Below are 115,343 nucleotides of genomic sequence, written 5' to 3' on the forward strand. Positions count from 1 at the left end.
AAAAGGAGCAAAAAACTATAGTTTTCTACTCCTTTTTATTAACAATTAATTTTTAAAAAGACTTTTTCAGTGCCCTCCTATTTTGACAGCCTTTTTTATACCTAATAGCGTCATAAGCTATCTAATAAAATTTAAAAAAATCGACTGAAATCCATTTTCAAAACCCACATCATTAATTAAGAGGATACATTTTTTTAATTGGCATTTATAAATAGTACTTTTGCACACTATTGATATAAATATGGGCTTTTTAGAAGAAATACAACGCAGAAGAACTTTTGGGATTATCTCACATCCTGATGCCGGAAAAACAACACTTACAGAAAAACTCCTCCTTTTTGGTGGTGCGATTCAAGAGGCAGGTGCTGTAAAAAACAATAAAATCAAAAAAGGCGCTACCAGTGACTTTATGGAAATTGAACGCCAGAGAGGAATTTCGGTTTCTACTTCGGTTTTGGCTTTCAATTATAAAGACAAAAAGATAAACATTCTCGATACGCCAGGTCACAAGGATTTTGCGGAGGACACTTTTAGAACCTTAACAGCTGTTGACAGCGTTATTGTTGTAATTGATGTTGCCAAAGGTGTTGAAGAACAAACAGAGAAATTAGTGGCCGTTTGTAGAATGCGAAAAATTCCAATTATCGTATTCATCAATAAATTAGACCGAGAAGGAAAAGACGCTTTTGACTTGATGGATGAAGTGGAACAGAAACTAGGCTTAACAGTTACACCATTAAGTTTCCCGATAGGAATGGGCTATGATTTTCAAGGAATCTACAACCTTTGGGAGCAAAACATCAACTTATTTAGCGGTGACAGCCGTAAAAATATTGAAGAAACAATTGCTTTTTCCGATGTTAAAAATCCGGAATTAGAGAAAATTATCGGTCAAAAACCAGCTGACAGCTTGCGGGAAGAACTAGAGTTGATTGATGAAGTTTATCCTAAATTTGATCGTCAGGATTATTTAGACGGAAAACTACAACCTGTATTTTTTGGTTCGGCATTGAATAATTTTGGAGTTAGAGAATTATTGGACTGTTTTGTTCAAATTGCTCCATCACCAAGACCAAAAGATTCGGAAACCCGATTAGTAGATCCCAAAGAGGAAAAAATGACAGGATTTGTGTTTAAAATCCATGCCAATATGGATCCAAAACACAGAGATCGTCTGGCCTTTATAAAAATAGTATCCGGAACTTTCGAAAGAAACAAACCGTATTACCACGTGCGTCAGAAGAAAAACTTAAAATTTTCGAGTCCAAATGCTTTTTTTGCCGAAAAGAAAGAAATTGTAGATATTTCATATCCAGGTGATATTGTTGGCTTACACGATACAGGAAATTTCAAAATTGGAGATACATTGACCGAAGGAGAAATTATGAGTTTCAAAGGAATACCGAGTTTCTCCCCGGAACATTTCCGATATATTAATAATGCTGATCCCATGAAAGCCAAACAACTGGACAAAGGAATCGATCAGTTAATGGATGAAGGTGTGGCGCAGTTATTTACTTTGGAAATGAACAACAGAAAAATCATTGGAACGGTTGGAGCCCTACAATACGAGGTGATCCAATACCGTTTAGAACACGAATATGGAGCAAAATGTACCTATGAAAATTTCCCCGTACACAAAGCATGTTGGGTAAAACCAAACGATCCAAAAAGCGAAGAGTTCAAAGAATTCAGAAGAATCAAACAAAAATTCTTGGCACATGATAAATACGGACAATTAGTATTTCTGGCTGATTCTGATTTCACAATTCAAATGACACAAAATAAATATCCAAATGTTAAGTTATTCTTTACTTCTGAATTTGAGTAATTCTTAATATAAAGTAAACCTGCCTAATGGAATTAAATGGTGGTCTTGAATAGCACAGACATAAAAAATAAAGGCATAAAAAAACGCTAATTTTAGAAATTAGCGTTTTTTTATGTTTTAAAATCGCATTATACTCAAGCAATCATGTTTTCTAAATTTACCGCTTTTTTCAAGAAAGCCTTGATTAGCAATCTATTTGGAGCAGCTCCTGATGTGATTATTTGTTTTTTAGCGTTTATTCCTTCTATAGAAATTGTGCAATTAGGATCTTGTTTTGAACCCATAAACCACAATATAAAATGCATACTGTTAGAATTTGAAGCAGAAACTGTTGAAACATTCTCTTGTTTTGTAGTTGCACCAACTGCTACTGTATTCACATCAACTAAATTTTTCTCAGTTTGTGCAAAAACAGAAATATTTGTTACTAGAATAAAAACAAGCAAAAAGAAACGATTACTTCCTGCATTTTTAGTTGTTTTTAAAGATAAATAGTTCATATCCCTTACAATTTTACAATAGACAGAATGTGTTTTTTCCATCTCGAACACGAAAGTATATCATTTATAAATGAGTCGGAAATATTTTCGATGAAGTGCCATTATACCCGTTTAATGTACAAATAGATTCGTTCTGTATAACACAGATTTGATGGTTGGATATACTAATTTATTCATAAAACCTACATACAAAAACAGCTAATTAACACCACGAATCAGAAATGAAATCAATAATTCTAGACTGAGAAAATAGCCTTAAATAAAAAAGGCTCCATTTCTGGAGCCTTTAAAGATATTATGCTTGTCCCGCAGGACCAAAATTAAGCGGAATCGGGGCTTGTTCAGTATCTTTTATTTCGCCATGAGCGACTTCAAAACGATGAATGTTTTCTCCGATTGCTTTCAACAATCTTTTAGCATGCTGTGGTGTCAAGACAATTCTTGCTTTTACCTTAGCCTTAGGTATGCCGGGCATGATGCTTACAAAATCTAAAACAAATTCAGAAGACGAATGATTGATTATAGCCAAATTGGAATAAATTCCTTCGGCAATTTTCTCATCCAACTCAATGTTGATTTGTTCTTGTTGTTGATTTGAATTACTCATACTTAATAAATATATTCTTCTTTATTAGCCATCATATCGTTGTAATCTTCTTTTGAACCTACAATTGTATTGTCATATTCTCTCATACCCGTTCCGGCAGGGATTCTATGTCCAACAATTACATTTTCTTTCAATCCTTCTAAGTAATCGATTTTACCTGCAACAGCAGCTTCGTTCAATACTTTAGTCGTTTCTTGGAAAGAAGCCGCTGATATAAATGATTTGGTTTGAAGAGAGGCTCTTGTAATACCTTGTAAGACTGGTGTTGCAGTTGCAGTAACGACATCACGAGCCACAACAAGATTTTTATCGGTACGTTTCAAAAGAGAATTTTCATCGCGCAACTCACGAGGCGTAATAATTTGTCCTTCTTTCAAAGCGCCAGAATCGCCAGCATCTTCCACGACTTTCATACCATATAATTTATCATTTTGAAAGATAAAGTCTTTTGTATGAATTAATTGATCTTCTAAGAACAACGTGTCACCTGGATCTTGCACTCTTACCTTACGCATCATCTGACGTATTACTACTTCAAAGTGCTTGTCGTTAATTTTCACCCCTTGCAAACGGTATACTTCTTGAATTTCGTTAACCAAATACTGTTGAACAGCGGCTGGCCCTTGGATTCTTAAAATATCATCCGGAGTAATAGCACCATCTGACAACGGTACACCTGCTCTTACAAAGTCATTTTCCTGAACTAGAATTTGGCTTGATAATTTAACCAAGTATTTTCTAATGTCACCAAATTTAGATTCGATAACTACCTCACGGTTTCCTCTTTTGATTTTTCCAAAAGAAACAACACCATCAATTTCAGAAACAACTGCTGGGTTTGAAGGATTACGAGCTTCTAACAACTCAGTAATTCTAGGCAAACCTCCTGTAATATCTCCTGATTTAGAAGAACGACGCGGAATTTTCACCAACACTTTACCGGCTTTAATTTTCTCACCATTTTCAACCATCAAGTGGGCTCCAACAGGTAAGTTATACGAACGAATCAATTCATTGTCTTTACCGTAAACCAATAAAGTAGGAATTAATTTTTTAGCTCTGGATTCAGAAATTACCTTTTCTTGGAAACCAGTTTGCTCATCAATTTCAACCATAAATGATTGACCTTGCTCTAATTCTTCATAAGCAATCTTACCGGTAAACTCAGATACGATAACCCCATTATAAGGATCCCATTTACAGATCACATCTCCTTTAACAACAGACTGGCCGTCTTTAACGAAAATACTTGAACCGTAAGGAATATTATTTGTACTTAATAAAATACCTGTTCTTTCATCGATTAATTTCAATTCAGAAGAACGAGATACTACAATATCCACTGCATTACCTTCACTATCTTCTCCTTTAACAGTTTTTAAATCTTCAATTTCCAGTTTACCGTTAAATTTAGTAACGATACTAGACTCTTCAGAAATACCACCCGCAACACCACCAACGTGGAAAGTACGTAATGTTAACTGTGTTCCAGGTTCTCCAATAGATTGTGCTGCAATTACACCAACAGCTTCCCCTCTTTGTGTCATTTTTCCGGTAGCAAGATTTCTACCGTAACATTTGGCACAAATACCTTTTAGCGCTTCACAAGTTAACGGAGAACGCACTTCTACTTTCTCGATAGGAGAAGCATCAATTGCTTTCATGATAACCTCTGTGATTTGCTCCCCAGAATGAACTAAAATCTCACTGGTCAAAGGGTTGATTAAGTCTTGTAAAGCGACACGCCCTAAAATTCTTTCTCCTAAAGTTTCAACTATTTCCTCATTCTTTTTCAATGCTGAAACTTCAACACCTCTTAATGTACCACAGTCTTCGATGTTTACAATAACATCTTGCGATACATCATGCAATCTTCTTGTTAAATATCCTGCATCGGCTGTTTTCAAAGCCGTATCCGCAAGACCTTTACGCGCACCGTGTGTAGAAATAAAATACTCAAGGATAGAAAGACCTTCTTTAAAGTTAGAAAGAATAGGGTTTTCAATAATTTCACCACCACCAGCAGTAGATTTTTTTGGCTTAGCCATCAAACCACGCATACCGGTTAACTGACGAATTTGTTCTTTGGAACCCCTTGCTCCAGAATCAAGCATCATATACACCGAGTTGAAACCTTGTTGGTCTTCTCTAATGTTTTTCATTGCTAACTCTGTAAGTTGAGCATTCGCAGAAGTCCATACATCAATAACTTGGTTGTACCGTTCGTTATTAGTAATCAAACCCATATTATAATTAGCAGAAATACCTTGAACTTGTTCTCTGGCATCTGCAATTAATTTAGGTTTTTGATCCGGAATTCTAATATCACCAAGAGAGAATGACAAACCACCTTTGAAGGCAAATTTGTATCCCATGTCTTTCATATTGTCCAAGAAGACCGCAGTTGTAGGTACATCGGTAGCGCTTAAAACGTGTCCGATAATATCTCTAAGGTTTTTCTTAGTCAATACATCATTGATATATCCTGCAGCTTCTGGTACTACTTCATTAAATAATACACGGCCTGCAGTAGTTTTAATAATTTGGAAAACTAATTCTCCTGCTTCATTAAAATGTTTTGCTCTAATTTTCACTGAAGCATTCAATTCTAATCTACCTTCATTCAAAGCAATATTTACTTCTTCCGCAGAATAAAAAGTGATCCCTTCACCTAAAATTTTAAGCTCAGGAGTAGATAAACGTTCTTTGGTCATATAATACAGACCCAAAACCATATCCTGAGAAGGTACCGTAATTGGAGCACCATTTGCAGGATTCAAGATATTGTGAGAACCCAACATTAATAGTTGCGCTTCCAAAATAGCTTCAGGTCCTAATGGCAAGTGAACTGCCATTTGATCCCCATCAAAATCCGCATTAAATGCAGTACACACTAAAGGGTGCAATTGGATTGCTTTTCCTTCAATTAATTTTGGTTGGAATGCTTGGATACCTAAACGGTGCAAAGTAGGAGCACGATTCAGTAATATTGGGTGCCCTTTGATTACATTTTCAAGGATATCCCAAACTACAGGCTCTTTCTTATCTATTATTTTCTTAGCTGATTTAACCGTTTTTACAATTCCTCTTTCTATCAATTTACGGATAACGAAAGGTTTGTATAATTCAGCTGCCATATCTTTAGGGATACCACATTCAGACAATTTCAATTCTGGTCCAACAACAATTACCGAACGAGCAGAATAATCTACACGTTTTCCAAGTAAGTTTTGACGGAAACGACCTTGTTTTCCTTTTAGGGAATCCGAAAGTGATTTCAATGGACGGTTTGATTCTGTTTTTACTGCAGATGCTTTACGCGTATTGTCAAAAAGTGAATCTACCGATTCCTGCAACATACGTTTCTCGTTTCTTAAAATAACTTCTGGAGCTTTAATCTCCATTAATCTTTTCAAACGGTTGTTACGTATAATTACACGACGGTATAAATCATTCAAATCTGAAGTTGCAAAACGACCTCCATCAAGTGGCACAAGCGGACGTAATTCTGGTGGAATAACGGGTACCACTTTCATAATCATCCATTCCGGACGGTTCTCACGGTTCAAGTTAGACTCACGGAAAGATTCCACAACTTGTAATCTTTTTAATGCTTCCGTTTTACGTTGTTTAGACGTTTCATTGTTAGCATTGTGTCTTAATTGGTAAGACAATTGATCTAAATCAATTCTTGCCAATAAGTCCATAATACATTCTGCTCCCATTTTGGCAACAAATTTATTAGGATCAAAATCATCAAGATATTGGTTGTCAGCAGGAAGCGTATCTAAAATATTTAAATATTCTTCTTCTGTCAAAAAGTCTAATCTTTGTACTGATTCACCTTCTGCATTTTTAGCGATACCTGCTTGGATTACTACGTATCTTTCGTAGTAAATAATCATATCTAATTTCTTAGATGGAAGTCCAAGGATATAACCAATTTTGTTTGGAAGAGAACGGAAATACCAGATATGAGCAATAGGCACAACCAGATTGATGTGACCTACTCTGTCTCTACGTACTTTTTTCTCCGTTACTTCTACACCACAACGGTCACAGATGATTCCTTTGTAGCGAATTCTTTTATACTTACCACAAGCACATTCAAAATCTTTTACTGGTCCAAAAATACGTTCACAGAAAAGACCATCACGCTCCGGTTTGTGCGTTCTATAATTGATAGTTTCAGGTTTCAATACTTCACCTCTTGATTCTTTCAAGATCGATTCAGGAGAAGCAAGTCCTATGGAGATTTTATTAAACCTTTTTACAGGGTTTTTATCTTTATTGTTATTATTTCTATTATTCATCATAGTTTTTACTATTGATTTATTTGCAATTAAAAAATTAATTTTATTTCAGTCTTAAAGTCAAATGTCATAAAGTTTTTAAAGCCACGGATGACTTTAGACTTTAGACTTTCAAACTTTAGACTTAAACATTACCTCGAATTACTTCTCTAAACTTCAAATAAAAATTTTGAAGTGCTATTTATAAAACCAATTGGGTTTAAATAAAAAATCGGAACGGGTTACGGGTATAAATCCTAAAAACTCTTTTAAAAAAGTGTTCAGTATTCAGAATTTAGTGTTCAGTTTATCACTGATTACTAAATACTGAACACTGAATACTAAACTTCTATTCTTCTAGACGAATGTCAAGTCCAAGACCTTTCAATTCATGCATTAATACATTGAATGATTCCGGTAATCCTGGTTCTGGCATAGATTCACCTTTTACGATTGCTTCGTAAGTTTTAGCTCTACCAATAACATCATCAGACTTCACAGTCAAGATTTCTCTAAGTGTACTTGATGCTCCATAAGCCTCAAGTGCCCAAACTTCCATCTCTCCAAAACGCTGTCCTCCAAATTGAGCTTTACCTCCAAGTGGTTGTTGCGTAATCAATGAGTACGGACCTATAGAACGTGCGTGCATTTTATCGTCAACCATGTGTCCAAGTTTCAACATGTAGATAACTCCTACTGTTGCAGCTTGATGGAAACGTTCTCCTGTACCACCATCATATAAATATGTATGTCCAAAACGTGGTATTCCAGCTTCATCAGTCAATTCATTGATTTGATCAAGGGTTGCTCCGTCAAAAATTGGTGTAGCAAATTTTCTACCCAAGTTTTGTCCCGCCCAACCAAGAACTGTTTCATAAATTTGACCAATGTTCATACGTGAAGGTACACCAAGTGGGTTCAACACTATATCAACAGGCGTTCCGTCTTCAAGGAAAGGCATATCTTCATGACGAACGATACGAGCAACAATACCTTTGTTACCGTGACGTCCCGCCATTTTATCCCCAACTTTCAACTTACGTTTTTTGGCAATATATACTTTCGCTAATTTCAAGATTCCTGCTGGCAATTCATCTCCAACAGTAATAGTAAATTTCTCTCTACGTAAAGCACCTTGTAAATCGTTCAACTTAATTTTATAGTTATGAATTAAATCATTCACCATTTTATTAGTTGCATCATCAGCAACCCATTGACCTTTACTTAAGTGAGCAAAATCTTCAACCGCATAAAGCATTTTTTGAGTGTATTTTTTACCTTTTGGTAAAACTTCTTCACCCAAATCATTCATTACCCCTTGAGATGTTTTTCCGTTTACGATCAAGAAAAGTTTTTCCACTAATTTGTCTTTTAATTCAACAAATTTAACTTCAAACTCCATTTCAAGTGCTCCTAAAGCATCTTTATCTTGCGTACGTTTACGTTTATCTTTTACTGCTCTTGCAAACAGTTTTTTGTCTAAAACAACACCATGTAAAGAAGGAGAGGCTTTTAATGAAGCATCTTTTACATCCCCTGCTTTATCCCCAAAGATTGCACGAAGCAATTTCTCTTCCGGAGTAGGATCTGATTCTCCTTTTGGAGTAATTTTTCCGATAAGAATGTCACCAGGTTTAACCTCGGCTCCAATTCTGATCATACCATTTTCATCTAAATCTTTAGTAGCTTCTTCAGAAACGTTCGGTATATCGTTCGTCAATTCTTCGTTACCTAATTTAGTATCTCTAACTTCTAATGAATAATCATCCACGTGAATAGAGGTGAAAATATCGTCACGAACTACTTTTTCAGAAATTACAATCGCATCCTCAAAGTTGTACCCTTTCCATGGCATAAACGCTACTTTTAGGTTACGACCTAAAGCAAGTTCTCCATTTTGAGTGGCATAACCTTCTGACAATACTTGACCAAGAACAACTCTGTCGCCTCTTCTTACGATAGGTTTCAAGTTGATACTAGTACCTTGATTGGTTTTTCTAAATTTAATTAGATTGTATGTTTTCTCATCTGACTCAAAACTCACCATTCTTTCTTCTTCAGAACGATCGTATTTGATTGTGATAATATTAGCATCCACATATTCAACAGTTCCATCTCCTTCAGCGTTAATTAAAACTCTGGAATCCGAAGCAACTTGACGCTCTAAACCAGTTCCAACAATAGGAGCTTCAGGACGAATTAATGGTACGGCCTGACGCATCATGTTAGATCCCATCAAGGCTCTATTCGCATCATCATGTTCTAAGAAAGGAATCAAAGAGGCTGAAATAGAAGCAATTTGATTTGGAGCAACATCCGTATAATCCACTTTTGAAGGCTCAATTACTGGAAAATCACCTTCCTGACGGGCAATTACATTTTCAGCGATAATCTTACCTACTGCATCCATTTCTATGTTTGCCTGAGCAATCATCATTCCTTCTTCTTCTTCTGCACTCAAGTAAACAGGAGTAGACACTAGATCTACGACTCCGTTAGTTACTTTACGGTATGGAGTCTCAATGAAACCCATTCCGTTTACTTTAGCATAAACACCAAGAGAAGATATCAAACCAATGTTTGGTCCCTCAGGAGTTTCAATTGGACATAAACGTCCGTAATGCGTATAGTGAACATCACGTACCTCAAATCCGGCTCTTTCTCTCGAAAGTCCACCTGGTCCAAGTGCAGATAATCTTCTTTTGTGCGTAATCTCGGCTAATGGATTCGTTTGATCCATAAACTGAGACAACTGGTTTGTACCAAAGAAAGAGTTGATAACAGAGGATAATGTTTTGGCATTAATCAAATCTATCGGTGTAAACACCTCGTTATCCCTAACGTTCATTCGCTCTCTAATGGTTCTGGCCATACGCGCCAAACCAACACCAAACTGTTGTGACATTTGTTCTCCAACTGTTCGTACACGACGGTTTGATAAGTGATCAATATCATCAATCTCTGCTTTAGAGTTAATTAATTCAATCAAATATTTAACAATCGTTATGATATCTTCTTTGGTCAAGACTTGCTTTTCCATTGGAGTATCCAACCCTAATTTTTTATTTATTCTATAACGACCTACTTCACCTAAGTTGTACCGTTGATCAGAAAAGAATAATTTATCGATAATACCACGAGCCGTTTCTTCATCAGGCGGTTCAGCATTACGCAATTGTCTATAGATATGCTCAACAGCCTCTTTTTCAGAGTTTGTTGGGTCTTTTTGCAACGTATTATGAATGATTGCGTAATCTCCTTGATTAGCATCTTCTTTGTGAAGCAAAATAGATTTAACGTTAGAATCAATGATTTCTTCCACATTATCTTTGTCGATAATAGTGTCTCTATCAAGAATTATTTCGTTACGTTCAATAGAAACTACTTCACCAGTATCCTCATCTACAAAATCCTCATGCCATGTATTCAATACACGAGCAGCTAATTTTCTACCGATATATTTTTTAAGTCCTGTTTTAGAAACTTTAATTTCCTCAGCAAGATCGAAAATCTCTAGGATATCCTTATCTCTTTCGAATCCAATTGCACGGAATAAAGTCGTTACAGGTAATTTTTTCTTTCTGTCAATATAAGCATACATTACGCTGTTTATATCTGTAGAAAATTCTATCCAAGAACCCTTAAAAGGAATTACTCTGGCAGAGTACAATTTTGTTCCATTTGCATGAAATGACTGCCCGAAGAAAACACCAGGAGAACGGTGTAATTGAGAAACAACTACACGCTCAGCACCATTAATAACAAAAGTACCGCTTGGCGTCATATATGGAATTGTCCCAAGATAAACATCCTGAACAATAGTCTCAAAATCTTCATGTTCTGGATCTGTACAATATAGTTTTAACCTAGCTTTTAGGGGTACACTATGCGTAAGACCTCTTTCTATACATTCTTGAATTGTGTAACGTGGCGGATCTACAAAATAATCAAGGAATTCTAATACAAAGTTATTTCTTGTATCAGTAATTGGGAAGTTTTCCATGAAGGTATTGTAAAGCCCTTCGTCGCCTCTTTCGTCAGATTTAGTTTCTAATTGAAAAAAATCCTTAAACGATTTAACCTGAACATCTAGAAAATCTGGATAATCAGGAATATTTTTTGTAGAGGCAAAATTCAATCTTTCAGTTTGATTTGTTATCATCAATGGACAAAATTTTGATTAGAAAAGTAATTTTTTTGTATAAATAGTAATTTATTTATACCTTTTTTTTTTAAACCATTACATCTTTAAAAACCAATTTAAGATAACTACTTTCTTATTATCTGTTAATTTTTTTTCCTCGTAATGGATAAAATGAATCTATTTTAAAAGACTAGTATGTACTAATACAACGTAGCCTTTTGTTATACGAAAAATGGTTTAGGTCTTTGGATGACTCCAAGACCTAAACCTTATTTTCAAAACTAGAGTGAACTATTTAAGTTCAACCTCAGCTCCAGCTTCTTCCAAAGATTTTTTAAGCGCTTCTGCTTCATCTTTAGTCACACCTTCTTTAACATTGCTTGGTGCGCTGTCTACTACATCTTTAGCTTCTTTCAAACCTAAACCAGTAAGTTCTTTAACTAATTTTACAACTGCTAATTTAGAAGCACCTGCTGCTTTCAAAACCACTGTAAATTCTGTTTGAACATCTTCAGCAGCAGCTTCGCCACCACCTGAAACTACTACAGCTGCAGCAGCTGGTTCGATTCCGTACTCATCTTTTAATATTGTTGCTAATTCGTTAACTTCTTTTACCGTTAGGTTAACCAATTGTTCTGCGAATTGTTTCAAATCTGCCATTTTTTCTATCGTTTTAAAATGATTTGTAAAAAATATAATTTATTTATTGTGCGCGTTTTATGTAATAAAATTAGAGTAAAACTCTTCTTTCATTATGCCTCCACTTCCTCTGTAGCCTCTTCGCTTTTGGCAAATTGGTTTTGAAGAGCAGAAATAACTCTTTGTGCTGGTGACTGCAATAATCCAATAAGTTCGCCGATAAGCTCTTCTTTAGATTTAATAGTTGCTAATGCATCTAATTGATCGTCTCCAATATAAATTTCAGAGTTGATATAAGCTCCCTTTAATACCGGTTTAGCTGATTTTTTTCTGAAATCTTTTATTATCTTACCCGGAGCGTTTGCTATCTCAGAAATGAATATAGCACTATTACCCGTCAAAACTGAAGGTAAATCTCCATAATCATTAGCTGATGCTTCCATTGCTTTTGCAAGCAATGTATTTTTAACTACTTCTAATTTTATACCTGCTTTATAACAAGCTCTTCTTAAGTTCGTAGTTGCTTCTGCATTCATTCCAGAAATATCAGATACATAAATAATATTTGTACCAGCTAACTGTGCAGTTAAAACTTCAATCGCGATTGATTTTTCTTCTCTAGTCATACTAAAAATTTTTAACTACCAATTATACTGCCTTAGGATCCAATGCAATTGCAGGACTCATAGTGCTAGTTAGGTAAATACTTTTGATGTAAGTTCCTTTAGCCGCAGTTGGTTTAAGTTTGATTAATGTTTGAATAATTTCGTGAGCATTGTCAACAATTTGTTCAGCTCCAAAAGAGACTTTACCAATTCCTGCATGCACTATACCAGTTTTGTCAACTTTAAAGTCAATTTTACCAGCTTTTACCTCTTGAACAGCTTTTGCAACATCCATAGTTACAGTACCTGTTTTAGGGTTAGGCATTAAACCTCTAGGTCCTAAAATACGACCTAATGGACCTAATTTACCCATAACAGAAGGCATTGTGATAATTACATCAACATCTGTCCAACCGTCTTTTATCTTTTGTAAATAGTCATCAAGACCTACATAGTCAGCACCAGCTGCCAAAGCTTCCGCTTCTTTGTCCGGAGTAACCAATGCTAATACTTTAACATCTTTACCAGTACCATGAGGCAATGTTACTACACCTCTTACCATTTGATTCGCTTTTCTTGGATCTACACCCAAACGAACTGCGATATCAATAGACTCATCAAATTTTGCAGAAGCAACAACTTTTATTAATGCCGCAGCATCTTTAAGAGAATATAATTTGTTCTTTTCAATTTTTGAAGCAGCCTCTTTTTGCTTTTTTGTCAATTTTGCCATGTCTTACCCTTGTTTTAGAGGAGAATCTCCAGTTACAGTTATACCCATAGATCTAGCCGTTCCTGCGATCATGCTCATAGCAGATTCGATAGTAAATGCATTCAAATCCACCATTTTATCTTCGGCGATTGTTCTAATTACGTCCCAAGTAACGTTAGCCACTTTTTTACGATTAGGTTCACCTGAACCAGATTTTAGCTTTGCAGCTTCCAATAATTGGACAGCAGCAGGTGGTGTTTTTACAACAAAATCAAAAGATTTGTCTTTATACACTGTAATTTGCACAGGGCAAACTTTGCCGGCTTTATCTTGAGTTCTTGCATTAAATTGCTTACAGAACTCCATGATATTAACACCAGCAGCACCTAAAGCAGGTCCAACCGGTGGCGATGGATTCGCAGCACCTCCCTTAACTTGTAGTTTAACTACTTTACTAATTTCTTTAGCCATTTTTTAAAAATTTAACACTACAATCTTTGGAAGCGATTGCAATGGATATTATAGATGTAACAAAATTATACTTTTTCAACTTGCATAAAACTCAATTCTAATGGTGTTTTTCTTCCGAAAATTTTCACCATTACTTCCAGTTTACGCTTTTCTTCATTAATTTTCTCCACAGTTCCGTTAAAACCATTAAAAGGACCATCAACAACCTTAATCGTCTCACCAATATTGAAAGGAATAGAACGTGTATCGGTATTAACCGCTAATTCATCTACTTTACCTAACATTCGATTCACTTCGGAAATTCTCAAAGGAACAGGTTCCCCCCCTTTAATCTCTCCTAAAAAACCAATAACACTTGTTATTGATTTAATAATATGAGGTATTTCACCAATCAGATTAGCCTCTATCATGACGTATCCTGGAAAATAAACCTTATCTTTAATTATCTTTTTTCCCTCTTTTACAGTAACTACTTTTTCAGTAGGAACCAAAACCTGTGACACATAATCACCCATCCCAAGTCGTGCGATTTCGGTTTCGATATAAGCTTTCACTTTATTTTCTTGACCACTTACCGCCCTAACGACATACCACTTTTTAATATTATTATCTGCCATAACAAAAAAATTATGCTTTTATCCAGTTAAAAAAACCAGCCAAAGCTTTTGCGAAAATTTCATCTACTCCCCAAGTTGCCAAAGCGAATAATACTGAAAAAACAGCCACAACAATCGTTAGACGCTGAACCTCAGCCCAAACCGGCCAAGTTACATTTGACTTTAATTCCTCAAATGCCTCTGATATGTAATTAACAACTTTTGTCATTATGATTTATTTTTTTGCACGGGCGGAGGGATTCGAACCCCCATCAACGGTTTTGGAGACCGCTATTCTACCCTTGAACTACGCCCGTTCGTTAATAAAAGCCAGTAACAACTTTACGGAGTTACTGGCTTTATACTTTTTTATCCTATTTGGATTATGCTACAATTTCAGTTACCTGACCTGCACCTACAGTTCTACCACCTTCACGGATAGCAAAACGTAAACCAACACTTAATGCAATTGCACTAAGCAACACAACATCAATAGTTAAGTTATCCCCAGGCATAACCATTTCTACACCTGTAGGCAAAGTAATGATCCCTGTTACATCCGTTGTACGTACATAAAACTGTGGACGGTAGTTATTGTGAAATGGTGTGTGACGACCACCTTCTTCTTTTTTCAAGATATAAACCTCAGCTTTAAAAGTAGCATGTGGTTTAACTGAACCTGGCTTACAGATAACCATTCCTCTTTTGATGTCTTCTTTTTGAATACCTCTTAAAAGAATACCTACGTTGTCTCCAGCTTCACCTCTATCAAGGATTTTACGGAACATCTCAACTCCAGTAATAGTAGAAGTCAATTTTTCAGCTCCCATACCAATGATTTCAACTGGATCTCCTGTATTAGCAACACCTGTTTCGATACGACCTGTAGCAACAGTTCCACGACCAGTGATTGAGAACACATCTTCAACAGGCATCAAGAAAGGTTTTGCAACATCTCTTACCGGCTCTTCGATCCAAGAATCTACAGCTGCCATCAATTCAAGAATTTTTGGTACCCAAGCTGGATCATTATTCAATCCACCTAAAGCTGAACCCTGAACAACAGGACCATTATCTCCATCATATTCATAGAAAGATAACAAGTCTCTGATTTCCATCTCAACTAATTCAAGTAATTCCTCATCATCAACCATATCCACTTTATTCATGAATACAACCATTCTAGGAATACCTACCTGGCGACCTAAAAGGATATGCTCACGTGTTTGTGGCATTGGCCCATCAGTAGCAGCTACAACAAGAATAGCACCATCCATTTGAGCAGCACCTGTAACCATGTTCTTTACGTAATCCGCGTGACCTGGACAGTCAACGTGAGCGTAGTGACGATTAGCAGTTTCATACTCAACGTGAGATGTATTAATTGTAATACCTCTTTCTTTTTCTTCTGGAGCATTATCAATTTGATCAAATGATTTTGCTTGACAATACCCTGCATCAGACAATACTTTTGTAATTGCCGCAGTTAATGTCGTTTTTCCGTGATCCACATGCCCAATTGTTCCAATGTTTAAATGGGGCTTGTTACGGTTAAAATTTTCCTTTGCCATTTTACTTAATTTTAAATCTTGTTATATATTAATTTCTATTTCCTACTTACTTGAGCCAATGTCGGGAATTGAACCCGAGACCTCTTCCTTACCAAGGAAGCACTCTACCCCTGAGCTACACCGGCAGAGAATTAATTTTAAATGTTGCATTTTAAATTAATTTAAAACTTTCATCGTGGGGAGAGCAGGATTCGAACCTGCGAAGTTTACACAGCAGATTTACAGTCTGCCCTCGTTGGCCGCTTGAGTATCTCCCCTACTTTTTATATTGCCAGACCTTTACAGTCTTGAGCCGGCGGAGGGACTCGAACCCACGACCTGCTGATTACAAATCAGCTGCTCTAGCCAACTGAGCTACGCTGGCGAATCAATAAAAAAAGTCCGCTATTTCTAACGGACTGCAAATGTATAGATTTTATCTCTCAATCAAAACTTTTTTTAAAAAAAAATCATATTAAATATGCGAACTTATTTTTTCTTTCCTTTTTACCAATAATCGTTCTAAAGATTCAGCAGAAAGTTCTAAGGCTTCTTCAAAAGTTTTACATTGCTTTTTAACTAAAAAATCATCCCCAGGAACATTCATTTTTACCTCAGCAATTTTATTTTCTTTATCACTAGTCTTCTCCACTTTCAAAAAAACATCGGCGGACACCACCTTGTCATAATATTTCTCTAACTTGTCCATTCTTTCTTGAACAAAATCTACTAGCTTTTTGTCAACAGTAAAGTTAACTGCATGAACACTTACCTTCATAATCATTTTTTTTAGTTAAACATTTTACGAATCATTTACGTCCTCGAGGATGCGCCTCTTTATAAATATTTTTAATTTCTGACAAACTGCTATGGGTATAAATTTGAGTTGAAGCCAAACTAGAATGCCCTAACAATTCCTTTACTGAATTTAAATCCGCACCATTATTTAATAGATGTGTTGCAAAAGTATGCCGCAGGATATGTGGACTTTTTTTTACTTTCTCAGACACACCACTAAAGTAAGAATTTATTAGCCGATACACAAAAGAATCATTTAATTTTAATCCTTTTTTTGTGAGAAAAAAATAAGCATTATCAACGACTATTGCCAACAAAGCTCTTTCCTTTAGGTACAAACAAAACTGAGCCGCCAGTACCGGCAAAACAGGAAGGATTCGTTCTTTACTTCGCTTGCCCAATACTTTAATTGTACTATTGGATAAGTCAATATTTGCTATTTGAAGCTGAATCAGCTCTGCGCGTCGCATTCCGGTAGTATACAACAAATCGATTATGAGTTTATTCCTCACTTCTTCAAATCCAATTGTATTTTGCATTTGATCTAAAACATTCAAAACTTCCTTTTCAGAAAAAGGAACCTGCAAAACCCTCGAAGCCTTCAATGCTTTATGCCCTGACAATGGACTAACCCGAATTTGCTTTGTTTTCAACAGGAATTTGTAAAATGCTTTTAAAGACGCTATTTTTCTATTAACGGAGCCATTTGAGACCCCATCATCCACAAGTACTACAATCCAACTCCTGATTTGACTATACCCTGCCTGCTCTATGCCTTGCTCCTCAAAGTGAATTTTGTTGAATGATTCAAAAGAAGCAATATCCGCACAATATGCCGTTAGGGTATGAGGAGAATATTTTTTCTCCAACTGTAGATAATCCCGAAAAGCGTCTTTATTAGTAGTCATAAAAAAACCGTTAGCATCAAAGTTATACAATTTTGATGACTAACGGTATTTTATTTAATAGATATTGACTAACTCTCTAAGTTATCTCTCATATTTTGGATATAAGCCGCTTTTTGAATTTTGATTCTATTTGTAACTGAAGGCTTAATAAAAGCAGTACGTGCTCTTAGTTGACGAACAGTTCCTGTTTTATCAAATTTTCTTTTGTAGCGTTTTAATGCTCTATCGATATTTTCTCCGTCTTTAATTGGTATAATTAACATAATATAGACACCCCCTTTCTTTAAGTGTGCAAAAGTAAACATTATTTTGAATTGGAAGTCATTAATTGTGAATTTATTTGAGCATGCTTGCAAAAAACAAATTCCGTTTCACGAATAGGCTATCATGTGCTGCCAGCTATTCGCTATAATCTTATTCATTGCGAGGTATCGGGGTAAAATTCGCAGTACTATCCTTGACATAAAAAGAAGAGTCAATACACAAATTGACTCTTCTTTTTACAAAATACTCACTTTATTGAATCTAAAGCATCCCGTTAAGCAAAACTTATTCGCTCCAGAAACTACCTAATCAAAGTCTAAACTACTTTACCGCTGGCACATAATTTTGATTATCAATAATTAATTTTCCTAAAATCTCTTTAAGAATTTCTGAAGTTCCTCCGCCTATTGGCCCTAAACGACTGTCCCTAAACAAACGTGCCAATGGATACTCCTCCATATACCCATAACCACCTAACATTTGTAAACAACTATAAATAGTATCATCTGCAACTTTTGTAGATTTCAGCTTAGCCATAGTGGACTCTTTTACGACGTATTCTCCTTTATCTAAACGAGCGACAGCAGCATAGTTAAACACCTTACAGTGTTCTACCTCTGTTGCATGCTCAACAAGCGTATGTCTTAATGCTTGAAACTTACTTATTTTTTTTCCAAATGCCTCTCTATGCGACATATAATCTATTGTATAATCTATTGCATATTCAGCTCTAGCATGTGCATTTATCGCCATGATTAAACGCTCCAAAGCAAAATGCTGCATGATGTAAGGAAATCCTTTCCCTTCTTCACCCATTAAGTTTTCTGCTGGGATCTCTACGTTGTCAAAGGCAATTTCAGCAGTATCAGATGCTCTCCAACCTAATTTATCTAGTTTGACAGCCGATATCCCTTTTAAACCAGTATCCATCAAAAAGATGCTAATCCCTTTGTTTCCAAGTTCAGGATTAGTTTTTGCTGCAACAATATAATAGTCTGCATAAACACCGTTTGTAATAAATGTTTTGGAACCATTAATAATATATTTATCTCCTTTTTTTACGGCATTAGTGCGCATCCCCGCAACATCACTACCCCCAAAAGGCTCTGAAATACATAAAGCTCCTATTTTCTTTCCGGCGATACTTGGCACTAAGTAATCTTGCTTTATCCTTTCGTCACCCTCAGCATTCAAATGGGTCATCGCTAAATACCCATGAGCCCACATGGCAGCAGCAAAACCTGATGACTTAATTTTTTGCAATTCTTCGAGAAAAATAACAGTATAAAATAAATCGAGATTCAGACCGCCATAAGCCTCTGGGTAGGCAATACCAAAGTACCCCATCTCGCCAAATTTTTCCCAAATAAAACGTTCTATTGTACCCGTTTTTTCCCACTTTTCGATATGCGGAACAACTTCTTTCTGCAGAAAATCTTTTAAACTTTCTCTAAATGCATGGTGTTCTTCCGTAAAATAAATTGAATTCATATAGTATATTTTTCTTAACAAATAGTATTAATTGAAGCATAATAAAGCAGTACTATTTCAAATTTCGTTTTTAAACGATTAAAAATAATCCGCTAATAAAAAAGTAACACCTCTATTTTAAAAGGCAATACAATTCTCTTGTCCGGGGCTTAAAATCTGACACTTCTAATTAAAGTCCAAATATAAGTCAATTATTTTTGCTTTATCAACAGGAAATCCCTTAATTTTTATTAAATCCTCAATATTATTAAAATCCCCCTTCATGCTTCTATAAGTTATAATTTCTCTGGCCAGTGCATACCTAAAATAATAAAACTGAGAAAGCTCCTTTAAAGAAGCGGTATTGACCTTGATTTTTTTAAATTGAGGCAGCGCCAAAACTTCAAAATGAGTATTCAAATTCTCAATTACTTCTGGTGACAACCCCCAAATATCCTGCATTTGATCCATAGAAACAAATCCGCCCAACGTTTCTTTTTGTTTTAAAATGCGAATAGAAATGGCCTCACCTATTCCATAAATTTTTACCAAATCTTCTTTTGTTGCCCTATTGATATCAATGACTAGGATTTTTTCTTTTTTGGCGAAAGCTGGATTTGAATATTTTTTATATGTAATAAATTTAGTTTTCTGTTTTTTAGCAAGCACCCAATCCGGGAATTTAAAATAAGGCGCTAGCACATTTAACAATGAGTCTGAAACTTTAGTCACGTTCTGAAACTCCTCAGGAGAATTTACATATTTGTTTTGTTTTCTAAAAGCGAGCAAACGATCAATTTCCTGAAGAGACATTCCTAATCTATATCCTTTATAATCTGTGATAAAATTGGGATTAAAAAGATACACATTGGGCTTTTTATTTGCAGCTTCCATAGTAAGGGAATCCATTGCAGTTTGAAGAGAAAGCCATTTTTGTTTTTCAGGATACGCTTTAGATACCGCTCTAAAATCAACAAAAAAATAAACCAGCTGCAGGACTACACTAATTACAAACAAAAAGAAAATACCGGTTCGTTGCTCCTTAGTGAACTTAAAATAAGTTAGAATCGTTTTAAAACTCATGGGATACGTATCGATTTGCTAGCATTAAAAATAATTCTAAATTTATAAATTAAATCAAGACCGTTCGCTTTCTGTAGATTTTTTTTCAAAAACAAATTAATACCCGCTACAAGCCTATTTGACAAAATAATTTCACCGGGAATCAATATTAAAAAAGACGACAAATCATTTTTTACAACTTAAAATTCAATTATTGTTTTTATTTTTTATAAAAAACAATACATTTGGAGCTTAATAACAAACAAAACCATATAACCCATGTCAATTTGGAAAACTAAACCCCTTTCGGTATTGCTAAATGAAGCATCAGAATCTGAAAAAGGATTAAAAAGAACTTTGTCTTCACGTTCATTAGTAGCGCTAGGAGTTGGAGCAATTATCGGAGCAGGATTATTTTCTTTAACAGGAATCGCAGCCGCAGATAATGCAGGACCCGCAGTAACGCTATCCTTCGTCTTAGCAGGGATAGGCTGTGCCTTTGCTGGATTGTGCTACGCTGAATTTGCCTCTATGATCCCAGTAGCAGGAAGTGCTTACACCTATTCTTATGCCACAATGGGAGAATTTGTTGCTTGGATTATTGGATGGGATTTAGTGCTTGAATATGCTCTTGGAGCCGCAACAGTAGCAGTGAGTTGGTCTCAATACGTAGATAAATTCCTCGCCAATTATGGACTCAATATTCCCCAAGAGATACTCCATGGACCATGGGATGAGAAACCAGGATTCATTAATTTACCCGCCATATTAATTATATGTGCCCTTTCTCTACTATTGATTAGAGGTACAAAAGAATCAGCTTTATTAAACAATATTTTGGTTATTTTAAAAGTAACTGTTGTTATTGTATTCATAGGTATCGGATGGGGTTTTATTGACGGAGCGAATCATACTCCATTTATCCCTGTAAATGAAGGCGAAGCCCTTTTAAGCTCAGGAAAGATGACATTTTTAAATTTCTTTAGTAGCGATTACTTTGGTCATTACGGCTGGAGTGGTATTCTAAGAGGTGCAGGAGTTGTGTTTTTTGCATTTATAGGATTTGACGCTGTTTCTACAGCTGCACAAGAGGCAAAAGATCCACAGAAAGGTATGCCAATTGGTATATTAGGGTCGCTCATAATTTGTACCGTTTTATATGTTCTATTTGCTTTTGTTTTAACTGGTTTAGAAAACTACCTTAACTTTAAAGGTGACGCAAGCCCTGTCACTACAGCGTTTGCTAAAACAGGTTATACATTCTTAAACTCAGCATTAACAATTGCGATTATTGCAGGATATACCTCTGTAATGTTAGTGATGTTGATGGGGCAAAGTAGGGTTTTCTACAGTATGAGTATTGACGGATTATTACCTAAATTTTTTAGTACATTACACGCAACAAATAGAACACCATACAAAACAAACCTACTTTTCATGGTTTTTGTTAGCATGTTTGCAGGATTTGTTCCTGTGTCAGACTTAGGTCATATGGTAAGTATAGGAACATTATTTGCGTTTGCTCTTGTATGTATTGGAGTTGTTGTAATGAGAAAAACTAATCCCGATGCAGTAAGAGGTTTTAGAGTGCCATTTGTACCAGTATTTCCAATTCTAGGAGTTATCATCTGTCTAATCTTGATGGCTGGATTACCTATTGAAAGTTGGGAAAGACTTGCCATTTGGATGATTATTGGAGTTGCTATCTATTTTGCCTACGGTAAGAAAAAAAGTAAACTAAACAATCCGGATAAATAAATTTACAGCATACAAAAAAGGGATTCTAGAATAGTTTAACTATTTTAGAATCCCTTTTTTTATTTAACTCTTTTTACAAATCAAAAACCGAAGTGCGTTTTGCACGAATTAAATCTTTCAACCGCATCCAAAAAGCCAAAGTTAAATACACGGCAAACCACAAGCCAGCTGTAACAAATGACAAGTAAATAAAAAATAGTCGGACGCTACTGGCACGCATTCCTAAGGTATCTGCTAAGCGGGAGGAAACATGAAAACCGTGTTTCTCAAAAAAGAACTTAAGCTTAATTACTGCTGACATTTTTCAGTTAGTGTATTAAATTCGTCAATCACATATTTAAAAAACAAATTTACAACATTCTCCAGTAAACAAATCCAAAAATAATTGAATTAATTTTTTTTCAACAATTCCATTCCTACGGCACATTCTAAGCATTTACCTGCGTTGCAATACTCCATTTTTAATTGCAGTAATGATTGGGTATCAAAAGCACTTGCAGCGAGAACCCCAAAAGACTTGAATTTATCTATAATGGCATTTTTCTCCGGAGAAACTTCTTCTAACAGACGAATTAAATCCTCTGAAATTTCTTTTCCCTGACTTTTAGCAAAAGCAAATTGTAGCGGAAGTATGGTATTTATGACAATCAAGTCAATGAAAGATTTTGAAAGCGATTTCCTTTTCTTTGGACTTTCTTTATCAAATTGGTAATGATTCAACCAATATTCAGAAGTCGAAACCTGAAACAGGTCGTAACTACTTTTTAATGAATTCAAAACACTTATTTTTGAAAATAAATGTACCTGACTGTGGTATAAATTCGCCAATTGAGAAAGACGTATCGTAGGAAAATTATCCGGGCGATGCTTAAAAAACTGGACTGGTGCCTGGCCACCTTGCTCCAATTGGTATTTATGTATCAAGTAAAAATACCTAAACTTTAAATCTTTGAAATAAGTATCCTCCTTATCAGAATCCAATAACCCTGCGGTTCCAAAAATTAATGCTTCCAGATTCTCAATTTCAAAACTTTCTTTTCTAAGCACCGAAAAAGGAATGTTTTGTGCCATATTAAAAAAGAGTTCTCCATTGGTATTTAATCCAAAATTTTTAGCCAAAAGGCAAAACAACACTGCTTCCCAATCGTGATTGGTTTGTTCTAACAAATCAAATATAGATTTTGCTTTTCTTTCCAGACGTTCAAAAAACAAACGTTCCTGCCAATTTTTAAAGACAAATCCATCAATTTTATTAATTTGCTTTTCGCAAAAAATCCATGATTTGGGTGCCATTAAAGATTGGTAATTTTCAAGGGTGGCCTTATCCACATATTTTTTAAGTTCCAAAACCGGAATTTCGCTGTTATTGCTTCTAAACACTTCCGTATCATGCTCCCAAACTACATGTAAAATAACGTTTTCATATCCTGAATCCTGTTCATGATGATGCACATACCAGTCTGACGATTTAAGATGAATTTCGACATTTCCTGCCCATTTTTGATTTGCAATCGTTATTTGTGCATTAAAAAAATCAGGACCGGCCAGTTCAAGATATTGGCCCACAGTAACAATTGTGATTTCCTCTCCATTGAAAGTTTTCAAATTCAAAGTATCAAATTTCTTGAATTTCCACAGGTAATGGAGGAAATCTTCTTTCATATTGAAAATATTAGATTGAAGACTAATGTAGTAAAAAAAGAAATAGCAAATTATCTAAAACAAAAAAAATCAGAAATTTCCCTAAAACTCCAAATATTATTTTGGCAAAATAGGATGTTTTTATTTCAACAAATACAATTTGGCACAAGCCCGGGCATCAGATAACGCTTCGTGATGATTCAAAGCGATATTCATTTCCCGGCAACAATCGCTCAATTTAGTTGGTTTCAATCCTTTGGCTTTGTATATTTTTACGGTACATTCCCAACGAGAGGCAATATTCAAATCCGCATACTCTAAATTATAAAGCGCCATTGATTTTGCCAAAACATTCCGGTCAAAACTTTCATTGTGAGCTACAACCATCCTGTTTTGCAACCGTTTTTTAATTTCAGGATATACCTGAGCAAATGACTTAGCATTCATGGTATCACGCGGATAAATCCCATGCACTTGAATGGTAAAAGGAGAATATAAATTATTTGGCGGTTTGATTAAACTAACAAACTCATCTGTAATTATTCCATTTTCTACGGTTACAATTCCTACAGAACACGGATGGTATGCGGTTGCTGTTTCAAAGTCTATAGCGGTGAAGGTCAATTTGATTTCAGATTTAGGGTTAACGATATTTGATTTCAGATTTACAAAAATACTGTCAATTATAGAAGTTCAATGTATTTGTTACCTTTTTTTTAGATGTTCTTGCAAACTTTTAGATTCCAAAAATTTTACAGCAACAAAGTAATTAAACCAAAAAACCTTGCAGGTTTTTTGATTCTTGTTGGAGTATAATTAGGGAATAAAATCCAGTTTTAATCTTATTTTATCGACCCAATAATATCATATTTAGTTATAATATGGTGATTTCCATTCTCTAATTCAATCAAAACGGCTTCATTCTCTTTCGTGAATAATCGAGAAACTTCTTCAATAGGAGTTCCGTGTTTCACTATTGGAAAAGGTTTTCCCATTACATCTTTAATCGGTTTATCAGCTACATTTTTGTCGGCTACGTAACTTTGAAACAAATCACTTTCATCAACAGAACCTACAAATCCGGTGGTATCAATGACAGGAATTTGAGATATTTTGTATTTACGCATTCTTTCTATGGCGTGCGAAACTAATTCTTCGGTACGCACCACAATCAATGGTTTGTCGATATGATCTTTGATTACATCCTCCGCCTTTGTGATTTCTTCTTCTAGAAAACCGCGTTCCCGCATCCAGTCGTCATTGAACATTTTACCTACATAACGGCTTCCTGAATCATGAAAAAGAACCACAACTACATCTTCCGGTTTAAAATGTTCTTTGAGTTGCAACAATCCTTTGATCGCCGCACCAGCAGAATTCCCTACAAATATTCCTTCTTCAAGTGCAATTTTACGGGTATAAACCGCCGCATCTTTATCCGTTACTTTTGTAAATCCGTCAATCAAAGAAAAGTCTACATTCATGGGTAATATGTCCTCACCAATCCCTTCTGTGATATACGAATAGATTTCATTTTCATCAAAAATTCCTGTTTCATGGTATTTTTTAAATACAGAACCATAGGTATCGATTCCCCAAATTTTAATGTTTGGATTTTTCTCTTTCAAATATTTCCCAACTCCGGAAATAGTTCCTCCAGTGCCTACCCCCGATACAAAATGAGTAATTTTACCACTTGTTTGCTCCCAAATTTCCGGTCCCGTTTGCTCGTAATGCGCGATAGCGTTTGAAGGGTTGTCGTATTGATTCACATACCAGGAATTAGGCGTTTCTTTGGCCAATCGTTTAGAAACCGAATAATACGACCTTGGATCCGTAGGTTCTACATCCGTAGGACACACCACAACTTTAGCGCCTACGGCACGAAGAATATCCATTTTTTCTTTGGACTGTTTGTCTGAAATTACACAAATTAGTTTGTATCCTTTTATAATGGCGACTAATGCCAATCCCATTCCTGTATTCCCGGAAGTTCCTTCAATAATAGTTCCGCCTGGCTGTAAACGGCCATCAGCCTCCGCATCTGCAATCATTTTTACAGCCATTCTGTCTTTTACGGAATTTCCTGGATTGAACGTTTCCACCTTAGCAAGTACTAAGGCCTCTACTTCGGCAGTTACTTTATTGAGTTTCACTAATGGGGTGTTGCCTATGGTACCTAATATATTTTCTGCGTAGCGCATTGTATAATAAATTTAAGATTGTAATTTGTTGTAAATACTGCTACAAAGATAGTATTTTGTTATAAATTAATCTTGTTTACGAAATTTTGCGTTCGTGATAATAGCGACATCCTTTCCTTGTTTGCTGCCAAGCAAGGAAAGATATAGCGGATAGCGCGATAAAACGCCCAAAAAAAATGACTTAAAAAATTGAAATTTTAAAGAGCTATTAATTAAAGAAGTTCCAAATTAAACCAAATCGGATCGTAAAATCACGCGATGGATTATTGGGGGAGGCATAAAAATCATTGCCGGTGAGTGCCGAATTAAAATGTTCCGCTTTCAAATAGATCCTTGTTCTTTGAATTTTTGCATTGATAAAAAAATCAAGGTTAGGATGATTGCCAATTTTTTTGTCTTTTTGCACAAAAAATTCTCCTATGACCGGATTGTATTCATTGGCATAATAACTGGAAAAGTAATTGAGAGAAATCCCTGTTTGCAGAAATAAGGCTTTTTTAAACAAAAAATTCGAGTAGTAAAACGTATTTCGCGTTACAATTTCAGGCACGTTCAAGATGGCATCTTGTTGTTCTGTTTTTTGATATAAAACTGTATTATCTAACGCAAATTTTCCAAATTTTAATTCTCTGCTGATTTTGATCGATACATAATTTATTGTGCTATTGTATTGTGCCGGCGCAACAATTTGTGTGTTAACTGTTTTTTGCTGCGCAGTTGATGCTTCGGTAAAATACAAATGATCATTCAACACTGAAAACTGCAATTCCGCATCTAGCCAAGGAGAAATGGCATTAGCTTTTATTGTGTTTATTTTTTCATTCTTAAAATCATTAGACCAGTTGTACTGCACGTAACTGCTCTGGTGCAGATTGTAATTGTTATTGGGTAGTTTGTTTATGTTTTGATACTGAAATGCAAATTGAATTTCATCAGTGAGCTCATACTTCAATTTAGCATCTAAATTTGAAAGCGACTGGTTGGTAATGGATCTGGAATAAGAAAAAATACCGTTCCAATTGTTTTTTCGGTATTCATATTGACCTCCGGCACTATTAATGTTCTGGCTCAAGAAACTTGGGACTGTTTTCGCATCAAATATTAGGATCTGATTGTAATAATAATTAGATCTGAAATCGTCAGCAAAAAACTGAAATTTACCCAATGTTGTATTTTCATAAATCAAACCAATTCTATTGTACATCTTGTTGTAACGAGTTTGATCATTGATCCCGCTGTTTGCAAAAGAGTCCCCAAACCGGTCAACTATTGCCCCTCCTACGGCAGATGCTACTGTGGCCTGATTGTATTCAAAGAACTTATTTTCGTAATTAAACTGATGCGTGAGATACGCGTTATTGTCTCCTTTTTTTGTGTTAATTCTAAAATTGTGATCCACAAAAATTCTTTTTCCTTTCAGAAATGATTTGGCGTCATTAAGATACACTTCAAATCTTTGTCTGTTATCGTAGTTTGGATCACCACTTTCAAAATCATTAATAGTCGTAATTCCACCGTTTTCTTCATTTAAAATATCTTGATAGGTATAATGTGCATTAGCAAAATACCGTTTATTTTTAGTGTTGTAACTGGTGGTGAACCTGAAATTTCCTGTACTTGAGAGCTGATTGATGTATTCTCCTTCTGAACGTAGTCCTCTGTAGGCGATCGAAAAATTTAAATTTTTTGAGGTGTTCAGGGTAATAAAGGCATCTACTGACTGCCCCTTTTGTACGGTTGTTTTAAAATATAATTCGGTAACAGGAGTTGCTACAGAGCTGTAACGGATTTGGTTTGCCTCCAAAAAATTAAAATGCTTTGCTTTAAAACCAAATTCCGGAAATACAACTACATCCGTCAAACCGTATTGTAAGGTATTGTATGTTTGTCCATCATTTGCAAAAGGTAAAAGTCCAAAAATGTCTTTTCGCAAATAGTTGTGGCTGTATTCTTTTTGAATATTGAGAGACGTGTCAATGTAAGTGGTATCCCGTTCTAAAGTGATGAACCGATACATATCAACAGTAGCCACTTTTTGTTCTTTTTGTTTATTGACCGTATCTGACGCACTTTGGTATTTACTGGCAGTATCTGTATTAGTAATATTTTTTTGAGAAAACAGCAGCATGGGCACTGCTAAAAAACAAAATAAAAATAATATTCTCATTTGACAGGATCTAATTAGTCGGTTACGTATACAGTTTTAACTCGGCAAAGATAAATGATAAAAACCTATAAATAAAAAAACATCTGACGGAAGTATGTGTTATACAAGAAAATTACTCGCTGTCAATTTACTCTTTCGGGACAGTTTTAAAGGGACCTGCAAGCCACAAATTTTCAGGAAACACTCCTTTTTCGTAGCATTTTGCACTACAAAACGATACATTAAACAACTGTCTAATAATAATAATAATAGCTACTGTCCTCTATAAAACAACACCGTAGTGATGGTCTTGAAAGCAATGTTCAAATCTAGGTAAATGCTGCGGTGCTTGATATAATACAAGTCATACTGCAGCTTGATCAGACTATCATCAATGGTTTCCCCATACGTATAATTGACCTGTGCCCAGCCAGTAAGTCCCGGCTTGATGATGTGTCTGGTTTCATAAAAAGGCATTATTTCTGCAATTTCTTTTACAAAAATAGGACGCTCGGGACGCGGACCTATAAAAGCCATATCACCTTTTAGTATATTGATAACCTGAGGAAACTCATCGATTCTGGTTTTACGCAGAAATTTCCCAAAAAGCGTCACTCGGGAGTCATTTGTAGCGGTAAAAACGGCACCGTTCGATTCGGCATTTTTAACCATTGTCCGGAACTTTAAAATTTTAAATACCGCCCCATCTTTGCCTATCCGTTCTTGTGAATAAAACAACGACCCTTTATTTCCTATTGCATTTCCAAGCAAAATAAGCGGACACAAGAACACGCCTACAACAAGTCCAGACAAGGAAACGGTTATTTCAAATATTCGCATAACAATCAAATACAATTTATTCTGATTGCTTCGGCTAAAAGGAAAAAAACGATAAAAATCCCGTGACATGTACTGCACTGGTATGCGCTGGGTTTTACTTTCATATACCTGTGTATATTCCCGTATAATATTCCCAGCCTCTAATAAATGAAGCAATTGTTGGTACAAATCTGCTGTAATACCTCCCGTTTTTTGGGAAGCAATCACAATTTCAGAAACTCCGTTTTCATTCACAAAAGAGAACAAATCCTCTCTTTTGATGTGCTGCACATAATGGTATTCTTCCATTTGTTGTTCACTGGAATCTAGATTAACAAACCCAATTATTTTATAATGCGGATCAATATTTTCAAGTCCTAAAATCAACTCCTGTACCTGCTCCTGATCACAAATCAAGATTGCTTTCTGAAAAAATCGATTAGAGGCCAAAAAGGTTACATACAACATCCTCCAGAAAAACAACGATAAGAATACGACCAGAAAAAACAATAGAATTTGAAGGCGGTTTGAGGGCAGTTCCGGAGAAAAAAACGGCGTCAGTAAATAGACTAAAACAGTTGTTGAAACGGTAATAAGAGTACTTTTTAACACCTGAAACTCGTTGCTAGCCACCTGAAGATTATACATTTCAAAAATAGCTCCAAATACATTTAGGTAAACTGCCAAGACGATTGTCCAGTAATAATTAGTAGCTGAAACTTCAAAATAATCAAAAGCAAATACCTTTCCAGTTGCATATAAAGCCGTCAAAACAAAGAGAACATCAAAAAGTCGAAGAATCATCTTTCGTTCTGATATTTCAAAATGCATTTTGTCAACTGAAAACATGATAGGTATTTATGGTACGGGTGCAAATTTAATTTTTTTGTTCCAAATTAAACTTATAGTAGCACCTCTTTTTTTTAAGAACATCCACTTTTAACAAAGTGATTTTTTTAAGAGCTGCGAATTCCCTAAAAAAACCATGAAAAATATTGAAACGAATACGCACCACTTTCTTTATGGTTCTTCTCTACTCTTCTTTTACAACACTCGTTCTTCTGGGCGATCCCAACTGCACATTGAGTAAGGACAACGAGTATACAAAGGCCGGTGCGGCGGTACGCATGGCGGCATGATTAATGGTTAAAAACCAGAAGGCAACAAAACACAATAAAAACATATTGAACTTGTTTTCCAAGTACAAAACCAAGGGTGTAAAAAACAAAATCAGCAATGCTATTATCCCTAAAGACCCATGCTCGGCCAGCATCCGGGTAATTTCGTCGTGGGACAACACTTTGATCCCCGTTTCATCCTCCCGGACTTCCACCCCTTTCCCAACCCCTACTCCAAAAATAGGGTTCTTCAAAAACGTATTGATCTCATTTAGTGCCACATCCTCCCTGCCGGTAAACTGGCTCTCTTTAGCCCTTCCTGCGGCATCTTGATTGGCATAGCGCTTGTCAATAAGGCCGCCCGTCTGAAAGGAGGTGAAGGTCCAAGTGACAAACATTGCAAACACTAAGAATACGATAATATAATTCAATTTTGCCCTTCCGCCAAAATTAGATTTAAAATACAAGAACGCCAGCAACAAAACAATCATCAAGAATCCGGTAATCATTCCTCCTCGGGAGAAAGTAATGATTCCTCGATAAGTGATATTTAACGCAAGGATCAGGTTGATTATAATTTGGAATTTTGTTTTAGAATCCAATATTACTCTGGAAAAAAAAATAAACATCCCCAGTCCTAAAACCGTAGCCACCTGATTGGGGCCATACCCTCCAGAAGTTTGAAAATTAGATTCGGTTCCCGTTATGACTTCCTGTAAATCTGGTGTATAAAAAATCAGATATGCCACACAACTAATAATAGGAAGACCCATGCTCAGCAAGATTGTATTCATCTGATCCAATCCAATCTTTCGCCGAAAGGTGTACAAAGAAGCCAGTCCCAAACAAACGGGACCAGAAAGATTAAAGGCAATCGCTTTGCGAATATTCGTGTCAAAATTCAATACAAAAGTCGAAATAATAACACCGGGGATTAGTAACAATAGAAAGATCCAATACGGAATGGCTCCTTTAGAAAAACCGCTGTAATACATCCCGATAAGAACAAAGAGTACAACCCCGTATTTGGAAATTTCATAGAGTGGATTTCCACCGGTCATTCGCAAAAAGACTTCGCTCCCTACCACATAAGCCGCAGCAATCAGTGCTTCGTTATTTCTGTTTTGTTTTTTTACGATATAATAAATTCCAAAAATAAAAATAGAATAGCCGTATATTTTTGCTGTAAAAGGCAACAAATACCCCAATGCACCCACCACCACATGGAAAAGAATTAAATAGAGATAGGATCGATCTTCGTTTTTCATTTGTAACTATTTAGAATCGGATAGTTTTTCATAGTTCTTAATTAAAATATCGATCACTTTTTCTTTTGAATAATTATCTACAACTAATTGATGCAAATGTAGTGCAAAACTAATTCTTAAAGATTCCTTAGAAATCATTTTATCTAATTGAACTTGAAGCTGAAAACTATCTAGTGGAGTAAACAACAAACCGCTAAAATTATCTTGGATAATCATTGGACAATGCCCGGTATTTGTTGATATTACTGATAATTTTGCCAAACCATATTCTAATAATGTTACAGGAAACCCCTCTGCTGTAGAAGCTAAAACACCAATTGTTGCTTGAGATAGTATGTATTTGATGTCAGTCTTAGAACCATAAATAAAAACATAATTTTCTAAATTATTTTTACTTATAAATTCCTTTAAAATAGCTGAATAGTCGTCCTTGTAATCTTTTCCGATTAAATGCAAACTCCAACCCAATTCCATTAAATTCATTTCCGCAAAAGCACGCAATATTGTTATGTGATTTTTAGGTTGTTTTAGATTTGCGATACATACTATTCGCTTCCCTTCTTCACTTTTCAGAATAGTTTCTTTTAAAACGTTGTCATCAAACGTAGCGAAATTTGGTAAAAAATAATTTTTTTTAGTTAATAGATTTTTATTAGCCCAAACTTCTAATTGATGATTTACTACAAATGTGCAAGAGAAAAAACAGGAACAAAAAGATAATATCAAATTATTCCATATTGATTCATTTGCCCTTGCTCCATAATGATCGTGCCAAATTAACTTAATCTTAGGATACGTCAATTTAAGTAATACCGCAGTAAAAAATGATGTCCCGTGTGCATGTGCGATTGTAATTTTATTCTGTTTTACAAATGATTTCAACTTTAAAACTGACCTTAAGTCGAAAGTGTGTTTTTTATTTAAATACAAATAAGAAACATCCGCATCAATTTGATGGAGCAGTGACCCTTCATTTCGGGTGACGATCAAACCTGCAAATTCAATTTTTTTCGCTAGCGCATTGGCATAACTGATCGCCATACGCTCCGCTCCACCTGCCTCGAGTGAATCTATAATTTGAATGATTCTCATGTTGTTGTTATCACTTATGTTACATATTAATCTACGCCCAATAGTAGCAAACCCACTCAAAGAGACGAGTTAAACTCAGCATCAACGTGCCAGTAATTTTTTGATTTCCGCTTCGAAAAAATCCATCGTATAGCCCCTGGACCATTCTGCTCCTCTGGTTTGTTTGTAATCAAAAAGGCTTTGGTTACTCAAAACCGATTCGATTTGCAAAATATCTTTTTCAAGATCCATTTCCAGCAAAATCCCTCTGTCCCCATAATCCAGCATAAAAGGCACACATGAAACAGCTGTTGCCAGAGGAACACAACCCCAAAACAGACCCTCGGCAATCACTTTTGGCCACCCTTCACTCTCTGAAGGCAACACTATAAAATGACTGTCCTGATAGGCTTTTTGCAGGGTTTCTTTGGATTGATTTCCTTTCAAAAAAACAATGGACTCGAGCTGATGCGCTACAACATACTCCTCTAAGACTTTACGTTGTACTCCTTCTCCATACAGCCGCAAACGCACTAAATACCCTTTTTGATGCAAATTTTCGATCAATTGAACAGCATACAGCGGATGCTTCCCATGGACTAATGTACCTGCAAAAACAAAATCGACCACACCCTGTAACACTTTTGGAACCACTGCCAATTTATCTTTTTCAGAATAGGTAGCCGTAAAAAAAGGTTTAATATTTCCAGAACTGCCCTTCCACTCGCCATACACTAAAACCTGCATGTTTCGGGTCAAAAAAGTGTTGCTTAAAATCCATCGTTGCAGTTCGTAGGTCCAAGGGTGCTTGGATTCAGGATCCCAATTTCCGGCATATTTAGCTGTTTTTGGAGTATTCGGAAATAAAATTTGAACAAAACAACCCAATAATCCAATATTTCCGGGACACCGTAAATGAATGTGATCAGCAGATTTCATGGCTTTAAATAAAACCCAAAGCAATCCGGGAAGTTTAAATAAAGTAAGTAAAATAGCTTGTATCGATAATAAATCAAAACTTGGAACAGGAATAAAGTGTATGTTTTGATGCTGGTAAGAACTGTCAATGGCTGTCGCCTTACCTAAAAAAAAAGGAGCCACAATCACTACTTGTGTTACATGGTTGCCCCAAACATTCATTTCTCTTACGTATGGAGCGTACGCATAATATAAATTATTCACTTTCGAATGCGGCACGTGGGTAATGATTACGAACTTCATATTTAAAATACTGTTTATATCTTATTTTGGTTTTCTTATCCACAAACTCCACCAACCAACGGTTCTGCCTACTGCCTCTGTAAAAGCTTCTTTTTTACTACTGCTGGTAAAGGTATTGCTAAACCGAATACCAGTCAAAAGTAATGTAATTGTGTGCCATTTTAATTGATGTTCTAATGTTGGCTTAGGATTTTTCGTTCTCCAGACATACCAACCATTTCGCACGACCATTTTACCATATTGATATTGATTGGGTCTTCCTGCGGTATCGTGATAATGATACAATCTTGCAGCAGTGTTCAAGTACAATGCCCCTATCTTAGACACTCGTAAAGAAAAATCGGCATCCTCATACAAGCCATAACCTTCAAAATAAGTAGAAAAATGCAACGTATCAAACACCTTTTTTCTGAAAGAGGAAACACCTCCCATCAACATTTCAACTTCATACGTTTTACCACTCGGAGGCAAAAATCCCACACTACGACCGTGTGAATATAAGGAAGAATAACCCGGTGGACAATCACTGTCTAATCCTAATTTTTTTCTTAACACGAATCGGCTGCCATCTTTTCTTTTCCATCCATCAAAATAAAATTCATCACTTTTGGAGTGATACTTTTCACCAACAAATTCCGTTTTAGTTTCATCAATAATGTACCCGCCAACACCTAAAGCCTGCGGATAAACCTTATACGTTTGTAACAGTTCTTCAAAATAAGTAGCCGTCAAAACAATGTCATCGTCTAAAAAACAGATTATTTCTATATCAACTGCTACTCTTTCAATTCCGTAGTTGCGTTGCTTAGTCAGACCACGATGTTGTGGAGGAACGACGAAATATTTTAAATGATCAAATCGATTATTCTCTATCATTACCGATGTATCCTGATTAGTTGACCCATCGATGATCATAATTTCATCTGGATACTTTGTTTGCTCTTTCACAGACTCTAATAGCTGTAATAAAGCTTCGGCACGCATGTACGTACAAATTAGTAATGAAAATTTCATTGTTATTGGTGTCTAATTCCTAAATTCTGCAATTTTTGTGCATAAAAAACCGACTTCTTAAATTGAATATTCTTGTAAGGAAGTCGAAATAAACGATACAAAAAAGCAACTTTAGAACCCGTAAATAGATAATAGGTAAAATGTTTATACTTATACTCTCTCAATTGTTTAGGACTGTAATGCTTCATTATCCCATACATAATTGTTGGACTAGGAACCGGTTTTATGTTTTTCACAGGAGCATCCAGTTCCCAGGGCTGTGCTTTCCTTTTTTTTCCAACAATCTTAGCTTGAGTTCCCCAAAAACGATAGCCTCCGCTGGGTGGTTTTAAATGTAAATTAGCAGCAAATGGATTAGCTAAAACAGTTACTCCGATTTTACTTAACGACATTCCAAAATCACTGTCTTCGCCATAACCGCCATCAAAATTGACATCATTACCGACCAACTGATTTACAAACTCCCGTTTGACACAAGAATTCGCATTGCTAAACATTTGAGTACAGCCCGCAATAAATGGGGGTCGACTCAATTGTTCCAACTTAAGAGCCAAATCCTCTAAATTCTGTTGGTGGTGATCCGCACGGATATCCAGTCCGTTGCAGGCTCCAACCGAATAGGTTTGTAAGAACCGAATGTGGTTTTCGATGAAATCCGCAGGGATCCGAATATCATCATCACCAAAAACAATATAATCCCCCGTGCATAGAGCAATCCCCTCATTTCTGGCCCTACAACTACCCTTTGTCTGTTGCCAAATCACTTTTAATTCAAAGGGATACTGCTTTTGTTCGTAGGCCGTTTCATCTCTGTCGCTCAAGGGAGTGGCATCTACAACAATAACCTGGGTCGGTTTATAGTTTTGATTAGACAAATCATCTAACAGTTGTAAGGTGTATTCTTGACGGAACATCGTAGGTATAATATAACTTACTGTAGGATTACCTTGAATAGCAAGAAGCACCCGAGAAGGAATTCTAGCCGTTATGTCCCTTTTTTTATAGGTATTCTTGACTCTGAACAAGGTAATCCATTCTGAAATTTTCAAGAAACCTAATCTGTAAATCATAAAAATGGCATGGCTTATTTTATAATTTTTTCTAAAAAAAAGATGACGATCTCTTCTTGAAACTATCACCTTTTCTATAGCCGCATTTGTAAATAAATTTTTTACATATAATGGAACTCCTCCCAAAAAACGGTTGCATCGAAATCCAAAATCTAAAGCCTGCATTTGAATATTTTCAAAATCGGTATCAAAACCTTTTGTGAGGTCCCAAACTGATTTACGAACTGCAAAAGCATTGGGATTGATCCTCCAACTGACACATTGATCTAATCCATCAAAATCATTCAAATACCAAAAGAATACAGCAGTCTGATAGACCAATTCAGGGAAAGCATTTTTATAGCCCTGCTCAAAAGAACTATGCCAAATATCGCCTGCTCCAGTAGACAATAGCTCCAATTGTGAAAAATCAGGAGTACCGGCATACAATAGTACTTCACCTGACGTCGTTGTATATTCTTTTAATTGTATTCTTCCCATTTATCGTTTAAACTTAAATCTACCCGTTGGGTGTAATTAATAAAAATTTCAATTAATCTTAAATAAAAAAATTGAACCACACTTCGACCCGTTAATCTCTGTTAGCATCCTACGTTTTAATAATCCTTTCTATCAGGTCGGAAGTACATATTGAGCGTAGACGAATTGTAGTCGAAGTCATGCTTTTTTAACTTAGCTGTCTGATTCTAACCTAACACAAACTTTTTTATAAAACACTACACTCTGTTGCGCCACTTTCTCCTTACTAAATTTTTCTTTCACTTTCTTTTCTGCCGCTAAACCAAACGCTTTTTGCAAAACAGCATCATCTAACAGTTGAATAATTTTTGTTGCGTATTCCAAATGATTTTTAGGATGTACTAAAAACCCATTGATACCGGAATCAATCACTTCTTGTGCCCAGCCAATATTTGAGGCTACAATAGGTTTTTGCAGCGCCATGGCCTCAATCCAAGACACGGGCAAAGCCTCGGCAAAAGTAGGAAACACGCAAATTGTTGCCGTACTAATATGCTTTTTGATGTCCTGATATGGTACAGCCCCTAAATAAGTCACATTGAGCAGCGCAGCTGGAGAAAATATTCCTTGCATCATCTGCCAAGTGGAAGAATCGCCTGAAATAATATCGGGAACATCTTTCCCTAACAAAATCAATTTAGCATTTGGATTTTTAGCGACCACTGCATTAAAAATAAACGGCAACTCTAGCAATCCTTTTTTACGAATTAAACTCCCGAAATATAGAATCGTGTTCGTATTTTCTTTGTTTTTATCATCCGGACTAAACGCATCAAGATCAATACCATTCGGAATAATCGTAAATTGCTTGTTTAAACCAAAGACCGCATTCGTAGTATCGGCCGTAAACTGACTTACAGAAAGCAAGCCATCTGCTTTTTTCAACGCTCTTTTTTCATGAAATTTATTAATCCACTTTACAGGCCGCTGATCCAAGTGACAAAAATAAGTATCCGAGCCATGCAACCGAATCACAACCGGACATTTTTTAGGAGAGATAAAAGAGGTGATTCCCGTCCAATCCGGAGCTTCTACCACATCAATTTTTTTATCCTCGTATAAAGTATCAATAATATTCTGCAGTTTTTTCCGGGTCAAATACCACGACAATCCCTTAAATTTGACATTCCTGATTTGTTGAATACAAATACCATTGTCATAAAAAACAGCTTCTTCTTTTTGGGCATACACTAAAACGCGTACCGAACAGCCTTCTGCCAAAAGTCCCATTGCCAGATTTTTGATACTGGTACCTATCCCGCCGGAGCTTCCTGTTTTTGGGTGTGGATATTCCGGGCTTAAAAAAGCTATTTTCCTCACCTCAACCTTCTCCAAAATAAAGGGAGCCACTGCTGAATATTCGTTTCCCATCTTATCTATTAAAAAAATCTTTTATAATTACACTGGTAAACCGTCGTGCTCCAGTATCATTCAGATGCCCGCAGGACGAAAAATACTGATCTCCTTCTACCGTATTTTCATAATTGTAAATTTCAGGATAGCGTTGTTGCACTTTTTCAAAATAATTTAATCCTTTAGTATTGGTGCACATCGGGGTCATGACAGCTATCAAATTGATGTTGTTGTCCTTGCAAAGCTGTTTAATTTCTTCATAATATTTGTTCCGTAACGGTTTTAAATTAGTCAGATTGTTTTTCATGTTACCCTTTTTTTTGACTAACGGATAATATCCTAAATGAGCCAAATTTGTAGTAGGCTCTTTCGATACCGTTTTATAGAGTTCTCTAAACCCAATCTTGGAATCAAATGCAACATACCTGTAAAAAGGAATGTAATACAATTCTTTAAAATCGGCCTCTTTTAAAAAATGATTTCTGATTGTTTTAGAATCATGGATAAAGGGAAGAAAACGAGAAGAAACACCCTCATCTCGCTTTTCATTTGATAAATTCAAATCAGCCTCGAGTATCACATTCTTTATAGTATACTTTCGTTCCACCATTAATTTCAACAGTAGGGAGGCTTCAAACAAATGTCCTCCGCTCATCCCGAAATTAAATGTTTTCAATCCTTTTTCTTCAAACATTGGAGCCACAAAATGATTGTTGGCTCTGGAAGATCCTAAAATTACCACATCATACTCGCGCGCTGCTGAATTGTAAACATAATCAATTTTCCCTCTATTCGACGACTGTACATAAACTGTTGTGTATAGAAAATCCAATACTACTAACAGTAAAAATAGTAGCACGAGGGTTTTGACTGTAAAAATTAAAAACTGCTTCATTGTTGTTTTGTTCTGTATTGTATTTATAGTTTTATTCTAAATAATTTCTTTTTCCGTCCCCATCCCTAAAGGGTGGGAAAAAGAAAGACTACGACCTACTAATCAAGAGCATTCTAAATTTCCGGTTCCCTTTAGGGTCAAGGTAAACCGGAAATTTATCCCGCAGCAATAAACGCTTTTATTTTATCTATAACTTCCGGCAACTGCGCTAGTACTTCCTCATTTGTAAATCGGATTACTTTTAATCCTTGAAATTCAATATGCTTTGTTCTTTCTTCATCTAATAGCTGTTGTTCTTCAGTCAGATGATATCCTCCATCAATCTCAATTACTAACTTTAAGGCATGACAATAAAAATCGGCAACGTAAAAACTAAGAGGATGCTGCCTCCTAAATTTAAATCCCTCTATTTGATTGTTTTTAACTGCTAACCAAAGTTTTTCTTCCGCTTCTGTTGCATTATCTCTTAATTTCTTTGCATTTGAAAAAATTTTCGGAGATGCACCTTTCCACATATTCTCAGACTGAAGCGTTTTTTTATCCATAACTCAAACTATATTTTTATTTCAAAAACTCAAGATTCCTTTAGGGTTGGGGTAAAACGAAAATGCGGCTCCCTCAACTTCCTTTTTCCTTCCCCATCCCTAAAGGGTGGGAAAAAGAAAGACTACGACCTACTAATCAAGAACGTCCTAAATTTTCGGCTCCCTTTAGGGTTGGGGTAAAACGAAAATACCACACTAAAACTGAAAATAAATAAATTCTTTATAATCGGAATACGTTCCTAATGCCACAATTGCTGCAAGGCATAATCCCAACTTTAAATAACTGTAGCGTCCAGAAATAGGTTCCACTTGCGTTCGGCTATTCCATTCCACAACAATAAAAGCAAGTATTAAAATGATGATTTCATAATTGTATCGCTCGTTATCCAAATACTGTGATGCAAAATTTCCATTGGTAAAAATACGCCCAATATATTCAAAAGCATCTCCTATCGATTTTACCCGGAAGAAAATCCATGCCAGGCAAGTTAATGCGAATGTACTGATAATGCTAAAGAAAACTGTGATGGAGGCAAAATCCCAATGCAAGGACACTGTTTCCATATTAGATCGATTCCGCTTCAAGAGCAACAATGGCAAAAAATACAGGGCATTAATAAAACCCCAGGCAATAAAAGTCCAATTGGCACCATGCCAAAAACCACTGATTAAAAAAATAATAAAGGTATTGCGGATTTTCATTCCCATACCTCCACTGCTGCCTCCCAAAGGAATATATACGTAATCCCGAAACCACGACGAAAGAGAAATGTGCCAGCGCCGCCAGAACTCGGCGATATCACGAGAAAAATAGGGGTAGTTAAAATTGCGCAGCAAATCGATTCCAAACAATTTTGACATTCCCAAAGCCATGTCAGAATAACCCGAAAAATCCCCATAAATCTGGAAAGCAAAATAAACGGCACCAAGAACCAACGACAAAGAATTCATGGATTCATAATTATCAAAAATCGCATTGGCGTATGTAGCGCAGGTATCCGCAATTACCACTTTTTTGACCAATCCCCAGGCAAACTGAAAGATTCCTTCTTTGGCTTTTTGATAGTCAAAACTGCGTTTCACTTTCACTTGTGGTAATAAATGTGTGGCTCTTTCAATGGGTCCCGCCACAAGCATTGGAAAATAACTGACAAACAACGAGTAATCGACAAAATTATATTCTGCCTTAATTCTTTTTAAATAAATATCAATGACGTATGATAATCCGTGAAACGTATAGAAGGAAATACCCACCGGCAAGATCACGTTGAGTAGTAAAGGACTCGTTTGTAACCCAAACCCATTCAACAACTCCGAGAAAGAATCTGCAAAAAAATTATAGTATTTAAAAATTCCCAGGAAGCCCAGATTTACACTGATACTCAGCCAAAACCAAAATTTCCGACTCCGTACCGTCTTGGCCTTTTCTATCCGAATACCGGTATAATAATCTAAAAACGTAGAGAACACCAACAGGAACAGAAAACGCCAATCCCAACAGGAGTAAAAATAATAGCTGGCTATAATGAGCACTGCATTTTGAGCACTTTTGGTTTTATTACAAACAAACCAATACAACACAAATACAATAGGTAGGAAAACGGCAAAGGATAAGGAATTAAAAAACATACGTACGGGAACGGATTTGACGGTGTAAAATTAAGATTTATTCTCTAATACCAATGCTAAATGGTACTCGACCATTCTTGCCAGTGAAAAACGGTTTTCAATGAGGGTTCTGGTATTCGTTTCAATTCTTTTATGACCCAAATAAACGGCTTCAAGAATATTCTTTAGAGCCATAACATCTTTTGCTTTATAAATAAACCCATTTTCCCCGGAAACAATAACCTCCTCATTACCACCAACATTTGTTGTGATTACAGGAACATTGGCAGCTAAACTCTCTAATATCGATAAACTGAAACACTCCATGTGGGTAGGTTGCAGCATATAATCATATTCCGAAAATAACGCTTTCAGGTTAGAAATGCTGCCCATAAAAGCAAAACAATGGGTTACATCATAGTATTTCATCTTTTCAACCAAAATACTTTTATAAGGCCCATCTCCGTAAAGATCAATTTTAATTTCCTTCTGTATCGATGTAGGAAGCAGTGCGACAGCAGCAATTAAATCCTGAATCCCTTTAGATTCACGTAGGTGAGATGCTGTCAAAAAGATGGGATGCAATGTGTTTCGATTCATTCGTTGTAAAATATTTTCTAGCACAACCCCGTTATAAATAGTCAATGTCTTCTTTTTCAAATGAGAACCAAAATCATGAATAATTTCTTTGACGGTATAATCAGAAACCCCTACAAAAACAGCAATATATCTGGAAAATAAAACTCCTTTGATTCTTTTCTCGATTCTCTTTTTTAAAGGATAGCCGGAAAGAGGTCTTGGATTATGATCCACGGCAATTATTTTAGCGACGCTCAACTGCTTTATTTTATAAAAAAAAGGAGTACATAATTCGACAAAATGGGTAATGATATGCGTGTACGCTGTTGCATTGGTGGTACAAAAACTAAGAAAATGATTTTCTACGGATTGATATCCACTCTCAAAAATCGTTAAAGTAACATATTCGCCATGATCGGACTGATTCGGAAAAAACCAATCCACCTGAATATTATTTGCTGCACATTTCTTGTCAAACGCCCAAAAAAAGTAATCCATTCCGCCTACTCTTTCGGGTAATAGTTCATAATTACAAAGCACTGCTATTTTTTTATTTTCGGTCATTCCATTGTGATAAAGTTGTAGCAATACGCTGACTGGTTCCGTTTAATTTTTTGCTTATTTGTAAGTCAATCATAGCCTTTCTTTCTTTAGTTCGTGCCAAAGGATTAATTAAAGCCTCCTTGATTTGGTCAATTAATTCGGTTGGATTTTGAGCGATGGTCACGGATTGGCTCTCGACTACTTTTTTGAAATGATCATATCCTAAAAAACGTTGGTCATCATACAAACCATTTTCAGGATTTCCAAAAACAGTATTAATTACCGGTTTGTCAAATAACATAAAATCTAAACTCATTGTAGAGCACATGTTAATATTCAAATCAACATATTCCAACAAAGAACGTAAATCCATGATATCCTCCTCACTAGGAATGCGTTGAGACCAGCTTTCAGCATGATTCTCTCGAGTCAAAATCCATTTGGGCGTATTCCAGATAATTTCAGGAAACTCTTTTTGTATCGCAGCAAAACGCTCTGGTTCTTCTGCTGGAGAAGTCCGTACAACAAGTTGACATGGAATTCCTATTTTATTTTCTCGCATGGCATTGGCAATAGTCCGAATCACAACAGGATCATTCGCTCCGATACTGGCATCAGCACAACTGAAACAAATTATTTTTTGACTCTCCTTTAAATTAAATTTAGCATAAAAATCTTGTTTTTCTGTTTTGTATTTGTCCATCACATAAGGCTCAAATTGAGGTGTTCCCACCACTCTTACCTGTTCCTCTTTTACATTCGGATAAAAATACAACAGTTCCTTTTTCATTAAATCACTCCAAACCAAAAAATAATCAAAAGTCCCTAACATTCTTCCTTTGGAGGCTAAATTATCCCAACTGAAAATAAAACTGCTGACTGGTATTTGAGATTGGATAGCTGCATATAAAAAAGGGGCTAAATACGAGGGTCTTTGATGGGTGAAAAAAACATGAGTCGGTTGGTCTTCTTGCAATAATCGAAGATACCCTTTTGCTATTCTATGTTTAGAAAAAGACAAAAACTGTAATTTTTCTACAAACAGAATACTGGCAGAAGAGTGCACTCTCTGCGTAAAAAAATAAATAATTTTGACTAAAAGAGATCGGGCAGAGATTGTTTTGGGATACCCGGATTCCAGGTTGTCTTTCATACCATAAAAAGACTTATAGTGTTGTAGATGAGCTAGCTCTTTCCATTTCCTGAAAAACCAGGTCCATTTGCCTTCTACAAAAACATCCAATTCTTTTATAGTACTTGTAGACTGTAAATCCGCAGGATAAGCACTGATAGGCAACCCCGAATAAATGATAATAGTATCAAATTGGAGTCTGGCTTCTGTTAAAAAGTCACTCATTACAAAATTCCGGAATCCAACGCCATCAGTGATTACTATACCTAGTTTTTTCATCGCTTTTAAACTTACAATTTTTGATTATTTTAAAATAATTCTTACATCCAAAAACTATTAAATATTTTTTTAATTAATACTTAGTATCTTAATTTCGCTTTTTTATTACCACAAAAACCTTGTTGAAGTTTAAAATTTCATAGGGGATATTTATATTATACTCAACAAGAGTTCTCTTAATCTCTTCTTCATTGGTGTGACCATCTACATAAATCAAATCACAATTATCTTGGATTTTGGGACCATCGGGAGAATAAACATATTTAGACTCCATAAAATAATAGGAAACAAACATCAATCGATCAAAGGACCCATCTAACAATGATTTAATTGGCACCTTAGAATTCGGTGAAAAATAAATCTTGTTTTGAATGTATTTTGATGCATCTCTCCAGTTTTGTTTTTTATAAGTATAATTCCCAAACACAGATAAAATTAGTAATCCGATAATGTATAAGAATACAAATATTTTATTATTATCAAATAATTCATTAAAAATAAAAGAAATAAAGAGAAGAATTAAAGGTACTGTTACAATTAAATATCTTTCCGATATTGTAAATATCATGATACTGATTAAATATGAAGTTAAAAATAATAACAAAACTGGAAGTAAGATTATACTATACTTCTTTACCAATATTAAAAAGTAATTGAAATTTCTTAAAATTGGAGCTAGTAAAATTAATAAAGCGGCTACACCAAACTTATTTACAGCAAAAATGGTAGAGAAATTAAAAATAATATTTTTTAAATTATTCCTATCCCAAGAAATTTGTTTAATATGATTCCCCATATCAACAAAGTAAAACTGAAAAATGAGCCAGATCATTCCTAATATTCCAATAAAAATAGATACAACTAATATAGTTATTGCTGATCTATTTTTTCTTAAGACTAAAGAATATATAATTGTAACAAAAGAAAGTAAAAAGATAATTAGGCTACCAAAATGGTGAGTATAGCAAATCAAAACTCCTACTAAAAAGTAATAAATTAACAACATATTTTCAATTTTCTGACTACCCCTTATTCTCTTTAAAAAAATTAAAAAAATAATACTTGCTAAACTAGATAATGCATAAAGAAGAGAATACATTCGTGCCTCTTGAGCATAATATAATACCCCAGGTGTAAACGCACTTAAGAATAAAAATAAAATTGCTAATTTTCTACTAAAATATTTTTTTATTAGTAAATAAGACAATATTAAACCTAGCAAAGTAACAACATAACTCAGTAACCTTATTTCAAAATCGCCAGAACCAAATATTTTTCCCCAGTAAAACAATAATACATAGTACAAAGGAGGATTTCCATCTCTTGATATATATTTAGAAAACATTAAATCTAATGAAGATGTTTTTAAAGAGGCCGTTGCAGAAAAAATTTCATCCAACCATAAAGATTCTCTATCAATATTAGGTATTACAATTAACGTTGCAACAATTAAAATTAGGTAAAAAATTGTCTTGGAATTAAATAGGTAAACTATAAAGTTTTCTAACAAATTATTTTTCATAAAACACATTAATTTATAGAGGCAATTCCAAAGAATGAATCAGTTTAAGTTATGTATTGATTAGATCAATTTAAAAATAGTAGTAATAAGCACATAATAATGAAAGCAACTTAATAGTTATAACATCAAATTATTCTAACCATACCGCAACAAAATTCCGGAATCCAACGCCATCAGTGATTACTATACCTAGTTTTTTCATTAAATATCTCTAAATTGTTTTTGATGATTGATGGCCCAAATTGCATCCGTTTCTATAGACTCCAGAAACAACTGCACACTGTTCCCTTTCCCAAAATCAGTAGCCGTTGGAATGGTTTTTTGAATATCTATTAGCGCTAGTGCGGCTGTTATATTTTTTTGTTCATAATCCACGTTAATAATGTGCGCGTGAACCGCTCTGTTTTGCTGTCGTGTTCCAATATTAATAATAGGAATACCATAGCAAGGCGCTTCCCGAATTCCAGCACTACTATTCCCTATGATGTATTGTGCGTTTTTGAGCAAGGTCAGAAAATATTCAAATCGCAAAGAAGGAAATATTCGAAAACGGGTATTGTTTTCCAGTCTTTTATAGGCTTCCAAAATAGTGTTAGTTCCCAAATCATTATTAGGGAAAACAACAATATAATTATGTGTATCTTCCAGTAAAGCGGCAACAAAATGATTCGCATGATGCTGCATTTCGGCAGCTTCTGTGGTAACAGGATGAAACATGGCAATGGCATACGTATCAAAAGGAATTTGATAATAAGATTGGGCAACGCTCAAATTTGGTAACGCATCCGAAAACATAACATCAATATCAGGAGATCCAATGGTAAATATAGAAGACTTTTTTTCGCCCATTTGAATCAATCTTTTGGCTGCATCAGCATTAGAAACAAAATGGATATGACTTAATTTACTGACGCTATGCCGAATTAATTCATCTACCGTTCCGGATAACTCGCCTCCCTCGATATGCGCCACTAAAATATTATTAAGCGATCCTACTATAGCACCGGCAAGTGTTTCTACGCGATCTCCATGAACTATAATCATATCAGGAGGAACGGTCTTGATAAAGGCAGAGAGCCCTTCTATGGTTTTGGCCAAGGTCAAATCCATCGTAGTCTCATGAGTATGATTGATAAACGTATGAATATTTTTGAAGCCACAGCGTTCTATCTCCAATAGCGTGTAACCATATCGCTCTAGCAAATGCATTCCGGTAACAAAAACAAACACCTCAAATCCTTCTTGTTGTTCAAGAATTGAAATCAATGATTTTATTTTTCCGAAATCCGCTCGGGTTCCGGTAAGAAATAGGATTTTTTTCATTATTTTTTTGTCATGTCGAGCGCAGTCGAGATACTTTTAAATCTTAAATACCGGTCGATTGCGCTCGAGGGAACTGTATTTATTTTGTAATTGTCTCTATTTTTAAGTTTTTAATTGCTATCCAAAAAAAGGCAAAATAAAGAAACTATTGTTCAAAATCATTAAAATCTAATTGCTCGTCGTTATCAATATCTCGAGTAGCGATTTTCCCAATCAAATCATTAAAATGTTCAGCCAATATAGCTCCAGTTCCCGGACGTTTTACCCATATATTATCCGTAGTAAATAACGCTCCTTTTTTTATTGGAGCAATCGTACAAACCGTTGCAAATGCAAAATCAATAGTTACTTGTTCTTCTAAAGCAGGCTTTTTTGTTCCACCCCGCATGTGCCACATTTCATGAGAAGAAACGATAAGTTCCCCACATGTCTGCTCATCCATACTACACACAATATCTGGACCGGTACGATGTGTATGATCCGTAAAATGACGTTCCAAAATACTGGCTCCTAAAGCTACAGCTCCTAAACACGCATTGTTATTCAAAGTATGATCGGACAAGCCGAAAACTTTATCCGGAAAAGCTTGATGCATTTCCATCATTGCGCCGAAACGCACCAGATGAATTGGAGTTGGATATAAATTTGTAGTATGCAATAGCGCTACGGGTACGTTGTACTTATCAAAAATTGCCACCGCTTTAGTAATGCTTTCAATAGTATTCATTCCGGTACTCAAAATAACGGGCTTACCAAAAGCTGCAATATGCTCCAGCAAAGGATAATTATTACATTCTCCAGATCCTATTTTATAGGCGGATACATTGAATTTCTCCAACCGATCAGCGGCAGCTCGTGAAAAAGGCGTAGAAATGAAAATCATTCCTTTACTTTCTACATAATTTTTTAGTTCTAATTCATCGACTTCGCTCAGCGAACAGCGTTCCATAATTTCATAAATCGAAACTGTAGCATTGCCTGGAATTACTTTTTTGGCTGCCCCACTCATCTCGTCTTCCACAATATGCGTTTGATGCTTGACCACCTCAGCTCCGGCTCTGTGAGCAGCATCAACCATCTCCTTGGCTACTTGCAAAGAACCTTCATGATTAATACCGATTTCAGCAATCACTAACGGCTGATAATCGGGACCTATTTTTCTTCCTGCAATTTCAATATATGGGTTCATTTTTTTAATGAATGGTTACAAATTAAATTTTATAATAACTCCAAGACTCAATCTCGACCGAGCCTGCGTTGAGCGAGAGTCAATGAAGACAATCTCGACTGCGCTCGATTTGACAATAAAATCCTGAAGTCACTACAACTGTCACGTCGAAAGTTTGTACTGAGCGCAGTCGGAGTAAAGCCGAGACGATTTATTTCAAATTCATAGTACAACTAAATAATCAAATCATTACAACTGTCACTTCGAGCGCAGTCGAGACGCTTTATTGATTAAATACGCCGCATAATCAAAATCATCCAGCGTATCGATATCAACATTGGCAAAAATATGATTTACTTCATAAGGGATACTATTTTCAGAAACTATTTTACCCTCCAGTATCACTTTAGCTTTGGTAATGTACAACAACCCATTTTCAAAATAAAGAGGCTCTAAATCCTGACTGCGTTGCCCTATTGTGTAATTATAAGGTTCAAAACTGTTGTTGATTATTTTTCCCAATTTTTGATGATTCCTGGTTACGGTGACAAGACTGTCAGCATCATTCATGCAAAACCGTACATAGGCTTCCTGAAGCAAATTTTCTGGTCGCAACGGATTAGTGGGTTGTAACAAAACAACCGTGTCAACTGCATGAGTAATAGTCTCTAAAACATGTTGGACACTACTAATCGTTGGTTCCAAGTCTCCTGAAAAAGCATCTGGTCTGTCAATTACTGTAACTCCATACTGCAGCGCAATGTTTTTTATGGCTGCGTTATCGGTCGTTACATAGATTTCATCAATAATAGATGGATTTTTTTGGGCAAATAAAATACTGTGCACCAATAAAGGAATCCCTCCTAAAAGTAATAAATTCTTATTTGGCAACCGTTTAGAGTTTCCACGAGCAGGAATAATAGCAATCGTTTTCATTAGTAAAATTATATCCTTGTAAAAATACTTATTTTTTTGAATTTCAAATGCGCTCTGAGATTTATTACTCTTGTAGATATAAAGTCTTATCAATTTGCTTTTTAGCGTTAAACAATTAAAACAGACCTCAATTTCGAATATACAGGACACTCAAAAGGGCATATAATCCTTTAAATCTTATAAAATAGTGTTTCAAATTCAATTGATAATGGTAAAAAAATAGGCTACAATACTCCTTTCTCAACTAAAATCTAATGACTAAATAACACTATACAATTACTTGTGTATTTCTCTATTTTTTACTTGTAAAAATCCTATATTTTACGGCATTTAACGTTGCTCAAGAAACATAATTTACTGACTATAAGCACATTATTTAATGTAAGAAAAAAGTCTTAATTTTTTTATTTGTTAAAAACCATAACCGATTGTGAATAACTTTGGCTTTTATTACACGGAAGACTACTGTATCTTTGAAATGTCAGTTAGATACAATTAACAAGTATACTAAGACCAATTTTTTTTATTCATTTAATACCAATAAACAATGGCTATTAAATACAAAGTTCTTCCTAGAAAGAACCCTCGGGACCTAATGGCTCCTGAAAAATTTTATGCCGCTGCAGTTGCAGATGGCGATGTAGATTTAGACCGACTCGCTGAGTTGATCTCTTACCAATGTACGGTTACGGCTACGGACTGTTATGCGGTCTTGTTGTCCTTAGAACACAACATCATTGGGGAACTCGGGCAAGGCCGAATTGTAAAACTGGGCCGACTGGGTAATTTCCAGGTGGGTATCAGTTCCGAAGGCAAGGAAATGGCTGCCGATGTGTCCGCTGCCGCGATTAAAAAAAGTCGCATTCTTTTCCGACCCGGAAAAAAATTACGCAGCATGCTGAATGAGTTATCATTTAGAAAAGCCGGCTAGAACCCCGTAATCAGAAGCATCTGATTATTGTAAGACCTCGAGTATTCCAGTACTCGAGGTTTTTTTTGGCCTATAATCAACGAAAATTAGAGCCGTTTCGTCTTGATTGGACTTTTGTTTCGTCAAGATCGGGCAAAAAAAGCGTCCGCACGAGATCAATATTCGGTCTTGCTTGAATTGTACATCCCCAAATTGCCTTAAAAGCTTGACTTTGGGTCACGATTTAAACCTCCAATAAAATAAAATAAGAATTATTTATGCCAAAAGAAGTTTCTTTTTGGTCTAAAAAGTACTTTTCAGTCCCTTTTTGATATAAAAAAAGCTCAAAAATACTGGCTAGAACCCCGTTTTTTTGAGCAAAATGATTAGTGTAAGACCTCGAATAATTCCAGTTATTCGTCGTATTACAGTTCAAAAGTAGTGAAATGTTTCAATATGTGGTGTAATAATTAATAAAAAATTTCCGCACGAATTCAAATTTCAGCCCTATTAGCTACATCTATTTAATTAATTCTAAAAAAATAAGAGCGAACTAGTTGGACCAATTAAAAGCTAAAAACTAATGCGATTCATTTTCAGGCCTCCAATAAAGCTTAGTTTTCTCTAATTTTTGATAGGCAGAATATTCTTTACGAGTCAATCGATTGCTGTTTTTTATAATTTTCGGAATGGCCAATACTAAATCCAACATGGCCCATAAAATCGCTTTTAATGCTTTCCAATCCCCTTTAAAAACTTTTGATTTCAGTTGCATCCAAATTGAATAGGCCATTTTTTTAGGAATGTATTGTAAAGGAAAAAACAAAAAATACAAATACCAACCCGAGCGTAACGATCGTCTTAAACGAAGACTGTAATCTGTATTGTTTCTTCTTGACCTCACATCAACCCTATGATGCACCAGAACTTCCGGTAAATAATGAATCTCTATGTTTTTTTTGAAAAGCTGATACGCGGCAAAATCCTCCTCCCCATAAAAAATAAACCAAGCAGGATAATCAGGAATAGAATTCCAAGCCGACATTCTCCATACATGGCCACAGCCTACAAATCCCTGGACTCGAGCGGAGCTTTCAGAAGTAGTAGTCGAATCAGGCTCTACTAATCCCCAAAAAATGCGTAAAGCCAATACCCCGCAATTGGGGTTGGCAGCAAAGTAGTCTGCAATAACTGACAACGCATTTACTGTAATAAAATGAGCATCATCATCCAATGAAATAGCAAATTCAGTATTCACGAGACCTAACAATCTATTTCGGCTGTAGATAAGTCCTTTACTCTCTTTATTTTTAATCAGTTGGATTTCAGGATATTGCGCTTGAACAAAAACAGCTGTATCATCTGTAGAACCATCATCACAAACAATACGTTCTACCCCGTCACAAGAGAATAAATGCTGGATTTTAGCTAAAGTAACAGCCAAATCGGTTTTACGGTTTTTGGTAGTTAGCAGTATAGTAAAAGTGGCGTGCGTCATCGCTAATTATTTTTTTCCAAATTATCAATAGTCTTTTTTAAATACGAAACCGAAAGATATTCCGCTAAATCACTTCTGTTTAAAAGCAGTTGCTTTGGATTTTGTTTCCACAAGCAATACAATTCTCCCACTAATACAGCTATTCGTGGCACATCATCCACTTCCGCCCAATACGCATAGTCATTGCCTAACAACCGCTTTGTTTCACTGTAATAAGGCGCTAAAGCTAAGATAGGTTTACTAGCTGCAACGCAATGCGGGAATTTAGCGGGTAAAAACGGACTAATTTCCGCTTTTGACTCCAAAATAACATTAACCGATACACTTTGTTGAAGCAAATAAACCGTATCAAAAGGAATCATACCATTATGAATGTAGAGTTCAGGAGTTTTTTTTTGGTGTTTTTCAAATAATTGGGCGTGATCAGAAGCTGGTCCGAGCAACAGCAATCGCGACTCTTTTTCAGCTTCCGGATAGTGTTGTAAAAACAGTTGAAAACCAGCTATCAAACCCTCAGGCGAACGTTGCTTCATCAAATTACCGGCATGGAGTACATTGAATTTTGAAACATCAAAATAGGATGGAAAAGAAGTGTCCTGAACGACGTACTTTGCATTTTGATGCGGAATAACAACTCCTGTTTGGGCAAAATTAGGGAAATAACTCGACATCCATTCGTGCAACAACAAGCTCGGAAAGGCACTATATCTGGCTTTTGTAGAAACTGCCCTAAAAAAGGCTTCTCTGGCTTTATGACTGGATTCTACCCAATTGTATGGTCTTGGATAATAATGCGCAGGATACGGATCATGCACATACGCCATCCATTTGTCATGTAATTCCGGAAATTGAAGAACGGAATAATGAGGCCTAAAACTACCACCCTTACTCAAAGTTATTACTAAATCGGGCTGAAATTTTTGATGCTGCAATGCGGCAGTAATACTGCGGGTATCATTATAAAAAGTAAAAGAAAACCCAAATAATTGTTCTAAAAAAGGAGCTGGATTGACCTTTAAATTCCGACTCAACACCCTTTGTATCCGACTTAAAAAATACAAGGGACTGAATTTTATTTCAGGTATCGCATAACACCTCACACCCGCTAAATGTATGTTTCGCAACGTATAATGATAGACTAAAACGTCAAAACCCGCCTCGGCTAAGTTCTTAATCAAAGCGACATTGGCTTTTGAACCACTACTGTCTTCAATATTGATGGAGTCTACTACAACAAGAATTTTCATTTTAATAGTGTTTTAATAAATATGCTGCTATTTTTTGGCAGGCATCACCGGCTCCATAAGGATTGATGGAATGCCCAAATCCCGTGAATCCGTCTAAAAAAGAACAAATAGTAGTGCTGATTTTTTGTTGATCGGTACCTACTAAAATAGAAAATCCGGCAGTAACCCCTTCAGGTCTTTCTGAAACATCACGAGTAACCAAAACAGGTTTACCTAAGGAAGGGGCTTCTTCCTGAATACCACCGGAATCTGTGACAATCAACAAAGATTGTTGCATCAACCACACAAAAACGGGATAGGAAACCGGTGGTATCAAATAAATATTTTTAGTGTTGGACAATTTCTCATATACAACATCTTTCACTTTGGGATTTAAATGTACAGGATAAACTAACACTACATCGTCTCGTTTCGAAACAGATAAAAGCGCATCACACAGGTTCTCAAAACCTGCTCCAAAATTTTCTCTGCGATGCCCTGTGACCAGAACCATTTTTTTATCGGTAGGAAGCAAACGTTTCAATCGTTCAATTTCAGGATTGATATAATCTTCTGCTCCAATTTTTTCAACGGTCCACAATAGCGCATCAATAACGGTATTTCCAGTTTCGACGATAGCAGTTGGCAGAATGCCTTCATTCAGTAAATTCTGTGTGGCTGCAGCGCTAGGGGTAAAATGAATATCGGCTATTCTGCTGGTCAACTGCCGGTTCACTTCCTCCGGAAAGGGCGCCTTTTTATTATACGTACGTAAACCAGCTTCTATATGTCCTACGGTTATGCCATTATGAAAGGCGGCCAACGCCACCATCGATGAAGTTGTTGTGTCTCCATGGACCAAAACCAAATCTGGTTTTGCATCAGTAAATACGCCATCCATCTTTAACAAAATACTAGCACTTAATCCGTTCAAACTTTGATTGGGTTGCATCAAATCTAAATCATAATCGGGAGCAATAGCACAAAATTCCAACACTTGATCCAGCATCTCTCGATGTTGTGCCGTGACACAGACTTTTACATCAAAATTATTTTTTTTTAATTCGTGATATAGCGGTGCCATTTTAATCGCTTCAGGTCGAGTGCCAAAACAAAGTAGAATTTTCATGAATTATATTTTCCGGATTTTTTTTTTAATTTATAGACAGACAACCGCAAAGGGAATGTACTATAAAAAAACTGCCATTTTATTTTTTCAAAGATAGACAATTCAAGTAAAGCGATGATTTGAGTAAACAAATTGTACTCCTTAAAGTCGGTTGCCATGGTTACAAAATAACGAAGGAGCGAAGAAGACAGCAACTGTTTCTCCTTTAAATTTTCGAGAACCAACAAAATAGCGTCTTTTTTAGAGGCCCTGCGTATGGGGTTATTGCTATAAAATTCTCCGGTATTGGAGTCCGCATGTTTACGTCCAAAGAACAAACATTTTTCAATAGAAATTCCTTTAATATCAGAAGACAAAATTCTGGAATACAACTCCCATTCTTCTGCATACATCAAATGTTCCACAAATCGATTGCCATCAAAACAGGTTCTATGCCACATCACTGCACAAGAATTAAATGGAAGTTCGTTTATTAATAGTTTCTCAACATCTGATTTAGTTACAAAAAAAGAAGCATAGTCTTTTGAAAATTCAAAATTATAGTCAAAATCATCAAAGAAAACATTTCGAAGATACCTGCAAAAAGAAACATTTTGTTTGCTTAATTCTTTTACACATAATTCCAAATTTTGGGGATGGACAATATCATCATCATCAAAAAAAATAACATAGTCTCCCTGAGCTAAATCCAGACCATAATTCCTACTTCCCGGCAATCCCTTTTGATATTTAGAAGTCCGCATAAAATATTTAAACCGGATATTCTGTTTTAAAATAGGAGCTAAAATTTCCGCTGTATTATCGGTTCCTCCATCATCAATAATAATACACTCCCAATCCTTGAATGTTTGAGCCTGGATTGATTGCAAAGATTCTAGTATATATTCGGCCCTGTTATAGGTCGCCATAATTATACTTACTTTGGGCATACAGCTCATCTTACTATTGAATTAATCCATCGAAAAGGCTTTAAAAGTGCTTTACCAATTTTAAATTCTAACCGCTGTGTATTTTTTATTTTTTCAAATTCTTCTTTTTCTATTTTAAATAATAAATAAGTCACATAATCGTCTAAATATGTCTTATACAATTCCCTATGTTTCTGAAATAGGTGAAGCAATAATTGGTACTTTACAGCATTTGCTCTTTGGGTTGTTGTGTTATTTCTCTTTCTATAATGGTATAAAGGCTCTTCTACAACTTTTGCCAGACCCCCTTTTTGAAGTAACCGAATATAAAACTCCCAATCTTCAAATCCTTGTCGCATATTCTCATCATAACCCCCTGACATTTGCCAATCCTCTTTTTTAAACATGGCACTTCCTAAAGCATTGTTCGAATACAAAAAAGAGGCTACATCTCCTCCATTAGGTTTATAGATAAAAGATTTTTCTTTTTCAAAGATTAGATTGGCATAGCATGTAACTATCTTTGTATTTTGATGTTCTAAAAATACAGCAAATGCTTTTTCAGCAAAAGAGGGTTCAAAAAAATCATCACTATCTAACACTAAAATATATTCTCCGGCAGCTTCTCTAATACCGTTATTTCTTGCCGTACTTTGTCCTTTGTTTTCTTGCGTAATCAATTTTGTGACTTTTGGCCCTATTTTCCTTAATACCGCTTTAGTTTCTATATTAGAACCATCATCTACAATAATTACTTCTATGTTAGTATACGTTTGATTTAATGCAGAAAGTACTGATTGTTCAACATATTGCGAATCATTATAACAGGGGATAACAATCGATATTAAAGTATTATAATGCATTTATTTAAAAAGTAGATTTAATTTACATGCTTTAATTGAGTTACTTAATTTTAAGATATAAAATTGTCTAAACTCGTTTAAGATAGTATTTTTATCAAAAATACTCAAATTTAATAAAGCTAAAGCAGAATCACACAATGATTTGTAATTTTGATTAACCATATTAGGAATTTGCCCAAAACGATCTTGCATTGCTCCAATTTTATACCCCATTACAAAACAACCAGCAGCGGCAGCTTCCAGCGCGGTCATTGGTCCGCCTTCGCTTTTTGAAGTGACTAAAAAAACATCAATATATTGATAAAAAGTATGAGTTTGTAGCGGACTAATAAATTCTTTTTTAAAAGTCACAAAATTGAATAGGTTACATTTTACAACCAATAATTCAAGCTCCTGTAGATATAGTAAATCTCCTTTTCCTTGAATGACTAATTTACATTTTTTTTGATTTTTGTTATTTAAAAAATCGATTAAAAGTATCATGTCTTCGAGATTTTTTTCTCTTGATATTCTTCCCAAATAGCCAAAAACAAGAACATCCTGTTCATAAGTTCTTTGTGACAAACTAAGAAGATTAGTCTCGTTTAAAATTGCAATATCTAAAGCTACTGTGTTTTTTAAAAAATTATTTCGTTCCCAAAACATTTTTTGTTCTTCATTAAAAACTATAATATTAGTAAACTTATTGTAAACCATTTGATGAAGCTTTGATAACAAATTAAAATGCCACATGGTAATCTTGGCAATATATTTTTTGTTTTGAAATTGAAATTGAAATACTGAAAAAAAATAAGTACATCCTGGATAAGTTAATATAAAAAAACTAGTGTATTGTAAAGAAATTAAAAACCAATATGCAGATTCTAATATTGGTTTTTCTAAACCAAACTTCTTAAGTATTTTATTAAGAAAAAGGATAGTCTTGAAATCAAAAAAAGTAGGATAATGTACAAAGCTGATATTTCGTTCTTCAATTATTTCTTTAAAAAAACTGGAACTACTTTTTCTAGGAGAAAAAATCGCAACTCTTTTATATTGATTCGAATCATAAAAATGTATTGCCGTTAAAACAGCTTCAATTTCTGTCCCTCCAATATTATCTAAAAACGGGGTACATACAATAATATTCTTACTTTTCTTAATCAATTGATTGTCCTAAAATTATCTTGATAAACTTCTTATTTATCTTCATAAAAAAATTAAAATCTAAAAACAATACACTCTTCAAATACAAATTTAAAAACAGAAACACATTTTGCTTTTTATGTTGGTAGGTATAACTTAAGAACCTCTCAACAATAATTTTTCTTGTATAAACATCAAATAAATAATACTTTATTTTTATTAAATATTCGAAAAATTCAAACCGTGCTAAAAACAAATCATTTTTATGTATCTCAGCTTTACCGGATAAACTTTCAGATGAAATTCTAACAAATACAACAGCGGAATTTGTACTGAAAATATTTTTCACTTTTGTTAAGTCTAAAACTATTTTATCATCACTATAAAAAGCGGATGGATAATTTGTAAATTTATGTTTTAAAAATTCATTTTTGTTAAAAACAAATTCTGACAAAGAGCCTCTTGCTTTACCTTTAATTTTTCTTGAAATGTATTGAATTCCTGTTTCAAATAATAGATTTGTACATAACTTAGACTCTTCACCATTAATCTGATCAATTACCCTAGTAGAATACCTCAGAACATTACAGTTTTCGTGAAATAAATTATAGTTCTCATAAAATTCAAATACAACATTTTTACTCAAATAATCATCGTCCCCCAATATCATAATCCATTCCTCTTTATTAGACAAAGCAATGCAGCGTTCCCATTGAAGAACCAATGATGTTCCTCCAAGATTACGTTCAAATCGATGATAAACAAATTCAAATTTACCTTTGTACTTTTCTAATAAATCACCTGGATTTTCAGTACTGGCATCATCACCAATATAAACTTTGAATCGTTTGTCTGTTTGATCGGCTAAAGACTCAATGGTTGCCTCAAAAAAAGTAATTTTATAATATGGAATGACTATTGCTAGCATTTATTTTAGCATTTGTTTCAAAAATTTAAAATGGTATCCTGTAATAGGCTTTAAAATAATTAATTGTATCCAAAGTAAGAAGGCTTGTTTTTTTAACCTGTAGTAAAGCAAACCTTTTATGAAATTTGTTCCGTTTTTAAACTCAAAATCCTTGCAGACTATTCCTTCTTCAACTTTTAAAGGGAGCAAATTCGAGTATATTTTGTGCATTATTATAGAGGTCAAATACCAATTTTTATCTAACTTTCCCAAAGAAAAATGTTCCACTACTATTGAATTAACCACTATAATACTATAACCCAGCTTGATGTACTCGAATGATATGTTCAAATCATAACAATGAAAACCCTTGGTAGATTCCTGAAAACGAAACTGTTTATCTCTTCGAGCAATCATAAAAAATCCATCTATTGCAACCACTTTTTCTATATTTTTATTCTTAAAACCTTGGTCCCAATCTTCAACATTGCCATTTCTTAAATGTTGTTTTAAATAAAGAAATTTATCCTCTTCTGGACAATCCCACCAAGCCGATGGCATCTTTGTTTTGGATTTAGCACCGGCAACCCCCAGCAACCCAAATTCTTCATTTTGGTCGAATAAATTCTTCACTAGTAGACCCCAATTTTGAGTATGCAATAAGACATCATCATGCATAAAACACAAATAATCATTCCTACTTTTTTCTATCCCTAAATTATAGGCCTCAAAAATAGAATATTTATTGTTTGAATTATCAATGACAATTAATTCATAATCACAACCAATCGTGTTTTTTATATTCTCAGATAAATTAAAAGAAATGTTTTGGGTTCGAGAACAAATAATTATTGAAATCATCGCTTAATACCTAAAATTATTTGATGATAAGGTTTTACAAAAGTCAAATTAACTACCTTAATATCAAAATACTTATAGACATTTTGCAGTAATTTGAAGTCAAAAACATGATGGTGCAAGCATCTATTTTCGTGATTAGCAAAAGACCTTTTTTTAAATTGTTCTTTAGTTCCGGCAGCTAAATCCATATTCAAATCATGTAACTCTAAAATTTCGGTTAGGTGTGTCAAATCGGTTTCATTAATCCCATTATTTAAATCATTTTCAAAATGACCAAAAGTAGAGATAGGACGATTATGATCAAATGTATATCTTTTATCCGGTAAAATAAGTAAAATAGCACCGCCTTTTTTAATAACTCTCACCCATTCTTTAACTGTTTTTAACGTGTTGGCACAATGTTCTAAACAATGGCTTGCAATAAGGAAATCATATTTGTTATCAGGTATTTCTTTAAGGTTACTCGCTTCACAAATGTATTGGTGTCCTTTTTTACTTCCTAAATAATTAAAATTTTGGCCTTCAACAATAGTACCTTCCCAAATGGTTTGAGAACTGAAATTACATCCGTCTAAACTATCTATAACCTGATAAATTGGAATTTCTTTTGAAAAAATAGCACTAGACCCTCCTATTTCTATCCCTATTTTTCCATTAAAATATTTTAAAAAAAGATCCATTCTTTTAATAGTCCTCCCTTTGTATGGAAAAAATTTATCTTTAACAAGACACTTTATACCATAATACCCAGTTGTTACATATGTTTTCAGTAATGTTTGAATTTTTGACATTATAATAGTATACATTGAATTGCAATTATTTTGTTTTGTAGCAAAAAATATTTAGTTGTAAATCCATACCATAATTTAAATTTCTTTTGATGAAAGGATATTTAGTCGTGTAAGCTTCTTTAATATGATAACTAAATCCTGCTTTCTGAACTATTTCCAAAATTTTATGCAAATTTTGCTCTCGATCTGGCATGCTGTGGTATTCAATAAAGAGATAATCAATATTTTTCAATTCATCCTCACAGTCTTTTATCACTTCGAATTCCGCTCCTTCTATGTCAATTTTTAAAAAATCAACCTTTCGTCCTTTCAAATATTTTTTTAAACTGGTACAAACTACTTTTTTGTATTTCCCTTTTGAAGTTTCTTCTTCTATTCTTCCTCCTGCTCCTCCTTCAACAATAAATGACAAGGTGTCATCGCAATTCCAAACTGCCTTATTGATTAACTCTACATCATTATATCCAAATGATTCAACGTTTTTTTCCAAAAAACCAAAAATATGCTCATCTGCTTCAAAAGCAATTATAGAAGCATTGGGATATAATTGCTTAAAATAAATGATACTCATCCCTAAATTTGCCCCACAATCTATTATACAAGGATTAGGACGACTAGCCTTAAACTTATACATTTCAAGTTGAAACAATTCCTCGTTACACAAATTAAATGATGCGATATCATGGATATATAATTTTTTTCCTAAAAATTCTTTTTCAGTAGGCACAAATCGCGCTATTGCATTTGTACCCTGTTTTTTTCCAATTAAGAAATAATAAGGTGGTTTAAAATATTTTTTTAAAATTTTAATCATTTATCTAATATTACTAAATGTTTATTACAAAAAATACAATTACAATTTATAAAAATTTTTCATCTAAAAAATAGCATCCCATTTCCCTTTTCCAAATACTTGTCCGTAATTGTATAATCCATGAATGCTCAAACTAGATTTTTCATCTAAAATCTCAAACAGACAAACTTCATTTACTTCATCAATTCTTAATTGTTGAGGGACATGTATAAACGCATTTAAAAAATACTCGCCTCTTACCAAAAATTCTGCTTCAATAGTTAATCGTATTTTTTCAGATTTAATCAGATTGGTTTCATATGAACATACTCTTTGACCATTCTTGCTGACAATTGTACAAAACATTTTGTAACGATTATTATCTTTTATTTCAAATTTTGAATTCAATTTAAAATCAATTACAATATTTTGATCATAATAAAAACGGCTTTCTAAGTTTCCTCCCTCATTATTGATATTTATTTCATCTATTACAATTTCGCTAAAGTCTTTCGAAATATCTCTTTTATAAAAAGATTCAAAATTTGAAGAAGCATTATGATATAAATCAACACTCTCCTCAATCCCCCCATCAAACACTACCTGCCCATTCTCCAACACAATCCCCCTCGTACACAAACTCCGCACCGCCGCCATATTATGACTCACAAACAAAACCGTTCTACCTCCTTTTCTGGAAATATCCTGCATCTTGCCAATCGCTTTCTTTTGGAACTCGGCATCTCCCACGGCCAAAACCTCATCTACAATCAAAATTTCAGGCTCCAGAAATGCGGCTACTGCAAAAGCCAGTCGAACATACATTCCGCTGCTATAGCGTTTTACGGGGGTATCAATGTAGCGTTCGCAACCGGAGAAATCAATAATGGCATCAATCTTGGAGGTTATTTCTTTTTTGGTCATCCCTAAAATAGCCCCATTGAGATAAATGTTTTCTCTGCCGGTCATTTCGCCATTAAATCCGGTTCCTACTTCGAGCAAGGAAGCCACACGGCCTCCAAACTTAATGCTTCCCGTTGTAGGTGCTGTAACACGGGATAATATTTTGAGCAAAGTAGACTTTCCTGCGCCATTCTTGCCAATAATCCCAAGAATCTCACCGCGTTCTACTTCAAAATTAATATCCTGCAATGCCCAGACATAATCACTCGTACCTTTGGTACTGCGGTCATTGGTGTCGCCAATTTTGAGATACGGATTTTCTTTGCCACGCACTTGATGCCACCAGCGGTTCAAATCATGCGTCATAGTACCCGTTCCTACCTGACCCAGTCGGTATTGCTTGGAGATGTTTTCGGCTTTTAATATAATGTCTTTCATTTTTTGGAATCTTTTTTTTAAATGGGCCTTTTAATGAGCATTAGGTTGTACTATAAACGAACTTCACTACTCACTAATTGCCGCAATTAATTACTATAAAGATTCGTCAGTTCGAGTGGAGCAGCAATTTGCGATAGAAAATTGCGGCGAAGTATCGAGAACTCTTCCGTTTTTCAGGCTTCTCGATACAATTTAGAATAGTAAAGCATTCGCATTACTATTCTAAATTACTCGAAGTGACGGACGAAACAGCTTATTCTTTTCTCTATTTTCTTCTCCTCACTTCGCACACTAAAAACTCATCGTTTCATTTTCAACACACATCCTAAAGATTCCAAAACCAGCACATAATGGGTATTGGTCATTTCCTGAACTGTGGCTTTTTGGTCGGCAAAAGGTCCCGATTCTAATTGTATCGTTTCCCCAATTTGATATGAGGCCACAGTGAGATCAACACAATCCGAAGTGTTGAGCCATTTCTTGATGACTTCAATTTCTTCATCACGCACAATTGCTGGTTTTCCTAACCAATACAAATAGCGGACTGCGCCAACGGATTGAAACACCAAATTCCGTTTCAAATCTTCTAATTGTACAAAAACATAGGAATTAAAAAGAGGTACTTCCACTTTTTTCTTGCGGTCAGACCATTGTCGCATTTGGGTTACCAAAGGACAGTAGCATTCCACACCTATCTTTTGTAATTGTTCTGCCACTTTTTTTTCCCATTTGGGTTTTGTATACACTACATACCAATTCATCTTTTATCTTGTATTGCCATAAAATTAATTCTCCCTATCCGAATTCAGAATACACTTTTTGAATTATTTATTTAAAAACGGTTCTCAATACACGACACTTCGAGTGCGAAGCGTAGCGAGACGTTTTGTTCTATTTCATTACTTGAAAACTACTAGCAACCCGCTGAGCACAATCAGCTTTTAAATGTTTAACCGTTTAATCGTTTAACCATCTAACCTTTAATTTTTTAACCCCTTAACCATTTAATCGTTTAACCGCTTACGAACCTATCGCCTGATACACAAAACCAATCGCTTTTAATTCCGGGCCGTTCAGCAAATTTCTACCATCAAAAATAAAAGCGGGTTTTTGCATCGAATCATATATTTTTTGCCAGTCGTAGTGGATAAATTCATCCCACTCTGTCAGTATCGCAATAGCGTGTGCCTGCTGACAGGCTTCGTACGGGTCCAAAAAGGAACGCACACTGTTCGCATTCGCCTCTGCATTTCTGGTTTCCAAATAATTTAAATCCCCCAAGATCTTCTTGTTAGAAACTTTAGGATCATACACCGCAATTTTTGCGTGTTCATTGATCAAATCATCAGCTACATAAATTGCTGCTGATTCTCTGGTATCATTCGTATCTTTCTTGAATGCCCAACCCAAAAAAGTAATTTTCTTATCGGAAACCGTATTGTAAAGCGTTTGAACAATAGAATTGGAGAAACGTCTTTTTTGATGGTCATTCATGATAATAACTTGCTCCCAATAATCTGCAACGGCATTCAAACCATAGGATTTTGCAATGTACACTAAATTTAAAATGTCCTTTTGAAAGCAAGAACCTCCAAAACCAACGGAGGCTTTTAGAAATTTAGATCCAATCCTGCTGTCCATTCCAATCGCTTTAGCGACTTCATTGACATCGGCTCCCGTTTTTTCACACAGTTCTGACATGGCATTGATGGAAGAAATACGTTGTGCCAAAAAAGCATTGGCGGTAAGCTTAGACAATTCAGAAGACCAAACATTAGTGGTCAATATTTTAGCGGCAGGCACCCAATTCGAATAGACATCGACTAAGGCCTGAATCGCTTTTTTACCTTCCTCCGAAGGATCGCCTCCAATAAGAATCCGATCCGGATGCAACAAATCAGCAACAGCTGTTCCCTCTGCTAAAAACTCAGGATTTGACAGGATTTGAAACTGTACTCCATTCCCGGTATTATCAAGTATACTCTTAATTGCTTCTGCAGTTCGCACCGGTAGTGTCGATTTCTCAACTACTATTTTATTATCTTTGGCTACACGTGCAATTTGTCTGGCACAAAGCTCTATGTATTTTAAATCAGCCGCCATACCTTTTCCCTTACCATACGTTTTAGTGGGGGTATTCACGGAGATAAATATAATCTGGGCTTCGTCTATGGCTTTATCAACATTCGTAGAAAAAAACAAATTCCTTCCCCGAGCCTCGGCAACAATAACGTCCAATCCGGGTTCATATATAGGAATATTGGCCGTGTCGGTATCATTCCAAGCCGCAATGCGCTCTTCGTTCAAATCGACTACTGTAACTTGTATCTCCGGACATTTTTGAGCAATAACCGCCATCGTCGGACCACCAACATACCCGGCTCCAATGCAACAAATTTTTGTGATTTTCATCTATATATTTTTTTATTTTTTTTTAATCCCAGTACAGACGCGATTTATCGCATCTCTACATTTCGCAATGTATCAAATCCGCAATGTAGACCCGATTTATCGCATCTCTACGACGGTATTACGATAAATTATCCCAATACCAGTGCACCGCCTCTTTCAATCCTTCTTGCATGCCAAATTTTGGATTGTATCCCAGCAGGGCTTTTGCTTTATCAATACTAGCCAGGGAATGTGGAATATCACCCGCTCTGTTAGGACCATACAATACAGTAACGTTTGCAATTTCAGAATCGTATTTTGTTAAAAAATCTTTCAAATAGCCCACTAAATCATTCAACGTATTCCTATCGCCACACGCCGTGTTATAAACCGTATTGATCGCTTCTGGATTTTGAGTTAACATCGCCAACTCATTCATTTGAATAACATTGTCAATATAAGTAAAATCGCGGGAATAATTCCCGTCACCATTTATTTTTGGGCTTTCGTGTTGCATGAATTGCATCACAAATTTCGGGATAACGGCTGCATAAGCGCCATTGGGATCTTGCTTCCGTCCAAAAACATTGAAATAACGCAGTCCTATGGTCTCTAAACCATAGGTTGTGCTAAAAATTTCGGCATACAATTCATTTACATATTTTGTTATTGCATACGGAGAAAGCGGCTTCCCAATAGTATTTTCTACTTTGGGCAACGCTTCTGAATCGCCGTAGGTAGAGGAACTTGCCGCATACACAAATCGCTTCACTTTTTCGTCTCTTGCTGCCACCAGCATATTCAAAAATCCGGATACATTCACGTCATTCGTGGTCACCGGATCATTGATAGAACGGGGAACAGATCCCAAAGCCGCCTGGTGCAGCACATAATCTGCGCCTTTGACTGCTTTTTGACACTCTTCCGGATTCCGAATATCGCCTTCTATCAAACGAAAATCAGGATGGTTTATGCAGTCTTTCAAATTATGCAGGTGCCCGGTGGCAAAATTATCCAGGCAAACCACCTTATAGCCTTTAGACAAAAAATGGGCACACAGATTAGAGCCTATAAATCCCGCTCCTCCAGTGATTAACACTGTTTTTTTTATATCTTCTTTCATTTGATTTTTCTGTATTAAAAAAAATAAACCACTATAAACTAAAAGTTCATAGTTTTTGTTGGCAGACTTAAAGTCTACACGGTGGTATCCCTTATTTATTTACCACGAATTTCACAAATTATCACGAATTAATTTGTGAAAATTTGTGAAATTCGTGGTAAAAGTTTTTGAATCTAAAAAGTAAATGCCCTAAAATGCATCGTTTTAATTATATCTGTAATCAATAAATTACTTTCTGGGTCTATTAAGTATTTTCTGAGCCACTCTTTCATACATACTTTTGGGTTTGTCTTCTTCGTAATAGTCATTAGTATAGGTACCATATCCGTAGCCATACCCATACCCCGTTCCGTATTTAGCTTTATTCTCCAGACCATTCAAAATTATACTGGCATTATTTAATTCCCCTCGTTTTATACGATTATTCAACAAGGTAATCATGTCTTTTTTAGTGAAATTCTGCCTCACAATATAAAGGGTAACATCACAATATTGTGCTAATTCTAGTGCATCTGACACTAACCCTACCGGAGGTGTATCTAATATTATATAATCGTATTTTTTCTTTAATTCTTCAATCAGCTCTCCCATTCCGTCACTCATGATCATCTCCGATGGATTGGGAGGAACCGGTCCGGAGAGAATCACATCCAGAAAAGGAATGTGGGTGTGATTTATAATTTCGTCAACCGTTTTTTGCTTGATCAGGTAATTTACAATCCCGGCTTCATTAGATAAATTAAATTCAGTAGCCAGTTTTGGTTTTCTTAAATCAAGGCCAATAACAACTGTTTTTTTCTCGCTCAGGGCAAATACGGTAGCGATATTTATGGAACAAAATGTTTTTCCCTCACCACTAACGGAGGAGGTTATCATCAGTGTTTTGGCACCGTCTACATTTTGTTGTTTGTACAAAAACTGGAGCGAGGACCGAATAGCTCTAAAAGATTCCGACAACGATGATTTAGGCCTGTCAAACACTGCTAAATTTGTATTTTCTTTATTGACACCGACTACGCCTATCAAAGGAATTTTTGTCAACTTACTGATGTCCTCCGTATTTTGAATCGAATTATTGACAAAAAAAATGCCAAATACAAAAATCAACGGAACAAGTATTCCCAGAAATAAGGCCAATATATAATTGACGGATGTTTTAGGGCCTATTAATCCGCCGCCAATATCCTTTGCGGGATCTATAAACTGAACATCCGATAGATTCGCTGCTTTGACAATATCCGCTTCACTTCTTTTTTGAAGAAAGGTGCTGTAAATATTATCACTCAAATCATATTTTCTTTTGATTTTAACGAGCTCTTGCTGGTCTTCCGGGAGTTGTTTTATGGTACTTTCGGTTTCATTAATTTTACTGCTCACCATCGCTAAATCATATTGCAGCGAAGCTTTTGCAGTAGCTATATTTTCTAACAGTACATTTTTGACCGCCTCCATTTGATTGTCAAAATCCTTAAATATCTTCTCGCTTTTTACGGCATAGGCCATTTCGGATCTTTGGGTAGACAAGGCGATCAATTTTGAAACATTAACTACAATATTAGGATCTTCTATTCCCGCTACAGATGGCGCTGGAAGTTTTGCATAGTTGGTGCTGTTTTTCAAATAAGTCTTTAACGAATTATAATAGGACAGTTTACGGGTCACTTCATCTTTGGCTACATCAAATTCCAGAATCTTATCCGAGAATTTAGTACCACCCGCTTCAATATCATAAATATTTTTATCTTTCCTAAATATTTTTAGCTCATTCTCGGTTTCTTTGAGTTGGGATTCCATGGCAATCAGTGTACTGTCTATAAAAGCAATCGTATTGATAGCAAACTGGTTTTTACTATCTAACTGTCTTTTGATCAGCATTTCAACAGTCGAATTCAAATATTCGACCATTCTGGCTTTATTAGTACCCTGCATTCCCAGGGTAATTATAGAACCGCCTTTATCATCTGAGCGCAAACTGATCCCTTTATATCCGGCTACTGTTCCGTCAAAATCATTAAAACGCACAAAATATTCATTTCCTTTGTAAAAACCGGGATTGTCTTTTATTTGTAATTTCCAATTCAAAAAGGGTAATGAAACAGACTCTCCTACTTTGTATCTTTTTACAAAATCACCAATTTCGACTGCTGTATTGCCATAGGAATTATTGGAGTACGTGACGACCGAGACGTTTTGATTCCCAAATGAAATTCTGATTTCATATTCATTTTCGCTTAGAAACGTAATTCCAATTAAATTTCCTGCTAACTGCCCTTTCGATTTATCAATATTTACATAGAATGGAACTGCTCCGTAGGCATCTACCATATTGTATTCGCCCTGAACTAAGTAATCAATATAATACTGCAGTTTATCTACCACTAACTCATTGTGTGATCTGGATTGCAGTGTTGTAGAGATGGATTGAACCTGATCAGAGGTACCGCCCCAATTAAAAACCAAACTGGTATTAGAAGTAAAAAGAGGGTTACTTTCCTCCTTTATGGCAATGAGGGTCTCCATGCCATATATTTTTTCTTTACGGATGTTGACCTGATAGGCAATAGTAAAAGTGATTATTAAACTCAGTAAAAACCACTTCCAATAACTTCCGATTTTCATTAAAAATCCCTTAAAATCAAAACTGACTTGATTTTCAAAAATCGAAAAATCTTTTATATCTAACATTTTCTGAATGCTGTTTTAATTTCTTAATAGTAGAAAGGTCGTTGTGGCCAAAGACAGCAACGTAATAATAGTCCCTAAGGATTCAATTCCTGTTTTCCCGGTTCCCCAGGTTTTTTGCTTGAGCGGCTTGATATAAACATAATCATTAGGTTGTAAGTAATAATAAGGCGATTGCATCACATTGATATCCGTCAAGTCCAGATCATGCATTTGAACTCCTGTTGGTGTTTTTCGCATGATGGTAACTGCTTTCCGGTCTCCTGTAATAGAGATATCTCCGGCATTTGCAATGGCTTCCATTATATTTACCTGCTCTTGAAATAATGTTTTTGTTCCCGTACTGCCAATTTCCCCGTTGATCGTATATCTAAACCCCGATAATTTTACGGTTACAAAAATATTAGCTTCGGCATTAAAATACTCCGCTAACAATTGCTTTTCGATTCTCACTCTGATTTCGTCCAGCGTGTAACCAATAACATTTAATTCTCCTAAGACCGGAACCCTTATGTTTCCATGATCGTCTACTGTAAATCCATCAAAATACAATGCGGATTCTGATTTTCCTACCGAACCGACTTCGCTTGTAGGACTAAAAATAGCAACTAATTTAGGATCTATCGCTTTTATAGTAATACTCAACACATCATTTGTTTGCAACCGATAAGGCTTAGATCCTACCACAGCAATAGTAGATTCTTGTGCTGAGGTATCCTTTTTCTGAAGATAAATTAAATCTTTAGTAGGGATACAGGAAAAAAGCAACACACTTATAACTAACAACAAACAGAGTACCGACTTGCTCATTTACAATATTTTTAAGCGACAAATATAACTTTTCATTTACGATTTAAAAAGCAACATTATTCATTAAACAAATTAATTATTTTTAAAAGTCTTTTCAAAAGGAACTCTTTGCAAAATACTCCTGCCCAGGGTAACTTCATCCGCATATTCCAGCTCATCACCTACTGAAATTCCTCTGGCGATTGTTGATATAATAATCCCGCAATCCCCAATTTGTTTGTAAATATAAAAATTGGTAGTATCTCCCTCCATTGTGGAGCTTAACGCAAATATAATCTCATTGACACTACCGGATTTTACTTTTTCAACTACAGTATTGATGTTCAACTGACTGGGGCCCACGCCGTCAATAGGTGAAATTTTACCGCCCAAAACATGATAAATTCCTCTGAATTGTCCTGTATTCTCGATCGCCATAACATCACGGATATCCTCCACAATACAAACAATTTGATGATTTCTGTTTTTGTTGGCACAAATTTCACACAACGCACTGTCCGATATATTATGGCAACTCGCACAATACTTTATATCCTCCCGCATTGCCACCAAGGCTTGCGCTAGAAATCCTGTTTGCTCTTTGGGCTGTTTTAATAAATGCAACACCAGTCGCAGTGCAGTTCGCTTACCAATTCCTGGCAACTGAGACATTTCATTGACTGCCCTTTCTATTAATTTTGAAGAAAATTCCATAACTGCAAATGTAGCAATTTGTTTATTTGTTTAATCGGTTATTTCTTGAATCGATTGTATACTTTAGTTATTCGATTTTAGTCCGCCGTTTTTTCTACTATTGGGCGCAATGTCATTAAGGCTGCGCTGTTTCTGCCCTCACTTCGAGTACTTTTGAATAGTAATGCGAAAGCGTTACTGATTAAAATTGTGTCGAGAAGCCATTGTATAAAAAAGAATCCTTTTTCAACGGAAGTACTTAGGACGTAAAGCAATACCTTTAGTGGGCAGTTTTAAAACCAAAGCGGCTATAATACTACTTGCTAGACAATTAAGCAGTAGCTATTCGTGATGTAATAAGGATAGAAGTTCAAGGCCAAAGGTAATCCGGATCCAGAAATGACGCATTAAACAAAAAATCGTATTTTGCTGCCTGTAAACTCAAAAAAATGACACCATTCACCATTCTATCGTTAATTGTAATCTACTTCGGGATTTTGTTTTTGATTTCCCATTTTGTAAGTAGAAAAGACAGTGGCAATGAGGCTTTTTTCAAAGCCAATAAAAACTCAAAATGGTATTTAGTGGCTTTCGGGATGATTGGGACTGCGCTTTCCGGGGTAACTTTTATTTCGGTGCCGGGAGAAGTGGGTGCGCCAAACGGGGAACAATTCAAGTATTTTCAGTTTGTTCTGGGAAATGCCATTGGCTTTATAGTTATTGCAAAAGTGCTGTTGCCTCTGTACTACCGGATGAATCTGACTTCGATTTACGGCTATATCGAGCAGCGATTGGGGTTGTATTCCTATAAAACTGCCGCAACAATTTTCCTGATCAGCCGAACAATAGGCTCTGCGTTTCGATTGTATCTTGTGGTGATCGTTTTACAGCGCTATGTTTTTGACTTTTACAACATTCCCTTTGCCTTTACCGTGCTGATTTCGCTGGCTTTAATTTTTGCATATACCTATCGTGGCGGACTCAAAACCATTATCATTACGGATACCTTACAAACTTTTTTCTTAGTGACCTCTGTTTTCATGACTCTTTTCTTTATTTGCAGAAGCTTGAATTTAAATGCTTTTGAAGCTTTTGAAACCGTAAAAAACAGTAACTATTCGAAAGTATTTTTCTTTGAGGATTTCGTGTCGAGTAAGTTCCATTTTATCAAACAAATTCTGGGAGGGATTTTTGTAACCATTGCCATGGTAGGTCTGGATCAGGATTTAATGCAAAAAAACCTGAGTTGTGCCACCATTGGTGAAGCTCAAAAAAACATGTTCACATTTACCGGAATATTTGTACTTATCAATATATTTTTCCTGAGCGTAGGTGCGCTACTGTATGTTTATGCCGCTAAAAACGGGGTTGAAATCCCCACCGATTTAAACACCGGAAAGCCCAGAACCGATTTGCTTTTCCCGGAAATTGCTTTTAATCACCTGGCTCTGATACCTTCAGTTATATTCTTATTGGGATTGACGGCCGCAACTTTTGCTACGACTGACTCTGCATTAACAGCGCTTACGACTTCGTTTTGTGTGGATTTTTTAGGAATGGACAAAGCGGAGAATCTGAACAAACCTAATGTAGTCCGAGACAGACATCTGGTTCATGTTGCGTTTTCCTTTTTGATGTTTCTGGTCATTATTTTCTTTAATTCCATAAATGACAGTTCCGTAGTAGGAATGATTTTCAGGGTGGCCTCCTACACGTATGGACCACTTTTAGGATTGTATTGTTTCGGGCTGTTTGCACAGTCAAAAACGGTCAAAGACAAACTGGTCCCGATAATTTGTTTGTTGTCTCCTGCACTCACATACCTTATCAGCGAACATTCAAAAACATTGTTTTTTGGATACGTCTTTGACAATGAGCTGATCATTGTAAACGGGCTTATTACTTTTCTTGGATTGTGGTTGATTAGCAAAAAAGCGGCTTCAGAAACACGATTTTAGTTTTAGCCCAGATGGCAGCGGCATCCTTTTCTTGTCCCGTTTTAAAAACGGGACAAGAAAAGATATAGCGAACAGCTGGAGGTAGCTCCAAAAAAAATATTAATACTGGTTAGTAGTCAATAATACTAAGGTACAGGCTATTTCTACTTTGATATCATTCAGCTTCAGCAATTGGTACAATTCTGGATTTTCAGTTCCCGGATTAAAAATAACACGTTTAGGTTTAGCCTCGACGATATAATTGTAATAATCGCGCTGACGTGCAGGGTTCAAATAAAGGGTAACGGTATCTATATTTTTTATGGGAATGGCTTTGGTCTGGATTTTCACACCGGCCACTTCACCAGCATTTTGTCCTAAAGCAAGCACCGAATGTCCTTTGTCTACCAACATAGTGATCGCTTTGAAGGCGTATTTCTCTGGTTTAGTAGTTGCTCCCAGAACTAGTGTTTTTTTATTCTTTGTCATTTTCTATAAGTATATGCAGCAAAAGTAATCAAAAAGGTTTGTCCGTTTCGGAATTTTCAAGTTTAGTTATCACTGCAATAAAAACATTTCCCTAACATTAAAAAGTAAAAAAAGAGTATTTTTACACCCTTAAATATAAAATATGGATCTTTTTATTTATCTGTTTGTCGCACTTTTCTCCGTGTTGAACCCTATTGGTACTGTTCCTATTTTTGTAGGACTTACACAACATGACACAAAAAAAGAACGTTCCAGGATTTCATTGTGGACAGCGATAAATGTGTTTATCATCTTAATTGTCTCTTTTTTTATTGGGCAATATATGCTGATTTTTTTTGGCATTAGCATCGATGCGCTTCGAATTGCCGGAGGACTTATCATAGTAAACTCGGGATTTTCATTGCTCTCGGGACAATTTAACAAAAAGAGGGGGATCACCAAAAAAGCAGAAAACGATGCTCAAAAAAGAAATGATATCGCTCTGACTCCACTAGCTATCCCTATGCTAGCCGGACCTGGATCTATTTCGCTGCTGATTGCTTTTTATCAGGAACACAATACAACTAGCGAAATTATCATTTCATCCTTTGCCATTCTTGCTATCGCAGTTGCTATTTTCATCATCTTGAAAAGTGCTCATTATTTAGCAAAAATACTTGGAGAATCCGGAATTGTAGCGATCTCCAGAATCATTGGTTTTATTGTAATTGCTATAGGAATCCAATATATTGTAAGTGCGATTATCAATATTATTAAAGGCAATTTGATCTAAGATTAAATTCAGGCAAAACGCAGTGTATTTGCCTGAATTGTACAATTATTTTCTTGGCAAAAAGATCTCAGCCATCATACATCTGGCACTGCCACCCCCACATGCTTCAATAGTATCCAGGCTCGAACTCAAAATTTCAGCATGTCGTTCCAGTTGTTCTATTTGTTTTGAAGTTAAACTCTGATGTGCAGCAGCACTCATCACTAAATATCGTTTGTCCTTTGCCCCAAGAATTTCAAGCATGTTTCCTGCAAAAGTATTCATTTGGGCTTCCGTAATTAAAATGATTTCTTTCCCGTTTTCTTTTAGGCTATCCAGGACCATTTTACGTTCTTTTTTATCATCAATACACTCCGAACAAATCACAGCAAAAGTGTCCCCCAGACACATCATCACATTGGTATGGTAGATCAATTTTCGTTCCGAACCGACGGTTTGAAATGCTTCAAAAATAACTGGAGCATAGTCAAAATCCTCACAGAATTCGATAAACAACTCTTCATCAGCCCTTGGTGACAAAGCGCAATATGCTTTAGCATTAGTTCTATCCAAAAGCAAACTTCCTGTTCCTTCCAAATAGAATCCATCTTCCTCTGCCGATGTATAATCAACAATATTATGAATCACAAATCCTTTGTCTTCCAGAACATCTAAAATATCTTCGCGGCGCTCGTGACGGCGATTTTCAGCAAACATAGGATATAAAGCCACATCTCCATTCTCGTGAAAAGAAATCCAGTTGTTTGGAAAAACACTATCTGGTGTATCTGGATTCAGGGTATCATCAACAACCGTAACATCAACCCCGACTGCTGTTAGTTTTTCGACAAAAGCATCAAATTCTTGTTGTGCTTTAGCGTTTACCGTTGCAGGCAAAAGACCGTCTACTACTTTTTGGTAATAATTATTTACTGCCGTTTGTTCGTTCATTCTAAACGCTACTGGGCGAATCATCAATATCGAATTTGTTGTTTGTTTCATGGGTTTTTGTGTTTTATTTTTGTGGTAGAGACGCACTGCAGTGCGTCTCTATCGTGCGTCTCTACCACAATACGTTTTTAAAATTGAATTAATCTCGAATCAAAGGCAAGGTCGAACAGCGCAATAGCCCTTCTTGTTTTGCAATTTCGGCATAAGGAATTTCTTCTACCAGAAAACCGTTTGCTCGCAACCAATTGTTCAGTCGGGTGAAATTTCTTTCGGAAACCACAACAGTGGTATCGATAGAAAAAATATTAGAATTCATGTGATACATTTCGTCTCTAGTGACGTGAAATAAATTTTCTTTCCCAAAAAGATTAACCAAGAATAAATAATCGGCTTCTTCTCGAAATCCATTTTTGTATATAATCCCTTTATTAATTCCAACAGGCTGAAAACAACAGTCTAAATGCAAGGCATTATCCCTTGCTTCAATTTTAGACTTTACTAGGTCAAATCCCTTTACAATTTTAGTAGGAAACAGGTCTTTGATGTACTGCACACCCTGAAGATTCGTCCGTGCTGTAATATAATCCTGGTAATCACTTCCTTTATATGTACCAACGAAGATATAGTCATTCCACAACATCACATCCCCTCCTTCTATGTGTACTTCTTCTGGGGGGCGCACTACTTTTTGAGGATCCATTTGGTCTATTACGTACTGAATCGCGTCTAATTCCCGCTCGCGATCCGGCAATATATTCGATTTTACAAAAACATCTCCAATTACAAAGCCAATATCTCTGGTAAATATTTGATTGTAATTTTCAATCATTTCAGGACGAAACACCGTTACATCATATTTTTCAAAAACCCGATTGAAGGCTTCCATTTCTCGAACCATATCTATCTCGATCGGATAAGTCCCTGCCAATATATGCTCTAACGATTTTGGATCATAGGCCTCTTCTCGTTTTGGCGTTGGCCCGTTATGTACTGCAGAACCCAAAACAACTGCCCTTAGTCTTGAAGTTTCATTATTTACATTTAATTCTAACATGTATCTTTAACTTTTAGCAAATATAAAAAAAGCTTCACAAATTTGTGAAGCTTTTTATCTTTTATCTTTTATCAGAGGTCTTGAATTCTCGCAAAGGATGTCCTGTGTAAATTTGTCTTGGTCTTCCGATAGGCTCTTTATTTTCTCGCATTTCTTTCCATTGTGCAATCCAACCCGGCAAACGCCCTATGGCAAACATAACCGTAAACATATCGGTAGGAATTCCTAGCGCTCTGTAAATAATTCCAGAGTAGAAGTCTACATTAGGATATAAATTTCTTGATTTGAAATACTCATCTTCCAAAGCCGCTGCTTCTAACTTTTTAGCAATAGCAAGAATTGGGTCTTCAACTCCTAAAGTTGCTAAAACTTCATTTGCTGCTTTTTTGATGATTTTTGCTCTTGGATCAAAGTTTTTATAGACTCTATGTCCAAAACCCATCAATCTAAAAGGATCATTTTTATCTTTGGCTTTAGCCATATATTTATCTGCATCACCGCCATTTCTATGGATTTCTTCCAGCATTTCAAGAACTGCCTGATTGGCACCTCCGTGCAAAGGACCCCAAAGAGCTGAAACTCCGGCAGATATTGATGCAAACAATCCCGCATGTGAGGAACCCACCATTCTAACGGTAGAAGTGGAACAGTTTTGCTCATGATCGCCATGAAGTATAAACAACTTGTCTAATGCATCTACTACCACAGGGTTTGGCGTATACGGCTCTGTAGGCAATTCAAACATCAAATGCATGAAATTCTCCACATACCCTTTAGTGTTATCATAATAATTCAAAGGATAACCCATACTTTTTCTGTAGGTCCAAGTGGCAATAACCAGGAATTTCCCCATGGTTTTACAAACTGCTTCATACATTTCTTTTTCATTCTCTACATTAACCGATTTAGGGTTGAACGCAGTCAATGCACTCGTCAAAGCAGCTAAAACACCCATTGGATGGGCTGTTTTTGGAAAACCATCAATGATGTTTTTCATTTCTTCATTGACCAGCGTGTATTTTCTGATATCCGTTTCAAATTGCGCCAACTGTTTAGTAGTAGGCAATTCTCCAAAAATTAAAAGATAAGACACTTCAAGAAAATCAGCTTTTTCTGCTAAATCTTCAATAGCGTATCCTCTGTAGCGAAGAATTCCTAATTCTCCGTCCAGAAAAGTAATATCACTCTTACAAGAACCTGAATTTTTATAGCCCGGATCAAGAGTAATTATACCGGATAAATCACGTAATTTGTTAATATCGATGGCAACTTCATTTTCGCTACCTACTACTATAGGCAGTTCAATTTTTTTTCCGTCGATTTCTAATGTTGCTGTTTTTGACATAATATATTTGAAAATAAACTTTTAAAATAATAATTTATCAAATCTAGGGAATTAAACACTAATTAAAAAGAGAATAATACAATGAAAATGTTAAATATTACCAAAAAAAAGCCATTCACACGAAGTGAATGGCTAAAAAAGATAGTATTAGAACTTATTTTATTTTAAAAGCGTTTTTTCCCGGAAAATAAGCGGTATCGCCTAATTCTTCTTCAATTCGCAATAATTGATTGTATTTAGCCATACGGTCTGAACGAGAAGCAGAACCGGTCTTGATTTGTCCACAATTTAATGCTACTGCTAGATCTGCAATAGTATTATCCTCCGTCTCTCCGGAACGGTGTGACATTACCGAGGTAAAGCCTGCGTTTTTAGCCATATTGACCGCTGCAATAGTTTCAGTCAAAGTACCTATTTGGTTTACTTTAACCAAAATTGAATTTGCAATTCCTTTTTCGATTCCTGTTGACAATCGTTCCACATTAGTAACAAATAAATCATCCCCTACTAATTGTACTTTATTACCAATTTTATCCGTCAGGTATTTCCAACCATCCCAGTCATTTTCATCCATTCCGTCTTCGATAGAGATAATAGGGTAATTAGCTGCTAATTCAGCTAAATAATCAGCTTGCTCCTCTGAAGTTCTAATTTTACCCGTTTCGCCTTCAAATTTCGTATAATCGTATTTTCCGTTTACAAAAAATTCAGAAGCCGCACAGTCTAAAGCCACCATGATTTCGTCTCCAAAAGTATAACCAGCAGCCTCAACTGCTTTTTTGATCGTGTCCAATGCATCCTCTGTACCACCGGCAAGGTTTGGTGCAAAACCACCTTCATCACCTACAGCGGTACTTAAACCTCTATCATGTAATACTTTTTTAAGGCTATGAAAAATCTCAGTCCCCATTTGCATTGCATGCGTAAAAGAAGTTGCTTTAACTGGTATGATCATGAATTCCTGAAACGAAATTGGCGCATCAGAATGTGAACCTCCATTGATGATATTCATCATAGGAACGGGCAATGTATTCGCAGAAACGCCGCCTACATATCGATACAAAGGCAATCCTAATTCATTTGCTGCCGCTTTGGCAACAGCCAAAGACACACCCAAAATTGCATTTGCTCCCAAGTTTGATTTATTAGGCGTGCCATCTAAATCAATCATCATTTGATCAATAACATTTTGTTCAAAAACGGAAACTCCAAGAAGTTCTTCCGAAATAAGTGTATTCACATTTTTCACCGCATTCAAAACTCCTTTACCAAGAAAAGCTTTTCCTCCGTCACGTAACTCCACTGCTTCATGTTTACCGGTAGAAGCTCCAGATGGAACTGCTGCTCTTCCTAAAACACCATTGTCTGTAATTACATCTACTTCAATTGTAGGATTTCCTCTTGAATCAAAAATTTGTCTTGCGTGAATTTTGATAATTATACTCATATTTTCTAATTTTTATTTAGTAATACAAATATATTCTATCTTTTGTAATGACATTATGAAAATAATGAATGTTATTAACGAAAACGTTATAATTATTTTAGAAATAACACTTTTCTACTTTATTAAAATTTTATTTTGCAGTATCAAATTAATTTTACTTTTTTCATTATATATTCGTGAAATTATATTCACTTTTGAAAGTGCTTTTTTTCTTTAAAATTCACAGTCAAGATGCGTATTGCATCGAGACAGCGCAAAATAGGACTAAAATATCATAGATAGTAGTATAAAAATTATTTTTCGCATAAAAAAAGGCCTGACTTTATGATTAAAGTCAAACCCTTCTGTTTTAAAATTTTGACAATTAAATAACTGTCTTTATCCTTTAATATTTTCAATAAACTGATCAAATAAATACGACGAATCATGGGGCCCAGGACTTGCTTCAGGGTGGTATTGAACAGAAAAACAATTTTTGTTTTTCATGCGCATCCCTGCAACAGTTCCATCATTAAGATGAAGATGCGTAATTTCAAGATTTGGATGATTGTCCAATTCCTCTTTATTAACCGCAAAACCATGATTTTGAGAAGTTATTTCCCCTTTTCCAGTGATGATATTTTTTACAGGATGATTTATTCCTCTGTGCCCATTAAACATTTTATAAGTAGAAATTCCATTAGCAAGACCAATTATTTGGTGTCCAAGACAGATTCCAAATAAAGGTTTATCATTGTCAAGAATTTCTTTAGCCACTTGAATAGCACCCGAAAGAGGCTCAGGATCCCCAGGACCATTAGATAAGAAGTATCCATCTGGATTAAATGCAGCTAAATCCTGATACGAAGAATCAAAAGGAAATACTTTAATATAACAATCTCTTTTAGCCAGATTACGAAGGATATTCATTTTTATTCCTAAATCAAGTGCTGCGATTTTATACGTTGCCTTCTCCTCACCAAAAAAATAAGGTTCCGTAGTAGAAACTTTAGATGCTAATTCTAAACCCTTCATATCAGGGACTTTTGATAAAGCAATTTTTAGTTCTTCTACTGAGGTATCATCTGTACAAATTACAGCATTCATAGCACCGTTCTCCCGAATATAACTAACCAGGGCACGCGTATCTACATCAGATATACAGATCAAGTTTTGTTTAATAAAATAATCTTCTAGACTCCCTGAAGCATCGGAACGAGAATAATTAAAGCTAAAATTTTTACAAACCAACCCGGCAATTTTGACACTACCTGATTCTATTTCTGAATCGTTTACTCCATAATTTCCAATATGAGCGTTCGTGGCAACCATTAATTGTCCAAAATAAGAAGGGTCAGTGAATATTTCCTGATAACCTGTCATTCCGGTGTTAAAACAAACTTCCCCAAAGGTAGTTCCGCTGATTCCAATAGATTTACCATGGAATATGGTTCCGTCACTCAATAAAAGAATGGCACTTTGTCTTGTTGTATATTTCATTCGTTGCTATCTAATGTTATTTTTAATAGTCTCATGGAACTCGCAAAGCGGGTTTCATATATATAGTTAAATATTGTGCAAATTTAATTGTTTAAAGCAATGGATGCAAGTTTTTGAAATTTATTGTATAATAAAAATTCTACCCTAGAGCCATGAAGACCTTGGAGCGTCTGGAGGCATCTTTTTGATTTTTTTTTAAAAGCAAAAGATACAGTGAACAGCAAGACAATTCACTATTAAATAATACGTTTTTTGTTCCGAAAAAATCAAAAAAAAAGGATAAACTATAAATAGCTTATCCTTAATTTTTATTGAATGATTATTTTCATAATTACTCAGCAGCTGTCTCTGCAGTTGGTTCACTTTCAGCAGCTGGAGCTTCAGTAGCCTCATCTGCTTTTTTAGCTTTCCCACCACGACGGCTTTTTGCTTTTTTAACTTCTTTTTTACCCCCATTGTAAAGTTCATTGAAATCTACTAACTCGATCATTGCCATATCAGCATTATCTCCTAAACGATTCCCAACTTTAATGATACGCGTGTATCCACCTGGACGGTCTCCTACTTTAGCAGCTACGTCTCTGAACAAGTCAGTTACCGCATATTTGCTACGTAAGTAAGCAAAAACGATACGACGATTGTGAGTCGTATCTTGTTTTGATTTTGTTATTAAAGGCTCAACGAATTGTTTAAGCGCTTTTGCTTTAGCAACAGTAGTGTTAATACGTTTGTGCTCTATAAGAGAACAAGCCATATTAGCTAACATAGATTTTCTATGTGCAGTCTGTCTGCTTAAGTGATTGAATTTTTTTCCGTGTCTCATGACGTGTTTTTTTATACTTTCATCTTGATGCTATCCATTTTGGAGATCAAAATATGAAGTAATTTATTCTTTATCTAGTTTGTATTTTGCTAAATCCATACCAAAGTTCAAATTTTTAACTGCAACAAGTTCATCAAGTTCAGTTAAAGATTTTTTACCAAAATTACGGAATTTCATTAGGTCATTTTTGTTGAACGATACTAAATCACCAAGTGTATCAACTTCAGCCGCTTTCAAACAATTTAATGCTCTTACAGAAAGATCCATATCAACAAGCTTAGTTTTAAGCAATTGTCTCATGTGTAATGACTCTTCATCATACGATTCTGTTTGTGCAATTTCGTCAGCCTCGAGTGTAATTCTTTCGTCAGAGAACAACATGAAATGGTGAATCAAAACTTTAGCAGCTTCAGTAAGGGCATCTTTTGGATTGATAGAACCATCAGTTTTAATTTCAAAAACTAATTTTTCATAATCTGTTTTTTGCTCTACACGGAAGTTTTCAATTGCATATTTTACATTTTTTACCGGAGTAAAAATTGAATCTGTAAAAATAGTTCCAATTGCAGCATTCTGTTTTTTGTTCTCTTCAGCAGGAACATATCCTCTACCTTTTTCGATCGTTAAATCGAAATTAAGTTTAATTTTAGGATCTAAATTACAGATAACTAGTTCTGGATTCAAAACTTGGAAACCTGAAATAAATTTTTGAAAATCACCAGCTGTTAATTGATCTTTACCGGAAACAGAAATAGTAACTGATTCATTATCAATATCTTCAATTTGTCGTTTGAAACGTACTTGTTTAAGATTAAGGATAATTTCGGTAACGTCCTCAACAACTCCTGAAATAGTAGAAAACTCATGATCTACACCTTCAATACGAACAGATGTAATAGCATAACCTTCTAATGCTGAAAGCAAAACTCTTCTAAGTGCATTACCAACGGTCAATCCGTAACCCGGTTCTAAAGGTCTAAATTCAAATTTACCTTCAAAATCGGTTGAATCGATCATGATAACTTTATCGGGCTTCTGAAAATTAAATATTGCCATAAATTTCGACTAAGTCAATTATTATTTGTTGTACAACTCTACGATTAATTGTTCTTTAATGTTTTCTGGGATTTGAAGTCTAGCTGGTACAGAAACGAAAGTACCTTCTTTGATATCATTATTCCAAGTAATCCATTCATAAACATGACTTGAATTAGACAAAGAACGTTCGATTGCTTCTAAAGATTTAGATTTTTCACGAACTGCAACTTTATCACCAGGTTTAAGGTGGTAAGAAGCTATATTTACAACGTCACCATTAACAGTGACATGTCTATGAGAAACAAGTTGTCTAGCTCCTCTTCTTGAAGGGGCAATACCCATTCTAAAAACAACGTTATCTAATCGTGCTTCACATAATTGTAAAAGAACTTCACCAGTAACACCTTTAGTTGCTGATGCTTTTTTGAATAAACCTCTGAATTGTTTTTCTAAAATTCCGTAAGAATATTTAGCTTTTTGTTTTTCCATTAACTGGATAGCAAATTCAGATTTTTTCCCTCTTTTTTTAGCCATCCCGTGTTGTCCGGGTGGATAATTTCTTTTTTCGAACGCTTTATCGTCTCCGAAAATTGCTTCGCCGAATTTACGGGCGATTCTTGTACTTGGACCAGTATATCTTGCCATTTTAAATTGTTTAAGATAGAGATTATGAATTCAGGTCTTATCCTTCGATAATCGGTATTCTATCTAGGTTATACTAAAAAAATATTATTAAACTCTACGTCTTTTTGGAGGACGACATCCGTTGTGAGGCATTGGAGTAACATCGATAATCTCAGTCACTTCAATTCCACCGTTATGCAAAGAACGGATCGCAGACTCACGTCCGTTTCCTGGTCCTTTAACATACACCTTAACTTTTTTAAGTCCTGCTTCAAGAGCTACTTTACTACAATCTTCTGCTGCCATTTGGGCTGCGTATGGAGTATTCTTTTTAGAACCTCTAAAACCCATTTTACCAGCTGAAGACCAAGAAATAACTTCACCTTTTTTGTTTGTCAAAGAAATGATGATATTATTGAAGGTAGCAGAAATATGAGCTTCTCCCGTTGATTCAACGATAACTTTACGTTTTTTTGCAGTTGCTTTAGCCATATTACTTATTATTTAGTTGCTTTTTTCTTGTTGGCAACAGTTTTTCTTTTACCTTTTCTTGTTCTGGAGTTATTCTTAGTTCTTTGTCCTCTTAATGGAAGACCAGTTCTGTGACGAATACCTCTGTAACATCCAATATCCATTAGACGTTTGATGTTTAAAGAAACTTCTGAACGCAATTCTCCTTCAATTTTGAAAGTGGACACTGCTTCACGAATCGCTCCGATCTCATCATCATTCCAGTCTTGAACCTTTTTATCTTGGCTTACTTGAGCTTTTTCTAAAATCTCAATAGCTCTACTATTTCCTAATCCGAAGATGTAGGTAAGTGCTATAACACCTCTCTTATTTTTTGGGATATCTACCCCTGCTATTCTTGCCATAATTATCCTTGTCTTTGTTTAAATCTAGGATTCTTTTTGTTTATTACGTACAATCTCCCTTTTCTTCGCACAATTTTGCACTCGGGACTTCTCTTTTTTACTGAAGCTCTAACTTTCATTTTGAATATCCTTTAATATCTATAAGTAATTCTTGCTTTTGACAAATCGTAAGGGCTCATTTCTAGTTTCACTTTATCACCAGGTAATAATTTGATATAATGCATACGCATTTTTCCAGATATATGTGCAATTACTATATGTCCATTCTCTAACTCTACACGAAACATTGCATTTGATAATGCTTCAATGATCGATCCGTCTTGTTCTATTGCTGATTGTTTTGCCATAAAGTTAAGCTACTGCTTTTCTATTTTTACCACTTTTCATTAAACCATCATAATGCTTATTTAGCAAATATGAATTGATTTGCTGCATTGTGTCAATGGCAACACCTACCATAATTATCAATGAAGTACCTCCGAAAAACATTGCCCAGGATTGTTGAACATCCATAACACTTACAATTATCGCCGGGAACACGGCAATCAAAGCAAGAAATAAAGATCCTGGAAAAGTTATTAAAGACATCACCTTATCAAGATAATCAGAAGTTTCAACTCCTGGTCTGATACCCGGTATAAAACCACCGCTTCTCTTTAAATCATCAGACATCTTGTTAGTAGGAACTGTGATTGCAGTATAAAAGAAAGTAAATACAATTATTAACGTTGCAAAAACTAAATTATACCAGAAACCAAACATATTACTAAAAGCGCCAACGATTGACTGCGAAGCATCTGATTTAGACAGCCCTGCCAAAGCAGCTGGAATGAACATAATTGCTTGAGCAAAAATAATTGGCATCACCCCAGAAGCATTAAGCTTTAAAGGGATCCACTGTCTATTTCCACCTAACATGTCTTGTTCAAAATCCCCTGAAGTAGTACGTCTGGCATATTGAACAGGAATTCTCCTAATCGCCATAACCAACAATACACAACAAACAATAACCAATAACCAAATGATAATTTCGATAACTAACAACATCGGACCACCGTTATTATTAGTCACTCTCGTGGTAAATTCTTGGATGAATGCCTGAGGCAATCTTGCCAAAATACCCACCATAATCAACAAAGATATACCATTTCCTATTCCCTTATCTGTAATTTTTTCTCCTAACCACATCGCAAAAATTGTACCTGTGACTAAAATAATTACTGACGAAAATAAGAATTCAAATGAATTGAATCCCAATAAAAATGCATTACTAGGTAACGTTCTATATAAATTGTAGATGTAAGTAGGACCTTGAACCAAGGTGATACCAATAGTCAACCAACGTGTAATTTGATTAATTTTTTTTCTACCGCTTTCTCCATCGCTTTGAAGTTTTTGCAAGTATGGAACCGCAATTCCCATCAACTGAACAACAATTGAAGCAGAAATGTAAGGCATTATTCCTAAGGCAAAAACAGAAGCCTGTGAAAAAGCTCCTCCAGTAAACATATCAAGAATTGAACCAATTCCTTCTTTAGTTTGCCCGGCTAAATTACCCAACTGTGTAGCATCAATACCTGGTAAGGTTACTTGAGCCCCAAAACGATACACTAAAAGCAAACCCAATGTAATTAGGATTCTATTTTTCAGTTCTTCGATTTTCCAAACATTACTAATTGACTCAATAAATTTCTTCATATTAATTGAAAAATTACATTGTTACAGCTTCTCCACCAGCAGCTTCAATAGCAGCTTTTGCAGTAGCAGTAAATTTGTGAGCGGTTACTTTTAATTTTGCTGTCAATTCACCTCTACCTAAAATCTTAACGATTTCATTTTTAGTAGCTAAACGATTAGCAACATAAACTGTCATATCAACAGTATCTTTAATAACACCATTATCAACTAATAGTTGAAGTGTATCAAGATTTACACCTTCGTAATCTTTACGATTGATGTTTGTAAAACCAAACTTAGGTACACGTCTTTGAAGCGGCATTTGTCCCCCTTCAAAACCAATCTTTTTAGAATAACCAGAACGAGATTTGGCTCCTTTGTGACCTCTTGCAGAAGTACCACCTTTTCCAGAACCTTCTCCTCTACCTAACCTTTTATTTTGATTGTGTGTAGCACCTTCAGCAGGTTGTAAGTTACTTAAATTCATAACAGTATTTGTTATTTAGCTTCTTCAACAGAAACTAAGTGTTTAACTTTATTTATCATCCCAAGGATTGTAGGGTTTGAATCATGCTCTACAACTTGTCCCATTTTACGTAGACCTAAAGCTTCCAAACCTCTCTTTTGAGTAAGAGGACAGTTGATTTTGCTTCTAACTTGTTTTACTAATAATTTAGCCATAATTTCCTTGAATTAACCTTTAAAAACTTTTTCTAAAGAAACGCCTCTTTGTTTTGCAACAGTATAAGCACTTCTCATTTGTAATAAAGCATCAAAAGTTGCTTTTACCACGTTGTGAGGATTTGAAGATCCTTGAGATTTAGATAATACATCATGAATTCCTACTGATTCAAGAACTGAACGAACAGCTCCACCAGCAATAACTCCTGTACCATGAGAGGCAGGAATTAAGAATACACGTGCACCACCAAATTTACCTTTTTGTTCGTGAGGAACTGACTGACCATTCAAAGGAATTTTTACTAAATTTTTCTTAGCATCTTCTACTGCTTTCGCAATTGCTTCAGAAACATCTTTAGATTTTCCTAATCCGTGTCCAACCACTCCGTTTTCATCACCTACAACTACAATAGCAGAAAAACCAAAAGCTCTACCACCCTTTGTAACCTTAGTAACACGATTTACACTTACCAAACGATCTTTTAATTCAAGACCACTTGGTTTTACTAACTCTACATTCTTGTATTTACTATTAGACATACTATATTAGAATTTAAGTCCAGCCGCTCTTGCGCCTTCCGCTAATGATTTAATACGTCCGTGATATAAATAACCTCCTCTATCGAAAGTTACTACGTCTATCCCAGCTTTTAAAGCTTTTTCAGCAACTAGTTTTCCAACTGCTGTAGCAACTTCAATGTTCGTACCGTTACCTATTTCTTTTTCTCTTGAAGAAGCCGCCAATATAGTAACTCCGTTTACGTCATCAATAAGTTGCGCGTAAATTTCTTTGTTACTTCTAAATACAGATAGTCTTGGATTAGTAGCAGTACCACTAATTGTTTTTCTAATTCTGAATCTAATTCGTTGTCTTCTTTCAGGTTTTGTTAATGACATAATCTTATTTTTTAAGCTGATTTACCTGCTTTTCTTCTTAATACTTCCCCTACAAACTTAACACCTTTTCCTTTATACGGCTCAGGCTTACGGAAACCTCTGATTTTCGCAGCTACTTGCCCTAAAAGTTGTTTGTCAAATGATGTTAATTTCACGATAGGGTTTTTACCTTTTTCAGATATTGTTTCTAAAGTCACTTCTGGAGCAATTTCTAAAACAATATTGTGAGAATAACCAAGTGCTAAATCTAATTTTTGTCCTTGATTTGAAGCTCTGTAACCAACTCCTACCAATTCTAATGACTTAGTAAAACCATCTGTTACACCGATAATCATGTTATTGATCAAAGATCTATACAAACCGTGTTTTGCTCTTTGGTCTTTGTGATCAGAAGATCTTTCTACTTGAACTAGATCCCCTTCAACTGTAACAGTAACGTCCGAAAACTCCTGAGTTAGTTGACCATTTTTTCCTTTTACTGTAATAATACCATTTGCAACTTCAACAGTTACACCAGCAGGGATTACAACCGGACTTTTACCTATTCTTGACATCTTATTATAGTCTTTAAATTAGTATACGTAACAAATTACTTCACCACCTACATTCAATTGCTTCGCTTTTTTTCCTGTCATCAACCCTTTAGAAGTAGATACAATAGCGATGCCTAATCCATTAAGGATTCTAGGAATGGTAGAAGAACTTGAATATTTACGTAAACCTGGTTTACTAATTCTTTGGATATCTTTAATTACGGACTCTTTAGTATCTTTATCATACTTCAAAGCAATTTTGATTGAACCCTGAACAGCGTTGTCTTCAAATTTGTAACTCAAGATATAACCTTGATCAAATAAGATCTTAGTTATTTCTTTTTTTAGATTAGATGCAGGAATCTCAACGACTTTGTGGTTTGCAGCCACAGCGTTTCTAACTCTCGTCAAATAATCTGCAATAGGATCTGTATACATGTGTATTGATTTGCGGCAACGGTTTTCGACAAAGTATTTGTCGAACCTGAAACCAATTTATAAATTTCTATAATCACAAATTTCAAATTACGAATTACTTTTTAAAAGGTAATTCATAATTTGAAATTCATAATTGAATTTTACCAAGATGCTTTTTTAACACCTGGTATCAATCCGTTATTTGCCATTTCACGAAATGTAACACGTGAAAGACCGAATTGACGCATATACCCTCTTGGTCTACCTGTTAATTTACAACGATTGTGCAAACGAACTGGTGAAGCATTTTTTGGCAACTTTTGCAAACCTACGAAATCTCCAGCTTCTAACAAAGCTTTTCTTTTCTCAGCATACTTAGCAACTGTTTTTTCTCTCTTAACCTCGCGGGCTTTCATTGATTCTTTAGCCATGTCTTAATTCTTTTTAAAAGGTAAACCTAGTTCAGCCAATAATGATTTTGCTTCCTTGTCTGTTTTTGCAGTAGTTACAAAAGAAATATCCATACCTGAAATTTTGTTAACTTTATCAATATCAATTTCCGGGAAAATGATTTGCTCCAAAACTCCAAGGTTATAATTTCCTCTTCCATCAAAACCAGTAGCTTTAATACCACTGAAATCCCTTACACGTGGTAAAGCTGAAGTAATAAGTCTATCTAAAAACTCATACATTCTTTCTCCACGCAAAGTAACTTTTGCTCCAATAGGCATCCCTTTTCTCAATTTGAATGACGCAACGTCTTTCTTTGAAATAGTAGATATTGCTTTCTGTCCAGTAATCTTTGTCAACTCATCAACCGCGTAGTCGATTAGTTTTTTATCAGATACAGCTGCACCAACTCCTTTACTTAAAACGATTTTTTCCAATTTTGGAACTTGCATTACGTTTACGTATCCGAATTCCTCTTTAAGAGCAGCAATTACTCTGCTCTTATATTCTTCTTTTAGTCTAGGTATATACTCCATTACTATAGTACTTGATTAGATTTTTTTGAAAATCTTACTTTCTTATCTCCTTCTACTCTAATACCAACTCTTGTTGTTTCCTTAGTTTTAGGATCAATTAAAGAAATATTAGATATTTGTATAGAAGCTTCCTTCTTTACGATACCACCTTGAGGGCTTTTTGCACTTGGTTTCGTATGTTTCGATACCATGTTAACACCTTCAACAATCGCTTTGTTTTTCTCACGGTAAACACGTAATACTTTACCTTCAGCACCTTTATGGTCTCCAGCAATTACTCTTACTATATCACCTGATTTTATTTTTAGCTTTATCATCTTAAAACGAATTAAAGCACTTCTGGTGCTAATGATACAATTTTCATGAATTGTTTTTCACGAAGTTCTCTTGCTACCGGACCAAAAACACGAGTTCCTCTCATTTCACCAGCAGCATTCAATAACACACATGCGTTGTCATCAAACCTAATGTATGAACCATCGGCTCTTCTTACTTCTTTTTTGGTACGTACAACAACTGCAGTTGAAACAGCTCCTTTTTTAACGCTTCCGTTGGGAGCAGTATCTTTGATAGAAACTACAATCTTGTCACCAACAGAGGCATACCTTCTTTTGGTACCTCCTAAAACACGGATAGTTAAAACTTCCTTTGCTCCAGTATTATCTGCTACTTTTAGTCTTGATTCTTGTTGTACCATAATTATTTAGCTCTTTCTAAGATTTCAACTAACCTCCAACATTTGGTTTTACTTAAAGGACGCGTTTCGCTAATCCTTACCGTATCTCCAATGTTACAGTCGTTCATTTCGTCGTGTGCGTGATACTTTTTAGTTTTCAACACGAACTTACCGTATAATGGGTGTTTTACTTTACGCACTTCTGCAACAACAATAGATTTATCCATTTTGTCCGAAGTTACAACACCAACTCTTTCTTTTCTTAAATTTCTTTTTTCTTCCATCTTTCAGCAGACTACAGTTATTGTCTTTTAGTAAGTTCAGTAGCTAATCTTGCAACTGTTCTTCTTACACTTCTAATTTGAAGTGGGTTCTCAATTGGTGAAATAGCGTGAGCCATTTTTAGATCAGCGTATGTTTTCTTAGTTTGGCTAAGCTTTTCTTGCAACTCTGCTGCAGAAAGATCTTTTATTTCTGATTGTTTCATAATATAATATAGATTATGCTTCGAAATCTCTAGCAACGACGAATTTAGTTTTTACTGGAAGCTTTTGAGCTGCAAGACGTAACGCCTCTTTAGCAACTGACAAAGGAACTCCTCCAACTTCAAACATAATCCTTCCGGGTTTAACAACGGCAGCCCAATACTCAACTGCTCCTTTACCTTTACCCATACGTACCTCAAGAGGCTTCTTAGTAATTGGTTTGTCTGGAAATATTTTGATCCATAACTGCCCTTCTCTTTTCATAAAACGAGTTGCAGCGATACGTGCAGCTTCTATTTGACGAGAAGTTAAGAACATTCCATCTTCATGTACAGATTTAATACCAAACATTCCATTAGAAAGTTCATGTCCTCTTTGAGAATTCCCTTTCATTTTACCTTTTTGTACCTTACGGTATTTTGTTCTTTTAGGCTGTAACATTTTTCTTTAATTTAAAAATTTACTTTCGTTTACGAGCGTCTGGTTTACCACCTTTATTAAAAGGCTTTCTGTCTCCTCTAGGAGAATCGCCACCTTTACCACCAGCACCAGATTGTTTTTTGTCCATTCCAGCAAGTGGAGAAAGATCTCTCTTTCCATAAACTTCACCTTTCATGATCCACACTTTGATCCCCATTCTACCATAAGTAGTATGAGCTTCTGCCAAAGCATAATCAATATCAGCTCTGAAAGTTGATAGAGGAATTCTACCTTCTTTGAAACCTTCTGAACGAGCCATCTCAGCACCATTCAAACGACCAGAAATCAAAACTTTGATACCTTCTGCGTTCATACGCATAGAGGCGGCAATTGCCATTTTGATTGCACGTCTGTAAGAAATTCTGCTTTCGATTTGACGACAGATGCTGGTAGCAACTAGATACGCGTCAAGCTCAGGTCTTTTGATTTCAAAGATGTTGATTTGAACCTCTTTGTCAGTAACTTTCTTAAGTTCTTCTTTCAACTTGTCTACCTCTTGTCCACCTTTCCCGATAATAATACCCGGTCTGGCTGTAGTGATAGTAACGGTTACAAGTTTCAAAGTTCTCTCGATGATTACTTTTGATACACTAGCTTTTGATAAACGAGCATGGATGTACTTTCTGATTTTATAATCTTCGGCAAGTTTATCACCGTAATCATTTCCACCATACCAGTTTGAGTCCCATCCTCTGATGATACCAAGTCTATTTCCAATTGGATTTGTCTTTTGTCCCATCTTTATTAAATTGCTTGTGTGTTATTAATAGATCCAAGCACGATTGTAACGTGATTAGAACGTTTTCTTATTCTGTGTGCACGACCTTGTGGAGCTGGACGAAGTCTTTTCAACATCATTCCACCATCTACTGTAATCGTTTTTACAAATAAACCTGCTTCTTCCATATTAGCGTCAGGGTTTTTTGCTTGCCAGTTGGCAATTACAGACAAAACCAATTTTTCTAATTTTCTTGAAGCTTCTTTAGAACTAAATCTTAAGATGTTCAATGCTCTTTCTACCTTCTGACCTCTTACCAAGTCCGCTACTAAGCGCATTTTTCTAGGTGAAGTGGGGCAGTTATTCAATTTTGCGAAAGCAATAGACTTATTAGCCTCTTTTCTCGCATCTGCTGTTTCTCTTTTACGAACTCCCATTGCTTCTTATTTTTTACCTTTATTTTTTGCTCCAGCATGACCTCTAAAAGATCTAGTTGGTGAAAATTCTCCTAATTTGTGACCTACCATGTTTTCTGTTACGTAAACTGGTACAAATTGACGACCGTTATGAACTGCGATAGTTTGCCCAACAAAGTCCGGAGTAATCATAGAAGCTCTAGACCATGTCTTAACAACTCCTTTGTTTCCACCTGCAATGTTTTCTTGAACTTTCTTGTCTAACTTATAATGAACGAAAGGTCCTTTTTTTAATGAACGTGCCATATCTTATTATTTCTTTCTACGTTCTACGATATACTTGTTACTCGGGTTTTTCTTAGAACGAGTTCTATAACCTTTTGCTGGTATTCCATTTCTTGAACGTGGATGTCCACCAGAAGAACGACCTTCACCACCACCCATTGGGTGATCGACAGGGTTCATCGCTACAGGTCTTGTTCTAGGTCTTCTACCTAACCATCTTGTTCTACCAGCTTTTCCTGATACAACTAATTGATGGTCTGAATTAGAAACCGCTCCAATTGTAGCCGAACAAGTCAACAAGATCAATCTTGTTTCACCAGAAGGCATTTTGATTGTTGCGTATTTTCCATCTCTTGCCATTAATTGAGCAAATGTTCCAGCAGAACGAGCTATTACAGCTCCTTGACCTGGTCTCAATTCGATACAAGAAATAACAGTTCCTAATGGAATTCTACTTAAAGGTAAAGTATTACCAATTTCAGGTTGAGATTCTGGACCAGAAACTAATTTCTGACCAACTTTCAATCCGTTTTGAGCAATAACATACGTTTTCTCTCCATCAGCATACGCTAACAAAGCGATAAATGCAGTACGATTCGGATCATACTCAATTGACTTTACCGTAGCAGGAATTCCTTCTTTAGTACGTTTAAAATCAATGATACGATATCTCTGCTTGTGACCACCACCCGTATAACGCATGGTCATCTTTCCTTGACTATTTCTACCACCAGAGTTTTTTATCGGCGCTATCAAAGAGCGTTCCGGCTTATCAGTTGTAATGGCGTCATAACCATTCACAACTCTAAATCGCTGACCTGGGGTAATAGGTTTTAATTTTCTTACTGACATTTTTCTATCTTAGATATTGTTGTAAAAATCAATTGTTTCTCCTTTTTGTACTTGAACAATTGCTTTTTTAGTTGCATTCGTCTTTCCACTTATTAAACCACTTTTAGTGTATTTAGTAGTTCTATCTGGCCTTACATTCATCGTATTGACACTTAAAACAGTTACTCCATAAGCAGCCTCGACAGCTTTCTTAATTTGCACTTTGTTTGCTTTTTTGTCAACAACGAATCCGAAGCGGTTTAAAACTTCACTTTCTTTGGTTACTTTTTCCGTTACTATAGGCTTAATTATGATGCTCATATCCTATTATTTACTTAAATTTTCTTCAATTATCTCCAAAGAACTCTCTAAAAGCACTAAATTATTAGCGTTTAATATAGCGTAAGTACTTAGTTCTAAGCTACTTACTACGCTAGAGCCTTTTAAATTGCGTGACGACAAATATACATTTTTATTTACATCACCCAACACAAACAGGGATTTTTTATTTTCTAACTCTAAAGCCTTCAAAACGTTGATGAAATTTTTAGTGTTTGGCGTTTCAAAATTAAAGTCTTCAAGAACGATAATATTCGATTCTTTAGCTTTAATAGAGAAAGCAGATTTTCTAGCCAAACGTTTCAAGCTTTTATTCAATTTAAATGAATAACTTCTTGGTCTTGGTCCAAAAACTGTTCCACCACCTTTAAACAATGGATTCTTTGCACTACCCGCACGAGCAGTACCAGTTCCTTTTTGTTTTTTAATCTTACGCGTACTTCCCGCTACTTCAGCTCTTTCTTTAGCTTTGTGCGTTCCCTGTCTTTGATTAGCAAGATATTGCTTAACATCAAGGTATACTGCGTGATTGTTTGGTTCTATACCAAATACTGAATCAGAAAGTTGCACTTTTCTTCCAGTATCTTTTCCGTTGAAATCTAATACTTTTGCTTCCATTACTTCTGAATGATTACATAAGAGTTGTTACATCCAGGAATACATCCTTTAATAACAAGTAGGTTCTTTTCAGCCACTACTTTTAAAACTCTAAGGTTTTGAACTTTTACATTGTCTCCTCCCATACGTCCAGCCATACGCATTCCTTTGAATACTCTGGATGGATAAGAAGACGCTCCTACAGAACCCGGCGCTCTTAAACGGTTGTGTTGACCGTGAGTTGCTTGACCAACACCACCAAAACCGTGACGTTTAACAACCCCTTGAAAACCTTTACCTTTAGATACACCTTGCACATCTACAAATTCTCCTTCAGCAAAAATAGAAACATCAATAAGATCCCCTAATTTTTGTTCTGTTGCGAAATCTTGGAATTCAACGACTTTTTTCTTAGCTACAGTTCCCGCTTTTGCAAAGTGACCTAAAGCCGCTTTTGTGGAATGTTTCTCGTTTTTGTCATCGAAACCAAGTTGCAACGCTTCATACCCGTCAACACCTTTGGTTCTGACTTGGGTAACAACACATGGTCCAGCTTCGATTACTGTACAAGGAATATTCTTCCCGTTTTCGTCGAAAATGCTAGTCATGCCGATTTTTCTACCAATTAACCCAGACATAATTATTAATTATTAATTATTAAATATAAATATAGAACGCAGCTTTTAACCAAATCCTATTTTTTAAGTGGGTGCAAATGTATAACTTATTTACACACAAACCAAAAAAATAATTTTCGATTAAAAACAGCGTCCTTTTCTTACTAGTAAGCTACTTAAACTTTGATCTCTACTTCAACACCGCTAGGCAATTCCAGTTTCATCAAGGCATCAATAGTTTTTGATGAAGAGGAATAAATATCAATCAATCTCTTGTATGACATTACTTCAAATTGCTCTCTTGCTTTTTTGTTAACGTGTGGAGAACGTAATACTGTGAAAAGTTTTTTGTGAGTTGGTAATGGTATTGGACCTGTAACAACTGCTCCTGTACTTTTAACTGTTTTTACAATCTTTTCAGCAGACTTGTCTACTAACATGTGATCGTAAGATTTTAGTTTTATTCTGATTTTTTGACTCATTTTCTTAAAGATTAAGCGTTTCCTTTTGCTTTTTTGATAACTGCTTCCGAAATATTCGAAGGAGTTTCAGCGTAATGTGAAAATTCCATTGTTGATGTTGCACGACCTGAAGATAAAGTTCTTAAAGTAGTAACATAACCAAACATTTCTGATAATGGCACATCGGCTTTAATGGTTTTAGCACCCGCTCTATCACCCATATCATTTACCTGACCTCTACGACGGTTGATATCACCTACGATATCTCCCATGTTTTCTTCAGGTGTAATCACTTCCATTTTCATGATTGGCTCTAATATAACAGCACCAGCTGCTTTAGCTACCTCTCTATACCCCATTCTTGCTGCAAGCTCAAAAGAAAGTGCATCAGAATCCACAGGGTGGAAAGACCCATCCAATAAAGTTACTTTCAAACTATCTACTTGATATCCTGCTAAAGGACCAGTTTTCATAGCTTCTCTAAAACCTTTTTCTACAGATGGTATATATTCTTTAGGAACGTTACCACCTTTGACAGCATTAACGAACTGCAATCCAACAGGAGCTTTACCATCAACTTCATCAGCTGGCTCTAATCTAAATACGATATCACCGAATTTACCACGACCACCAGATTGTTTCTTGTACGTTTCTCTGTGTTGAGCAGACTTTGTAAATGCTTCTTTGTATTCAACTTGAGGCTCACCTTGGTTTACTTCAACTTTGAATTCACGTCTCATTCTATCAACTAAGATGTCCAAGTGAAGCTCACCCATACCTGAGATAATAGTTTGCCCAGAAGCTTCATCTGTTCTAACCGTAAATGTAGGATCCTCTTCAGCTAATTTAGCCAAAGCCATACCCATTTTATCTACGTCAGCCTTAGTTTTAGGTTCAATTGCAATACCAATAACCGGTGCTGGAAATTTCATAGACTCAAGAATAATTGGGTGTTTTTCATCACACAACGTATCTCCAGTTTTGATATCTTTAAATCCAACTGCCGCTCCAATATCACCCGCTTCGATATAATCGATTGGATTTTGTTTGTTTGCATGCATTTGGTAAATACGAGAAATTCTTTCTTTATTTCCTGAACGTGTATTCAAAACGTAAGAACCCGCATCTAAACGTCCTGAGTAAGCACGGAAGAAAGCTAAACGACCTACGAATGGGTCAGTAGCAATTTTGAAAGCTAAAGCAGCAAATGGCTCTTTAACATCGGGCTTACGCAATATTTTAGTTTGATCTTCTTCTAACAATTCAGCATCATCAGGATGAATTCCTTCAATACCATCTTTATCCATTGGAGATGGCAAATATTTACATACTGCATCTAACATGAATTGAACTCCTTTATTTTTAAAAGAAGAACCAGCAATCATAGGAATGATAGCCATATCCATTACAGCAGCTCTCAATGCAATATTGATTTCTTCCTCTGTAATAGAGTTTTCATCTTCCATGAATTTTTCAAGTAAAGTCTCATCATAATCAGCTACTGCCTCAATAAGAATCGATCTGTACTCCTTCACTTCTTCAAGCATATCCTCTGGAATAGGTACAATATCATACGTTGCTCCTAAACCTTCTTCATGCCATACTATAGCTTGATTTTTAACTAAATCCACAACACCTCTGAAATCATTTTCTTCACCAATAGGCAAAGTGATTGCAACTGCGTTTGATTTCAACATATCTCTTACTTGTTGACAAACCATCAAAAAGTTAGATCCTTGTCTATCCATTTTATTTACAAATCCAATACGTGGAACTCTGTATTGATCTGCTAATCTCCAGTTCGTTTCTGATTGTGGCTCAACACCATCAACAGCACTAAATAAGAAAACCAAACCATCAAGAACACGCAAAGAACGGTTTACTTCAACTGTAAAGTCAACGTGTCCCGGTGTATCGATAATATTGAAGTGATAAGGAGCTGTTTCAGATAAAACTTTACCTTGTTCAGTTGGAAAATTCCATTCACAAGTTGTAGCTGCAGAAGTAATTGTAATACCTCTTTCTTGCTCTTGTGCCATCCAGTCCATTGTTGCAGCACCATCGTGTACTTCACCAATTTTGTGTGATTTTCCAGTGTAGAATAATATACGCTCTGTTGTTGTTGTTTTACCAGCATCAATGTGAGCAGCAATTCCTATGTTTCTTGTATATTTTAGATCTCTAGCCATTTCTTAAGAATTAAAATCTAAAGTGAGAGAATGCTTTATTAGCTTCTGCCATTTTGTGAGTATCCATTCTTTTCTTAACAGCAGCTCCTTCTTCTTTAGCCGCAGCTAAACATTCTGAAGCTAACCTTTGAGCCATCGATTTTTCGTTTCTTCTTCTAGAATAAAGAATTAACCATTTCATCGCCATAGAAATTTTTCTGTCTGGACGAATTTGCATCGGAATTTGGAATGTAGCTCCACCTACTCTACGACTACGTACTTCTACGTGAGGCATAACATTGGTTAAGGCATCTTTCCAAATTTCTAATGATGGTTTCTCCGCATCTTGTTTTTTAGACTCAATGATGTCAATTGCATCATAAAATACTTTAAACGCTGTCGATTTTTTTCCATCCCACATTAAGTTGTTCACAAAACGTGTTACCAGTTGGTCATTAAACCTAGGATCTGGTAAAAGTGGTCTCTTCTTTGCCGCTCTTTTTCTCATGTCTTTTTTTTAATAAAACGTCATACTAATATAGTCGCGACGAATCGCGGCTTTACAAGAATAACTTTTTAAATTACTTTTTTGCTTCTTTTGGGCGTTTTGCTCCGTACTTAGATCTTCTTTGCGTTCTTCCTGCTACTCCTGACGTATCAAGGGCACCACGAACGATGTGATATCTAACTCCTGGTAAATCTTTTACCCTTCCACCCCTAACTAATACTATCGAGTGCTCTTGTAGATTGTGTCCTTCACCAGGGATGTAGGCATTTACTTCATTACCATTTGTCAAACGTACACGCGCTACTTTACGCATTGCAGAGTTTGGTTTTTTTGGTGTTGTAGTGTAAACACGCGTACAAACCCCTCTTCTTTGAGGACAAGAATCTAAAGCAACCGATTTACTCTTCTTAGTTATCTGAGTTCTTCCTGTTCTTACTAATTGTTGAATTGTTGGCATAATTAATACTAAAAATTTCTTATTATATTAAATTCCCGCTTTTTACGGGGTTGCAAATGTAGAAAATATTTTTTATTCTACAAACGTTAATCCACTAATTTTCAATAAGATTATTTTATCATTCGATTTTAATCGCAAAAAGCAGATATTTACATTCTATTTAATAAAACAAAATTCACTTGAAGCACTTCCTTATTTATATTCTCCTTTTTAATTTGGGCTTACACTGCTCTGCTCAAAGCTTTCGGGTACTCATTACAGGAAAATCAATATTGGAAACAAAGACAATCGACTCTTTGAAATATAACCCAAAACACACTAACACAAAATCAATTGAAATTGAATTAAACAGGCTGTCCGAAGATCTTTCAAGAATTGGATACATTGACAACATTACCGGACCACCAATCCAAATAAATGACTCCAGTTATCTTGCTAAAATACATTTAGGAGAAAAAATAAAAGCGATACATATATATATAGGTAGCAACAAAAAACCAAACCTTCCTATACTTTTAAAAGAAGAAGAAGATACTATTATACTACCTTACCCAGAAATAGATTTTTACTTGCGTAAAAAAATACAAGAACTAGAACAAAATGGGTTTGCATTAGCTAAACTAAAGCTGACAAACATCAAAAGAATAAATACCGTTTTGTACGCCAATTTAAAAATAGAAACCGACAAAAAAAGAATCTTAAATGCGATAACCATAAATTACGAAGACACAAATTCAACTACAAAATTCCCATCCGGACATTTTGCTCAACTAAACAGAAAATACAAAACAAGCATTTTTAACCAAAAAGTACTCGATCAGATTTACACTGATTTTGAAAATTTTGGATTCATCAGTCAAATAAAATATCCGGAAATTCTATTTACAAAAGATACCACAAAAGTATACGTATATCTTCAAAAAAGAAAATCAAACACATTTGACGGTTTCATTGGGTTTTCTAACAATGAAAATCAAAAAATCACATTAAATGGGTATTTAGATGTACAACTCCAAAATATTTTAGGCACAGGCGAACAACTTTCAGTCTATTGGAAAAGCGATGGTAATAACCAAAAAACATTTAAAGCGAGTGTTGAATTGCCCTATTTGCTAAAAACTCCAATAGGCCTAAAAGCACAAATTCAGCTATTCCGACAAGACACGACCTTTCAAAACACTAAAACCGCAATAGACCTGAGCTACTTCATTAATTACAACACCCGGTTTTATTTAGGATACCAAAAAACAGAATCCAGCGCTATCCAAAATTTAAACAATAATCCAATTAGCGATTTCAATAATTCGTTCCTAACGTCAAGTTTTAATTATATCAAATTAAACGCAGCCAATTCTATTTTTTCAATAAAATCAAGTCTCACACTACAATCCGGAATAGGAAGCAGAGTTCTTTATACCCTATCCGAAAATACAACAAAAAGCAACCAGTTTTTTATAAACATTCAAGGTGTACACAACTTTAACCTGAATAAAAAAAATTCCATCTATGTAAATAGTCTAAATTATTATCTACAAAGCAATAATTATGTCACAAACGAATTATATCGTTTTGGGGGATTCAACAGCGTAAGAGGTTTTGCTGAAAATAGCCTGCAAGCCTACCTCATGACTTCACTACTCACGGAGTATCGCTATATTGTATCTCCCAATCTTTACGTTCATTCAATTTTAGATTACAGTATTTTCAAAGATAAATCTGCAATAGACCAACAAGACAAAAAAGAAAACTTAATAGGCATTGGAATGGGATTGGGATTACTAACAAAAAATGGATTATTCAAATTAGCACTTGCCAGTGGGAGCACCACAAATCAACCACTAGAAATAAACAATACAATTGTACACATCAGCTATAATGTCACTTTTTAAAACATTAGAAACCGATTATACGACTTTTGTTCTATTAAAAATAGTCAAAATTTAAAAATCAAAAAACATTGCGAATAGCATATTAAAATTAATTTCTAATTTACTTCAAAACTTAAATAAAAGAATTAGAAAACATTTTTTGACATGGCAAACAGTTTTCGTCTCTATTTCTTTGCATCCAGTAAGGCACAATATCCAGCCCATACTTTTTTTAACAGAACATTTACACTACAGACAAACATAGCAGTAAAAAAAAATCTAGATATCCGCAAACAATTATCATCCTATTTAAACAATATTATGTTTTCATGAGATATCTCCTGATTTTTGTTTAAAAAAAACAAAAATATTGACTAATTAATAGTATTTATTGAAAATATTAAATTATTGTTAAATTTTAACGATAAATAATTAGGAATATTAACAAATTATTAAGAGATTTGCTAAACTAATTCAAAATATTTATAAAATGAAACTAAAGTTCAATGGATTCTTTGTACTACTTGTAGTACTTATGGCGCAGCTTACTTTTGCGCAAGAAAGATCTGTTTCAGGTGTTGTTTCTGATAATGCAGGATTGCCAATACCAGGCGTGAGTGTATTAGTGAAAGGAACAAATACTGGAACACAAACTGATTTTGATGGGAAATATTCCATCAGAGCAACACCAAGCCAAGTCTTGGTATTTAGCTACATTGGGATGAAAACCAAAGAAGTAGCAGCTAGTTCTACAAACCTAAAGGTTAAATTAGCTAGTGAAGCCATGGAGCTTGAAGGTGTTGTTGTAACAGCTTTGGGGATTAAAAGAGAGAAAAAATCTCTAGGTTATGCTACTCAGGAAGTTAAAGGTGACGCTGTAGCCCTAGTAAAAAGTTCAAACTTTGTAAACTCGCTATCTGGTAAAGTTGCAGGTTTAGAAATTAAAACTTCAGGAAACTTAGGTGGGTCCACACAAGTAGTTATCAGAGGAAATAACTCAATACAAGGAAATAATCAAGCATTATTTGTAGTTGATGGTGTTCCAATAGATAACAGCAACTCAAACACAAGGGATCAACAAGCTGGTAGAGGTGGATATGACTACGGTAATGCTGCATCCGATATCAACCCTGATGATATTGAATCTATTAATGTTTTAAAAGGAGCTGCTGCAACTGCACTTTATGGTTCTCGTGCCTCTAATGGTGTTGTAATGATCACTACTAAAAAAGGGAAGAGTCAAAACGGTATTGGAATCACTATTAGTTCGAGTTTAACTTTAGGGAGAGCAGACAAAGAAACTTTGCCTAGATATCAAAATAAATACGGAGCTGGATATGGTCCTTATTATGACTCCGCTGATGGATATTTTGGATTGGCTGACGTTAACGGAGACGGTGTTGATGATTTAACAACTCCTTTTACTGAAGATGCTTCTTATGGAGCAGCATTTAACCCATCGTTATTAATTTACCAATGGAATTCTATTTATCCTCAATTAACTGAAACTTTCGGAAAAGCGACTCCTTGGGTTGCTGGTAAAGCAACTCCAAATTCTGTATGGGGTACTGGAAGTACTGCTGTAAACTCTGTTTCATTAGATGGCGGGGATGATAAAAGTTCTTTTAGATTAGGTTTTACCAACTTATTACAAGAAGGCAACTTACCAAACAGTGGTATTAAAAGAAATACAATCTCTTTCTCAGGAACTCATAATTTAACTGAAAAATTAAAAGCTTCTGCAAGTTTTAATTTTATCAAAACTGATGGAAAAGGGAGAAATGGTACAGGTTATTCTTCTACAAACGTAATGCAACAGTTTAGACAATGGAATCAAATGAACGTTGATTTCGACGAACAAAAAGCTGCTTATTTACTTACAAGAGAGAACATCACTTGGAATCCAAACTCTTCTACTAATTTAAAACCCATTTATTCAGATAATCCATATTGGACATTCTATGAAAATTATCAAACAGATACAAGATCAAGATACTTTGGTAATATAGCATTAGATGATAAATTAACTAATTGGTTGAGCATAATGGGTAGATTCTCTTTTGACACCTACAGTGAATTACAAGAGGAAAGAACAAATGTTGGAAGTGCAGACGTATCTAAATATTCAAGAAACAATAATAATGTATCAGAATACAACTACGATTTAATGTTAAACTTCAATAAAGATTTAACTGAAAAATTAAATTTAGAAGGCAACATAGGTTATAATGTTAGAAACAACATTAGAAACAGTATTTTTGCAACTACTAACGGAGGTTTAAACAAATCGCGTCTTTATTCACTTTCAAACAGTGTTAGTCCAATTCTTGCACCGCAAGAATATGAAGCAAGTAGTATGGTTGACGGTGCTTACATAAGAGCTAGTTTAGGTTATGATAATTTTGCTTACTTAGAAGGAAGTTACCGAAGTGACCGTTCATCAAATTTACCAAAACAAGATAACAGATACGGCTATTACTCCGTTTCTGGAAGTTTAGTTTTCTCTAAATATATTAATGTAGACTGGTTATCCTTTGGTAAATTAAGAGCTAATTACGCTGAAGTAGGTAACGACACGACACCATACAGTGTGTTCAACACATTCGATATTGGAACTCCATTTAACGGAACTGGTATTGCTTCAAATCCTGGTGCTCAAAATAATTTGGACCTTTTACCAGAGAGACAAAAAAGTTATGAATTTGGTTTAGAAATGACTTTCTTTAAAAGACGTCTTGGATTTGATGTGTCTTATTACAATGACTTAAATATCAATCAAATTACAAGTATTCCATTATCAACGGCTACAGGATATAATTCAGCAGTTTTAAATGCTGGAACAATCGAAAACAAAGGACTTGAGGTCCAGATTAATGGAACACCACTAAAAACAAATGATTTCAGATGGGATTTAAATTTGAACTGGTCTCAAAATAAGAGTTTAGTTGTTGAATTATTGAACGGTATTGAAAATTTACAATTAGCTTCATTACAAGGTGGCGTTTCTATTAATGCTACCCCTGGACAACCTTACGGAACCATCAGAGGTAGTGATTTTATTTATGCTGATAATGGCCAACCAATCGTTAACCAGACAGGAAGCGGATCTAGAATTGGTACGTATCAAAGAACAGGTGCAAATAACATAGTTATTGGAGATATCAATGCTGATTGGAAAGCAGGCCTTAACAACAGTTTCACATACAAAAATTTCAATTTAAGCTTCTTAATTGACATGCAAAAAGGTGGAGATGTTTTCTCCCTTGACACATGGTATGGTTATGCGACAGGAATGTATGATTTCTCAGCTGCCAATAATGAATTAGGCAACCCTGTTAGAGATCCAATTGTTGGAACACCAGGAAACTATGGAGCTAATAGTGGTGGATTTATTTTACCAGGTGCGGCTCCTGATGGAACACCAAATGCAGTTAGAGCTAATGGAAGTGTATATACAACAGCTTGGGGCTACGCTAGAGCCCCTAATAAACTTCATGTTTATGATGCGGGTTACGTGAAGTTACGTGAGGCAAGTTTAAGTTATAACTTTAGTACTAAAACATTAAAAAATTCTCCTTTCACTAATATTGTTGTATCGTTAATTGGAAGAAATCTATGGATTATTGATAAAAATACTCCATATTCAGATCCTGAAGCTGGTCTAAGTTCTGGAAATGTTCAAGGATACCAATCGGGAGCTTATCCATCAATAAGAGAAGTCGGAGCAAGTCTTAAACTACAGTTTTAAAAAATTAAATTATGAAAAAAATAATATTAACAACATTAACTATTATTACTTTAATGGTATCATGTCAATCTGACGACCAATATGAAGATAAAAATAGAGATCCAAAGAACCCTACTCAGGTTAGTTCAGATTTTTTATTCAATGCTGCGACCAAGAGTTTGTTCGATCAGATGACCAGCACCAATGTAAATACAAATATCTTTAGGATGTTAGGTCAACATTGGACTGAAACAACGTATGTAGATGAAGCCAATTATGATTTCAATACTCGTAATATCCCACAAAACCACTGGTCTGAAATGTACCGAGATGTTTTATTGGATTTAGCAACTGCAAAAACAAATAATGATGCAGATACTGCAATATCAGAGGCTACCAGAAAAACAAGAAATGCTCAAATTGAGATTTTGGCAATTTATACTTGGGCGCAAATGGTTGAAACTTTTGGAAACATTCCATATACTCAAGCGTTGAATGCAGGTAAATACGTATTACCCAAATATGATGACGCAGCGACAATTTACAGCGATTTGCTTACTCGTTTAACTGCTACAATTCCAAACTTATCTAACACCGGTTTTGGAGCAGCAGATAATATTTACGGAGGAAATACAGCTAAATGGAAAAAATTCGGTAATTCATTGTTATTAAGAATGGGAGTAAGAGTTGCGGATGTTTCGGCAATGACTGCTCAATCAACTGCTGCAATTAAATCGGCTGTTAGTGGTGGAGTATTCACATCAAACGCCGATAATGCTGCTTTAGCTTATTCCAGTGCTACTCCCAATACTAATCCAGTTTGGGTTGATTTAGTACAATCAGGAAGATCGGATTTTGTTATTGCTAATACATTAGTGGATAAAATGAATGATCTTAATGACCCTAGAAGACCTTTTTACTTCGATCAAAATAAAGGGGCAGGTGTTTACGAAGGCGGACCTTATGGTGATAATAATGCTTTTTCATCTTACACTCATGTAAGCGCAAGAGTAATAGACCCAACTAATCCAGCATCGTTAATAGATTATTCAGAAGTTTGCTTTTACTTAGCGGACGCAGCGGAGCGCTCTATATCAGGAACACCTGCTACAGCTGCTGATTTTTACAATAAAGGTATTACTGCATCATTTGACTATTGGGGAGCTCCAAATGCAGCTAATTATTTATTAAGTACTAAAGTAAATTATGCCACAGCACAAGGAACTTGGAGAGTAAAAATTGGCACCCAACTTTGGTTAGCTATGTATAACAGAGGTTACGAAGCATGGACTGCTTGGAGAAGTTATGATTTCCCTGGCTTTAACTTACCAGCAGTATCTGAAGATCCAGTTCCAACGAGATACACCTACCCTATTAATGAACAAAATTTAAATAACGCCAACTATACTGCTGCATCTGCCGCAATTGGAGGTGATAAACAAACAACAAAACTTTTCTGGGATAAATTCTAGTTATCACTTAATTCAATTATTAAAACCACCCCATTTTTTGGGGTGGTTTTTTTTTATATCTTTTGCATGATAGAAAAAGAACATAAAATATTTGAGATTAGAGCGATAATTGAAGCTATATAAGCGGGTGCAACAGTAGACAACGTTTATATTCAAAAGGAAGCAAGAAGCAAACTAATGTAAAACTTAATGAAAGTGATGAAGCGCAGAAACATCAACTTTTCGTGTGTTCAAGTTGAAAAACTAAACAGATTGACTCCTAACAATCATCAAGGTGCGGTGGCAACTATCCCGACAATTTCCTTTTTTGAATTAGAATCTTTGATTGAATCCGTAATAGAGAATGGAAAGAAACCTTTGTTATTAATTTTGGTAAATATCGGATGCCCATAATTTTGGTGCTATCAAAAGAACGGCCGAATGTACAGGAGTAAATGGAATCATCGTTCAAAAAGCAGGTTCAGCACCAATAAACGATGATAAGGTAAAACATCTGCAGGCGCCGTTTTTAATATTCTTATTTGTACAGTAGGACGCATCAAAGACACTATTTTTTTGTTGCAGGCTACTGGTATAAAGAACGTTGCGGCCATTGAGAAAACAGATCAATATATATGACATTTTACTTAATGAACCCGTAGCGATTATTATAGGATCTGAAGATCGTGGTGTAAATCCTTCGTTTCTTGAAATTGTTGATAAAAAAGCAAAACTTCCAATGGTTTGGAACCATTAGATCATTAAACATTTCGGTAGCCTGTGGTACTTTCTTATGTGAAGCGACAAGACAACGATCTTAGAATTTTTATTGTAACAACCTCTTCTAAAGAAGAGTTATGACTTCGGTAAATTCATTTTTTTTACTTGTAAAAAGTCCAGACCTTTATTAATAAATTAAAAAAACACAACAATTAATTATTCCTTATTTTCTTAGTTATTCTCCAGCAATTTACTGTCATTATGGATGGATTTTATATAATCTCTGGGCGTCAGATTACTATATAACTTAAAACTAGTGGTAAAATATGAAAATGAATTAAATCCTGTTTCATGAACCAAGAACTGTATGTTTCTTTCTCCAAGATGGATCAGCTTAATGGCGTAATCCAATCGAAACTCTCTCATATATTGGCTGATGTTCTTATTTGTCAGTTTTCTGATTCTTTTATCTAAAGTTGATTTACTAATAAAAAGCTGTTTGGACAATTCATCTATATCAACATTCAATTTCAAATTATTCAACAAATGTTCATTTACACTCGTAAGAAAATCTTTTTCAGATAATTTTATAGTAACTTTTGAAAACGGATCTGGTTTGAATTTTTTTTCTATATTATTTTTGAATTCAAGTAAATTATTGACTTTAAAAATTAACTCTCTAACCTTAAATGGCTTTACTATAAAATCATTGACTCCGTTTTCAAGTAGCTTATACTGAACGCTATCGTCTATATTAGCAGTGATTATTACAAATGGAACTGCGTTTAGTTTGCCATTTTTTTTTATATTAAAATACAAATCTTCTCCATTCATATTAGGCATCATCAAGTCACTAATAATAATATCGGGTATGTGTTTGTTTAAGTATAACAGTGCATCAATACCGTCTTTGAACCAGTTCACATTAAAACCACTCAGGCTCAATAACTCCGAGATTGAGTTGCCAAGCGCTACATCATCTTCAATCAATACTATTCCGCTTTTTTGATTTATCATGCACCTAAATTAACTATTTTTATTTTAAATTATTGTTATTATTTTTTAAATCATTAGGACTAGTATTCATATAAATTAAAATTAAAATATCTTTATTTATGATTAAAGAACTACACCTCGCAAATGAAGCAATTACACCTAAAAAATCTAACAAAAGAGACCGATTGAATTACAATTATTTTTTTATCTGATAAAATAATTTTGCGCATACAACAGAAAGGCGTATGCTTTATTAGAAATAAATTAGTCTTAATAAAATTGATTTATTATATTGAAAAAATCAAATAAATAAAACCGTCTTAGATTGATGAAAAATCTCTTAATAAACATTTCTAAAGTCACTAATACTGTATTAAAAAAACACTCCATAAATGACGCCTTAGACTTATACTTAAGCGACATTGCCAAAGAACAACAAATCGACAGCTATACTATTTATAAGAACAAAACAAAAAACGGCATAATAACCTTTCATTCTGTCAATAAAAGACCAGATAATGAAATTAACAATCCTAATCAAAACGACCATAATTACGATAATTTTTCAGAACTTTATGAAATATTATCAAAAAACAAGTCTTTGCATGGTCTTGTCAGAGACAATAAAAATGTGATTTCTAAAAAATATATGGAAACAAAAGGAATAAAATCCTATCTATTTACCCCTATATTTTCGGAAACTACATTCTGGGGCTGGATCAGCTACACCATATGCAAAGAGGAAAGAAAATGGCAAGAGGAACAAATTAAAACCTTACACACAGTTGCTAAAAATATTGGAGACAGGCTTTACAAAGATAAAATTAATATAAAATTAAAAAAAACTTTGGAAAGATTTGATTTTTACATGGCCGGTTCAAATCAAGCAATGTGGGAATGGAATATTAAAACTAAGAAAACAACCTACTCTCATAATTGGGAAGGAATGTTAGGATATACTGAAGAAGAAATCATACAAGATAAAGAATTATGGCAAAAAAGCATTCACTCAGAGGACATGATTCAAATTGCAATCGATTTAGAATATTTTGTTACGCAAAAATTAAATCGGTATGAAGGAACTTCAAGAATGATTCATAAAGATGGACATATAATATGGATAAAATATTCCGGAATACTTAAAAAAAATAAAAAAGGAAAGCCGACAAAAGTCATTGGAACACATACTGATATTAGTGAGATTAAAGAAAAAGAAAACCAATTAGAGTTGTCCGAAGCTAAATTTAGATTCATTGCAGAAAACACAACCGATATAATTTGTCAACAAAAAATGGACGGAAGTTATTACTATATTTCAAATTCTTCAAAAGAAATAATAGGATATACACCTGATGAATTAATAAACAAAAAAATATTTGATTACATCCATCCTGACGATCATACAGACATGTTGAATTATTATAAAGCGTTTCTTAATTGCAGTAAAAACAAAACGGTAACGTCTCGTTTTAGAAAAAAAGACAATGCCTATATATGGCTGGAAACCACTTTAAAAACAATATTAAATCATGAAAACATAATCATTGGTATACAAACTTCCAGTAGAGATGTCAGCGATAGAATTAAAGCCACCGAAGAAATCAAGATAGCATTTGAAAAAGAGAAAGAACTTAACGAAATGAAATCTAGGTTTATTACAATGGCGTCTCATCAATTTAGAACCCCTTTGACGGTTATTTATTCCAATGCGGAACTCATTGAGCTTAAATTAGATCATTTTGACAAAAACACACACCAATCCTTAGAAAAAATAACGTTACGAATAAAAAATGAAGTAGATCGAATGATCGAGTTAATGAACAACATATTAATTTTTGGAAAATACGAATCGGAAAAAATTCAAAAAACAATAAAAGTTCTAGATTTTAATACATTCATTAACTCCTTATTAAATCTTTATTTTAATAATCAACATCACAAACGCAAAATTCAAGTAAAAATAAAAGGTGAAAAACATTTTTTTATTACAGATGAAATCTTAATGACTCACATTCTAACGAATCTAATTAATAATGCCTTTAAATATTCCAAAGGAAAACCAGACCCTTTACTCCTTATAACCTATTTAGAAAAAGAACTAGAAATAGAGGTGATTGATTTTGGAATTGGAATTCCCGAAAATGATATTCAATATGTATTTACATCCTTTTTTAGAGCTTCAAATACAACGGCAATAACTGGTTCCGGATTAGGATTAGCAGTTGTAAAACAATTTACAGATTTTTTAAACGGTAAAATAGAACTAAAAACTCAAGAAAACATTGGAACTCGAATAAAATTAATTTTCCCTTATGAAAAAAAATAATATCCTTTTAGTTGATGATGACCCAAATATTAGAGAGACCATTGCTGAACTTCTAAGGTATGAAAATTACGAGGTAAAAGTTGCCTCTAATGGCCAAAACGCTTTAGATCTACTAGAATACTGGATTCCTGACTTAATTATATGCGATATAATGATGCCCGTAATGGACGGACATGTATTCCATAAAACAATCTCAGAAAACCAATCTTTGAGCCCCATTCCTTTTATTTTTCTGACAGCAAAAAAAGAAAATAATTTGATGAGAAAATGCCTGTTAGAAGGCGTTGATGATTTTTTATCAAAACCATTTAAAATCAAAGAGTTAATAAAAACAATAGATGTAAAAATAGAACGATTTGAAAAAATAAAGAATGCCAATAATAATTTATATATTGGCAAAAAAAATCATTTTGCACATGAAATAAACACCCCTCTTTCCGGGATTTTAGGTTCAATAGAATTGCTCATGGATGCTACAGAAAACTATAAAAAAAATGAAATCGCTACATTTTATGATTCAATAAGGGTCTCTGGAGAACGATTAAACAGAACAATGCAAAACTTAATACTCTATCAAAATCTTAAAAACAATACAATCGAGTTTGATCACCAGTCAAAAACTGAAATAGCGACGACATTTGTAAATACTACAAGCAAAATTTTTGAGATTTATGATAAAAAAAACAATACAATTAATTTCAAAATAGATGAAGCTACTATAAAAATTAGTCAAAGACACTTAAAATTCATCCTATTTGAATTAATTGATAATGCATTGAAATTTTCTAAAAAGGATCCTACAATTATTGTTTCCGGCCAAAAATATAATGAGGAATACTATGAACTGGTTATTAAAGATTTTGGCATAGGGTTTAGTTCTGCTGAATTAAATAAAATTGGTGCTGCGCAACAATTCAAAAGAGAAGAGAGAGAACAACAGGGATTAGGCATGGGCCTTTATCTAAGCAAAACAATTATAAAAAAAATAAATGGTGTTTTCAGTATTGTTTCAAAAGAGAATGAAGGCACTACCATTAAAATATTCCTTCCATTAGACTCTAATTGCTGATACACATAACAAGCATCCTGCAGTTTCTCAACTAATAAAAGACCATTAGTGTCCGCTAAATCTGTTTAAACTACCTAACCTCTTTCGTATTTTTGTTTGATTTAATACTGTATTTTTTTAGGATAAATAAAACAAGACAAAGACATCTTTAGTACTTAAAACTTCGATATTATTAAAAAAAAAGCGCAATAAGTATCGTTACTTGCAATCTCCAAGGCAGTATGAAAATAAAGCCCTAATTATTAATTAATTAGGTATCTTCATACAAATCAGTTTTTCAATCCTAGTAATATAACTGTGCCAAATACCGTTCTTTTTCGAAGCAAAAAAACTAATAATATTTAACTACTCCTTCCATTTCCATATATAATATCTAGATTAAGCATCCGCAAAAAATTATCATAATATTGAGATCAATAGGTGCTTTTTTATGATAAAAAACACAATTATACTTAATTTATTTTGAATAAAAAAATTGAATAATTAATAGTATTTGTTCAATATATTGAATTATCGTTAATATTTAATAGGTTTTAATTAGGAATGTTAAGAATTTATTAAGAATTTTGAAAATCTAATTCAAAAATATTTTAATATGAAATTAATGTTTAATAGCTTTTTGGTGCTGGCAATAGCACTGATTTCGCAAGTTACATTTGCTCAGGAAAGAATGGTTTCCGGGTTGGTTTCCGACGAAAGCGGATTACCAATTCCAGGAGTTAACATTCTGGTTAAAGGAACCACAAACGGAATTCAGACTGATTTTGACGGTAAATTTCAAATCATGGTAGCACCAGAACAAATGCTGGTTTTTTCCTACATTGGAATGATCGGTAAAGAAGTCTTAGCTTCATCAACTAATTTGACAATCAAACTGAAAGATGATGCTGTACAATTAGAAGGTGTTGTAGTTACAGCCCTTGGAATCAAAAGAGAAAAAAAATCACTAGGATATGCAACTCAGGAAGTAGGCGGTGATTTACTGTCTCAAGGTGGTCAAAACAATGCAGTATCAGCTCTTTCTGGAAATGTGGCAGGGGTTCAAGTAGTTGCACCATCAACAATGGGAGGCTCTTCACGAATTATCATGAGAGGTATTGGATCCGTAACCGGAGAAAACAAACCTTTGATTGTGATAGATGGTATTCCTTTAGACAATGGTAATTATAACGACTCCAATACCGAAAGAGGAGCCGGAGGTAGGGATTATGGAGACGCTTCTGCGGATATTAATCCAGACGATATCGAATCCGTTACGGTATTAAAAGGAGGTCCTGCTGCCGCACTTTACGGGAATAGAGCCGGTAACGGTGCCATTTTGTACACTACAAAATCAGCTAAAAAAGGAAAAGGTGTAATCGAATTCAACAGTGGAATCACTCTCGAATCGATCAACATCATGCCAAACCTTCAAAACTCTTATGGTGGTGGTAATTCAACTACTTTTGGAACAGCTAACATAAACGGAACCACATACAACGTTCCTGATTATGGAACAGATGAAAGCTGGGGACCTAAATACGATCCCAATTTAAAATACCTTCCCTGGAATGCTTTTGATCCTGAATTTTCTAATGATTTTCTAAAAGAAAGGTCATGGGTTGCACCTGCTAACGATGTTCGTTCTTTTTTTAGAACTGGTGTAACACGCAACAACTCGATCTCTTTCATGAAAGCAACCGAAGATTCTAATATCAGAGTTGCCTATGCGAACCAAAGTACAGACGGAATCGTTCCAAATAGCAGACTGTCCAAAAACACCTTCTCTTTTAATGCGAGTACTAAAATATCGGATAAATTAAAAGTAGAAGCTATGGCTACCTATACTTTGACCAAAGGTTTTAACAGACCCGAACAAGGATATGGAGACAATAGTTTAGGACAAAAATTCTTTCAATGGGGACAAAGACAATTGGACTACAATGAATTAAAGGATTACAAACTGGCCAATGGCGACCAAAGAACTTGGAACAGAAAAGGTTTTGACGATGCTACACCTAATTATTCTGACAACGCCTATTGGACCATCAATGAAAATACATCCGAAGACAAAAGAAACCGTCTTTTTGGAAACGCTAAATTGACATATAACATCACTGATGAATTATATGTAGTAGGAAATGTGTATGCTGACACTTATACTTTTAGAGTAAGTGAAAGAGTCGCTATAGGCTCACAGGCTCAATCGAGTTATACGGATCAAACCAGAACTTTAAGTGATTTCAATTATGAAGGAAGAGTCCATTTTGACAAAAAAATAGGAAAATTTAGTGTTAATTCGTTTTTAGGTGCAAACAGAAGAAATTATTCCTTCAACTCCATTCGCGGAGAGTCTGTAGGAGGATTAGTATTGCCAGGATTGTATAACTTATCCAACAGTTCTGAACAAGCTCTAGCTACTAATGAGCAACAATTCATGACCACTAATAGTCTTTATGGTTTTGCTTCGGTGGGATATGACAACATGTTATTTCTTGAAGTTACGGATAGAAATGACTGGTTTAGTACCACTAGCAAATCCGTAAACTACGCCTCGGTAACGGGTAGTTTTATTTTTTCTGAACTGACTGATATTGATTGGTTGGATTTTGGTAAACTAAGAGCAGGTTGGGCACAAGCCGGAAACAGCACATCACCTTACCGTCTTCAAAATTATATTGACGTTTATTCTCCTTTTCAAGGTGATCCACGATATAGTACGGCTTTAAGCTCTAATAACGCTGATCTTGTACCTGAATTGAAAACTACTAAAGAAATTGGTCTGGAATTCAGTTTATTCAAAAAAAGAGTAAATTTAGACGTATCCTATTATGACGTAATTACAACTGATTTAATTACACCGATACAATTAGAAACGAGCACAGGATTTAGCTCTAAACTGATTAACGCAGGTAAATTACAAAACAGAGGTATCGAAACTACCTTGAACATTAACCCGATACGAACTGAAGATTTCAACTGGGACATCACTTGGAACTTTGCTAAAAATGACAACAAATTAGTCGAATTATTCGAAGATGTAACGAGTTTACAATTAGCACAAGGGCCTTTTAGAGCACGTTTATTAGCTGTTGTAGGTCAAAAATACGGTCAACTCTACGGAACTGACTTTGTATATGACAACAATGGGAACAAGCTAGTGGGAGCAGATGGAAATTACGTAGCCTCTGAACAAAAATCACTCGGATCTATTATACCGGATTACAACATGGGAATAAGAAATGCTTTCCGGTATAAAAACTTTAGCTTGAGTGCTTTAATTGACATTCAAAAAGGTGGTAGTTATTTCTCTACTACTCACATGTGGGGAACTTATTCTGGAATGCTTGAAAATTCTGCAGCAAACGGAATAAGAGAAAATGGAATTGTTGTAGATGGTGTTTTGGCTGACGGAACACAAAATACACAAAATATTCCTGCAAGAACATGGGCACAAGCACATTACAACACTGTAGATGCTCAAAATGTTTTTGATGCTGATTACATCAAATTAAGAGAAGTATCTTTTGGATACAACTTGCCAATCAAAAAAGAAAGTCCTTTTAGCAGTATTAAACTATCTGTTTATGGAAGAAACTTATTTGCTTGGGGATTGGCCTGGAAAGGAATGGATCCAGAAATGGCTTCATACGGAAGTGGCAATACACAAGGTATCGAAGGAGGTTCATTGCCTTCTACCAGAACCTACGGAATGAACCTGGAATTTAAATTCTAATAAAAAAATCATGAAAAAAAGAATCATATCTGCCTTAGCATTTATTGCTATACTTGTAACCACAAGCTGCACCGCTGATTTAGAAGAAATCAACAATGACCCAAACAGACCGGTATCCGTACCTAGCTATGGAGTATTCAACTTTGCCAATAAAGCCATTATGGACGGAACCAGAGGCCCATTCTCTTCTGCTAGAATGACTTTACCATGGGTTCAATATTCGGCACAGACAAATTACACAGAAGAGGATCGCTTCCAATTCAGACAGGAAACCAATACTGCTTTATACAACTCCTATTATTTAGCTGCCAATAATTATAAGTTAGTCATAGATTTGAATGTAGATCCTGCAACAAGAGCTGAAATGTCATCTTATGGAAATAATGACAATCAAATAGCTGCGGCAAGAATAATGCTGGCGTATACTTTTTCTCAATTAGTAGACACCTATGGTGATGTCCCTTATTACTCTTACGGAAATAGTGATGCCGATTTTCAAGCTTTGCAATTAGAAAAAGGCATTCTGAAACCCAAATATGCCAGTCAGCAAAAAATATATGCTGATATTCTAAAAGAATTACAAGAAGCCTCTGAAATGATTGTAGCTACTGAAGTAGTTTTTACCCGAGGGGATCAACTTTTTCAGGGAAATGCTCAAAAACTAAAAAGATTCTCTAACTCCCTGCGCTTACGAATAGCAAACAGAGTAAAAGGAGTTGTTTCTGGTGCCGAAGGTCACATTACTGATGCAATCGCTTCGGGCGTTATGCTTTCAAATTCAGATAATGTTGGCTTGACTTATCAAAATGATGCCATCAATCCTAGCCCACTCTATATTGCTTTTTTTATAAACAACAGAGATGATTTTACGATTTCTAATACTTTTGTAGACTTATTAAAAGGAACTTTAGGAAACAATAGTGCGGATCCAAGGTTGCAAAAATATGCAGCTCCAATAACTGCATCCTTAGAAGATGTGGGTAACAACTTGTATACAGAAACTGATGATTTAGCCCAATATATCGGAATGCCATATGGAATTCCTAGTGCATCAGCACCATCACAGTTACCTAATACATCGCGATTTAGTTCTAATATTCTTAAAACTAATTATACTGAATACTTTATGGAATATGCGGAAGTTGAATTTTTATTGGCCGAAAATAACAATTGGAACAATACAAATTACACCAATGGCGTAAGAGCTTCCATGGAACGTTGGGGAGTCACAGCAGCTAAAATTAGTACCTACTTAACGAACCTGGCACCACCATCAAAAGAAAATGTATTGACTCAAAAATACATAGCGCTTTACATGCAGCCTACAGAGGCCTGGTCAGAACACAGACGAACTGGATTCCCTAATACAATCTTGAAACCAGGCGGTACTTATGCCTTGAATAATCCTTTTGAAGGTGCAACAACCTATACCTTTAAAGCTTTAAACAATTTGACAGAAATGCCAAGTCGCCTTAATTATCCCGTGAACTCCCCTCAGTTAAACGGCGAAAATTATCAACAAGCATCCTCTAATATAGGTGGTGATTTACTAACCACTAAATTGATTTGGGACAAAAATTAATTCTCATTTAATTTTTTTTAAATAAAAAAATAATTTTTAAACAGTAGTAAACAAATGTTTGCTACTGTTTTTTTTAAGTTCCTTTGACACAGATTAAGCTTTCTATTTGAATTACGCTCCGTACTATCAAATTCGGCTCATGCCGTGCTTATGTCCTCCAATCCACTGCGTAAGTTATAAAAAAAAGACAAAGTAAGACTGTCATTTAAAAACTAAACCCTTTGCAAGTTTGAAACGCAGCAAGAGTTCTTAAAAAGAAAAACACTGCCAAAATTTTAGGTTTAAAAAAATTAATAAAATGGATAGTTAACGAGAGAAAATAATTTTAAAAAAAGTTATTTTTTTCTTTCAATGACATAATTTACCATTAAAATAAGTGCCTCTTTAAATTCAGAATTGGGATAGTTATCCAAAATCAAAAGGGCTTCTTGCTGAAATTCGACCATTTTTTGTTCCGCATAAAGCAATCCGTTATTGTTTTTCACAAAAGCAATCACTTCTTTGACGCGTTTTTTATCTTTATTATGGTTTTTTATGGAGTTGATCAACCACGTTTTTTCTTTTGAAGTACACGTATTCAGAACATGAATAAGTGGCAATGTCATCTTTTGTTCTTTGATGTCAATTCCGGTTGGTTTACCAATAGCTTCCTCCGTATAATCAAATAAATCATCTTTTATTTGAAAAGCCATGCCTATGAGTTCTCCAAACTTGCGCATGTTTTCAACCTGAACTTCCTCTTCAATTACTGATCTTGCTCCCAGAGCACAACAGGCAGCAATAAGTGTAGCTGTCTTTTTCCGAATGATTTCATAATAGATATCTTCTGTAATGTCAAGTCTTCGGGCTTTTTCAATTTGGAGTAATTCCCCTTCACTCATTTCACGTACTGCTACGGAAATAATTCGGAGTAAATCGAAATCACCATTGTCTATAGAAAGCAACAATCCTTTGGACAACAAATAATCACCAACAAGTACGGCAATTTTATTTTTCCAAAGCGCATTTAGCGAGAAAAAACCTCTTCTGCGGTTGCTGTCATCTACTACATCATCATGAACTAATGTAGCGGTATGAATAAGTTCAATAACACAAGCGCCGCGATATGTACGCTCGTTTACAACTCCTGCCGAAACCATTTTGGCCGTCAAAAAAACAAACATGGGACGCATTTGTTTTCCTTTTCTATTGACAATATAATACGTGATTCTATTCAACAAAGCCACTTGAGACGTCATCGATTCGTAGAACTTTTTTTCAAAAAGTTCCATTTCATCAAAAATGGGCTGTTTAATTTTAGAGGTCACATTCATTAGAATTCAAAGGTACATTATTAACCTGCCATTATTTTGATATTTCCATAAAAACCGAATCCTTTTACGCTTCCTTGTTTGCTAATTGTCCGCAGGCAGCATCTATATCTTTACCGCGACTTCTTCGCACTTTTACAACAATTCCGGCAGCCTCAAGCGCTTTTATGTACGCCTCTATTGATTCATCAGAGGCTTGTTGAAACTCCCCATCATCAATGGGATTATATTCAATAAGATTCACTTTGCAAGGAACATATTTACAAAACTTTACTAAGGCCTCTATCGAAGCTTTATTGTCATTTATATCTTTCCAAACAACATATTCGTAGGAAATTTTGCTTTTTGTTTTTCGGTACCAATACTCTAATGATTCCCGCAACTCTGCCAATGGAAAGTTTGCGCTAAACGGCATGATTCTGGAACGAATTTCATCGATTGCTGAATGTAGCGAAACCGCCAACTTAAACTTCACCTCATCATCCGCTAATTTCTTAATCATTTTAGGCACTCCTGAAGTAGAAACCATAATGCGTTTAGGCGACATTCCTAACCCTTCTGGAGAAACAATCATTTCAATAGCTTTCAAGACATTGTTATAGTTCATAAGAGGTTCTCCCATTCCCATGAAAACGATATTTGATAACGGATGATTGTAATACAAACGGCTTTCTTTATCAATGGCTATTACCTGATCATAAATTTCCGCTGGCTCCAGATTTCGCATTCTTTTTAATCGCGCTGTAGCGCAAAAATTACAATCCAAACTACACCCCACCTGACTGGAAACACAAGCTGTAGTCCTGGTATTAGTAGGAATCAAGACTGATTCCACCACCAACCCATCATGCAAACGTACAGCATTTTTTACCGTTCCGTCTTCACTGCGTTGCATTGTATCTACTTTGATATGGTTGATCACGAAGTGTGTTTCAAGCATAGCACGCGTTTCTTTAGACACATTAGTCATATCCTCAAAACTATGCGCACCTTTGCTCCACAACCATTCGTAGACCTGATTTCCGCGAAAGGCTTTGTCTCCGTTAGTGATAAAAAATTCGCGTAATTGTTCTTTGGATACCGCTCGTATGTCTTTTTTCTCGATTTGCATGGTGCAAAGTTAATGACAATTTGTTGATTTGTTGATTTGATAATTTGATAACTTTGTCACAAATTGAAAAAACTCAACTAATGCATTTCATTTCCCAAGAATTAGAAGATTATATCGAGCAACATTCCGAAAAAGAGCCTGCTTTATTAGCGGCACTAAATAAAGAAACCTACCAGAAAATTTTATTGCCACGCATGTTAAGTGGTCATTTTCAA

Annotated in this window: 108 protein-coding genes, 4 tRNA genes and 1 pseudogene (1 of these 113 running past the window's edge); 14 read left to right on the forward strand and 99 right to left on the reverse strand. The window is 35.2% G+C overall.

What is annotated here, in order from left to right; genetic code table 11:
• Window positions 1-241 precede the first annotated feature (241 nt).
• On the forward strand, window positions 242-1,831 hold the full coding sequence (locus EKM05_RS07670; RefSeq protein ID WP_126463130.1) for a peptide chain release factor 3: 1,590 nt from the start codon (window positions 242-244) through the stop codon (window positions 1,829-1,831).
• Window positions 1,832-1,965: 134 nt separating this feature from the next.
• Here EKM05_RS07670 and EKM05_RS07675 read toward each other — a convergent pair whose 3' ends face one another.
• From EKM05_RS07675 to EKM05_RS07770, 20 genes are all read right to left on the reverse strand, one after another.
• On the reverse strand, window positions 1,966-2,331 hold the full coding sequence (locus EKM05_RS07675; protein ID WP_126554463.1) for a hypothetical protein: 366 nt from the start codon (window positions 2,329-2,331) through the stop codon (window positions 1,966-1,968).
• 295 nt (window positions 2,332-2,626) lie between these two features.
• Window positions 2,627-2,938: a DUF3467 domain-containing protein gene (locus EKM05_RS07680; protein WP_126455867.1), complete on the reverse strand. Its 312-nt coding sequence runs from the start codon at window positions 2,936-2,938 to the stop codon at window positions 2,627-2,629.
• 2 nt (window positions 2,939-2,940) lie between these two features.
• Window positions 2,941-7,254, reverse strand: a complete 4,314-nt coding sequence (rpoC, locus tag EKM05_RS07685; RefSeq protein WP_126554465.1) for a DNA-directed RNA polymerase subunit beta' — start codon at window positions 7,252-7,254, stop codon at window positions 2,941-2,943.
• Between the two features lie 325 nt (window positions 7,255-7,579).
• Window positions 7,580-11,392: a DNA-directed RNA polymerase subunit beta gene (gene rpoB, locus EKM05_RS07690; RefSeq protein ID WP_126463126.1), complete on the reverse strand. Its 3,813-nt coding sequence runs from the start codon at window positions 11,390-11,392 to the stop codon at window positions 7,580-7,582.
• Window positions 11,393-11,665: 273 nt separating this feature from the next.
• Complete coding sequence (gene rplL / locus EKM05_RS07695) at window positions 11,666-12,034, reverse strand: 50S ribosomal protein L7/L12 (RefSeq protein ID WP_126455872.1); 369 nt, start codon at window positions 12,032-12,034, stop codon at window positions 11,666-11,668.
• A gap of 92 nt (window positions 12,035-12,126) precedes the next feature.
• Window positions 12,127-12,639 carry a 50S ribosomal protein L10 gene (rplJ, locus tag EKM05_RS07700; RefSeq protein WP_126455874.1) on the reverse strand — a complete coding sequence of 171 codons (513 nt, stop codon included), beginning with the start codon at window positions 12,637-12,639 and terminating at the stop codon, window positions 12,127-12,129.
• A gap of 22 nt (window positions 12,640-12,661) precedes the next feature.
• Window positions 12,662-13,351, reverse strand: coding sequence for a 50S ribosomal protein L1 (gene rplA, locus EKM05_RS07705; RefSeq protein WP_126455876.1), 690 nt, complete (start codon window positions 13,349-13,351; stop codon window positions 12,662-12,664).
• A 3-nt stretch (window positions 13,352-13,354) separates the two neighbouring features.
• The gene (rplK, locus tag EKM05_RS07710; RefSeq protein ID WP_126455877.1) at window positions 13,355-13,801 is read right to left on the reverse strand and encodes a 50S ribosomal protein L11; all 447 of its coding nucleotides are present in this window, start codon (window positions 13,799-13,801) and stop codon (window positions 13,355-13,357) included.
• Window positions 13,802-13,866: 65 nt separating this feature from the next.
• Window positions 13,867-14,418: a transcription termination/antitermination protein NusG gene (gene nusG, locus EKM05_RS07715; protein ID WP_126455879.1), complete on the reverse strand. Its 552-nt coding sequence runs from the start codon at window positions 14,416-14,418 to the stop codon at window positions 13,867-13,869.
• 10 nt (window positions 14,419-14,428) lie between these two features.
• Window positions 14,429-14,626 (reverse strand): preprotein translocase subunit SecE, encoded by a 198-nt coding sequence (gene secE, locus EKM05_RS07720; protein ID WP_126455881.1) that lies wholly within the window; start codon window positions 14,624-14,626, stop codon window positions 14,429-14,431.
• A gap of 17 nt (window positions 14,627-14,643) precedes the next feature.
• Window positions 14,644-14,714, reverse strand: a tRNA-Trp gene (locus EKM05_RS07725).
• Between the two features lie 66 nt (window positions 14,715-14,780).
• Window positions 14,781-15,968 carry an elongation factor Tu gene (gene tuf / locus EKM05_RS07730; protein WP_126455883.1) on the reverse strand — a complete coding sequence of 396 codons (1,188 nt, stop codon included), beginning with the start codon at window positions 15,966-15,968 and terminating at the stop codon, window positions 14,781-14,783.
• 53 nt (window positions 15,969-16,021) lie between these two features.
• Window positions 16,022-16,093: transfer RNA gene (locus tag EKM05_RS07735), tRNA-Thr, on the reverse strand.
• Between the two features lie 51 nt (window positions 16,094-16,144).
• Window positions 16,145-16,225 (reverse strand) — tRNA-Tyr (locus EKM05_RS07740).
• A gap of 33 nt (window positions 16,226-16,258) precedes the next feature.
• A tRNA-Thr gene (locus tag EKM05_RS07745) sits at window positions 16,259-16,332 on the reverse strand.
• Between the two features lie 90 nt (window positions 16,333-16,422).
• Window positions 16,423-16,725, reverse strand: a complete 303-nt coding sequence (gene hpf / locus EKM05_RS07750; protein WP_126455885.1) for a ribosome hibernation-promoting factor, HPF/YfiA family — start codon at window positions 16,723-16,725, stop codon at window positions 16,423-16,425.
• Between the two features lie 31 nt (window positions 16,726-16,756).
• Entirely contained in the window at window positions 16,757-17,653 is an 897-nt protein-coding gene (locus tag EKM05_RS07755) for a tyrosine-type recombinase/integrase (RefSeq protein ID WP_126554467.1), read from the reverse strand.
• Window positions 17,654-17,721: 68 nt separating this feature from the next.
• Window positions 17,722-17,916 carry a 30S ribosomal protein S21 gene (gene rpsU, locus EKM05_RS07760; RefSeq protein ID WP_035670421.1) on the reverse strand — a complete coding sequence of 65 codons (195 nt, stop codon included), beginning with the start codon at window positions 17,914-17,916 and terminating at the stop codon, window positions 17,722-17,724.
• A gap of 322 nt (window positions 17,917-18,238) precedes the next feature.
• Entirely contained in the window at window positions 18,239-19,408 is a 1,170-nt protein-coding gene (locus EKM05_RS07765; RefSeq protein WP_126463122.1) for an acyl-CoA dehydrogenase family protein, read from the reverse strand.
• Between the two features lie 165 nt (window positions 19,409-19,573).
• On the reverse strand, window positions 19,574-20,470 hold the full coding sequence (locus EKM05_RS07770) for a helix-hairpin-helix domain-containing protein (protein WP_126554469.1): 897 nt from the start codon (window positions 20,468-20,470) through the stop codon (window positions 19,574-19,576).
• 258 nt (window positions 20,471-20,728) lie between these two features.
• On the opposite strand from EKM05_RS07770, the gene EKM05_RS07775 reads away from it, so the two are divergent.
• Window positions 20,729-22,207, forward strand: coding sequence for an amino acid permease (locus EKM05_RS07775; protein ID WP_126554471.1), 1,479 nt, complete (start codon window positions 20,729-20,731; stop codon window positions 22,205-22,207).
• A gap of 73 nt (window positions 22,208-22,280) precedes the next feature.
• Here the strand turns inward: EKM05_RS07775 and EKM05_RS07780 are convergent, their stop codons facing one another.
• The 21 genes from EKM05_RS07780 to EKM05_RS07880 all read right to left on the reverse strand — a co-directional run bounded on the left by EKM05_RS07780 (window position 22,281) and on the right by EKM05_RS07880 (window position 48,181).
• Entirely contained in the window at window positions 22,281-22,508 is a 228-nt protein-coding gene (locus EKM05_RS07780; protein WP_126451893.1) for a PspC domain-containing protein, read from the reverse strand.
• 89 nt (window positions 22,509-22,597) lie between these two features.
• Window positions 22,598-23,869 (reverse strand): DUF2851 family protein, encoded by a 1,272-nt coding sequence (locus EKM05_RS07785; protein WP_126554473.1) that lies wholly within the window; start codon window positions 23,867-23,869, stop codon window positions 22,598-22,600.
• 120 nt (window positions 23,870-23,989) lie between these two features.
• Window positions 23,990-24,472, reverse strand: a complete 483-nt coding sequence (locus tag EKM05_RS07790) for a 3'-5' exonuclease (RefSeq protein ID WP_126451891.1) — start codon at window positions 24,470-24,472, stop codon at window positions 23,990-23,992.
• Between the two features lie 218 nt (window positions 24,473-24,690).
• Window positions 24,691-26,052 carry a pyridoxal-phosphate dependent enzyme gene (locus EKM05_RS07795; RefSeq protein WP_126463118.1) on the reverse strand — a complete coding sequence of 454 codons (1,362 nt, stop codon included), beginning with the start codon at window positions 26,050-26,052 and terminating at the stop codon, window positions 24,691-24,693.
• A gap of 208 nt (window positions 26,053-26,260) precedes the next feature.
• Window positions 26,261-28,219, reverse strand: coding sequence for a putative porin (locus EKM05_RS07800; RefSeq protein WP_126554475.1), 1,959 nt, complete (start codon window positions 28,217-28,219; stop codon window positions 26,261-26,263).
• 252 nt (window positions 28,220-28,471) lie between these two features.
• Complete coding sequence (locus tag EKM05_RS07805; RefSeq protein ID WP_126463114.1) at window positions 28,472-29,866, reverse strand: exopolysaccharide biosynthesis polyprenyl glycosylphosphotransferase; 1,395 nt, start codon at window positions 29,864-29,866, stop codon at window positions 28,472-28,474.
• Window positions 29,867-30,050: 184 nt separating this feature from the next.
• Entirely contained in the window at window positions 30,051-31,403 is a 1,353-nt protein-coding gene (locus EKM05_RS07810; RefSeq protein ID WP_126463112.1) for an O-antigen ligase, read from the reverse strand.
• A gap of 6 nt (window positions 31,404-31,409) precedes the next feature.
• Window positions 31,410-32,495 carry a glycosyltransferase gene (locus tag EKM05_RS07815; protein ID WP_126554477.1) on the reverse strand — a complete coding sequence of 362 codons (1,086 nt, stop codon included), beginning with the start codon at window positions 32,493-32,495 and terminating at the stop codon, window positions 31,410-31,412.
• Window positions 32,496-32,576: 81 nt separating this feature from the next.
• On the reverse strand, window positions 32,577-33,695 hold the full coding sequence (locus EKM05_RS07820; RefSeq protein ID WP_126554479.1) for a glycosyltransferase: 1,119 nt from the start codon (window positions 33,693-33,695) through the stop codon (window positions 32,577-32,579).
• A 21-nt stretch (window positions 33,696-33,716) separates the two neighbouring features.
• On the reverse strand, window positions 33,717-34,709 hold the full coding sequence (locus tag EKM05_RS07825) for a glycosyltransferase family 2 protein (RefSeq protein WP_126463106.1): 993 nt from the start codon (window positions 34,707-34,709) through the stop codon (window positions 33,717-33,719).
• 2 nt (window positions 34,710-34,711) lie between these two features.
• Complete coding sequence (locus EKM05_RS07830; protein ID WP_199742825.1) at window positions 34,712-36,259, reverse strand: glycosyltransferase family 2 protein; 1,548 nt, start codon at window positions 36,257-36,259, stop codon at window positions 34,712-34,714.
• Window positions 36,260-36,451: 192 nt separating this feature from the next.
• Window positions 36,452-37,669 carry a glycosyltransferase family 4 protein gene (locus tag EKM05_RS07835; protein WP_126554481.1) on the reverse strand — a complete coding sequence of 406 codons (1,218 nt, stop codon included), beginning with the start codon at window positions 37,667-37,669 and terminating at the stop codon, window positions 36,452-36,454.
• Window position 37,670: 1 nt separating this feature from the next.
• On the reverse strand, window positions 37,671-38,546 hold the full coding sequence (locus EKM05_RS07840) for a hypothetical protein (RefSeq protein WP_126516625.1): 876 nt from the start codon (window positions 38,544-38,546) through the stop codon (window positions 37,671-37,673).
• 155 nt (window positions 38,547-38,701) lie between these two features.
• Complete coding sequence (locus EKM05_RS07845) at window positions 38,702-39,091, reverse strand: endonuclease domain-containing protein (RefSeq protein ID WP_233590891.1); 390 nt, start codon at window positions 39,089-39,091, stop codon at window positions 38,702-38,704.
• 195 nt (window positions 39,092-39,286) lie between these two features.
• Entirely contained in the window at window positions 39,287-40,720 is a 1,434-nt protein-coding gene (locus EKM05_RS07850) for an MBOAT family protein (RefSeq protein ID WP_126554482.1), read from the reverse strand.
• A 30-nt stretch (window positions 40,721-40,750) separates the two neighbouring features.
• Window positions 40,751-41,842: a glycosyltransferase family 4 protein gene (locus tag EKM05_RS07855; protein ID WP_233590892.1), complete on the reverse strand. Its 1,092-nt coding sequence runs from the start codon at window positions 41,840-41,842 to the stop codon at window positions 40,751-40,753.
• Window positions 41,829-43,232 carry a hypothetical protein gene (locus EKM05_RS07860; RefSeq protein WP_126554484.1) on the reverse strand — a complete coding sequence of 468 codons (1,404 nt, stop codon included), beginning with the start codon at window positions 43,230-43,232 and terminating at the stop codon, window positions 41,829-41,831. Before EKM05_RS07860 ends, EKM05_RS07855 begins: the two co-directional genes overlap by 14 nt.
• Window positions 43,233-43,320: 88 nt before the next feature.
• Window positions 43,321-44,754 (reverse strand): glycosyltransferase family 39 protein, encoded by a 1,434-nt coding sequence (locus EKM05_RS07865; RefSeq protein ID WP_158614831.1) that lies wholly within the window; start codon window positions 44,752-44,754, stop codon window positions 43,321-43,323.
• Between the two features lie 201 nt (window positions 44,755-44,955).
• Window positions 44,956-46,077: a UDP-N-acetylglucosamine 2-epimerase gene (gene neuC / locus EKM05_RS07870; protein ID WP_126554488.1), complete on the reverse strand. Its 1,122-nt coding sequence runs from the start codon at window positions 46,075-46,077 to the stop codon at window positions 44,956-44,958.
• Between the two features lie 145 nt (window positions 46,078-46,222).
• A complete protein-coding gene (locus EKM05_RS07875) occupies window positions 46,223-47,266 on the reverse strand; it encodes an N-acetylneuraminate synthase family protein (RefSeq protein WP_126554490.1) in 1,044 nt (347 codons plus the stop codon).
• A 237-nt stretch (window positions 47,267-47,503) separates the two neighbouring features.
• A complete protein-coding gene (locus tag EKM05_RS07880) occupies window positions 47,504-48,181 on the reverse strand; it encodes a cytidylyltransferase domain-containing protein (RefSeq protein WP_126458989.1) in 678 nt (225 codons plus the stop codon).
• A gap of 547 nt (window positions 48,182-48,728) precedes the next feature.
• On the opposite strand from EKM05_RS07880, the gene EKM05_RS07885 reads away from it, so the two are divergent.
• Window positions 48,729-49,112 carry an HU family DNA-binding protein gene (locus tag EKM05_RS07885; RefSeq protein WP_126554492.1) on the forward strand — a complete coding sequence of 128 codons (384 nt, stop codon included), beginning with the start codon at window positions 48,729-48,731 and terminating at the stop codon, window positions 49,110-49,112.
• 559 nt (window positions 49,113-49,671) lie between these two features.
• On the opposite strand, the gene EKM05_RS07890 is transcribed toward EKM05_RS07885, so the two are convergent.
• The 17 genes from EKM05_RS07890 to recR all read right to left on the reverse strand — a co-directional run bounded on the left by EKM05_RS07890 (window position 49,672) and on the right by recR (window position 68,232).
• Window positions 49,672-50,589, reverse strand: a complete 918-nt coding sequence (locus tag EKM05_RS07890; protein ID WP_126554494.1) for a glycosyltransferase family 2 protein — start codon at window positions 50,587-50,589, stop codon at window positions 49,672-49,674.
• 2 nt (window positions 50,590-50,591) lie between these two features.
• Window positions 50,592-51,836 carry a UDP-glycosyltransferase gene (locus EKM05_RS07895; protein ID WP_233588545.1) on the reverse strand — a complete coding sequence of 415 codons (1,245 nt, stop codon included), beginning with the start codon at window positions 51,834-51,836 and terminating at the stop codon, window positions 50,592-50,594.
• 1 nt (window position 51,837) lies between these two features.
• On the reverse strand, window positions 51,838-52,944 hold the full coding sequence (gene wecB / locus EKM05_RS07900; RefSeq protein WP_126554498.1) for a non-hydrolyzing UDP-N-acetylglucosamine 2-epimerase: 1,107 nt from the start codon (window positions 52,942-52,944) through the stop codon (window positions 51,838-51,840).
• Entirely contained in the window at window positions 52,941-53,873 is a 933-nt protein-coding gene (locus tag EKM05_RS07905) for a glycosyltransferase family 2 protein (protein WP_126554501.1), read from the reverse strand. The genes wecB and EKM05_RS07905 overlap by 4 nt, the downstream gene beginning before the upstream one ends.
• Window positions 53,874-53,878: 5 nt before the next feature.
• Window positions 53,879-54,715: a glycosyltransferase gene (locus EKM05_RS07910; protein WP_126554503.1), complete on the reverse strand. Its 837-nt coding sequence runs from the start codon at window positions 54,713-54,715 to the stop codon at window positions 53,879-53,881.
• A complete protein-coding gene (locus EKM05_RS07915) occupies window positions 54,716-55,861 on the reverse strand; it encodes a glycosyltransferase (protein WP_126554505.1) in 1,146 nt (381 codons plus the stop codon).
• Window positions 55,854-56,768, reverse strand: coding sequence for a glycosyltransferase family 2 protein (locus EKM05_RS07920; RefSeq protein ID WP_126554507.1), 915 nt, complete (start codon window positions 56,766-56,768; stop codon window positions 55,854-55,856). Before EKM05_RS07920 ends, EKM05_RS07915 begins: the two co-directional genes overlap by 8 nt.
• Window positions 56,769-57,608, reverse strand: a complete 840-nt coding sequence (locus tag EKM05_RS07925) for a glycosyltransferase (protein ID WP_126516607.1) — start codon at window positions 57,606-57,608, stop codon at window positions 56,769-56,771.
• The gene (locus EKM05_RS07930) at window positions 57,605-58,399 is read right to left on the reverse strand and encodes a methyltransferase domain-containing protein (RefSeq protein WP_158615143.1); all 795 of its coding nucleotides are present in this window, start codon (window positions 58,397-58,399) and stop codon (window positions 57,605-57,607) included. The genes EKM05_RS07925 and EKM05_RS07930 overlap by 4 nt, the downstream gene beginning before the upstream one ends.
• A gap of 25 nt (window positions 58,400-58,424) precedes the next feature.
• A complete protein-coding gene (locus EKM05_RS07935) occupies window positions 58,425-59,213 on the reverse strand; it encodes an FkbM family methyltransferase (RefSeq protein WP_126554511.1) in 789 nt (262 codons plus the stop codon).
• Between the two features lie 63 nt (window positions 59,214-59,276).
• A complete protein-coding gene (locus tag EKM05_RS07940) occupies window positions 59,277-60,533 on the reverse strand; it encodes an ABC transporter ATP-binding protein (RefSeq protein WP_126554513.1) in 1,257 nt (418 codons plus the stop codon).
• Between the two features lie 299 nt (window positions 60,534-60,832).
• The gene (locus EKM05_RS07945; RefSeq protein WP_126554515.1) at window positions 60,833-61,294 is read right to left on the reverse strand and encodes a UpxY family transcription antiterminator; all 462 of its coding nucleotides are present in this window, start codon (window positions 61,292-61,294) and stop codon (window positions 60,833-60,835) included.
• Between the two features lie 259 nt (window positions 61,295-61,553).
• Window positions 61,554-62,945, reverse strand: coding sequence for a nucleotide sugar dehydrogenase (locus EKM05_RS07950; RefSeq protein ID WP_126554517.1), 1,392 nt, complete (start codon window positions 62,943-62,945; stop codon window positions 61,554-61,556).
• Window positions 62,946-63,063: 118 nt separating this feature from the next.
• Complete coding sequence (locus EKM05_RS07955; protein WP_126554519.1) at window positions 63,064-64,047, reverse strand: SDR family oxidoreductase; 984 nt, start codon at window positions 64,045-64,047, stop codon at window positions 63,064-63,066.
• A 228-nt stretch (window positions 64,048-64,275) separates the two neighbouring features.
• The gene (locus EKM05_RS07960; protein WP_126554521.1) at window positions 64,276-66,732 is read right to left on the reverse strand and encodes a polysaccharide biosynthesis tyrosine autokinase; all 2,457 of its coding nucleotides are present in this window, start codon (window positions 66,730-66,732) and stop codon (window positions 64,276-64,278) included.
• Window positions 66,733-66,747: 15 nt separating this feature from the next.
• Window positions 66,748-67,539 carry a polysaccharide biosynthesis/export family protein gene (locus EKM05_RS07965; protein WP_126458934.1) on the reverse strand — a complete coding sequence of 264 codons (792 nt, stop codon included), beginning with the start codon at window positions 67,537-67,539 and terminating at the stop codon, window positions 66,748-66,750.
• 72 nt (window positions 67,540-67,611) lie between these two features.
• A complete protein-coding gene (gene recR, locus EKM05_RS07970) occupies window positions 67,612-68,232 on the reverse strand; it encodes a recombination mediator RecR (protein ID WP_126451855.1) in 621 nt (206 codons plus the stop codon).
• A 428-nt stretch (window positions 68,233-68,660) separates the two neighbouring features.
• On the opposite strand from recR, the gene EKM05_RS07975 reads away from it, so the two are divergent.
• Window positions 68,661-70,169: a sodium:solute symporter gene (locus EKM05_RS07975; protein WP_126458931.1), complete on the forward strand. Its 1,509-nt coding sequence runs from the start codon at window positions 68,661-68,663 to the stop codon at window positions 70,167-70,169.
• A gap of 99 nt (window positions 70,170-70,268) precedes the next feature.
• Here the strand turns inward: EKM05_RS07975 and EKM05_RS07980 are convergent, their stop codons facing one another.
• Window positions 70,269-70,637: a CoA-binding protein gene (locus EKM05_RS07980; RefSeq protein ID WP_126458928.1), complete on the reverse strand. Its 369-nt coding sequence runs from the start codon at window positions 70,635-70,637 to the stop codon at window positions 70,269-70,271.
• 142 nt (window positions 70,638-70,779) lie between these two features.
• Here EKM05_RS07980 and EKM05_RS07985 point away from each other — a divergent pair, with 142 nt between their 5' ends.
• The gene (locus EKM05_RS07985) at window positions 70,780-71,409 is read left to right on the forward strand and encodes a MarC family NAAT transporter (RefSeq protein WP_126451852.1); all 630 of its coding nucleotides are present in this window, start codon (window positions 70,780-70,782) and stop codon (window positions 71,407-71,409) included.
• Between the two features lie 45 nt (window positions 71,410-71,454).
• On the opposite strand, the gene ctlX is transcribed toward EKM05_RS07985, so the two are convergent.
• From ctlX to rpsL, 37 genes are all read right to left on the reverse strand, one after another.
• Window positions 71,455-72,390: a citrulline utilization hydrolase CtlX gene (gene ctlX / locus EKM05_RS07990; RefSeq protein ID WP_126554523.1), complete on the reverse strand. Its 936-nt coding sequence runs from the start codon at window positions 72,388-72,390 to the stop codon at window positions 71,455-71,457.
• Window positions 72,391-72,478: 88 nt separating this feature from the next.
• Window positions 72,479-73,393: a dimethylarginine dimethylaminohydrolase family protein gene (locus EKM05_RS07995; protein WP_126554525.1), complete on the reverse strand. Its 915-nt coding sequence runs from the start codon at window positions 73,391-73,393 to the stop codon at window positions 72,479-72,481.
• A 61-nt stretch (window positions 73,394-73,454) separates the two neighbouring features.
• On the reverse strand, window positions 73,455-74,738 hold the full coding sequence (locus EKM05_RS08000) for a citrate synthase (protein WP_126458918.1): 1,284 nt from the start codon (window positions 74,736-74,738) through the stop codon (window positions 73,455-73,457).
• A 154-nt stretch (window positions 74,739-74,892) separates the two neighbouring features.
• Entirely contained in the window at window positions 74,893-76,185 is a 1,293-nt protein-coding gene (eno, locus tag EKM05_RS08005) for a phosphopyruvate hydratase (RefSeq protein ID WP_126458915.1), read from the reverse strand.
• Window positions 76,186-76,563: 378 nt separating this feature from the next.
• Window positions 76,564-77,664: a glutamine-hydrolyzing carbamoyl-phosphate synthase small subunit gene (gene carA, locus EKM05_RS08010; protein WP_126458912.1), complete on the reverse strand. Its 1,101-nt coding sequence runs from the start codon at window positions 77,662-77,664 to the stop codon at window positions 76,564-76,566.
• Window positions 77,665-77,995: 331 nt separating this feature from the next.
• Window positions 77,996-78,487: a 50S ribosomal protein L17 gene (rplQ, locus tag EKM05_RS08015; RefSeq protein ID WP_126458909.1), complete on the reverse strand. Its 492-nt coding sequence runs from the start codon at window positions 78,485-78,487 to the stop codon at window positions 77,996-77,998.
• A gap of 63 nt (window positions 78,488-78,550) precedes the next feature.
• On the reverse strand, window positions 78,551-79,543 hold the full coding sequence (locus tag EKM05_RS08020; RefSeq protein ID WP_126451845.1) for a DNA-directed RNA polymerase subunit alpha: 993 nt from the start codon (window positions 79,541-79,543) through the stop codon (window positions 78,551-78,553).
• Between the two features lie 21 nt (window positions 79,544-79,564).
• The gene (gene rpsD, locus EKM05_RS08025) at window positions 79,565-80,170 is read right to left on the reverse strand and encodes a 30S ribosomal protein S4 (RefSeq protein ID WP_073210389.1); all 606 of its coding nucleotides are present in this window, start codon (window positions 80,168-80,170) and stop codon (window positions 79,565-79,567) included.
• Window positions 80,171-80,257: 87 nt separating this feature from the next.
• Entirely contained in the window at window positions 80,258-80,641 is a 384-nt protein-coding gene (rpsK, locus tag EKM05_RS08030; RefSeq protein ID WP_024981527.1) for a 30S ribosomal protein S11, read from the reverse strand.
• 8 nt (window positions 80,642-80,649) lie between these two features.
• A complete protein-coding gene (gene rpsM / locus EKM05_RS08035) occupies window positions 80,650-81,024 on the reverse strand; it encodes a 30S ribosomal protein S13 (protein WP_091173715.1) in 375 nt (124 codons plus the stop codon).
• A gap of 2 nt (window positions 81,025-81,026) precedes the next feature.
• Window positions 81,027-81,143 carry a type B 50S ribosomal protein L36 gene (ykgO, locus tag EKM05_RS08040; protein WP_008992256.1) on the reverse strand — a complete coding sequence of 39 codons (117 nt, stop codon included), beginning with the start codon at window positions 81,141-81,143 and terminating at the stop codon, window positions 81,027-81,029.
• Window positions 81,144-81,155: 12 nt separating this feature from the next.
• Window positions 81,156-81,371: a translation initiation factor IF-1 gene (gene infA, locus EKM05_RS08045; protein WP_007136545.1), complete on the reverse strand. Its 216-nt coding sequence runs from the start codon at window positions 81,369-81,371 to the stop codon at window positions 81,156-81,158.
• A gap of 4 nt (window positions 81,372-81,375) precedes the next feature.
• Window positions 81,376-82,722, reverse strand: coding sequence for a preprotein translocase subunit SecY (gene secY, locus EKM05_RS08050; RefSeq protein WP_126451844.1), 1,347 nt, complete (start codon window positions 82,720-82,722; stop codon window positions 81,376-81,378).
• A 13-nt stretch (window positions 82,723-82,735) separates the two neighbouring features.
• Window positions 82,736-83,188, reverse strand: coding sequence for a 50S ribosomal protein L15 (rplO, locus tag EKM05_RS08055; RefSeq protein ID WP_126451843.1), 453 nt, complete (start codon window positions 83,186-83,188; stop codon window positions 82,736-82,738).
• An 11-nt stretch (window positions 83,189-83,199) separates the two neighbouring features.
• Window positions 83,200-83,382: a 50S ribosomal protein L30 gene (rpmD, locus tag EKM05_RS08060; protein ID WP_027310825.1), complete on the reverse strand. Its 183-nt coding sequence runs from the start codon at window positions 83,380-83,382 to the stop codon at window positions 83,200-83,202.
• Window positions 83,383-83,394: 12 nt separating this feature from the next.
• The gene (gene rpsE / locus EKM05_RS08065; RefSeq protein ID WP_035668102.1) at window positions 83,395-83,922 is read right to left on the reverse strand and encodes a 30S ribosomal protein S5; all 528 of its coding nucleotides are present in this window, start codon (window positions 83,920-83,922) and stop codon (window positions 83,395-83,397) included.
• A gap of 6 nt (window positions 83,923-83,928) precedes the next feature.
• Window positions 83,929-84,279, reverse strand: coding sequence for a 50S ribosomal protein L18 (rplR, locus tag EKM05_RS08070; protein ID WP_113636694.1), 351 nt, complete (start codon window positions 84,277-84,279; stop codon window positions 83,929-83,931).
• An 11-nt stretch (window positions 84,280-84,290) separates the two neighbouring features.
• Complete coding sequence (rplF, locus tag EKM05_RS08075) at window positions 84,291-84,833, reverse strand: 50S ribosomal protein L6 (protein WP_126451841.1); 543 nt, start codon at window positions 84,831-84,833, stop codon at window positions 84,291-84,293.
• Window positions 84,834-84,851: 18 nt separating this feature from the next.
• The gene (rpsH, locus tag EKM05_RS08080) at window positions 84,852-85,250 is read right to left on the reverse strand and encodes a 30S ribosomal protein S8 (protein WP_066081018.1); all 399 of its coding nucleotides are present in this window, start codon (window positions 85,248-85,250) and stop codon (window positions 84,852-84,854) included.
• A gap of 140 nt (window positions 85,251-85,390) precedes the next feature.
• Window positions 85,391-85,660 carry a 30S ribosomal protein S14 gene (gene rpsN / locus EKM05_RS08085; RefSeq protein WP_007136553.1) on the reverse strand — a complete coding sequence of 90 codons (270 nt, stop codon included), beginning with the start codon at window positions 85,658-85,660 and terminating at the stop codon, window positions 85,391-85,393.
• A gap of 3 nt (window positions 85,661-85,663) precedes the next feature.
• Window positions 85,664-86,215: a 50S ribosomal protein L5 gene (gene rplE / locus EKM05_RS08090; RefSeq protein ID WP_126451840.1), complete on the reverse strand. Its 552-nt coding sequence runs from the start codon at window positions 86,213-86,215 to the stop codon at window positions 85,664-85,666.
• A 2-nt stretch (window positions 86,216-86,217) separates the two neighbouring features.
• Window positions 86,218-86,532 carry a 50S ribosomal protein L24 gene (gene rplX, locus EKM05_RS08095; protein ID WP_035668111.1) on the reverse strand — a complete coding sequence of 105 codons (315 nt, stop codon included), beginning with the start codon at window positions 86,530-86,532 and terminating at the stop codon, window positions 86,218-86,220.
• Window positions 86,533-86,543: 11 nt separating this feature from the next.
• Entirely contained in the window at window positions 86,544-86,912 is a 369-nt protein-coding gene (gene rplN / locus EKM05_RS08100) for a 50S ribosomal protein L14 (RefSeq protein ID WP_026717863.1), read from the reverse strand.
• Between the two features lie 2 nt (window positions 86,913-86,914).
• A complete protein-coding gene (gene rpsQ / locus EKM05_RS08105) occupies window positions 86,915-87,175 on the reverse strand; it encodes a 30S ribosomal protein S17 (RefSeq protein ID WP_066081027.1) in 261 nt (86 codons plus the stop codon).
• A gap of 17 nt (window positions 87,176-87,192) precedes the next feature.
• The gene (rpmC, locus tag EKM05_RS08110) at window positions 87,193-87,378 is read right to left on the reverse strand and encodes a 50S ribosomal protein L29 (RefSeq protein ID WP_091203666.1); all 186 of its coding nucleotides are present in this window, start codon (window positions 87,376-87,378) and stop codon (window positions 87,193-87,195) included.
• 13 nt (window positions 87,379-87,391) lie between these two features.
• A complete protein-coding gene (gene rplP / locus EKM05_RS08115; protein WP_007803637.1) occupies window positions 87,392-87,817 on the reverse strand; it encodes a 50S ribosomal protein L16 in 426 nt (141 codons plus the stop codon).
• Between the two features lie 19 nt (window positions 87,818-87,836).
• On the reverse strand, window positions 87,837-88,595 hold the full coding sequence (gene rpsC / locus EKM05_RS08120) for a 30S ribosomal protein S3 (RefSeq protein WP_126451838.1): 759 nt from the start codon (window positions 88,593-88,595) through the stop codon (window positions 87,837-87,839).
• Window positions 88,596-88,600: 5 nt separating this feature from the next.
• Window positions 88,601-89,011, reverse strand: a complete 411-nt coding sequence (rplV, locus tag EKM05_RS08125; protein ID WP_007136561.1) for a 50S ribosomal protein L22 — start codon at window positions 89,009-89,011, stop codon at window positions 88,601-88,603.
• A gap of 6 nt (window positions 89,012-89,017) precedes the next feature.
• Window positions 89,018-89,296: a 30S ribosomal protein S19 gene (gene rpsS, locus EKM05_RS08130; protein WP_007136562.1), complete on the reverse strand. Its 279-nt coding sequence runs from the start codon at window positions 89,294-89,296 to the stop codon at window positions 89,018-89,020.
• Between the two features lie 6 nt (window positions 89,297-89,302).
• On the reverse strand, window positions 89,303-90,127 hold the full coding sequence (gene rplB / locus EKM05_RS08135) for a 50S ribosomal protein L2 (RefSeq protein ID WP_059114053.1): 825 nt from the start codon (window positions 90,125-90,127) through the stop codon (window positions 89,303-89,305).
• 9 nt (window positions 90,128-90,136) lie between these two features.
• Complete coding sequence (gene rplW, locus EKM05_RS08140; protein ID WP_126451837.1) at window positions 90,137-90,427, reverse strand: 50S ribosomal protein L23; 291 nt, start codon at window positions 90,425-90,427, stop codon at window positions 90,137-90,139.
• Between the two features lie 6 nt (window positions 90,428-90,433).
• On the reverse strand, window positions 90,434-91,063 hold the full coding sequence (gene rplD / locus EKM05_RS08145) for a 50S ribosomal protein L4 (RefSeq protein ID WP_091173690.1): 630 nt from the start codon (window positions 91,061-91,063) through the stop codon (window positions 90,434-90,436).
• The gene (gene rplC / locus EKM05_RS08150; RefSeq protein WP_126451836.1) at window positions 91,063-91,680 is read right to left on the reverse strand and encodes a 50S ribosomal protein L3; all 618 of its coding nucleotides are present in this window, start codon (window positions 91,678-91,680) and stop codon (window positions 91,063-91,065) included. The genes rplD and rplC overlap by 1 nt, the downstream gene beginning before the upstream one ends.
• A gap of 155 nt (window positions 91,681-91,835) precedes the next feature.
• On the reverse strand, window positions 91,836-92,141 hold the full coding sequence (rpsJ, locus tag EKM05_RS08155; protein WP_011963470.1) for a 30S ribosomal protein S10: 306 nt from the start codon (window positions 92,139-92,141) through the stop codon (window positions 91,836-91,838).
• 11 nt (window positions 92,142-92,152) lie between these two features.
• Window positions 92,153-94,309 (reverse strand): elongation factor G, encoded by a 2,157-nt coding sequence (gene fusA / locus EKM05_RS08160; RefSeq protein WP_126451835.1) that lies wholly within the window; start codon window positions 94,307-94,309, stop codon window positions 92,153-92,155.
• Window positions 94,310-94,319: 10 nt separating this feature from the next.
• A complete protein-coding gene (gene rpsG / locus EKM05_RS08165) occupies window positions 94,320-94,796 on the reverse strand; it encodes a 30S ribosomal protein S7 (RefSeq protein ID WP_035668130.1) in 477 nt (158 codons plus the stop codon).
• Window positions 94,797-94,869: 73 nt separating this feature from the next.
• Window positions 94,870-95,253, reverse strand: coding sequence for a 30S ribosomal protein S12 (rpsL, locus tag EKM05_RS08170; RefSeq protein ID WP_007136570.1), 384 nt, complete (start codon window positions 95,251-95,253; stop codon window positions 94,870-94,872).
• 272 nt (window positions 95,254-95,525) lie between these two features.
• Here rpsL and EKM05_RS08175 point away from each other — a divergent pair, with 272 nt between their 5' ends.
• From EKM05_RS08175 to rlmB, 4 genes and pseudogenes are all read left to right on the forward strand, one after another.
• The gene (locus EKM05_RS08175; protein WP_233590893.1) at window positions 95,526-97,142 is read left to right on the forward strand and encodes a hypothetical protein; all 1,617 of its coding nucleotides are present in this window, start codon (window positions 95,526-95,528) and stop codon (window positions 97,140-97,142) included.
• Window positions 97,143-97,611: 469 nt separating this feature from the next.
• Window positions 97,612-100,869, forward strand: coding sequence for a SusC/RagA family TonB-linked outer membrane protein (locus tag EKM05_RS08180; protein WP_126554529.1), 3,258 nt, complete (start codon window positions 97,612-97,614; stop codon window positions 100,867-100,869).
• Window positions 100,870-100,880: 11 nt separating this feature from the next.
• A complete protein-coding gene (locus EKM05_RS08185; RefSeq protein WP_126458899.1) occupies window positions 100,881-102,320 on the forward strand; it encodes a SusD/RagB family nutrient-binding outer membrane lipoprotein in 1,440 nt (479 codons plus the stop codon).
• Window positions 102,321-102,389: 69 nt separating this feature from the next.
• A pseudogene (gene rlmB, locus EKM05_RS08190) lies at window positions 102,390-103,120 on the forward strand (23S rRNA (guanosine(2251)-2'-O)-methyltransferase RlmB).
• 130 nt (window positions 103,121-103,250) lie between these two features.
• Here the strand turns inward: rlmB and EKM05_RS08195 are convergent.
• Window positions 103,251-104,036 (reverse strand): response regulator, encoded by a 786-nt coding sequence (locus EKM05_RS08195; RefSeq protein WP_126458896.1) that lies wholly within the window; start codon window positions 104,034-104,036, stop codon window positions 103,251-103,253.
• Window positions 104,037-104,343: 307 nt separating this feature from the next.
• Here EKM05_RS08195 and EKM05_RS08200 point away from each other — a divergent pair, with 307 nt between their 5' ends.
• The 4 genes from EKM05_RS08200 to EKM05_RS08215 all read left to right on the forward strand — a co-directional run bounded on the left by EKM05_RS08200 (window position 104,344) and on the right by EKM05_RS08215 (window position 112,707).
• On the forward strand, window positions 104,344-106,341 hold the full coding sequence (locus EKM05_RS08200; RefSeq protein WP_126554531.1) for a PAS domain-containing sensor histidine kinase: 1,998 nt from the start codon (window positions 104,344-104,346) through the stop codon (window positions 106,339-106,341).
• Window positions 106,328-107,410 carry a response regulator gene (locus EKM05_RS08205; protein WP_126554533.1) on the forward strand — a complete coding sequence of 361 codons (1,083 nt, stop codon included), beginning with the start codon at window positions 106,328-106,330 and terminating at the stop codon, window positions 107,408-107,410. Before EKM05_RS08200 ends, EKM05_RS08205 begins: the two co-directional genes overlap by 14 nt.
• Window positions 107,411-108,005: 595 nt before the next feature.
• A complete protein-coding gene (locus tag EKM05_RS08210) occupies window positions 108,006-111,125 on the forward strand; it encodes a SusC/RagA family TonB-linked outer membrane protein (RefSeq protein ID WP_126458887.1) in 3,120 nt (1,039 codons plus the stop codon).
• 10 nt (window positions 111,126-111,135) lie between these two features.
• Entirely contained in the window at window positions 111,136-112,707 is a 1,572-nt protein-coding gene (locus EKM05_RS08215; protein WP_126458884.1) for a SusD/RagB family nutrient-binding outer membrane lipoprotein, read from the forward strand.
• A 335-nt stretch (window positions 112,708-113,042) separates the two neighbouring features.
• On the opposite strand, the gene EKM05_RS08220 is transcribed toward EKM05_RS08215, so the two are convergent.
• Both EKM05_RS08220 and rlmN read right to left on the reverse strand, forming a co-directional pair.
• On the reverse strand, window positions 113,043-114,020 hold the full coding sequence (locus tag EKM05_RS08220; protein WP_126458881.1) for a polyprenyl synthetase family protein: 978 nt from the start codon (window positions 114,018-114,020) through the stop codon (window positions 113,043-113,045).
• A gap of 64 nt (window positions 114,021-114,084) precedes the next feature.
• Window positions 114,085-115,128 (reverse strand): 23S rRNA (adenine(2503)-C(2))-methyltransferase RlmN, encoded by a 1,044-nt coding sequence (gene rlmN, locus EKM05_RS08225; RefSeq protein ID WP_126554535.1) that lies wholly within the window; start codon window positions 115,126-115,128, stop codon window positions 114,085-114,087.
• An 80-nt stretch (window positions 115,129-115,208) separates the two neighbouring features.
• On the opposite strand from rlmN, the gene EKM05_RS08230 reads away from it, so the two are divergent.
• Window positions 115,209-115,343 carry the 5' end (the start) of an O-methyltransferase gene (locus tag EKM05_RS08230; RefSeq protein ID WP_126458875.1) on the forward strand. The gene runs 507 nt beyond the window's last position, so only the first 135 of its 642 coding nucleotides appear in the window; the start codon lies at window positions 115,209-115,211; the stop codon falls past the right edge of the window.

Origin of the sequence: Flavobacterium sp. GSP27, assembly GCF_003970395.1 — a bacterium.
GTDB lineage: Bacteria > Bacteroidota > Bacteroidia > Flavobacteriales > Flavobacteriaceae > Flavobacterium.

Excerpts from the sequence above, each read along its gene's own strand:
- recR (WP_126451855.1), bottom strand. The coding sequence starts at position 68,232 with ATGGAATTTTCTTCAAAATTAATAGAAAGGGCAGTCAATGAAATGTCT.
- rpsK (WP_024981527.1), bottom strand. The coding sequence starts at position 80,641 with ATGGCTAAAGCAACTGCAAAAAAACGTAAAGTTATCGTTGAATCAACG.
- neuC (WP_126554488.1), bottom strand. The coding sequence starts at position 46,077 with ATGAAAAAAATCCTATTTCTTACCGGAACCCGAGCGGATTTCGGAAAA.
- EKM05_RS07910 (WP_126554503.1), bottom strand. The coding sequence starts at position 54,715 with ATGCATTATAATACTTTAATATCGATTGTTATCCCCTGTTATAATGAT.
- EKM05_RS07845 (WP_233590891.1), bottom strand. The coding sequence starts at position 39,091 with ATGGATAAAAAAACGCTTCAGTCTGAGAATATGTGGAAAGGTGCATCT.
- rpoB (WP_126463126.1), bottom strand. The coding sequence starts at position 11,392 with ATGATAACAAATCAAACTGAAAGATTGAATTTTGCCTCTACAAAAAAT.
- EKM05_RS07905 (WP_126554501.1), bottom strand. The coding sequence starts at position 53,873 with ATGCCCAAAGTAAGTATAATTATGGCGACCTATAACAGGGCCGAATAT.
- rpsH (WP_066081018.1), bottom strand. The coding sequence starts at position 85,250 with ATGTATACAGATCCTATTGCAGATTATTTGACGAGAGTTAGAAACGCT.
- EKM05_RS07945 (WP_126554515.1), bottom strand. The coding sequence starts at position 61,294 with ATGAATTGGTATGTAGTGTATACAAAACCCAAATGGGAAAAAAAAGTG.
- EKM05_RS08205 (WP_126554533.1), top strand. The coding sequence starts at position 106,328 with ATGAAAAAAAATAATATCCTTTTAGTTGATGATGACCCAAATATTAGA.
- secE (WP_126455881.1), bottom strand. The coding sequence starts at position 14,626 with ATGACAAAAGTTGTTAATTACATATCAGAGGCATTTGAGGAATTAAAG.
- EKM05_RS07875 (WP_126554490.1), bottom strand. The coding sequence starts at position 47,266 with ATGAACCCATATATTGAAATTGCAGGAAGAAAAATAGGTCCCGATTAT.
- EKM05_RS07880 (WP_126458989.1), bottom strand. The coding sequence starts at position 48,181 with ATGAAAACGATTGCTATTATTCCTGCTCGTGGAAACTCTAAACGGTTG.
- EKM05_RS07765 (WP_126463122.1), bottom strand. The coding sequence starts at position 19,408 with ATGAATTCAATTTATTTTACGGAAGAACACCATGCATTTAGAGAAAGT.
- EKM05_RS07855 (WP_233590892.1), bottom strand. The coding sequence starts at position 41,842 with ATGACCGAAAATAAAAAAATAGCAGTGCTTTGTAATTATGAACTATTA.
- rpoC (WP_126554465.1), bottom strand. The coding sequence starts at position 7,254 with ATGATGAATAATAGAAATAATAACAATAAAGATAAAAACCCTGTAAAA.
- EKM05_RS07795 (WP_126463118.1), bottom strand. The coding sequence starts at position 26,052 with ATGCGCTACGCAGAAAATATATTAGGTACCATAGGCAACACCCCATTA.
- EKM05_RS07920 (WP_126554507.1), bottom strand. The coding sequence starts at position 56,768 with ATGCTAGCAATAGTCATTCCATATTATAAAATTACTTTTTTTGAGGCA.
- fusA (WP_126451835.1), bottom strand. The coding sequence starts at position 94,309 with ATGGCTAGAGATCTAAAATATACAAGAAACATAGGAATTGCTGCTCAC.
- EKM05_RS07820 (WP_126554479.1), bottom strand. The coding sequence starts at position 33,695 with ATGAAGTTCGTAATCATTACCCACGTGCCGCATTCGAAAGTGAATAAT.
- EKM05_RS08020 (WP_126451845.1), bottom strand. The coding sequence starts at position 79,543 with ATGGCAATATTTAATTTTCAGAAGCCCGATAAAGTTATCATGATCGAT.
- rplW (WP_126451837.1), bottom strand. The coding sequence starts at position 90,427 with ATGAGCATCATAATTAAGCCTATAGTAACGGAAAAAGTAACCAAAGAA.
- rplC (WP_126451836.1), bottom strand. The coding sequence starts at position 91,680 with ATGTCTGGGTTAATTGGTAGAAAAATCGGCATGACTAGCATTTTCGAC.
- secY (WP_126451844.1), bottom strand. The coding sequence starts at position 82,722 with ATGAAGAAATTTATTGAGTCAATTAGTAATGTTTGGAAAATCGAAGAA.
- rpsE (WP_035668102.1), bottom strand. The coding sequence starts at position 83,922 with ATGTCTAATAGTAAATACAAGAATGTAGAGTTAGTAAAACCAAGTGGT.
- EKM05_RS08215 (WP_126458884.1), top strand. The coding sequence starts at position 111,136 with ATGAAAAAAAGAATCATATCTGCCTTAGCATTTATTGCTATACTTGTA.
- rpsU (WP_035670421.1), bottom strand. The coding sequence starts at position 17,916 with ATGTTAATTATACCAATTAAAGACGGAGAAAATATCGATAGAGCATTA.
- EKM05_RS07865 (WP_158614831.1), bottom strand. The coding sequence starts at position 44,754 with ATGAAAAATAATTTGTTAGAAAACTTTATAGTTTACCTATTTAATTCC.
- infA (WP_007136545.1), bottom strand. The coding sequence starts at position 81,371 with ATGGCAAAACAATCAGCAATAGAACAAGACGGATCGATCATTGAAGCA.
- rpsL (WP_007136570.1), bottom strand. The coding sequence starts at position 95,253 with ATGCCAACAATTCAACAATTAGTAAGAACAGGAAGAACTCAGATAACT.
- EKM05_RS07995 (WP_126554525.1), bottom strand. The coding sequence starts at position 73,393 with ATGTTAGAATTAAATGTAAATAATGAAACTTCAAGACTAAGGGCAGTT.
- EKM05_RS07770 (WP_126554469.1), bottom strand. The coding sequence starts at position 20,470 with ATGAGTTTTAAAACGATTCTAACTTATTTTAAGTTCACTAAGGAGCAA.
- rplF (WP_126451841.1), bottom strand. The coding sequence starts at position 84,833 with ATGTCAAGAATAGGTAAAAGTCCGGTTGTAATCCCTGCTGGTGTAACT.
- rpsS (WP_007136562.1), bottom strand. The coding sequence starts at position 89,296 with ATGGCACGTTCATTAAAAAAAGGACCTTTCGTTCATTATAAGTTAGAC.
- EKM05_RS07955 (WP_126554519.1), bottom strand. The coding sequence starts at position 64,047 with ATGAAAGAAGATATAAAAAAAACAGTGTTAATCACTGGAGGAGCGGGA.
- EKM05_RS07925 (WP_126516607.1), bottom strand. The coding sequence starts at position 57,608 with ATGATTTCAATAATTATTTGTTCTCGAACCCAAAACATTTCTTTTAAT.
- rpsQ (WP_066081027.1), bottom strand. The coding sequence starts at position 87,175 with ATGGAAGAAAAAAGAAATTTAAGAAAAGAAAGAGTTGGTGTTGTAACT.
- EKM05_RS08180 (WP_126554529.1), top strand. The coding sequence starts at position 97,612 with ATGAAACTAAAGTTCAATGGATTCTTTGTACTACTTGTAGTACTTATG.
- rplQ (WP_126458909.1), bottom strand. The coding sequence starts at position 78,487 with ATGAGACACGGAAAAAAATTCAATCACTTAAGCAGACAGACTGCACAT.
- EKM05_RS07835 (WP_126554481.1), bottom strand. The coding sequence starts at position 37,669 with ATGGGAAACGAATATTCAGCAGTGGCTCCCTTTATTTTGGAGAAGGTT.
- EKM05_RS08185 (WP_126458899.1), top strand. The coding sequence starts at position 100,881 with ATGAAAAAAATAATATTAACAACATTAACTATTATTACTTTAATGGTA.
- EKM05_RS07800 (WP_126554475.1), bottom strand. The coding sequence starts at position 28,219 with ATGAGAATATTATTTTTATTTTGTTTTTTAGCAGTGCCCATGCTGCTG.
- rpsN (WP_007136553.1), bottom strand. The coding sequence starts at position 85,660 with ATGGCTAAAGAATCAATGAAAGCCCGCGAGGTTAAGAGAGAAAAAACA.
- EKM05_RS07810 (WP_126463112.1), bottom strand. The coding sequence starts at position 31,403 with ATGAAAAACGAAGATCGATCCTATCTCTATTTAATTCTTTTCCATGTG.
- EKM05_RS07950 (WP_126554517.1), bottom strand. The coding sequence starts at position 62,945 with ATGAAAATCACAAAAATTTGTTGCATTGGAGCCGGGTATGTTGGTGGT.
- EKM05_RS07780 (WP_126451893.1), bottom strand. The coding sequence starts at position 22,508 with ATGTCAGCAGTAATTAAGCTTAAGTTCTTTTTTGAGAAACACGGTTTT.
- ykgO (WP_008992256.1), bottom strand. The coding sequence starts at position 81,143 with ATGAAAGTTAGAGCTTCAGTAAAAAAGAGAAGTCCCGAGTGCAAAATT.
- EKM05_RS07840 (WP_126516625.1), bottom strand. The coding sequence starts at position 38,546 with ATGAAGCAGTTTTTAATTTTTACAGTCAAAACCCTCGTGCTACTATTT.
- EKM05_RS07860 (WP_126554484.1), bottom strand. The coding sequence starts at position 43,232 with ATGAAAAAACTAGGTATAGTAATCACTGATGGCGTTGGATTCCGGAAT.
- wecB (WP_126554498.1), bottom strand. The coding sequence starts at position 52,944 with ATGAAAATTCTACTTTGTTTTGGCACTCGACCTGAAGCGATTAAAATG.
- rpmD (WP_027310825.1), bottom strand. The coding sequence starts at position 83,382 with ATGGCTAAATTATTAGTAAAACAAGTTAGAAGCAAAATCAACTGTCCT.
- EKM05_RS07940 (WP_126554513.1), bottom strand. The coding sequence starts at position 60,533 with ATGAAAGACATTATATTAAAAGCCGAAAACATCTCCAAGCAATACCGA.
- rplJ (WP_126455874.1), bottom strand. The coding sequence starts at position 12,639 with ATGACTAGAGAAGAAAAATCAATCGCGATTGAAGTTTTAACTGCACAG.
- EKM05_RS07775 (WP_126554471.1), top strand. The coding sequence starts at position 20,729 with ATGTCAATTTGGAAAACTAAACCCCTTTCGGTATTGCTAAATGAAGCA.
- rplL (WP_126455872.1), bottom strand. The coding sequence starts at position 12,034 with ATGGCAGATTTGAAACAATTCGCAGAACAATTGGTTAACCTAACGGTA.
- rplR (WP_113636694.1), bottom strand. The coding sequence starts at position 84,279 with ATGTCATTAACAAAACCTGAAAGAAGACAACGAATTAGATTCAGAATT.
- EKM05_RS07785 (WP_126554473.1), bottom strand. The coding sequence starts at position 23,869 with ATGAAAGAAGATTTCCTCCATTACCTGTGGAAATTCAAGAAATTTGAT.
- EKM05_RS07935 (WP_126554511.1), bottom strand. The coding sequence starts at position 59,213 with ATGATTAAAATTTTAAAAAAATATTTTAAACCACCTTATTATTTCTTA.
- EKM05_RS07975 (WP_126458931.1), top strand. The coding sequence starts at position 68,661 with ATGACACCATTCACCATTCTATCGTTAATTGTAATCTACTTCGGGATT.
- EKM05_RS07755 (WP_126554467.1), bottom strand. The coding sequence starts at position 17,653 with ATGACTACTAATAAAGACGCTTTTCGGGATTATCTACAGTTGGAGAAA.
- EKM05_RS07825 (WP_126463106.1), bottom strand. The coding sequence starts at position 34,709 with ATGAAATTTTCATTACTAATTTGTACGTACATGCGTGCCGAAGCTTTA.
- rpmC (WP_091203666.1), bottom strand. The coding sequence starts at position 87,378 with ATGAAACAATCAGAAATAAAAGATCTTTCTGCAGCAGAGTTGCAAGAA.
- rplB (WP_059114053.1), bottom strand. The coding sequence starts at position 90,127 with ATGTCAGTAAGAAAATTAAAACCTATTACCCCAGGTCAGCGATTTAGA.
- EKM05_RS07670 (WP_126463130.1), top strand. The coding sequence starts at position 242 with ATGGGCTTTTTAGAAGAAATACAACGCAGAAGAACTTTTGGGATTATC.
- rplO (WP_126451843.1), bottom strand. The coding sequence starts at position 83,188 with ATGAATTTAAGTAACTTACAACCTGCTGAAGGTGCTACACACAATCAA.
- EKM05_RS07965 (WP_126458934.1), bottom strand. The coding sequence starts at position 67,539 with ATGAGCAAGTCGGTACTCTGTTTGTTGTTAGTTATAAGTGTGTTGCTT.
- EKM05_RS07930 (WP_158615143.1), bottom strand. The coding sequence starts at position 58,399 with ATGTCAAAAATTCAAACATTACTGAAAACATATGTAACAACTGGGTAT.
- EKM05_RS07830 (WP_199742825.1), bottom strand. The coding sequence starts at position 36,259 with ATGGGAAGAATACAATTAAAAGAATATACAACGACGTCAGGTGAAGTA.
- EKM05_RS07885 (WP_126554492.1), top strand. The coding sequence starts at position 48,729 with ATGGCTATTAAATACAAAGTTCTTCCTAGAAAGAACCCTCGGGACCTA.
- EKM05_RS07815 (WP_126554477.1), bottom strand. The coding sequence starts at position 32,495 with ATGAGAATCATTCAAATTATAGATTCACTCGAGGCAGGTGGAGCGGAG.
- rplA (WP_126455876.1), bottom strand. The coding sequence starts at position 13,351 with ATGGCAAAATTGACAAAAAAGCAAAAAGAGGCTGCTTCAAAAATTGAA.
- rplK (WP_126455877.1), bottom strand. The coding sequence starts at position 13,801 with ATGGCTAAAGAAATTAGTAAAGTAGTTAAACTACAAGTTAAGGGAGGT.
- EKM05_RS07985 (WP_126451852.1), top strand. The coding sequence starts at position 70,780 with ATGGATCTTTTTATTTATCTGTTTGTCGCACTTTTCTCCGTGTTGAAC.
- nusG (WP_126455879.1), bottom strand. The coding sequence starts at position 14,418 with ATGGCAGATAATAATATTAAAAAGTGGTATGTCGTTAGGGCGGTAAGT.
- EKM05_RS07850 (WP_126554482.1), bottom strand. The coding sequence starts at position 40,720 with ATGTTTTTTAATTCCTTATCCTTTGCCGTTTTCCTACCTATTGTATTT.
- rpsD (WP_073210389.1), bottom strand. The coding sequence starts at position 80,170 with ATGGCAAGATATACTGGTCCAAGTACAAGAATCGCCCGTAAATTCGGC.
- ctlX (WP_126554523.1), bottom strand. The coding sequence starts at position 72,390 with ATGAAACAAACAACAAATTCGATATTGATGATTCGCCCAGTAGCGTTT.
- EKM05_RS08210 (WP_126458887.1), top strand. The coding sequence starts at position 108,006 with ATGAAATTAATGTTTAATAGCTTTTTGGTGCTGGCAATAGCACTGATT.
- carA (WP_126458912.1), bottom strand. The coding sequence starts at position 77,664 with ATGAAATATACAACAAGACAAAGTGCCATTCTTTTATTGAGTGACGGA.
- rplX (WP_035668111.1), bottom strand. The coding sequence starts at position 86,532 with ATGATAAAGCTAAAAATAAAATCAGGTGATATAGTAAGAGTAATTGCT.
- EKM05_RS07675 (WP_126554463.1), bottom strand. The coding sequence starts at position 2,331 with ATGAACTATTTATCTTTAAAAACAACTAAAAATGCAGGAAGTAATCGT.
- rplD (WP_091173690.1), bottom strand. The coding sequence starts at position 91,063 with ATGGAAGCAAAAGTATTAGATTTCAACGGAAAAGATACTGGAAGAAAA.
- rpsC (WP_126451838.1), bottom strand. The coding sequence starts at position 88,595 with ATGGGACAAAAGACAAATCCAATTGGAAATAGACTTGGTATCATCAGA.
- eno (WP_126458915.1), bottom strand. The coding sequence starts at position 76,185 with ATGAGTATAATTATCAAAATTCACGCAAGACAAATTTTTGATTCAAGA.
- EKM05_RS07895 (WP_233588545.1), bottom strand. The coding sequence starts at position 51,836 with ATGAAAATTCTTGTTGTAGTAGACTCCATCAATATTGAAGACAGTAGT.
- hpf (WP_126455885.1), bottom strand. The coding sequence starts at position 16,725 with ATGAAGGTAAGTGTTCATGCAGTTAACTTTACTGTTGACAAAAAGCTA.
- rplN (WP_026717863.1), bottom strand. The coding sequence starts at position 86,912 with ATGGTACAACAAGAATCAAGACTAAAAGTAGCAGATAATACTGGAGCA.
- rplE (WP_126451840.1), bottom strand. The coding sequence starts at position 86,215 with ATGGAGTATATACCTAGACTAAAAGAAGAATATAAGAGCAGAGTAATT.
- rplP (WP_007803637.1), bottom strand. The coding sequence starts at position 87,817 with ATGTTACAGCCTAAAAGAACAAAATACCGTAAGGTACAAAAAGGTAAA.
- rlmN (WP_126554535.1), bottom strand. The coding sequence starts at position 115,128 with ATGCAAATCGAGAAAAAAGACATACGAGCGGTATCCAAAGAACAATTA.
- EKM05_RS07960 (WP_126554521.1), bottom strand. The coding sequence starts at position 66,732 with ATGTTAGATATAAAAGATTTTTCGATTTTTGAAAATCAAGTCAGTTTT.
- rpsM (WP_091173715.1), bottom strand. The coding sequence starts at position 81,024 with ATGGCAAGAATAGCAGGGGTAGATATCCCAAAAAATAAGAGAGGTGTT.
- EKM05_RS08195 (WP_126458896.1), bottom strand. The coding sequence starts at position 104,036 with ATGATAAATCAAAAAAGCGGAATAGTATTGATTGAAGATGATGTAGCG.
- rpsJ (WP_011963470.1), bottom strand. The coding sequence starts at position 92,141 with ATGAGTCAAAAAATCAGAATAAAACTAAAATCTTACGATCACATGTTA.
- EKM05_RS07805 (WP_126463114.1), bottom strand. The coding sequence starts at position 29,866 with ATGTTTTCAGTTGACAAAATGCATTTTGAAATATCAGAACGAAAGATG.
- EKM05_RS07890 (WP_126554494.1), bottom strand. The coding sequence starts at position 50,589 with ATGACGCACGCCACTTTTACTATACTGCTAACTACCAAAAACCGTAAA.
- EKM05_RS08200 (WP_126554531.1), top strand. The coding sequence starts at position 104,344 with ATGAAAAATCTCTTAATAAACATTTCTAAAGTCACTAATACTGTATTA.
- rplV (WP_007136561.1), bottom strand. The coding sequence starts at position 89,011 with ATGGGAGTTCGTAAAAGAGAAACAGCAGATGCGAGAAAAGAGGCTAAT.
- rpsG (WP_035668130.1), bottom strand. The coding sequence starts at position 94,796 with ATGAGAAAAAGAGCGGCAAAGAAGAGACCACTTTTACCAGATCCTAGG.
- EKM05_RS08220 (WP_126458881.1), bottom strand. The coding sequence starts at position 114,020 with ATGAATGTGACCTCTAAAATTAAACAGCCCATTTTTGATGAAATGGAA.
- tuf (WP_126455883.1), bottom strand. The coding sequence starts at position 15,968 with ATGGCAAAGGAAAATTTTAACCGTAACAAGCCCCATTTAAACATTGGA.
- EKM05_RS07980 (WP_126458928.1), bottom strand. The coding sequence starts at position 70,637 with ATGACAAAGAATAAAAAAACACTAGTTCTGGGAGCAACTACTAAACCA.
- EKM05_RS08000 (WP_126458918.1), bottom strand. The coding sequence starts at position 74,738 with ATGTCAAAAACAGCAACATTAGAAATCGACGGAAAAAAAATTGAACTG.
- EKM05_RS07680 (WP_126455867.1), bottom strand. The coding sequence starts at position 2,938 with ATGAGTAATTCAAATCAACAACAAGAACAAATCAACATTGAGTTGGAT.